Raw genomic sequence first — 115,343 nt, 5'->3', positions numbered from 1 at the left:
AATTATAAAATAAAATTTGAATTATAAAATAAAATTTGAATTATAAAATAAAATTTGAATTATAAAATAAAATTTGAATTATAAATTAAAACTTGAATTCTAAAATTAAAACTTGAATTTTAAAATTAAATATTAAATTATCTATAATGACACTGAATGATTTTTGAGATCAACTCAAATAATGTCCAATATTTTCTATCTGCATGAAGGACGATTAATGGTTAAAAATATTAATTTTTTGTCGTCAGTTTCTTAAAATATTATTTTTTCGCCATTAAATTTTTCATTATTGATTTTTCATCACTCTTTTTTCATTACTGGTCCCTCATTATTGTTTTTTCATTTTTTTCGGTTACAGATTTTCAATGTTTCGATAATAGATAATATGATGAAATTTATATCATTTGAAATTTAAATATATATTAATGGCAACAGATCTTTTAACCGACTTACTCATTATTTTCGGGCTTTCTATTCCCGTAGTTTTCACCTTCTCAAAGCTGAAAATAGCTCCGCTGGTGGGTTTTTTGCTTGTTGGCATCCTTGCGGGGCCTTTTGGTTTGGGCTTGGTCCAAGATCTGGGCAATATTGAAATGCTGGCTGAGATAGGAGTCATATTGCTGCTCTTTACTATCGGGATGGAATTTTCCCTGCGTGAACTCCTGCAGCTTCGCAGAATAGTCATCTTTGGAGGAGGGTTGCAGCTTTTTATAACTACTCTTGCTGCCGCTTTTATTTTCCTCATTCTTGGAATTTCCAGAGAAACTGCAATTTTCCTCGGACTCCTGGTGGCATTGAGCAGTACGGCAATAGTCCTTAAAATCTTGCAGGAAAAAGGGGAAATTTACAGTCTTCACGGGCGGACTTCCCTGGGGATATTGATCTTCCAGGACGTAGCTGCAGTAATGATAATTCTCCTGATTCCTCTCCTTGCGGGAACTCAGGGAACGGAAAAATCTTTCGTAGAACTTATCCTGCAGGGATTTGGGCTTATACTGTTTACTATATTCAGCGCCAGATATGCAGTCCCTTTTATTATGTTCCAGGTAGCAAAGACGCGTAATAGCGAACTGTTTCTCCTGAGTGTTGTGGCAATCGGACTCTCTGTTGCCTGGCTGACTTCCATGGTCGGTCTTTCTCTGGCTCTTGGAGCTTTTCTTGCCGGTCTGATCATCTCAGAGTCCGAATATTCGATTCAGGCGCTTGGAAACTTAATTCCTTTCAGGGATATGTTTATGAGCATTTTTTTCATTTCAATGGGGATGCTTCTTGATCTGGGTGTATTAAGAGAACATTTACCCTTAATACTGGCTGCAACTCTTGGAGTGCTGATTTTGAAAGCTGCAGCAAATTCCCTTAGCACTTTCCTTATAGGTTTTCCTTTGCATACCATGATCCTGGTCGGTTTCTCCCTCTCTCAGGTTGGGGAATTTTCCCTGATTCTTGCGAAGGTAGGCTTTACGAGCGGGCTGATAACTACTGAAATTTATCAGGAGTTTCTAGATATCGCCGTAATTTCCATGGTACTCACTCCTTTCATAATGAGCATGGGATATCGGACTACATCATTTGCCGAGTCTCTCCCCTTACCTTCAATAGTAAAAACCGGGTGGTACAGGCATTTTAAGGAGCACGTACCTCAAGATGCGCCTGAAAACCATGTGATTGTGATAGGTTTCGGAATAAATGGAAGAAATGTCGCAGCAGCTGCAAAGTCATCTTCTATCCCCTATCGGATAATCGAGATCAATCCTGAAACCGTCAGACAGGAGAAACAGAAAGGAGAACATATCCTTTATGGAGACGCTGCCCAGAAAGCTGTTCTGGAACATGCCGGTATCCGGACTGCGAAATCGGTTGTTGTGACCGCAGGGGATCCGGTAAGTGCCAGAAGAGTTATTGAAGCTGCCAGGCGGCTAAACCCTGAAGTCCATATTATTGCCAGGACACATTTCCTGAGCGAGCTGGATAAATTTCATATCGCCGGAGCCGATGAAGTTATTTCGGATGAGTTTGAAAGCTCAATAGAAATTTTCACAAGAGTGCTCCACAGGTATCTGGTTCCTTCAAATGAAATCGATTCTCTGGGCTCAACCTTACGCTCCGACCATTACAGGATGCTTCGCAGTCCTGACATTCCCCGGAAAAAGTTCTGCGACCTGGCTCTCGATTTTGCAGATGTGGAAATAAGGAGTATCAGGGTTGGGGAACTTTCCAGGGCGGCAGGGATGACCATTGGAGATCTCAACGTTAGGAAAAAATATGGAGTCTCTATACTTGCAATTTCCAGAAATCATAAACTTATCTCCGAGCTGCAGGCAGAGACCAAAATCCATTCAAACGATATCCTGCTTGTGATCAGCCCTCCTGAAAAGCTTGATGAAGTTAAAAAGCTTTTTGAAGATCAGGTGGGATAATGTTTCTTTATCCCGGTATTTTTCAGGTAAGGTTGAAAATAAACAATTTCAGGGATAACGCCGGAAGTCAGGATACGCGAATATGAATACATGAATATTTACTTATATTATTATGTAAATTTATTAATACTTACACGCTTATTAGTGCTTACATTTAACAATACTTAATACTTAATCTTGCGTAGCTTCAGACCTGCAAACTGAAATTTCGATGACTATTAGCGGCAATTTAGATTCCAATTCAGTCTCGTTAATTAAATATTTTTGAATATTTCCGCTTTTCACGTTTATGGCTACCTTTCATTATTTATCTGGTGGAAAATTCTTATGATGAGAGATTTTAAAGAGACTTTTCTTGAAGTTATTCAGGCGGTATTGCCTCTAACACTGGCGGTGATAGTGATCATGCTGGTATTTCTCGGCTCGAACCTGGGACATCTGGCGTCCTTCCTGACCGGGACAATAATGGTCATAGCAGGAATGACTTTTTTTCTTATGGGGGTCAAACTGGGCATGCTGCCAATGGGTGAAGCGATAGGGTCTAATTTGCCAAAGCACGGATCACTGATATTTATTGCAGTTGCAGCATTTTTTCTCTCTTTTCTGACAACTGTTGCGGAACCCGATGTAAGAGTCCTGAGCAGCATGATCGATTCAGTCTCAAAAGACAGCATAGACAGAAATATACTGATAGTATCAATAGGTGTTGGAGTAGGGTTTTTTGTGACCGTTTCCATCCTCAGGATAATTTACGGAATCCCTATAAAATATCTTTTTGCAATAAGCTACCTTCTCATAATCTTTCTGTCCTTTATCACACCGGCGGAGTTCCGTGCTATTTCTTTTGATGCGGGAGGTGTGACCACCGGACCAATGACCGTGCCTGTAATTATGGCACTGGGGATCGGGACAGCTTCGGTACTGCAGGAAAGATCCCAGCTTTCTGAAGGGTTTGGGCTCATTGGTTTTGCCTCTATAGGTCCCATACTCAGCCTGATGCTACTGGGGGTACTGTCTTCATGAGTGAAAGTACAGAAGGGATACTGTCTGTAGTTGTCGAAGTAAGTCAGGCACTTATCCCTCTTGTGATATTTTTTATCGTATTCCAGCGCCTGTACCTGAAGCTCCCCAGATCACAGCTGGTTAAGCTCTTTACAGGAATCTTTTTTACTGCAATTGGAATGATCCTGTTTCTATACGGAGTTTATAATGGCTTTTTCCCGATAGGAACGGAAATAGGTGAATTTTTTGGTGGCTCTGATAAAAAGAGCCTGTTAATCCCGATAGGTTTTGTTCTCGGGTTTCTTGCCACCTTCGCAGAACCTGCTGTAAGGGTATTATGCTATCAAATAGAGGAATCTTCCAGCGGTTATATCAGCTCGAAGCTCATGCTCTATACGCTTTCTTCCGGAGTTGCGGTATTTGTATCCATCGCAATGGCAAAACTGGTTTACGGGATTCCTTTCCTTTATATAATAGTTCCAGGATACTTACTTGTCCTTGTTCTGTTATGGTTATGCGACAAGGACTTCATAGCTATTGCATTTGACTCTGGTGGAGTTGCAACAGGCCCTATGGCTGTGACATTTCTCATGTCAATGGCAGTTGGCGTAGCCTCGGCGCAGGAAGGCGGAAATCCCCTTGTAGACGGTTTCGGCCTGATCGCAATGATCGCTCTTGCGCCTATTATCTTTGTTATGCTGCTGGGTGTTTATATACGATTTAAAGGAGGTATAAATAATGTCGAGTGAAGGAGATTTTCTACTGGTCGTAACTATAGTGAAAAAAGGATGGGGGGATGAAGTGGTCAAAGCTTCCAGAAAAGCTGGTGCTCAGGGTGGGACAATCTTATACGGGCGCGGCACAGGTATACACGAAAATAAGAGTATTCTTGGTCTGATGATAGAACCTGAAAAGGAAATCGTTCTTACCATAACCGAATCATGTATAGCAGACAATATCCTGAAATCCATTACTGAGGCGGTAAAACTCGATGAGCCTGGAACAGGCGTAGGATTTACAGTCCCTCTGGAGAAAGTGTTTGGCATCACCCGTTACTTCTGTGAAATGCATGACAGATCACAGAAAAGTTCCGGTTCATAAATAGACGTTCGGGGTAATGTGGATATCTTTCTGACATCAGATGTTTATTGCAATATAAAGAAAAATAGTCTTCATTTGCCTCTCATTATTTCAGAATTACCCTTTCAGAATTACTCCTGCAGGCTTTCAATAATAGTTGCTGGTCCCAGAATTTAAGTCCACTTCTCTTAACCTCGAATTTAAAATGCCTGTCTGTATTCCTGAGTATTTAAGTAATTCTGAACTTTTAGTTATGTGGAAATGAATCCGGTTTTGGGATCAGCTCAATTTTACTCCCGGATTGAAAAGAAGGTCTTACTTCTCCGGTGATGCTTTCAAACAACTTTCTCACATTGAGCAGGCTTTCAGGCTTTCCCAGAAGAACGCAGGCATCTTTTGCTTTGAGAAGGAAATCGCCTTCAGGAGTGTGAATCATTTCTGAGCCCCTGCGGACAGAAAGTACTGTTACTCCGTGCTTTTTCCTGAATTCCATCTCTGCAAGAGTTTTTCCGTCAAAACCTGACCCTTTCCCCACTTTAAGAACCTGGATCTCAACACCCGGAAGCTCATCCTTTATGCTGAATTCATTATCTGTATCCTGATCGACTGACAGTTTTCTCAATCTTCTGTAACCGTTAGCTCTCAAATCATTTACCATCTTTTCAATATTTTCCCTCGGCACAAGATACTTTTCGAGAAGGCGGACAAATATCTCTAGTGAGGTTTCGTATTCTTCAGGGATAATTTCATCCGCACCCAGGTGATGGAGGTGCTTCATTTCCTGCAGCTCCCGAACCTTTGCAATTACATAGATATTTGGATTCAACTCTTTTGCCTTCTCTACAATTTTTCTTGTGGCAAGAGAATCGGATATTCCGGTTATGAGCACTCTTGCGTTCCTGATTCCTGCATGTTCCAGGACAGCCCCGAATGTTGCATCTCCATACTGTATTCTTTCACCCTTTGTTTTTTCCTGCTTAACAATATCGGGGTTTGTTTCCAGGATGATGTATGGAATACCTGCAGCTTTTGCAGCTTTTGAAATCGTTTTTCCGAAAAATCCAAAACCTACCATTATAAGATGATCTTTTATCTCAGGTTCAACGCATTCTTTCCCTTCAAAGGGACCTGAGCAAAAGCCACGTACGAGCTTCATGCCATATACAGAATCTGAAGCCTTTTTGACAATGAACTCAGCAGGCCTGTAAGAAGCATTGATCAAAAAGGGTGTAACTCCCATGGTAATGATTGAAACTGCAAGAAATGCCTGGTAAGTCTCCTTCGACAGGAGAGAATACTCCAGCCCCAGTTTGGAAAGAACAAATGAGAACTCTCCTACCTGTGAAAGTGCAAGCCCTGTAATTATAGTTGTACGGAGAGGATATCCAAGAATAATGGTGATAAGCATTCCTGCAATTGATTTTATAATAATAAGGGCGACTGCAGCCAGAACCAGGAGAGGGAGATGATCAAGCAGGTAGCTGATGTTAAGAAGCATACCTATGGACACAAAGAAAAAGCTCATGAACATATCTTTCAAAGGCAGGATATTTCCCATCGCCTGGTGGCTGTACTGGGACCCTGAGATGACTATCCCGGCTAAAAAAGCTCCAAGGGCTAAAGAGAGGCCAATGCTTGATGTAAAGACTGCTGCGGATAAGCATATAAAAACAACACTGACAAGGAATAACTGTTTGCTGCCTGTCCTGCCTACACAGTAAAATATCCAGGGGACCAGAAATCTGGAGCTCAGGATAAAAACAAAGATGATCAGTGAGCCTTTAAAGAAAATATTGGAAAAAGCTCCATCAAAACTTATGGAACTTCCTGCAAGTATTGGAGTTATAAGAATAAGAGGGACTATGGCAAGGTCCTGAAAGATCAGAATTGCGAGTGAAGTTTTTCCGTGTGGGGTATCAACCTCGTTTTTGTCCTGAAAAACTTTGAGTACTATTGCGGTACTGCTAAGTGAAATCAGGAGCCCTATAAAAATTGATGTGGCAGAACTGAATCCAATCCATGTGCATATAATAAAAGCTAGAGTTGTTGTAAAAAGGATCTGAAGAACTCCTCCGCCCATTATGGCTTTTTTCATTTTCCAGAGGTCATTTAAGGAGAGGTCTACTCCTATCGTAAATAACAGAAAGACTACTCCGAGTTCGGAAGTCATGTCTATCTCCCCTCCGCTCAGGATTCCAAGACCGTAAGGCCCTATCAGCATCCCGGTTACAAGAAAGCCCAGTATCGGAGGGAATTCAAATCTATAAAATATAGTAAGAATTACGACTGCAAAGCCGAGAATCACATCAACATTTGCCAGCAAATAGTCTTCCATCTATTTCGCTCCCCGGAAAACGCAAAAATAAATTATGTCATTGATGTCATTGTCTACTCAATTAGTTCATGAAGGTGTATTGAAACTGGAAATTAGAAAAAGTATGAAGAGAGTGATGCAAAATATAATCTCAACATATTTTAAAAATTTATCCTCCATAATGTTTATAATATTCTCTTCTTATTTGAATTCTTCTAATAGTTCGTTCTGGTTTCTGACTGATGTTTTCAAACTTTAAGGCTTATTCCTCCGGGAAATATTCCCAAAATGAAAATGAAATACCTGCCTTACTTTATATATATTTTTAATAATTGGCGTGTTGCTGACATGGTATTTATATCCACGATTACATCCTCGAGCTTTTGAAATTTCAACTGTTGTATCCAATTTCTACTGTTATATTTTTTAATTTTGACTTTGATTTCTGGCATGTTAAGATTATCTGGTCTCTAAAAATAGTCATTCTGTCAATTGCTCGAGCTACAGGCACTCTTTCCAGAGAATATCTTCAATACTTTTTCAAAATCAATTTGCAGGGATTTTTCAACATTTTGTTTTTTGTTTCTTTCAGATATCTTTAAATAATACCTTAGCTATTTTACATAATGTAATGTTTTCTTTACATTATGTTAATTTAATTTTGCTATTTGTCTTTAAAGCTTTACTTAATTTTTAGACTAAATAATAACTCTACTAATTAAAACTGTAAATGGAAAACAAGGTGGTTTCAGATGAAGCGAAAGCAATTCCGGATAGTTTCTCTCCTGATTGTGATGATGATTGGAGCTGTGGTAGGTTTCTCGGCATCTATAGGAAATCCTGTGCTAGCTGTAGGAGTCGTGCTTGCAGGCATGGCTGTTATGTATATTCTGAAAAGCAGGCTGGAAGGCGTGGTCGAAGATGAAAGGATCTATCAGGTGAGCCAGAAAGCTTCCCGCATTACTCTCCAGATAGTTGCACTGGGCTTTGCCCTTGGAGGTGCAGCCCTCATAGCCATGAGAGATACTTATCCGGGATACGTGGATCTGGGGTTCTTCATGGCTTATGCAGGCTGCGGAGTTCTTGTGCTTTACTCCCTGTTTTATATGTATTATAACAGGGAATACGGTGGCTGATATGAAAAACAAAATTAAAGTTTACAGGGCAATGCACGATCTTACCCAGGAAAACCTTGCTGACCGAGTTGGGGTCACAAGGCAGACAATACATGCCATTGAGAAAGGTAAGTATGACCCTTCCCTCGACCTTGCTTTCAAGCTTGCCCGGCTTTTTAACGCAAATATCGAAGACATCTTTCTCTATGAGGAAAAAGGGAAGTAAGACTGCTCTTGATATGTTTTTTCTTACTTTTTTCTTACTTTTTTCTTACTTTTTCTCGGAATCGGTAAAAAATCTTTTATTCCGTTTTTTTTCTGTATTTTTTCCGATTTTTTTATAAAAGCAACCTCCTCATATTTTTTTCAGATAAACTTAGCTTTCCTTTTCTCCTTTACGCAAATAAACCTGAAGTAAAATGTATATATTTCTTGCTTTATTTCCTGTAAAATCGCTGTCTATCAATGATATGGGATTTTCTCACTTAAGCTAGATTTACCAGTTAATTTTGAAGGCTCTGCATCAGGAAAATCAAGATTAGTTTTTAAATAAACTTATAAGGAATGAGCAGTTAGTTTAACAGGGTACCTGTTTCTATTGTATCGGTTTGATAACCGGTATCCAGACAATAAAGCAGGAACAGCCGAATAAACAAAACCAGTTTCCCGAAAAGGGAGATCAGCAGGAGTGTAAAAGTATGATGCAATCTTTTATAGTGGAGCACTATCTCGAAAGTGCTGTAGACGTTTACTGTGGCGGGCCGGACATTTTCAAAGGAAGCGTAAAAGCATGTGCAGATAATGTACTCACCCTCGAAAATGATGGAAAACTGACACATATAGCCATTGATAAAATCATAGCTATGTGGCCGCAGTAATTTCGAATTGCAGATTTAAGGTGATATAACGCGGCAGACAGGGAAAAAAAGGACAGCCATAATCCTTTTTTGAGCTATCTGTATCGCTGAATAATTCTATGGATTGAAGGATTAGCCCGGTTTTTTTGCCCAGCCAGGTTTTTATTCTCCATTGCCTGGGTGGAAGCTGATCCTTTATTCCACAGGAGCGAAAATGAACACACCGAGGTGCAGAAAATGCAGTGTTTTATAGTGGAGCACTATTTTGACGAAGTTTTGGATGTTTACTGTGGGGGTTCAGACGTTTTTAACGGAAAGGTTAAAGCCTGCGCAGATAACGTTCTCACTCTTGACAAGAATGGAAAATACACGCACATAGCAATCGATAAGATCATAGCGGTCTGGCGTGCATAAAAGGGAAAACGAGAATAATCAAGCCAGTTTTTTGAACCGAAAGCTGTCAGATAGAGCAGTTGAATAAAAGGACTGAGTAGCAGAAAAGTCTTTGAATGGAATATTTTTATCCATCCCCGCATTTTCTTCATTGGGCTGAAACTGCTCTATCAGTGACGGTTATTTTGAATTTCAACAGTAAATGCTTCCTGAAAGCTGATACTGAGAGCTAATATTTTCCTGTTTTTACCGTTTTACCTGCAGGTCTACAGTTCATAGCTCATGCTTTCATTTTATTCTTTTATTTTTTGATGCAGCTTTTTGCATGAGAGGCAATAAATTCTCTCATAAGTTTTGCTCCGAGCATCGCTGTCTGTCCGGAGTCGTATTCAGGGGCAATTTCAACAACATCGAAAGCCATTGAGTAAGGGGCAAGGGTCCTTATCGCAGTCCTGACATCCCTGGCACTCAGCCCGAAAGGTTCAGGTGTTCCCAGTCCGGGGGCATACGCGGGATCTATTGCATCCATATCAAGGGAAAGGTAGAGCTGGCTGCAGTCAAGTGATTCAATCGCTTCTTTGAGGACTTCTACCATGCCTATGGATTCAACATCATCTGCCGTGTAGTATCTCAGCTTATTTTCTCTGGCAAAAATCCATTCTTCTTCGGGCCCGCTCCTTATACCTATGGAAACGAGATTATCCGTGATATTTTCCAGAATATTCCGGGATACACATGCATGGTTGTGTTTGAAACCTCTGTACTCCTCCCTGAGGTCAAAGTGGGCATCAAGAATAAGGACTCCGAAATCATCCCCTGCGAATTCCGCACAGGCTTTGACCGTAGAATAAGTCAGGGAGTGCTCGCCCCCAAGCATAATAGGAAGCTTTCCGTCGTTCAGCAGAGCCTTTACCTCTTCGTAAAGGTCCCTCAGGGTCTCGTCAACCGAGGCTGAAGTTTCCAGGTTTCCTGCATCATATATCGGAAGGTCTACAAGGTCTATGTCGAAAACCGGGTTATAACTCTCAAAATTTGCAGAAACCTGCCTCATAGCATCCGGAGCCCAGCGGCTGCCTGCACGGTATGAAGAGGTATTATCAAAGGGTACGCCAAAAATTACGTAGCGTGCAGATTCGTAATCTGCGAGGGCATCTATAAAGGAATTGGGTAAAAACATACTCTTACCTGATGTAAATTATACCTGATGTAAATTGTTTAATTAGTAAAAAAGAGAACTCAGGGTCTGTATTAACCTGAGTTTTTGTTTGTCTGTTTTTCAATGATTACGTCCTTATATCGAGTTTGACCTTTCCGAGGGCTGTGATATAGGATACCTCTTCGCCCTCTTTTACTCTCTCCTTTAATTCATCAGGAATTACGATTTCAAAAGTCGAAAAGTCTCCCATGTCCATAAGCTGGGCAATGTCTCCGGTGATTGAGATAACCTGTGCACTCTTTCTTTCCACGATCGGGACATAAACTTTGTTTGCTACGGACCCGATATAAGAGCGCTTCTGGCCGTCAAAAAGGCCTATTGCCTCTACTCTTGCCTTTGCGGCTCCGTGTTTCCCGGGTTTTGACTTGGTAATGCTTTTTATCACACATGCTTCATCGTCAATAATTACATATTTTCCTTCTTTAAGTTCCTTTACTTCTACCTGCTGTTTCATAGTGATTCTCCCTTACATTTTATATATTTATAATAAGCTGTAAACGTCATACCGGATTTGATCTAAAGTTTTCAGCGCCAATTCCGGTGAAGTGGTATAAGAAGGCTTTTTTAATTTTTAAGCCTGTCTACCCTTTCATCCATACTTTACTTAACTGCTCGTATAGAAAAGCTGGAAGTAATTATTATCTGAATGCCTGTGCAACCTGACAGGTCGAGACTAATACGATTAATTATCCTAGAGTATATAACGCTTATGCGAGATTTCGTTTTTCCGGGCATAATTTCAGAGGATTTCTCTCGAAAAACCGGGCAGTTTTATTTATTTGAGTAAAATATTATTTTTTAAAGTTCAAAGGCGATTATTATTAATTTCGATGGACATTTTTTCTGAGGAATTTAAGATATGCCCAGAACTCCTTGATTCTTCTCAATTTTTTCAGTATGCGATTTCCAGTTCTTCAAGCTTTTCCTGGAGAGGCACGCCTTCTCTGTCCCAGCCCCTGTAATGATAATACTCCTGGAGAGCTGCGTTAAACTCCTGCTTATCTATTCCATTTCCTTTCCCTTCGCTCGTTTCGAACAGCCTTTGAGGGAGTGTATCATCTTCTCGAGAGAATCCTGCTTTTATATTGTAAACTCTTTCAAGATTCCAGATCCTTTCCCCAGCCTTCAAGAGTTCTGCAGGAGATATTTTTATTCCTGTCCCGGCGTATAATAAAGCTGAACAGAGTTCTTCGCCTACGGCAAAAACCGAGAACGGACAGAGTACAAGAGAATCAAGCACAGCAGTCATGTTTTCAAATGCCTGCAGGATTCCGGCTTTTCCTTTAAGGCTGAAGCGGTCCAGCATCAGTGGTTTTCCTAGAACTTCCGGCCCTACCATAAAGGCTGTAAGATAATCTCCGCCGTGGCAGGAAGTCGCGTAAGCCAGAGCCTGACCTTTAATCCCCCTGGGGTCAAACCCTGCGAGTTCAAGCCCTTTTACATCCATGCTGATATCTTCTCTCCCCCGGCTTGAGAGATATTTTCTGGCACCTTCCCCGGTTTTGCCTCCTTCTCCCATTTCTTCAAGCAGACCTTCAAGTTCTCTTGCCTCTATTTTTTCTGATTTGAGTTCTGCCAGAGCGCCAAGTACCGAACCCGCAGAAACAGGGTCAAGCCCGTAGTCTTTGCATATTCTGTCTGCCAGGAGCACGTAGTTAAAGTCGGGGTTTTCAAGGTTAAATCCGAAAGCCCATAAAGAATCGTAGTCAGGAAGAATTTGCCCTGTTTTTTTTATTCTCCGTTTACAGCTCAGGGGGCAGGAGGGGCAGCTTTCTTTTTCGAGATCAAAACTGGCTTTTATATACTCACCTGAGAAACGGTCAGCAAAAGAAGTCCTTCTTTCGGAAAAGTTTCTTCCCGGGATGAGGTCCATATAGTCCAGTAGCTTGACAAATGCAGGAGTGCCGTAATTTGAAAGCCCTTTGGAAAGTACAGGGTTTGCTTCAAAAAGCTTCAACATTTTTGCCCTGAGATCCCCAAAACTCTCAGGGCTAGCAGGCAGGATCTCTTTTTCACCCTTTACAATCACAGCTTTCAACATCTTTGAGCCTGCAACAGCTCCCAGGCCTCCCCGGCCGCTGTGAATGGAATCAATTACAAAAGAAGAAATAAGGGCTCCCTTTTCTCCTGCCCTGCCTATACAGGCGGCGCTTCCTTTATTTTTCAGGGCTTCGGTACATGCTCCCGTATTTTTACCCCATAAATGGTCTGCCTGCCTGACTTTTATCTTCTCTCCCTTTACCTCCACAAGAGAAGGCCTCTTTGCTTTTCCGGTAATCACAAGCGCATCAATTCCAGCTGTTTTCAGTTCCCTTCCAAAGCCTCCGCCTGTGTTCCAGCTGAATACCGTGCCTGTGAGGGGGGATTTCGATGTGACAATTGCACCTGAAGACATGGGAGCAAGGACCGTGAGTAGCCCTGCAGTGAAAATAAGTGGATTTAACGGGCTGAGGGGGTCAATATCAGCATCTGCCAGTTCGGAAAGCAGTTTTACTCCGAGCCCTCTCCCTCCAAGGTAATTGAGGACTAACTTTTCATCAGTCTCTACAGCATTAACCGATTCCGAGCCAAGGTCTATATATACTGTTTTTCCTGTCCGGTAAACCATATCAAAATCCCTTTTCATATCTTTTAATCTTTTCTGGGCTTTCTTGATGCTTAAATTTTGAAAATGCTTTTTGAGAATGGGCTTTAATTGTAATTTTTACCGTGAAAATCTTGAAAGAGCCATTCTTTAAGGCAGAGAAATTGTAGATAATATTACATGAACCTGGAGAAACCTTATATCATTTCCGTATATGCTCTCATCCGGAACGAAAAAGGGGAATTTCTGCTGCTCAGGCGCTCGGAAAATTCCCGCACCAATGCAGGAAAGTGGGACCTTCCGGGCGGAAAGGTAAACCCGGACGAGTCTCTTAAAGAAGGGGTTGTGCGTGAAGTCTGGGAGGAAACCGGAATTACAATGGTACCGGGCGATATTGCAGGGCAGGTAAACTTTGAACTCACTGAAAAGAAGGTCATTGCTATCGTGTTTGATGGGGGGTATGTTGTCGCTGACGTTAAATTGAGCTATGAGCACATTGAATATTCCTGGGTCTCGCTGGAAAAGATTCTCGGTATGGAGACGCTCCCGGCTTATTTCCGGGATTTCTTTGAAAGGTTTGATCGTGAGAACAAAAAACCTTCAAAGCTCTTTATTTAATCTGAGTATTGCATTTTTTATCCTTTGGATTTTTTATTCTTTAAAATACTCATCTTCGAGTTTTTTTCTTTTTCTTCGGCTTTTCTGCCAGCTTATCCCCAGGAAGAGCAGGACTGCAAGAGCTAAAAAAACTGCTGCACGTATCAGGCCTCCATACCTGCTCCACAATATGGGATTGATGTTATCCCTCATTTCATATTTCGGATACATTATATCCCTCGGGTTATCGCTGTGACCGAGACCAAGGGCATGTCCAAGCTCATGCTTTGAAATGCTGAGCATGGTTGAGTCTCCATACTGGCTCCATGACCTGCCCTGATAATTCCCAACCTCAAGTACTATTTCAACTTCAATGAAACGGTCTCCGGATATCCTCGGCTTTGCATAGCCTGCCACACCTGAAGGAGCGCCCTCTACTTTCTCAAGGTTTTCAACCCACCTTATCTTTATGTCAGCATTTTCGGAATCAACGATCTCAAAAACAGGGGTATAATTAAGTTTCCCGTTTCCTCCTTCTTCCCAGTATTCAAGAGCTTTTTCTACCTGTTCATAATATGTGGGGCTGTAACGGGAAGGGGTATTCTTATCGTCAATGTATACTGTGATTGGGGAATGGTCCCAGGGTTTATCGAGAATTTTTTCCGGGACTTCCCCGGATTCTGCGGAAACGGCAGGTATTAAAAATACTATCAGCAATAAAACGAAGGATAATATTATTAGATTTATTTTTTTTTGATTAATAAAGATGAGCCCCCGTATCAGCATTGATTTGTTTAAACTGTTTTCAGGTATACTGCCGTACAAACAGTATGGGTTCTGATTCGAGCCTGCATGAGTTTGATGTTTACAGTTAATCTGGTATTTATAGCAATTTTTATGTTTGCAGTTAATCTGGTGTTTATAGCAATTTTTATGTTTGCAGTTAATCTGGCGTTTACAGCTTGAGTTAATTAGTGTTAGAAATATATTTTCAAAAAGTAGTTCCATGGTTATAATAACTTTGACGCGGATCTATTCGCCTGGAAACCTATCTGGATCTCAGGTTCACTTTTTGATAAAACAGACCAGAAAATGTCTTTAAAATCAAGTATTGAAAACTGGTTCTTTAATCCGCCAGTTTGAAAAAGTTAAATTTCAGGTTTACATGTTTATTTCATTCATGCCTGCTTTCATTCATGCCTGCTTTCATTCATGTTTGCTTTATATGTGCTCCGGCAATATTGCATACCTCGCAGTCAGGGTCGTCACATTGCTCTTTTTCTTCGCTTTTTTCTTCTTTATTTTTTCCATTCTCATCTGGAAATTCCGAAGCAAGAGCTCTTGTACTTTCTGCAAGCACGGCAGCATTTGATAGAGATGCCCCTATCATTATTGCAGAAAATATTTTTTCTTTTGAAATCCCTTTCCTTTTCGCTACTCTCACATGCATCTTCAAACAGTGTTCGCAGCGAAGGGCAGAAGCCACTCCAATGGAGATAAGTTCCACGGTTTCCTGGTCGAGATTTTTTACCTCTCGCATGATGGAGTTATCATAAAGGGTTTTCGGAATGAAGATCTCAGGGAGATCTTTCATAAAATTCATAATATAGGGGACTTCTCCATACTGCTCCCGAACGTCATCAAGGAGCTTAGGAATGACTTTTTGGGGATCATTTTTTAAAATTTCCACAATATCCTCAAGTTCCATATGAAACCACCAGCATAGATTAACGTGGAAACCGGGCTAGACCCATTTTCCGGGTCGGGTTTTACAGTTTTAAGGATAAGTGAAAAGGCACAAACCCAGTAAAAATGTAAAATGGATAGTTTTAGCTCAACAGAATCCGGGTCAAATTGCAAAACCTACGTCGGATTTAGATTTGATTTTTATCAATATATAATTTTTCATTTTTGACCGAGAAATATTTGCAAGCTCTGAAAGAGTAACCCCTTCATCAAACTCCAGCTTTTCTATTTTTTCATGGAATTGGTCATACGGCAGTTTTACCCTGACCCCATCGAGCTGAAGGGTAAGCGGGGCGGGAGAGAGCACAGTACGGATTTCCGGGACCTGATTTTCTATCTCTTTCATCACCCTTGCAGGAAGTACTGCCAGAGGATCTCTTGCCTGCTGTTTGCGAATACTGTCCGCTATTTTTGAAACCTCCTGGTTGAGATTTTCAAGGGCATTAACTTCCTCAGTTCTTCTTAACCTGTGGGAAACTCTTCCGATATTTCCTACGTAGAGGTCTGCTCCCTGAATATCCTCCGTTTTAAGATCTGAAGGCCCACCTGTCACCACAATGGGTATCTCTATGCCTTCAAAAAGTTTTGGCTTCTTTTTTGTGATGCAGTCACTGAAAGAGCCAAAGGTGAAAACTGCAATATCGTGCTCGTTAATCAGCTTCCTTTCGTAGTCCATTGAAAGGGATACCCTTCGCCCCATCCCTCGTGCGAGCCCTAACATGTTCGTATTGGCTCCGGGGTGACGCAGGTATTCTGCTACATCGCAGGCTGAGTGGGGCAGGTGATGGGAAGCAAGTGTTGGGGATACAACTGCGATTTCCACACCTGTTAAAGGCGCTTCCACCAGTATTCCAAGCAGTTCTTTAGAAAGTTTTTTCACAATATCAACGTCTTTTTCAGGCACAAGCATTATGAGATTGACTTCGGTCCCTGTAACCACTTTCTGAATTATGTATCCTCCAAGGTCTTCCATCAGTTCGATTAGAAGCCCGTGCTTATGGACTCCGCCGGTATAAAGATAGGGTAGGAGTACAGCCATCTTACTTTTTCCCTCCTTCCATTAATTCGTCTAGCATTGCTCCTGCTTCTTCAATCCACTCACGCTCTAATGTTTCTTCTGATGCTACAAATACAAAGCGATTGCCTTTATAAAGGTGGTAGCGTACCCTGAAACCCTCTGGTGTTACCCGGATTGCAAAGTCCACAAGGTTTTCATGAAGCCTGTGCCTGGGATCTGCAACCAGCATTTCTTTAATAAATTCAGCCTCTTCTGCAGGCTTATCCGTACTGATGGTTACTGTCCAGCGGTCCGGCTGACTGATGTTTGCTTTTCCGTAGCGTTCCCAGAGTTTTACAAGCAGTTCCGGGATATACTGTTCTTTTTTAATAGAGATCACTACTTCGCCGGCGACGGGTTTTGTTTCCACGTCGGCAATATCGATTGTCGTAACCCTGGTGCCTACATCCCTCAGGATGATTGCCATCTGGAAAAGGGAATCTTCAGGTCTCAGTACTACCTTGATTCTTCCTATTGCAGGGGCAAGCTTGAGACTCGCAAGGTTGTCCTCGATGATCTTTCTGTAAAACTCCGTTTCCGAATCAATTGCGGACTCGACAACAAAGATCTCAAGCGAATCCATTTTGATCTCACTCCTCCACGAAGCCGGAAGCAAGAAGTGCTGCTCCTACTGCCCCTATCAGGTGGGAGTTTTCAGGAACAAGGACATCAATCTTGAGAAGCTTTCCAAGGGCTTTTGGAACCCCTTCGATCAGGGAAGAGCCGCCTACGAGAATCAGGGGTTCTTTTACGTCAACCTCCTGAAGCTGCTGCTCATAAATCTGCTCTACCACACTATAACATGCAGCAGCGGCTACATCTTCAGGGGTGGACCCTTTGGCAAGGGAATTTACAAGGGACTGAATCCCGAAAACTATGCAGTAGCTGTTCATGGATACATTTTCATGCATACCTTTAACTGCAAGAGCTCCAAGTTCGGTGATGTCCACACCAAGCCTCTTTGAAATCATTTCAAAGAAACGTCCTGAAGCTCCGGCGCAGATCCCGCCCATTGTAAACATTCCCGGAATTCCATCTTCAACCGAGATCGCCTTGTTGTCCATCCCGCCTATGTCAATAACTGTTGCAGGCCCCTTCTGCCTGTCTGCGAGATAGACCGCTCCCTTTGAATTGACGGTTATCTCTTCCTGGATAAGCTGGGCGTTAAAATGGTTTCCTATAAGGAAGCGTCCATATCCTGTCGTTCCCATAGCCTGGACTTCTTCCCTGGAAACCCCGGCTTCTTTCAGGGCAATAGAGTATGCTTCTTCAGCGCTCTCAATGACTTTTGTTGTCGGCACCCACCCTTTGCCTATTATTTTATTGTCCTTCATTACCACTGCTTTTGTAGTTGTTGACCCTGAGTCTATCCCGGCAGTAAGCCCGTGCTGAACTTCCCTTGTAAGGAGGTGCCTGCGTCTGACAATTGTAGTAAGGGCTTCCAGTCGGGTGAGCAGTGTGCCTGCAGTGGTGCTCTCGGTAAAAGAGTAGCTAATAACCGGAATATTCGAGTGTCTATGGATGTACCTTCTGACCTCGTTCCGCACGATAGCTCCTTCTGCACAGCGGAAGCAGGTAGTGATAAAGACTCCATCGGCATTGGTTGTCCCTTCAACGACAGCTTTTGCCCGAGCCATCATAAGCCTCAGGTCTCCGCTTGCAACTTCAAGCCCGAAATCCCTGCCTATGGTGTCTATGGATGCAACGTCAACTTCAGGAAAAATAAATTTTGCTTTCACTTTGGCTGCCGCTTCATCAAATTCAGGCTGGACTCCCGCATATTCAGAGCCGCAGGACACCAGGGCAATCTTGACAAGTCCGGATTCTTCAGTGCTCATTTCCTGTCCTCCTCTTCAGCTGTTTTTTCTTTGTCTGCCTTATTACTTTCTTCAGACTTTTCTTTAGGCAATGATTCCAGGAATTCTGCGATCTGGCTTACAAAATCTCGGGCTTCTTCACTGGATTCAGGATACTTTACTTCAAGTATGGGGACATTTTTTGAGCGGACCAGATATTTCATTAACTCATTTGTACGGTTACAGCCCACACAGCCAAAATTAGCAGGAGGATTTTCAACTATAATTGCAGCTTCGGTCTCTTCTATCAGTGGACCTATAAGTGACATCCTTCCTCTTACTCCGGCAGGCACTTCAATTGCAGCATATTTAAGACCAAGTTTAGGGTCTTCGGAAGTGATATTAATAGGGGGAGAGTCCAGGCCGATGTTTGTAACTTTTTCTCGTATCTGGTTCATCATGCTAAGGGGCCTGTGCCCGAAACGTTCAACAAGATCAGCAAGAATAAGACTGTTTATAGGGTAAATGAAAACCTTTACCAAAAAATTCACCTCGAAAGTTCCGCTTCAATAACTTTTTCAAGCTCCGAAACTTTAAGTCTGCGTTTCTCCTCTGGCTTCTCTTTTACACATCCTTTTGCTTCCAGGTCATCGAGTGCAGCCCCTATGGCAGGGAGCATCTCAACTTCTTCTCTCAGGAAATGGAATCCAGGTCTCGGACCTCCCCCCCGGCTTGCCCGGCAGCGTCTCTCGTCGCCGGCAGGAAATCCCCTATCTTTTATAAAAATATGGTTTTTATCCAGTTCCCGGATCTTTTCGGCCACTGATAAAACATCTTCTTTAGGACCTGTTACAATCAATCCAAAGCAGGTTTCCTTTACAGTAACCGGAAACTCTGATTCGTAAATCTTCATGGCTGCGTCTGAAGGCAGCACTTTATCCGAACTGATTACAATAACTTTCGTAATCTCTTCCTTTTTTATCTCTGTCATTTTCTGTCTCTCCTTAGCTTCGGGAGACTTCACCTGAAAAAAAATCAAAATATGTGAATCCACTCAAGCATCGGGTATTTATTTCGCTTATGTATTATTTTATTGTTGCATTACTTATCAATTTATGCGGCTATTTTTATACTTCACTAATTATTCTTATCCCTGTTCTCAATTTTTCTGGCCACCATTTTCTTTGCGTGCAACTTCGGTTATGTATATGGCATCTCCTTCTTTGATGCCTTTGAGTTTGTCAGGCTCGACAATTCTGCCGATAATGTTTGTCGAAGAGAATTTCTCTCCTGTGGGGCCGAAAAGATCGTCATCTATAAGTCTGACTCCTATTGTACCCATTCTCTTTGCTGCCTGGTTTGTGATTCCTATTTCCCCAGCCAGTACTTTCTTCTCAGGCGTGTTTTCAGGGAGGATTTCCTTATATTTCACCATTTCCTTTTCCGTTTTAAAAAGGTAAGTGGTCTCGTATATCATATGAACGGGAAGTTTTCCGACGGTTTTGGTTTTAAGATCAAGAGCGTGGCGGAAAAAGTCAATAGATTTTGGAGCTATCTCCGTATAAAGTTCAACCTCGATGAGTTTTGCCCTGGCTACGGCATATGCCTTTACTTTAGCCTCTCCGAGAATTTCCAGGGTAGTTGGGGGTTCCTGCCTGACAATCACCGAATCTTCTCCGGCGTAGCCTTCTTTTATCAGTTCAACTCCAATAGAGGAAAGTAAAGGCTCCACCTCTTCAAAGCTGTGCCCTAGAAGGACGATCTGGGGAGGAAGACTTTCTACTGACAGTTTTTGCCCCTTTTCTGCAAGTTTTATGAGTTCCAGCCCTTTTGTTACCTGTCCCACGACAGAATGCACAAGGCTTGAAGGGCGTTCTTCTCTTGAAATATATATTCTACCTGTCCCGTATCCAACTGTCCTTACCGAAATGGCACCTTCTCTTCTCTGCTCAAAATTTTCATAAGGAGCAGGCACTTCCCTGAGACTGTCGTCCGAAATAAACGAGCTGGTAACCGCATCTACTTTAAGTGTCCCTTCACGGGTCAGGGCATAGAAATGCTCTGCCCCCACAGGAGCATTTCTGGAAAGCTCAACCTCAAAATAAGTATATACACTGTCCTCGTCTTCGAGAGGGGTCGAGAGGTCGGTAGTGCATGTTTTCTCTGTAATCCGTTCCCATTCTATAACAGGCTCTATGCTCAGGATAGAATCTTCTTTGGAAATCTTGGAAATTATTTTTCTCCCGGTTACAATGCTTGCAAAAACACCGTCATCAGGAGACCCATACTCGGCTGAATGTCTTTTCCTTGACAGGATCAGATGAGTATTGTGCGGATCAAACCCTCCAGCTCCGAAAAGGACATCAAAAGCTTCAAAGTTTCCTGTTTCACGCGAAGGTTTTATATCGGCTTCAAAAGGTCCGAAAGCCAGAGCTTCAGGGCTTTCCCAGTGGATGTCCTTTCTTTCGTACTCTTTATAATGTTCGGCCCATAATTTTCCTGAGGTTGACTCGGGGTCTTTGATTTCTATCCTCAGCTCCCCTTTGGGCGTATTGATAGCGTATTCGGTGATTTTCTCCGTTCTCTTTTCAGCGGCTTTTTTGAGAATCCCAATCGCTGCACCGGCTATGTAGGGGGCTCTGGAAACTTTAAGGGCGTCTCCAATGGTAGAGCCTGCGGGCAAAGTGTAAACCTGCCCGTTCACCTCTACGCTGATCTCATTACTCGTAATCGGCACCTCATTTTAGTATTTTTCCATACTAAGAGGTGGCAGCATATTTATATTTCTTCTGCAGCTTTGATCTTTTCTTCTTCTGTAAGCTGGGAAAGTACGTTCTTTGGCTGGCCTATATCCACTATCTTCCCATCGCGCATAAGTGCGACGCGGTTGCAGATCTCATTTACAAAGTCCATATCGTGGGAGACGATGACAAACGTTTCTCCGATTTCTTCTCTGGCTTTAAGAATCGAATTTGTCACCGCAACTTTTGTAATTGGGTCCATTGTCCCGGTTGGCTCGTCCATAATGACGATTCTTGGCTCCTTGATCAGAACCTGCGCAAGTGCAATCCTATGCCGCTCCCCTTCACTCATTTCATCGGTCATTTTGGGTAAAATACTTTTTGCCTTGTCTTCTTCAAACCCTGCGGCTTTAAGAGTTATTACGGCTTTTCTTACCCCCAGTTCAAATGGGAGGTCAAGGCTGATGGATTCTGTAAGGTTGTCTATTACGGAACTGTGGGTGTAAAGCCCATATTCCTGGTGCAGGAATCCCATGTATTTCGTTGCCCTGCCTTTATTATCAACTCCCAGTTTTGTCATGTCCACCCATTCGTCTCCGATGCGGACTTCGACTTCTCCTGAGGTTGGCGGTAAAATCCCCATAAGGATTTTTGAGGTCGTGGTCTTGCCTGCCCCGCTTACTCCGACAAGTCCGAATATTTCTCCTTCCTTCACTTCAAAAGAGATGTTGTCAACAGCCCTTACAACGCCCCTGTCAACTGAAATATAACGTTTTGACAGGTTCCTTACGCGGATAATAGGCTCCCCTACCAGGACATTCCTGTCCTGCCTGACCATGGATGCGCTTTGCATAAAGACTGCAGAAACCTCAAGCGGGTTTCCTTCCTGAACGACTTCCCCATTTTCAAGCAGGATTGCCTTATCTGCCAGTTTCTCTATTACCTCGGGCCAGTGTGAGGTGAGCACCATGCTCATATCGTAGTTCTTGACAGCTTTTATAATAGCTTCATGAACCAGTTTTGCCGTCATGGGGTCAAGAGTCCCTGTGGGTTCGTCTGCTAACAGCAGCAGGGGGTTCCTTACGAGCTGCCTTGCAAGTACAACCCTCTGTTTTTCTCCTCCCGACAGCTCCCTTGCAACATGCATCATGCGGTGGCTTAAGTTTACTTCTTCAAGGAGTTCAACTGCCTTTCTCATGGCGTCATCTCCCTTATACCCGATTTCATTAAGGGAGTTTATGACATTTACAAGAACTCTTTCATCACCATAAAGGGCAAAGGTTCTCTGGAGCATGATTGCAATACGTTTGGTGATATCCTTTCTCACCGGATCATAAAGAGAAAGTTTTATGAAATCGGCTTTAAATGACTCAAGAGTCTCGCCACAGACCGGGCATTTCTGTCCTACTCTGCTTGGACGTTCTATATATCCGCATTTTTCACAGCGGGCCAGATGATATATTACTTCGCCTGAGATGTTTTCAAATGATTCTGTCCCGCGCAACACATGCATCAGGATTGTTTTTCCGGATCCGCTTTTTCCCAGAATTCCAACGACTTCCCCTTCGTTGATCTTTAAATTTACGTTTTTCAGAGCTTTGAGACCGTCGAAGTCTACAGTTAGGTTTTTAACTTCAATAAATACTGGCATGAATTTTCCTCCGCAATAATGAGCTGCATATGAATCTGGTGGCTTTCTCCCGCCTGCCTGGGCGTATCGCTCAAGAGTGAAAAGTAATTATCTCAAAGTGGAATTTTACACTAACATGACCAATAAATTTCACACATATGGGCAACAAGTAGATAAGAATAAACATTACATAAACATAACGCATTATTTTGTCACTGTGAACATTGATAACCAGCATCAGCTGGCAAAATTGCCGGATTTTTGCTCCTTATAATCCTTTTACCACATCCACAACTTTTATGATGTCGTCGAGCACCACATCTGCTGCTTTTCTGAGTTCTTCAGGTCTTTTGTCTCCCTGCTGGACTGTCATTATTCCCACGTCTGCTGCCCTGAGAGCCAGGATATCGTTAATTCCGTCGCCTACCATAACTACTTTCTCATACCTGCTTTTAAGTTCAAGCACAACTTTCTCCTTTATAAAGGGGTCTGCAAAGGCAAAGACTCTTTCTACAGGGATATTTATTAACTCTGCAAGTTGCGCCAGTGCAGACATTCTATCTCCTGATGCTATATATGTATCCACTTCCATGGTCTTGAGTATCTGGACTGTCTGCAAGGTCTTGCTGAATACTTGCCCTCCTGTGCTGAGTACATAAGGTATTTTTCTTGCCTCAGAGTCCACTATCAGTCCTGCCGCAAGATAAATGCTGTCAGGGCAGCGGGCTGTAACCGCTTCGAGCACATCGTGAACATCTCCCATAAAGAGGGAAGAGCTTTTTATGACCTCACAGGCAATATCCGAGGTAAACAGCCCTTTTGAACAGCTTATGCCTATTGAAATCCTGTAGTCCCTTATAAATTCAAATAAAGTCATCTCTCTTTTTGAACGCAGGATTATCTCTTTTTCCGTATTAAGAGCTACCAGGCCGCAACCGTTTTTTTTCGCAACAATGGCAGTGCTCTCTATATTTTCGAGAAGGTTCCCTGTGCTGGATTCTTTTGCAACTCTGTACATGTGTAGAAGAGTCCCGGCACTGTCAAAGACCACTGCAATTCGTCTGGCCATGTCAAATGATTATTCTATAAAATAAAAAAATCTTTGTGAAAACAGAAAAAAACAGGCGGAAAAAGGAATTTTATAAAAATAAATGAAGTAGTAAAGTTAAACCTTCCTTTTTCTTTCTTCACAGAATTGATGCTCCCGAAAGCAAAACCCCTGCAAAAAAGCCCAGAATTGCTCCGGAATTCAGGAAGGGGAGCCCTGCCTGGGGTTTTCCTCTCATCACCAGGATAGACAGGATCACATGCCCTGCAAGAGTCCCCAGCATTGCCCCGAGTACCGGATATGAGATGCCTCCGTTTTCAATGAATACATTTGCGGAAACTACAAGCAAACTGGGCATGACTGCGTCACCAAGCCCCATGAAAAAAGCTTCGCGAGTTTCTCCCTCTTTAAAACTCTCTTTAATAAATGAATAGTCCCGATGTTTTGGAATTATGAATAGAATGGGGAGTTTAAGGTCCATCACACCCTCAGCCATAGTTATCATGTGTTTTGTTTTGTACACCGAGATAGCATCATAGACCGCAAGAAGTATCAGAAGGACTACTACCGGGATAACGGAAAGGGAAATCCCTATCAGGGCACTGACTCCAGCTGCTATGCAGACTCCGAGGATATCGATTACATACCATTCCGGGTATTTGTAGAGCAGTAATGTTAATCCGGTAGACAGCAGGATTGAAATTATATTTTCAAGGCCTGCAAGTGAAGGAATCAGGGTTAAAAGTGCGAAAAATACATAGTATAGAGTGCTTAATATAGCGAGATATATCAGTAAGCTGATGATCCATTTCATGTTTTTCTTTATAGCTATCAGAACAAAAAGCGTAAAAGTCAGGATCATTACGATATAATATATTGAGTTGGAAACCTGCGTGGGATCTTCAAAAGCCTGCATTTCATTCGTTTCCATTGGCGTGGACAGGAGCAGGGAAAGAATCTGTACTATTAATATTAGTCCTGCCATGGAGAGAATTGGTAAATAATCTTTGAGTGAATTTTCGCTGGAACTCAATTATTAAACTCCTTATTTCTTGACAGTATGCTTTTTCTATTCCTTTATATATTTACTCTATCCTCTATCTTCAATTTTTATCCTCTCTATTATATACTGTCTGATATACTGTCTGTTGCTCCAATACTTATCTTATCTGTACCTTTTGTGTAATCGATTTGCAATCTGGTATATTCTCTTGAATTTTTGTTTTATCAAAATTTCTGGATTGTGTTAGTTTATTTCATTATCTTCCCGGTAACTCTTTTTTATATATTGCCTGGTTTTTTCGTATTACGAAAAAAACAAATTCGAGACAGGGGATAAATAAATAATTTATGCAAATAGTTAAATAGAATCACTGTATAAAAAATAAACCGAAATAAAAAATAGTTAATATAGAAGTATATTAAAAATTGAAAAACAGTAAATACTTTATGGGATTATCTTCACCTAATAATTTCCATTCCGCCATCTGGAAATTTGTTTTTGATGCAAAAATTGTGATTTATAAAAATGCGACTTATTAAAATTGTGATTTTATCAGGAAAATTTCCATAATTACATCAGAGGTATATAATGGAGACAAGAGACACAGTATTCCTTATTGTGATGGTTCTGTCATCTTTCCTTCTATCCTTTGAGTGGCTCAGAAGGTTTACGTACAAGCCCGAAAACCCTTTTATTGACCCTTTAATTATCATATCTATCATGGTTCTGACCGGAACATTATCTCTCATGCTCATTTCCATTAACAATAAACTTCAGGATTTTGAAGATAAAATTGAAGCAAGAGACCGCGCCCTCAGGGTTAATATGGAAACATCGGACACAAAAATTGAAGAAAGGATGAATGAACTCTCAAGCAAAGTTGACAACGCAGTGTATGAATTTAACCGCAGAAAATATCATTAATTTCTGCTAAATCTTATTTTTTCTCCGCAAAGTTGATTACTGTCGGTCTTCTTTTTATCCGTAACCTTTTTTTCTTTTGACTTTGCCTGACTTTTTTATCTTTAACTTAATCTTACTTTTGTTTCTCTCTTTTAACCTTTCCTGACTTTAATTTCTATTTTTTAATCTTATCTGACTTTAGTTTCTATCTTTTAATCTTATCTGTTTCTCATTTCTATGTTTTAATCTTATATGACTCTCGTTTATATCCTTTAGCCATATACGGCTTCAATTTACATCTTTTAACCTTGTATGATTTCCGTTTCTATCTTTTGACTTCATATGATTCTTGTTTCTATATTTTGACCTTAATTTTCCTCTATTTCTATCTTTTCACTTTATTTGATTTCCTTTTTCCTATCTTTTCACTTTATTTAATTTTTCTTCTTCTATTTTTCACTGTACTTAATTCTTTTTTTCTTCTTTTCCATTTCATTTTCTCATGATGTAGTTTTTTCTATCTTTCTTTTTCATCATAACCACTTTTCAGTTTCTTTTTCGTTAATCAACGATTTTTTTTGACTGACTTTTGAATGTTTTAATCTCTAAAATTATTTTGAAATCATGCAATCAGTACAACATATTGAATTATTTTTTCCCGGGAACAAATTTTTACATTCACGGAATAAATTAAAAGGAAAAGTTCATATACATGTTTTATTGAAGAGACTTTAATCCTCACTTTTACTGAATTGAAATTGTTATTATTTTCAATTCTATATTTAACAATTTATGTTACAGAACTCCTCCGAATCATTAATATTCTCATGTTCTTTTCGGGGGCAAGCCCCATGGTTTAGCAATATTTATATATCGGATGTTCTGTATTAGAGGGGAATATCTGTATCCCAGATATTTATAAATATATTCATATTGATATTGAGAATCGTAAGGTATTATTACCCAGAGTTAGTATATTGAATTACTTGTGTAAGCAGGTAAAGAAGGAAAGCTAATATGCACCTCAATCTTGAACCGATTGGTATTATCAAAAAGGTTGCAAATAAGTCGGAGATTTTGATTTATTCTGATTTTGAGCAGGTCATACGGAATATCGTCTCCAAAATAGGAGAAGGAGCGGAAATGGGCCAGAAGCTTCTGGTTATCCATAAAAACAACAGTAAAAAACAGATAGATGGTCACCAGGTCCAGGTTACGAAGGCTACTCTTCTGGAAAGGAAAGGGAATCTGCTGACAATATCCAAAATAGAGGCAAACGAAGACTCTGTAATTGATGTCCGGCTTGATCTGACTGCCTGAAATCTTCCGATTTCGACATATGTCGACAAAATCGCAGATTTCTTCAAATTTTTTTTCTCCTGAATAGCTTATACTGGAATTCCAGTGGTCGAGCCCTTATTTGGAACTCCTGAAAATGGGTTGCTGCAATTTTATATCTCATCTTTCTATATCACAGCTTTCTGTTTACGAGAAGAGTACATCTTATGGAAAGTGTACGCTGGGGAGTACATCTAATGGAATGCGCAGGATCTGACAAGCAGGCACGAGGCTTACATAAAATGAAACAGTCTGTTAAATTTAATATTGATTTTTGCCCTGAGTTCCGGGGAGGAAATTTGATGGCTTTAAAAAGTCTATTTTCTCTTTAATTGTTTTCTCCTCGATCTGACACAAATTATCTTTATGCCTTTTTTACTTCTTTTTCTGGTAAAAACTTCTGTCCGGTAGAGCGTAAAACTTCAGTATACATAAAGCCTATTGTCAAATAACTGGAGATACCTTCAGTAATACATTCTCGCAATAAACCTGCTGGAGATGATTATTCACCTGACAGCAAAAGGGTTAATGATAATAAACAAAAAAAATGCATCACTGTTTGATATAGAGTTTTATTCTGAGGTAAAACATGGGTACGGATATAGGAGATCTGCTCCGGAAAAGAAAAATAGAACTTTCTGACCTTTCAAACCGGGTGGTTGCAGTTGACGCATTTAACACCCTGCACCAGTTTCTGAGCATCATCCGCCAGAGAGATGGAAGCCCTCTGGTTAATTCACAGGGGAAAGTAACTTCTCATCTCTCAGGGCTTCTCTACCGCACAGCCAGTCTGGTTGAGGCAGGTATCAAGCCTGTTTTCGTTTTTGACGGCAAGCCTCCTGAAATGAAAACAGGAACTCTGAATCGAAGGAAAGAAATCAGGGAATCTTCAAAGGAAAAGTGGGAGAATGCAAAAGCAGAGGGCAACCTTGAAGCTGCATATAAGTACGCCCAGGCTTCTTCAAAAGTTGACCCGGACATTATTGAGGACTCCAAATATCTCCTCGATATTATGGGCATCCCCTGGATACAGGCTCCATGTGAAGGCGAGGCGCAGGCTGCGCATATGGTCCTTAAAAAAGATGCTGACTGTGTTGCTTCCCAGGACTACGATTCTTTCCTCTTCGGAGCCCCGACTGTAGTCCGTAATCTGGCTGCCACCGGCAAACGCAAGCTCCCCGGGAAAAATGTGTATGTTGATGTTGAACTTGAAATGATTGAGCTTGAGGAAACCCTGGACGCTCTGGGAATCAACAGAGACCAGCTTATTGATATAGCAATCTGTGTGGGCACGGATTATAATAAAGGATTGGAAAAAGTGGGTCCCAAAACAGCCCTCAAGCTGATTAAAAAGCACGGAAACATTCATGCCGTGCTCCGGGAAAAAGGTATGGAGATTGAAGCTCTGGACAGCATAAAGGAACTTTTTACCCATCCTGATGTTACGGATGACTATGAAATCAAATGGGGAAAACCCGACTCTGAAAAACTCATTAATTTCCTCTGCGACGAGAACGATTTCTCTGAAGACAGGGTGGTAAAAGCCGCAGATCGCCTTAAAGCGGCTTCAGGGGCAAGGCAGCAAACCCTTGACCAGTGGTTCTGAAAGGCTTTCAGGATTGCGGCGAAGAAGGTTTAAGGCTGGCAGAATCTGAACCGGGGCATTCGAGGGAAAAATAAACTCATTCTCACTTACAAGGAGCCGTGGACCTGAGCTTTTTTCCATGAACAGTGGTCTCTTTGCTCTAAAATGGCTTTTACAGGACTGATACTTACTTGTTGATCAGATCCGCCAGGTAGTCAGTCAGGTAAAAAAGAAGTAAAGGACAAGGAGAGGTAAAAGTGCGCTGGTTAAGGCACAGGCTTTATGCCTGGGTGAATATTGCAGTAGATTCAAGGCTTTCTGTTAAGGAAGGGCATGAGATTTCGGTAAGTGTGAAGTAACACTATGCTTCAAAGCCTTAATTAACTTTCAAACGCGTTTGCGCACGTAGACCGGGAGAGTCGGGAGAGATTTTTCACCGGCTTCCGGAAAACGACCCCGACGTTGCCCATGTTAATTCTCCTGAATCCGTATCTCCCGGTAATTTCTCCCGGTAATTAATCCATCTTAACTCTTTTACCAGGGCTTCAGATTTTTCATATTCAGGTTCTGGTTATCTCTGCTCCGCTGTTTTTAGCCCTGGTCATCATCGTGACTCCGCCTACGGTTTCGTCAAGCATTTTCTGGACTTCTGTTTGAAGCCTTCTGCCTTCTTCTTTATTATCCACAAGAGCATAGACCACAGGCCCGAATGAACTTACTCCGGCTCCATAACACTGGCTGCGCAGGAAAGAAGCAATATTCTTTACAAAATCCGGCCAGATAAGGCTCTCCCTCTTGTTAAAGCCGACAGTCTGGACATGATTTATTGCAGCTCCGAAACTCTCAATATCTCCCTCTATTACGGCAGGCATCATCTGCATGAGCACTACATGGGAAATTTCCCTTACTTCCTCTATGGGCAGGGGGCAGAATTTTTTGAATGTATCAATTTCCTCCTGGTCATGCATTCCTTTCTCATTTGGAATTGCTAACAGGATGTCCCATTCAGGGAAATCCTCCCGGAAGAGAACTGGACCGGGAGGTACGCGGCTTGCAGCCGATGGCATAAATCCTCCCTTATCTTTAAATTTGTGTCCTCCGTCAACTATAAACCCTCCTTTCTCAAAAGCAGTTACTCCTATACCTGAAGTTCCTCCTCTTTTTACCGTGAGTGCGAGTTCTCTGACACTCTTCCCAAGCCCGTAGAGTTCATTTACTGCTGCCGCTACTGCCAGGGAAGATTGAGTTCCTGATCCAAAACCCACATGAGCCGGGTACACTTCCTCAACATTGACCCTGATTCCTTTCCCTTCAGGGAGCAGGGTTTTTGCAGCTTTTTCCATTCGATCGGCAAAATCCTGAAGACCTTCAATACTGACTTCCTCGGCTTCTTCTGCCGTAATCTCTATATTCGGAGATGAAAGGGTAAGTCCTGCTCCTCCATCGACTCTTCCGATTTCTCCGTTCATATCAATAAGAGTCATATGAATTCTGCAAGGGGTGGTTATTCTGATCATGTGTTTGTCAATCCCGGACATTTTAAAATTTTATAATATCCTCATTATCTTTACTTTCTATTGTAATTGCTCATATTTAATCTTTTAAAAAAAATCCTGCTCGGGGAGTCTTTCTGGTTCTAAAACTGGGTACAGAAGATTCCGTAAAAAGCTAAGTGTTCTGTGAAAAGAGAACCCCGGTTAGATTGGTAAGTTTACAAAACTAAAAGGGAGTAATAAAAATTTAAAATCACTGATTCTCTTCCGGGCTTCGTTTTCTCATTATTTTTTCTCATCAATGAGATTCATTGTTTATTTTATTCTCTCACTTTTATTTTCTCACTATCAGTGATCTGCCTGTCATCTCTTCAGGTTTTGGGATTTCAAGAAGATCAAGAAGGGTAGACGCGAGATCGGACAGTTTCCCATTCTCAAGGGCTTTTACTTCACCGTTTCCTGTATATATGCACTTTACACGGTTTGAAGTATGAGCCGTATGCGGCTCGCCTGTATGCGAGTTTTCCATCTGTTCGGCGTTCCCGTGATCTGCAGTTATAAGTGCTGCCCCGCCTGCCGTTCTCAGCGCCTCTACAATCCTTCCCACGCAGTTATCCACTGTCTCCACAGCCTTTACTGCGGCTTCAAAGTCTCCTGTGTGCCCCACCATGTCCATATTTGCAAAGTTAAGTATGATCACATCGTACTTTCCTGATTGGATTCTTTTTACTACTTCGTCCGTAACTTCATATGCACTCATTTCAGGTTTGAGGTCATAGGTGGATATTTTAGGTGAGGAGATCAGGCAGCGGTCTTCTCCCGCATAGCATTTTTCCTGTCCGCCGTTGAGGAAAAAAGTTACATGGGCATATTTTTCGGTTTCAGCAATGCGGAGCTGGATAAGCCCCCTGTCGCTCAGTACTTTGCCAAGAACATCTGTTAACTCTTCAGGTGGAAATGCTATGGGCAAATCCAGGGTTTCATCATACTGTGCCATGCAGACATAATGGACTTTCGGGCGTTTCTCCCTTGTGAAGCCTTCAAAGTCGTCTTTTACAAAAGCCCAGGTAAGCTGTCTCGCCCTATCGGGTCTGAAGTTAAAGAAAACTATCGAATCCGTATCCTGTATTACTGCCTCGGGGTTTCCTCCTGAGTCTGTAACTATTGTGGGCTTTATAAATTCATCAGTTTCTCCCCTTTCATAAGCTTCAGAAACTGCAGTTACGGCATCAGAGGTTTTGTATGGCGCGACTCCAAGAGTAAGGGCATCATATGCAAGTTTTGTTCTTTCCCAGCGTTTGTCTCTGTCCATTGCGTAGTAGCGCCCCTGTACTGTCGCTATTTTTACACTCTGGTTTTCTTTACAAAACGCATCAAGCTCCTTGACGTCTCCTAATGCAGCTTTTGGGGGGACGTCTCTCCCATCCAGAAACACATGTATATATACTTTTTTTAGCCCTTTTTCCTGTGCAAGTTTGATAAGGGCATAAAGGTGGGTCATATGACTGTGGACGCCTCCGTAAGAGACAAGTCCTATAAGGTGAAGGCTCGAATTATTGAGCTTCACATTTGAAATTGCATCCAGCAAAACAGGGTTTTCGAAGAAGTCTCCGTTTCTTATAGAGACGTTTATTCTTGTAAGGTCCTGGTAAACAACTCTTCCTGCCCCTATGTTCAGATGACCAACTTCAGAGTTTCCCATCTGGCCCTGCGGCAGTCCTACGGCTTCTCCGGATGTTTCTAACAAGCAGGAGGGACGTTCTTTTTGCAGCCGGTCAAGATTAGGAGTGCTGGCTGCCAGGATAGCGTTTCCTTCTTTTTCCTCCCTGTAGCCCCAGCCATCAAGGATCATAAGCATAAGAGGTCTTCTTGCCTGAGTCATATGAAGGGAAATCCGCACATGTTAATAAATAGATTCCCGTGATCTGGAGACTTCTTATAAAATTAAATGTTATATATTTATGATGTATTGAAAATTTATCTACTGTCCTTAAATATAAGTATTAATAATTACATACTTCTCCAAAAGGTGAAAAAGAGACATCCTGAAAGGGAGGGTGTCTCCTCGTATTATTTATTGGAAGTTCAGGCGAAATCTCCGGTTAACGGGAAGGAGGATTGGATTTTATGAGTCAAAACATTAAAGATGTTATGGACATTCGTGACATAAAAATCAAGGATTTAACCGCAAACCCTGCTCCACTGGGTTTGATGGGGTTCGGAATGACAACTGTGCTTTTAAATATACACAATGCAGGTTTCTATCCGATGAATTCAATGATTCTTTCAATGGGCTTTTTCTATGGTGGATTGGCTCAGATCATTGCAGGGATTCAGGAATGGAAGAAAGGTAATACGTTCGGAGCAACGGCTTTTACCTCATACGGGCTTTTCTGGCTCACACTGGTAGGAATTGTCCTGCTTCCCAAGTCTGAAAGCTATGCAGGGCTGGCCACGGAGTCATTCCCATTTGCTGCATATCTTTTCATGTGGGGAGTTTTCACTCTTTTCATGTTCATAGGCACGCTAAAAGGATCAAAAGCTCTCTCTGTTGTTTTTTTTACCCTTACAATTCTGTTCTTCTTGCTGGCTGCAGGCAACTACCTTGGAAGTGAATCAATACTCGTGATCGCAGGTTATGAAGGAATCCTCACAGGACTTTCTGCAATATATGCAGCTCTTGGCCAGGTGTTGAACGAGGCTTACGGGAAAAAGATAGTTCCCCTCTAAAAAATATTTGCAGATTTCTAAACGTTTATTCCGGGCTTTTTAGCCCTAATTTTTTCTTTAATTTTTTCTCTCCATCATCTCTTCATCTATTCTCATCATCTACTTCTCATCCATTCTCTATCATCTACTTCTTATCTATTCTCTTCATCTACTTCTCATCTCTTCTCCATCATCTCTTCATCTACTTCTCATCTCTTCTCCATCATCTCTTCATCTACTTCTCATCTCTTCTTCATTGTCTTTTTTGTTATTTTTTAGTAACTGCTCAGAGTATAGTTAACGGCGCTCCTATGAGCGCCGCACGAATACCCTCTAAAACAGGTAAACCGTTCTTTTTTCCTGTAGAAATGTACGCCCTAATTCTGCAGAAAGCTTGCGCTCCCATTGCTTTTCTGAAAGTTCCCGATATTTTCTGCTGTAGTTTCATCATCCTGATATCTCTTTCTGCCTGATTATTATCAAATGGAACTTTCAAATCTGTCAGGAATCTCAGAATCTTTTCTTTGTGTTCTATAAACCTATCCAGCAGATTCCTTGATTTTGTTTTTGGATTTTTACCGCGTTTTCCCTGTTTTTCAGGATTTAGAGAATGCGGATTTTCTTCAAGCGCTCTAATGATAATTGCATCAAACCTTTCTTCCAATGCTTTAATTTGCTCAAAATCAGGTTCTCTTAATTGCTCTTTACACTCATCAGTGTATTTCTTCATCTCAGTGAGCAGTTCATTCATCTCTTTAGCCCATGTCTGTTTATAGTTCTCTTCAATTCCTGTAAGTTCTCTCTGTAAATGAGCGTTACACAGAGCATGATCACAATCATAAACGTTGTAAGGTTTCCATCCATCATGAACTGCTACTCCCTTAAACTTCGGAAGAATTCCCATAGCATCTATTGCTTCTGCTCCTCTTTTTGTATGAGCAAAATAACATGTGTATTTTTCATTAGAAGCTACATGAAGCCAGTGTCTTTTTCCTTCAATCTTCATACCAGTTTCATCAAAATTGATTACAGGCGAGGCTAATAACTTCTCTCTAATAACGTTTTCAAATTCCTCTAAATTCTGGAAACATTCTCTTTCTGCTCTAATTATCGTAGCAGGACAGATTTTTATTCCCATAATGTCTTCAAATAACTCAGAAATTCTATCATAAGGAACAAACTGGTAATTTTTACAGTAAATAGCTGAAGCTAAAATATTAGGGCCATACTGAACCGGATATTTCACTGATTCGGGAAAAACGGCTTTATTCAACTTTCCACAACAAGGACAGGTTTTAATCTGACTTTTATGTTCTGTAACAATTAGATTTACGGGAGGAATGTCAAAGACCTGTCTTCTCTCATAAGCTTCAACTTCAACATTCTCAAGGGTAGATCCGCATTCTTTGCAGCAGGTCAAAGAATGTTCTATTACCTACTCAGGATGATCAACCATATCAAGAGTCGTGCCTGGATGACCTTCCTGACCTCCAGGTTTCTTCCCGCTTGGTTTACGCAGACTCTTGGGATTAGGTTTCTCTTTGACAAAATAATCAGTAGAAGGAGGTCGACTGCTGTTACGACTGTTTTGATTTAAACGAGATTCTAAGGCTACAAGTCTTTCAGTGAGTTCTTTAACTTGAGATTCTAAACTCTCAATGTAAGCTACAATAATTTCAGGATTTGAAGCACAGTAAGAAAGAATCTCATCACGTTTCATAAAGCTAAAAAGGAATCATTTTATATCCAATTTTTCCTCGGAACGAGGAAAAATGTGTAGCCTCGTTAAGGCTACCTGAATAGTTACATTTTTTATTCTCTATTTTTCTGCAGTCTTTCAGTCCGGCAATACTTCTCAAAGAAGATTCTTTTCATACATGTGCAGGATTTTTTAATAAATTACTTATTTTTTAACACTCATTTAACTTTCTATATTACCTGTGGTCAAACCAGGAAAAAACCAACGAGGATGAAGAATGGATCTCAAAATCGACTGGAATGAACTCTGGAAAGAGAAAATGGAATTGCAAAGTAAAACAAAAACGAATACCGATTGCACAAATATGTGGAAAAGCCAAAAAAGTGCAAAACGTTTCTGGGATATGACTCAGGAAAATAAAGGCAGGGTTGAAAAAACTCTATCCGGAATGGCTCTTACTCCTGAGTCCAGAGTACTCGATATAGGTGCCGGCCCGGGAAGCCTGGCAATTCCTCTTGCTGAGACGGTTGCACATGTGACAGCAGTCGAGCCTGCAGAAGGAATGATGGAGATACTGAAACAGAACATGGAGACCTATGGGACCAGGAATATTGACTGTGTTTATAAAGACTGGGAAGCTGTTGACGCAGGGTCTGACCTCTGCCCTCCTTATGATATTGTATTCGCGTCATATTCACTGGGCATGAAAGATATCCGGGCTTCAATCCAGAAAATGATTGACGTATCTTCAGGATATGTTTACCTTTACTGGTTTGCAGGCGACACATCCTGGGATATTCATTCCCGAAAGCTCTGGCCTATCCTTCACGGCTGTGAGTACAGGCAGGGCCCGAAGGCAGATGTCCTTTACAACGTACTCTACGATATGGGCATCTATCCGAATATGAAGGTCTTTTCTTTTGAACATAATAACCGGTTTGAAAACATTGAAGAAGCTCTTGAACACTTTAAGCCTCAATATGCCGTATCCTCGCCTGAGCAGGAAGAAATACTCAGGTCTTACCTTCTGGATGTGCTAGAAGAAGAAAATGGAGCCCTAGTGCAGAAAGGCAAAAGCACAAGGGTGAAGATGTGGTGGAAGGTTTCTTCTTTTTGAAAAAAAATGAGGGCGTTTTTAGCCGTTCAGGCTTGCCCTCATGTCACAATATCTTTATCACGAGCAGCTCTTATCTTTTTGAATATTTCCATCACAACAATAATTGTGGCGGCAATTACGAAAAAGCTGAACCAGCTCTGAAATGTGACCGGGCTTATACTGAGAAGTCCCTGCATGAAAGGTACTTGCATGGCTAAAATATGAAGTGCCTGCATCATAACCACGCCTATGACCAGGAAGTAATTATTCCTTATAGGCACCCGGAATGCGGAACGGTACTCAGAACGGCAGTTGAATACATGGAAATTTTCGAAGAGAACCATCAGGAGAAGCAGGAGGTTTCTTGCCCAGTTTTCTTCGTAGCCTTCTCCAAGTAGCCACATCCAGACTGCAAACGCTATCATCCCTATAGTTGCTCCTGAGACCAGGGTCTCTTTTATCATCAGGTTATTAAAGATCCCTTCTTCGGGTTCTCTCGGTTTTCTGTACATCACACCGGGTTCACCTGCTTCAAAAGCCAGAGCCACCCCCTGAATCCCATTCGTAACAAGATTCAGCCAGAGGAGCTGGACTGCGAGCAGAGGTATTGGTAAACCTACTAAAAGGGCAAGTATGAACAGGATAACCTCCGAAAGCCCGGTTGAGATGAGAAGAAGTGTAACCTTCCTTATATTATCATAAGCGACCCTTCCTTCCTCGACTCCTGCAACAATAGACGAGAACGTATCATCGGTTACAATCATGGATGAGGTATCTTTCGCCACATCGGTTCCTGACCCCATTGCCACTCCGATATTTGCCCGCCTCAGAGCAGGGGCATCATTGACACCGTCCCCTGTAACTGCAACAAAATGCCCTCTTCTTACCAGTGCATCCACAATCTGCATCTTCTGAACCGGTGTTACCCTCGCAAACACCCGGATTTTTTCCAGGGTAGTCATGAAAGTGGGAAGTTCAGGGTCACCAAGGTCTTCTATCTCTCTGCCTGTGAGCATTTCTTCCCTGGAATCGGTGATTCCAAGCTCTCCGGCTATTGCAAATGCGGTTTTCGGGTGGTCCCCTGTAATCATTATTACATCAATTCCAGCCTTTTTACAGGTCCGGACAGCTTCATTGACATCGGGCCTTAATGGGTCTATAAAAGCTGCAATGCCCAGGAATGTGAGTTCTGGCTTTACATATTCGAGCTCAGCCTCTTTACCTATTTCTCCCTGGACCGGACCCTCAGCCACAACCAGTGCACGGTACCCTTTCTCCATAAGGGAGTTCAGCTCCCTGTTCAGGGAATCAGGGTCAATAGGGACTTCCCCTCCTGCCGTGTACATTTTCCTGCAGTAAGGAAGAACAGCTTCCATTGCTCCTTTAACAGCTACCCTGATGTGGTCGCTTTTGTCTTCCTTGTAATATACAGCAGCGTACATTCTTTCTGATTCGAAAGGCACTTCGGCAACTATTTTCACTTCTTTTTTTGCTTCCTTTGGATTTATGCCTATCTTGGACGCAAGGGAGAGGAAAGCCACATCTATAGCATCCCCATGGTGGACCCATTTCCCCTCTTCCTGATAAAGTGTGCCTTCATTACAGATCACAGCAGCCCGCGCAAATTTTTGAAGCCTTTCCATGTCTTTTGTCTCTGGAGTGCTTCCCTTTTCCTCTTTTATCTCCCCTGAAGGAACATATCCCTCTCCAGAAACTTCAAAATAGTTTTCCGGGGGCAGCAGGACTTTCCTGGCAGTCTGCTGGTTGACTGTGAGGGTTCCGGTTTTATCGGTTGCTATTGTGGTACAGCTTCCCAGGCTTTCCACTGCAGAGAGCCTGCGGACAATTACATTCCTCTTTGCCATCCGGGTGGAAGCAATGGAAAGCGCAACTGTTACTCCAACGGGAAGACCTTCAGGGATAGCTGATACGACAAGGGCTACTGCAAGGAAAAAAACTTCTATGGGTGCAGTCCCCTGTGAAAGGGCAACCGCGCTCATAACAGCACTTGCAGCAATAACAATAATTCCTATTTTCTGAGCAAACTCCTCCATCCGTATAAGAAGAGGAGGTTTTGCAGATACCGTTTCCGTGACTGCGCGTGCAATCATACCTACTTCTGTTCGGCTGCCGGTTGCGGTCACCACTCCACAGCCTCGTCCGGTAATTACGGTACTTCCTGCATATGCCATATTGCGCCGGTCGCTTACTGGAATATCTTCCCTCATTATGTCCGCAGTCTTCTGCACAGCCTCGGATTCACCGGTAAGGAGTGACTCATCAATAGTAAGATTAGTAGCACGAAAAATGCGGATATCAGCAGGAACGCGGTTTCCTGACTCAAGAAGGACTATATCTCCCGGAACCAGTTCTTCAGCCGAAATCTGGCTCTCGGTTCCCCCTCTCCTTACCCTGGACATTATTTTCAGGATGGTCTGCAGCTGTGATGCGCTCTGTTCTGCTTTCCATTCCTGGATGGTGCCGATTACCGCATTGATTATTACCACAAGGAAAATAAATGCAGCATCTTTGATGTCATCAAGGAGAAGAGATATTACTCCTGCTATAAGAAGAATGTAAATTAAAGGGCTTTTAAACTGATGGATAACTATTTCGGCAATTCCCGGAGGTTTCTTTGAAGGAAGTGTATTTCTTCCATATTCTTTAAGCCTGATTGCTACTTCTTCGGGATCAAGCCCCCTGGAAGACGTTACAAGCTTTTTGAATATCACTTCGTTTTCCAGAGAATACCACGAAGTAGTTTTTGAATGGCTTTCTGAAATCTCTGTCTCAGAGTACTTTTCCTGAGATGGGTTATTCTTCCCTTTTTCCTCCGGGACCTGTTTGTTTTCTTCCCCTTCAGATACATCTGGATCTGATAAAAACACGCTTGTCACCTCTCAAAATTTTTCCCACAAATTTCGCTTCCTTGCGAATTTACGCCAGCTTCCTGTTTTTAAGTCAATCACAGATTTTGTTATTCTTACTCAGGAACGATAGTTTGTTATTTTTACTCAGGAACGATAGATACAGTAAAAGTTTCTTCAGATGCAATTTTTCTGTGTCCTTAAATCAACTGAATCAGTTGAGACCAGGGACTTCATCAATGAAGATCAAATATCGATTTTTACAGCTTAAATGACCCGATATTCTCTGTAAAACCGATTTGCCTGTTTTTCTCCCTTTCATCACATATGTTGCTTATTATAAATCTAATTTTGCTTGTTTGCAGCTTTTATTTTTACTTTTTATTTATTTTTGTTTTATTTTTATCGCTCAACTTCCTGGATGCCCTTTCGGATATAATTATAATCCGGAACTATAACTACTAAATATATTTTGCGAAATCAATTTATATCTATTTTTCTGATGTGCCCTGAATAAAATCGGATTTAAGTTTAAGAGGAGACACTCTTTATCTGTCTTGACTGTGATTTATCCGGACTTTAAGGGCTTTTCAAATGTATAATCCTTTAAAATGTATAATCCTTTAAAATGTATAATCTTTTCAAATGTATAATCCTTTAATATGTGTATCATGGAAAGGAGAACCATGGTTACGCTGATATTTTCTTATTTCTGCTCCCTGCTTTTATTACAATATAGAAAATATATCTCATCGTTGCGAAGGTTTCAGCCCGGTAATAAGCCTGGTTTGAGTACCTGTCCTTTTTTCGCAAAGTTTAAACAGTTTTTTAAAATGATCGCTACCCCATCTCAGCACCAGGTTAATCCATAATATATGTTTTTCTGCTCGTTCGGGCCATTATGACCGGTGCCCCGCAGCTTTTTTATCCGTTATATCAGAAAAAATTTCTGTATAAATATAATTGTTAGTTTCTCTTTTTACTCGTTAGTTTAATCGTATACAATTTTAATAGTGTCTTATCTGTTATACGTATCTGTCTATATTATATCGAATTAATAATATTTAAAAGTCAAACTTTATTAGTTTCATGAGCTTCAATGTATTTTCTGGAAGTTTTGGACAGATTTTCAAGCGTAGTAGAAAGAATTCTCATGAATACAAAAATGAAAATGCTACTTTTGAACTGATAAAAAGTTCTATTCTAGTTGCATTCTCCGGTGCACTAAGAATACACCTTGCCTTTCTATTGATGTATATTCAATCGAATATACTGGTCTGTATCGCAGGTGGTCTAATTATTTATACAGTTTACACTCTTGACAGAGCTCTGGGATCTGAAGAAGACTCGGTAAACCGGAAGGAACTTAATGGGTCGAATAAAAAAGTCGGACTCACAGTCTCACTGCTGGCTTTCATGGTGGGAACTTATATCCTGGCAGGAGAGGAAATGCTTCCACTTGCGTTCATACCTTTCGTAACCGGATATCTTTACAGTAAAGGCATTAAAATAGGCAAGTTCGCTTTGAAGCTTAAAGGAGGGCTTGGGGTAAAAAATATTGTTGTGGGGCTTACATGGGGTATTTTCATTGCAGGGCTTGCAGGGAGCGGGTGCAGAAACCTTATACCCGTTGTTCTGATTTTCATCTTCTTCGGCGTCAAACTCTTTATTAATTCTACGATCTACGATTTTAAGGATATTGCAGGAGATACTCTTGCAGGTATCAATACCCTTCCAGTAAGCCTGGGAGTAAGGAAAACCCGCAATCTCCTTACTGCCATGCACCTCTTTTCCCACCTTGTAATAGGGGTCGCCCTTATTCATGGAGCTCTCGCTTTTGAACCTCTTATAGTCCTCTATAGTTTTGTTTGCGGACTGATATGCATCCAGAAATTTGCACACCCGGAATACGAAGAATTCCCTTCACAGAAAATGGAAAGAACTTTGCTTGTTGACGGGGAATCCACATCCATTACGGGGCTGAGAATTGCGGGATATCTGATTGCATAAAGATTAATCGCCTGAAAGTCCTCGAAAACTTTCCCCGGATCTGCATCTGGAGCTTGAATCCGTATTTAATATATCACAAAAAACGCTAATGATATTCCTGGAATAACATGTCCAAAAAATGAAAGTATCTGGAAGTACTTTCATGCTAAAAAATGAAAATATCTGGAATATTTTCATGCTAAACTGATAACATGCAGAATCAGTCGAATACTCTATTACAGGGTGGTCAAATATACTTCAAAAGTGTCAGGCTGAAGATTCCCCGGTCTTCAGCTGTTTCTATCTGTTTTTCTTTCAGTTTCTTATGGGCTGCAACTTTACATTATTCTGAAACCCGGCTTACAGAGTTTTAATTTCGACTGCATTTTCTTTGTAATATTTGAAAAGGTCTTCTCCCCATTTTATTGATGAGGAATCAAATCCTACAAGATCACTTCTGGGGTCAAAGGTCCCGTTTTTGAAAAAGAGAGAGAGTGATAGGAATCTGTCCGTTACGACAAAAGCTACCTTGGCAGTGTCGTAAACATGGAAACTTGTGTGTTTGAACTTGAGATACTCTTCGATTTCAGCGTTATGCTCGTTTTTTATTTTAAAAAAGACATTTGGCGTAACAATTATGGAAATCGGGATATTCCTCCGGGCCATTTCGAGAAACATCGCTGGATAACTTGGAAGGAAAATGGACGCAAAACCCATAAAACGGTTAGAGGCCGGGACATTATCCATGAATGCTTTGTGAGAGTCGTAAATATGTTCATGTTCGTCTTTTATGATCCTGCATTCCTTTAGCTCCTGAATTCTGCTTAACAAAGTATCAGGAACTGCTGTAATGTCATGGTCTCTCCAGAAGTCTTCATTTGTTTCTATGGCCGTCAGAGTATCAAGGAAAGGTTTGTAATATATAGCTGCCACTTTCCCCAGGGAAGTTAATTTATACACTCCTTCCTGCCTGACAATCATATTCGAGTTTTCCATTTCTTTCAGGCGAGGTAAAATCTCAGGTGATCTTACATCGAAGTAGTCCTTAATCTCCGAAAGAGTTTTAGGGTTCTCCTGAAGTAAAAATAGAATATCTTTTCGTTTTTCAGAAAAGGTCAGGATGCTTAAAAGTCCAGTCGATTTCACACTTATCAGCCCATGTATTATAATGCTGTTTCTGGAGTAATATGAAAGTTATTACACTGATATAAGCTCTCCAGTTTTATTTGCAGGAGAGGCAATCTTATTTTTTTAATTCCTTTCATCTTTTATATTGAATTGAGGTTACGGTTATGTCAAGGTGATATAATATTGCTAGAATGGTATACGAATTCAATATATATTATCTTTTTTAAGAGTATATCTTATCTTTAATAATTTTTTCTGACATTCAGATTTTTTGTGTACCAGTATTTCGAAAATGAAAATTTCCAATTAGCAAAACATTGGCTTACTTCCAAAAGAAATATCGTATCTCACTGATATAAAGTTATTCTATCAATATACGGCTTAAAGCGGTTATTAAAAATGTAAATTAAAAATCAGAGATAAAAAATTGATACTTAAACCCTATTGTCTGATAAATTCTTTATAAAAGTATATTAATATTATATGGTTAAATCTCTAATTATTTATATTAATAATTTGACAAAGTATTCAATTATTGGCGGCGCGACCGGTTATCAGTAGTACATACTCAGCTGAATACCATAAAACGATTATAGTCCCGCCAATTTTCTCTTTCAAGTCATGACATTTCAGGAGACAGATCTAAAATTAGGCGTATCCTGCCCCTGTACGCAGGAGTACTCATGTTTTATTCTGGACTCAGTTATACCTGAGTCCTCTTTGTCTCTATTTTTTTCAGTGAAGGAAATGCCGCATTCCTGTGAAAACAAGGGCAACTCCAAGTCTGTTTGCAGTAGCAATGACCTCATTGTCCCTTATCGAGCCACCAGGGGAAACGATATAGCGGATATTATTCTCGGCTGCATGGACCACGCTGTCATCAAATGGGAAGAAAGCATCTGAAGCCATTACACATTCTGACATAATCTTCTGGCAGTATTCTTCAAAGGGTACAGCAGGCTGCTCACGTTCGTAGATTACTTTCAGGTTTTCAACTGCTTTTGTGGCTGCCAGTTTACGGATGGAATCTACCCTGTTAGGCTGCCCGGCTCCCATTCCCAGAACCATGAAATTCCCTGGTTCATATTCATAAGCAAGGATCACGGCATTGGACTTTGTAGCTTTACATGCTTTAAGGCAAAACTCCGAGAGAGCACGCTTATTTTCAGGATAGGGTACTTCAGTAACAGACTCCCATTTTTCGTAGATCCCTATGTCCCGGCTCTGCTTGAGCATGCCGCCTATGACGTATTTGTAGGTGTATTCCGCTCCGAACCCTTCCCTGAGGTCAGGAAGTTTCAGGAGCCTCAGATTTTCGCTTTTCTTTTTCAGGTATTCAAGTGCATCGGGCTTGAAATCAGGGGCAAGGATAATTTCTACGAATTTCCCGTTCAAAAAAGTTGCAGCTTCCAGGTCAAAAACCTCGTTTGTGCAGATTATACTCCCATAAGCCGAAATAGGGTCCCCGTCCCAGGCAGAATGCAGCGCCTGAAGGAGGGACTCTCCGGTAGCAAGTCCGCATGGGTTATTGTGTTTTACTATTGCTACGGCAGGGGAAGCGTTCCCGAGTTCTTTGACAGTCTGTAGGGCGTTGTCCGCATCCACATAGTTGTTATAGGAGAGTTCTTTTCCATGAAGCTGGATGGCTTTTGCCAGACTCGGACCTTTTATTGCAGAGTCTTTATAGAAATATGCTTTCTGGTGCCAGTTTTCTCCATAGCGAAGCTTTACACCGTCAGCAAATTTCAGGTGGAGAACTTCTTCCCCAAGAAGGGTCCTGCTAAGATATGTGTCAATTGCCGCATCATAGTCGGCTGTGTGCCTGAAAGCTTTTACCGCAAGTTCAGCACGGGTTTTATCAGAGATTATCCCGCTTGAGCGCAGCTCCTTAAGGATACGCCCGTAGTCCGAGGGGTCAGATAACACCGTCACTGAGCGGTAGTTCTTGGCTGCGGAGCGGAGAAGGGTAGGGCCTCCGATATCTATATTTTCAATGGCTTCTTCAAGCTCCACATTCTCTCTGGAAACGGTTATTTCAAAGGGGTAAAGGTTTACGGCTATCAGGTCGATAAGGGAGATGTCTTCTTTTGCAGCTTCCTCCATCTGTTCTTTGCTTTCCCGGAGGCATAAAAGTCCTCCATGAATTCTCGGGTGGAGGGTCTTGACTCTTCCTCCCATCATCTCCGGGTAGCCTGTGACTTCCGAAACATCAGTAACCTCAATGTCTGCATCGCGAAGGATTTTCGCGGTCCCGCCTGTTGAGATAATTTTCACGCCAAGTGCTTCGAGCCCGCGTGCAAATTCTACAATTCCTGTCTTGTCTGAGACGCTGAGCAATGCCCTTTTTACCAAAAAATCACCAATATACTTGGTTTAAAAATTATTAGCTATAAAACTTATGGTTTACACATTATTTTATTTGAAAGAGGTTTTTTCGTTGAAAAAATCAGAGTTAAACTCCTTAAATGCAACATTTATGTTAACATTCTGATATAGTCCTTCAAACACGTTGTTCTTTAACCTTTTGGTATTTTTGAATGATATTTTTTCACAAATATTCCATTTCTAATCGCTCAGAAAGAATGTTCAGGTTGAATACTTATCTCTGGAAATCGAAAGGATAATGAGTGCAGGAAGGGTGGTATTTTATTATTCTCACCTTAGCCTGTTCCATATTTTTAAGCTTTATTTATTATTTTGCTTTCAAGATCTATTTTTAAGAAATAGATACAGGGGATGGGGATTCAATGGAAAAGGAATATGATATTATAATTATCGGGACAGGGACTGCAGGCAGAACTCTGGCAGGCAGGGCAGAGTCTTCTGGAATGAAATTTGCCATTATTGACTCAAGGGAGTACGGAGGCACCTGCCCTCTAAGAGGATGCGATCCCAAAAAAGTTCTTGCAGGCGCATCGGAAGCTACAGACCTGAATAACCGGCTTAAAGGCAAAGGCGCAGGGACAGAAGAGCCTTTAAAAATAGACTGGCCTTCACTTCTCCGATTCAAAAGGACGTTTACTGAAGCCTATCCCCGCGAAGCTGAGAAAATGTTTGCGGATATGAGGATTGATATGTATCACGGGAGAGCCCGGTTTAAGAACGAAAATACCGTAATTGTCGGGAATGATGAACTCAAAGGAAAATATATTTTTCTTGCAACAGGCTCAAAGCCGCGTAAACTGAAGATTCCTGGAGAGGAATACCTCACAACAAGTGAGGAATTTATGGAACTCATGGAGCTCCCTGAAAGGATTATTTTTGCAGGAGGCGGGTATATTTCCTTTGAATTTGCACACATTGCCAGGCGGGCAGGGGCTGAAGTCCTGATCCTGCACAGAAGTGAAAGGCCTCTGGGGGCATTTGATCCTGATCTGGTGGACATGCTTGTCCGGGCTTCCGAAGCGGCTGGCATAAAAATACTTACAAACAGGCCGGTGGTGGCTGTTGAAAAAGCAGGTGACGGTTTTCTTGTCAGGACTGAATATAAAACCGAAACAGGGTCGGAAGTCCAGGTTTTCAATGCGGACATGGTGGTAAACGGCGCAGGGCGGGTTCCTGATATTGAAGACCTGCAGCTTGAGAATGCTGGAGTCAGGGCTGAAAGAAAAGGGATTATAGTCGATAAGCATATGAGAACATCAAATCCCCGGATTTATGCAGGGGGAGACTGTACTGCCGAAGGAATTCAGCTTACTCCGGTAGCAACTCTTCAGGGAGAAGTTGCAGCTGCTAATATTTTTGACAGAAACGGGGCTGAAGCCGATTATACAGGAATTCCAAGTGCAGTATTTACCATCCCTGTGCTTGCTTCCGTTGGAATCAGTGAGGAAAAAGAAAGTGATAAATACAGGGTTATTTTCCGTGACCGCAGTACATGGAGCACTACCAGGAGGGCAGGGATGGAATTTGCAGCTTCAAAGATAATTCTCAACGAAAAAAATGATCATATAGTGGGAGCCCACATCCTGGGACCCAATGCCGAAGAAGTTATCAATATCTTTGCCATGGCAATGCGTCTCGGGCTCAGGACTTCGGATATAAGGAAAGTTGTATTTACCTACCCGACAATATGTTCCGATATTCGGTATATGCTGTAATTCCGGTAGCTTTAAAGACTGTCTTTTTCTTTTATCTGGTCCGAAAAACTTAGAAACAAAAAACGTCCCATACTTTTACAGATATATTTCAAAAAGCGGTTCTTTAGTTATAATCTGAAATTTGAACATTTTAACGGAGTTCTTTTGATGCCTGAAAAAAAACCCCGAAAATCGACTTCAAAAAAAGTCCCGCACGAATATGATATTCCTGACAACAGGCATAACTTTGACCGCATCTGGGACCTTCTAAAAGATGAATACCCGGATGCAAAACCATCTCTTAATTACAGCAACCCCCTGGAACTCCTTGTGGCAACCGTTCTTTCTGCCCAGTCGACGGACGTTCAGATCAATAAGGTGACGGAAAATCTGTTCAAAAAGTACAGGACCGCCTGGGATTACGCAAGCGCAGATATCAGAGAACTGGAAGCGGATATTTATTCTACAGGGTTTTACAAAAGCAAAGCAAAAAATATCAAAGCGGCTGCGCAACTGATTATCAAAAATTATGGGGGAGAAGTCCCACAAACAATGGAAGAACTCGTCACCCTTCCAGGAGTGGGGAGAAAGACCGCAAATATAGTGCTTGCCAGGGCTTTTGGGATAATAGAGGGTATTGCCGTGGATACTCATGTGAAAAGAGTTTCAGGAAGGCTGGGGCTTACCAGGAATTCGGACCCGGTAAAAATAGAACAGGACCTCATGTCCCTTGCCCGGAAAGAAGACCTTGATTCGATTTCCATGACCCTGATCCATCACGGTAGAAAAGTTTGCCAGGCAAGAAAACCGAGATGCTCGATCTGTGTTGTAAAAGAACTGTGCCCTTCCAGCATTATTTTTATTGGAGAGTAAACCGGGGTTTCAGGGTACAAAAACAGTTTTACAGTTTTATTAAGAGGAATCTGGAATGCTCATTCCAGAACATGCACTGTGGTAATTTAAGGGTAGCCGTTTCTTCCATTTTCTGGAAAAAGCGGCTTTTCAAAACAGAGAAATGATTTTTGCTCAGGCTTTTTTATTGAAGATCTTTCCAAACCCGAAACTGATCGCCAGCACTGCTACAGTTCCGATTGCAATTGCCATAACTTCTCCACTCTTTCCCATGCCTTCAATAGCGTAGTCAGGCATTGGAGAACTTACTGCGGGTTCCGTTTCTTCGAGTTCTGACATTTTCGACTCTTCAATTACTCCTCCTGCTGCACTTTCCAGCCCGTCGGGGTCGGAAGAGGCAAGGAAAGGAGCAAGGACGGAAAGCAAAAGTGCAATTGCTATTCCTGCGTAAAGGAATTTCATATTCGAGTTTTTGCTCATGCATGAGCCTCCGTCTTGGATTTCTCAGGTCTGGCAGTGTACCCACCTTCAAGCAGGTCAGGACGGGATTTCGCAATCGCCGTGATCACAACCGAAGTGATCAGCCCTTCCCCGATAAAGCCAATTATCAGGTGGAAAGTTCCCATAGCAATAAGCCCGGGTACCAGAGGGAAAGTGCCTGCAAGCCACATCTGAACGGCGCAAACAATTGATGAAACGAAAAGTCCTAACCATGCGCCTCCGAAGGCTGCAATGCTTGTGCCTGCGCTCTTGCGGAGAGCGAGATATGTATAGTATCCTGCAAAGCCGGAAATAATGCCCATGTTAAGGATATTTGCTCCCATGGTGGTGATTCCGCCGTCTCCGAATGCGAAACCCTGTACAAGCAACACGAGTGTGAGAACCAGTACTCCAGCCCAGGGGCTTCCGAAAACAATGGCAACAAGAGTTGCTCCTACCATGTGCCCGCTTGTTCCCATCCCTATAGGGATATTCATGGCCTGAATAGCAAATATTCCTGCTGCAAGGGCAGCAAGGATGGGCACTTTCATCTCTTCAAGCTCACTTTTTGCCCATTTCATTGACATAAAAATAAAAGGAATGCTAATTACCCAGTAAACTATTGCCTGGCTTAGCGGTATAAAAGAATCAGGTATATGCATTTTTATTTTTCCTCTCCTTGAATCTTATATCTTGTCTTTCCCGTTTTCACTGTGAACATTCCAGTTCCCACATTTTTCGGAATATTCATTGTATAAAGAATAAAACACCTAAAAAGTCAGAATACCCTGAATGCTATTCTGTGAATTAATATCAATTAGAAATCTATTATGACTGTTCCGGATGCTCATTTTCAAGGCATTTTCGGAAGATTTTTCTGTTATTTTCTAATTAATTCTGTAATACATATATACATTTTGGTATTATTTTTTTCGATAATTTTTTTATGAAATCTTCCTCCGTGCGGTATTTTTATTTTTTAGTTGAATTAAGTAACCCTGAATTTTCTATCAGGTCGAATAGATATTCATCCCGGAAAAGCTGGTGTTAATCCACATTAGCCTAATTTTTTCTGCCTTTTTGAGGAATGGTGATTGCTTTTATAAGCAATTAGGTAATATATGCTCATCAGATTTTAATCTTTGGTAATATTTATTATGAAAAAAAGGTATATTTGTATATTGCCATATTCTCTATCATATGGAGGAGTATTTATAGACTGCAAGGAAGTTATTGCTAATTACTGGAATTTCAGGTCTTCAACCTACAAAAATGGGATAAATGGGTTCGATGAAGAAGAGCGTGCTGTCTGGAAACAGATCTTTGAAAATTCCCTGGCTTCAGGCAAGCGTTTAAAAGTGCTGGATGTGGGGACAGGTACAGGTTTTCTTGCCCTTCTTTTTGCCGAGATGGGGCATGAGGTTTCTGGTATAGACCTGTCTGAAGGCATGCTTGAGAAAGCGAGGCATAACGCAGATAATATGGGCCTGGAAATTTCTTTATTCCACGGAGACGCGGAAAATCTGCCTTTTGAAGACTGTTCCTTTGATCTGGTTGTTAACAAATACCTTCTCTGGACACTCCAGGAGCCTGCCAGCGCGGTCCGGGAATGGAAGCGTGTCCTTAAACCCGGAGGGATGATCTTTGCCATTGATGGAAACTGGTTTGATCCTCGGCCTGACAGGTATATCAAAAGAATGCTTTACGGGCTGGCAGAGAGGTTTGCAAAAAAGAACCAGTACAATCTTATTTTCAAGAAGTCTTACGACCCTATCAGGAATTCTCTTCCCCTTTACGAAAAAATAAGCCCGAAAAATATTTCCTTTCTCTTTTCTGAAACCGGACTCATGAACACTGAAATCAGCCCTCTTCTGGAAGTGCAGAAATTTCAAAGAAACAGGCATTCATTCTCAAGGAGGATATTTGAGAATAATTCCATATTTTTGATATCCGGGCAGAAAAATTAGAATAAGTCCTCTGCAACATAAAGACTGAAAAACGCCATAATGCCCTGACATTTTTATAATTCTTTCTGTGTATATTTACTCTTTTCTTTTTTTGCTTATATAATGCCTGCCATAAGGATTTTTATTATATTTTTTATTTTTTTCATCTCTTGCGGGATAAAATTTCTCAATATTCTTATTGATAGTTAAATTCATGACCGGCCCGCCACTTGAAACCCGCTGTGACCTTTATATGGTCGCTGCCCAGGCCGAACCCAAAAGGGAAGTATTTGAACAGCTAGCCAGAGTCCTGCCCGAAGGAAGTAAAGTCTCCTACCGCCTTTACGAAAAGGGTCTCCGGAGAATTCTGGACGGCAGTTCACTCTTTGAATTGCCTTCAGGTTTTGAAGAATATCTCAGGGTTCAGCCTGAACCGCCGGTTAATAATACGGTTGTATTTCTTAAAAAGAGATAAAAACGCTTCCAAGCTATTGCAGTTCGATCTGTGGTGCTTTATCTCAAAACCATCTTTTTTAATTTTTTACTAAGATTATGTCTCGTATGCAGATGATCCGTTATTTTACTTCAACTTCGTATTTGTTTCATTTTAGATGATTTTTCTATAGTGCCAGAATGTAACTGGAATTATACAACGTTTAACCTTTTGCGTCTTCTGCCGTTGTATCTGTATTGAGTTTCCAGATTGTTTTGAATCTTCGAAACAATTTCAGAGTACAGCAGATTCTAACTGAAAAATGTAATAATTTCATGGTTTTCTTTCTCTGGACGTAAGTCTGACTTTGCACCGAAAATATATAAAAATCTTAAAAAGCATCTAATAAAAATAAATGTCAATACCTTTTTATATTGTGTTACTCTTTATATCTATATGCATGAGTAAGTTTTATTTATTAATAAATTTTGACATTTTAAGACTTATTCAGTTGAATTCTTGAAAACTTAAAATTATTTTAGAATTTGATAATATTACAATAACGCTGGAGTTATGTCTCTAAACCTGCCGCTGCTTAAGTCCTGAGTTAGAGGGGATGTTAATGGGGAAGAACATTAGGAGTTCTGGTATCGAGATTATTGGAGACACTCCCTGGGGAGCCCGCTTATGCCAGTTTGAATTGAAAGAATCATACGATCATTTAGAAGAATTAGTACAAGAACGAACGGTGCAGCTTGAAAAGGCTTACAAGCGGTTGAAAGAAAGTGAGATGGACCTTTCTGAAGCTCAAAAAATGGCTCATATTGGAAGCTGGAAATGGGATATTGTAACTGGCGAACTCTACTGGTCTGATGAACTTTATCTTATCTTCGGACTTGATCCTCAGGAATTCAGACCAGCTTACAATTCATTTTTTAATTATATACATCCCGGTGATCGAGACTTTGTGGATAATGCCATTAAAAAAGCTTTGAATGGAGAGCAGCTCTATGACAATGACCACAGGATCATCTCAGCTGATGGAGAAGAGCGCATAGTCCATTCCCATGGAGAAGTTATTTTTGATGAGAAAAATACTCCTGTCCGAATGAGAGGAACACTCCAGGACATTACGGAGCGTACTAAGATCGAAGACTCGCTTTTATTAAGCGAGGAGAGGTACCGTTCTTTTATACAGAACTTTACGGGGATTGCTTTTCAGCAAGACGAGGACCTCAACCTGGAGTTTGTAAAAGGGAACGTAGAAGAGATTACCGGGTACAGTGAAGAAGAATTAATGTCTAAGAAGCGGTGGAGAAAAATTGTTGAGAAGCAGGACCTCCCGTTATTCCTTAAAAAAGAAAGAGAGATCAAGAATGCTCGCTCTCCATATTCTGGAAAACTTAGCTACAGAATAAGATGCAAGGACGGAAAAATAAAATGGGTGCATGAAGTATACCAGAAAATTCCAGGCAAAAATGGGAGACCTGATAATCACCAGAGTACAATAACCGACGTTACCGAGAGAATAAAGGCAAAAGAAGCCCTGGTAAAAATTGAGGACGCCAGGAAAAAAGAAATCCACCACAGAATAAAAAACAACCTCCAGGTTATCTCTTCTCTTCTTGACCTTCAGGCTGAAACATTCAACCATAGAGAGACAGTTACTGCTCCGGAAATTCTTGAAGCTTTCAGGGAAAGTCAGAACCGGGTAATCTCGATGTCCCTTATCCATGAAGAACTCTACAGGGGAGAGGGAACCGATACACTGAATTTTTCGGTATACCTTCGAAAGCTGGCTGAAAAACTTTTACAGACTTACAGCCTGAGCAATAAAAATATTTCTCTATTTATGAATCTGGAAGAAAATGCATTCTTTAATATGGATGTTGCTGTCCCGTTAGGAATAATTGTTAATGAACTCGTTTCCAACTCCATCAAACATGCATTTACTGAACAAAATGGGGAAGTTCAAATCCAGCTTTTCAGGGAAGAACAGAATAACGAAATACATAAATCCCTTTTCAGCCTGACGATTTCTGATAATGGAAAAGGAATTTCTGAAAATACAGAATTAGGAAGTGTTAAATCACTTGGACTGCAGCTGGTTAACACTCTTGTTGACCAGGTAGATGGAGAGATCGAGCTTGAGAGAGCAGGAGGAACGAAATTCAGAATTACATTCTGGGCAGCGGAAAGGTCATAAGTCTGGATAAAAGCATCAGAGTCGTCAAAACCCTTAATTATTAGTTCTCAGAAGAACCAACCGCAGGTTATTCAGATATAAAGATGGACGCATAAGATGCAGCCTGCACCAAGGAGCAGGAAAATGACATCTGGTGTTTTTATTTTTGTCCTGAAATACAATTTTTCATGCCCGCTGCCATAGCCCCTGCAAAGCATGCTGATGTAGGTCCTTTCCCCCTGCTCATAAGAGCGTATGAAGATTGAGCTCATGCTGTTTCCTACCTGTTCGAGTACCCACCTCCTGGGCACATCTTTATTCCATATATCAAAGAGCCTGGTCTGCTGTGCGACCCTTATCCTTTTAAGGACTGCCCAGAAAAGGAAGAGGTAACGCACCATCATGCTCAGAAGCAGGGTGAATTCCCTTGGGATGCCCATCCTGTCAGCTGCTGAAACCATATCTCGCAGCCGTGTTGTGGAGGACAGAAGGACAATGGATGTTATGCATACAAGGAATTTTGCAAGTAGCGTGCTCCCAAAGGCAAGGCCCTCATATGTTATGCTCAGCCCCAAAGGCAGGTCAAGAGGGTAAGGAGTATAATTTTCTATGAAGGAAGGCCTCAGGAAAGGCTGGATCAAGGCAATTGCAAGCCCGAAAGGTAAAATTGCAAGAACACGCAGGAAAAAGTACCTTAAATCCAGTCTGGCAGCAAGTACAAGTAGGAGAAGATAGACCTCGACCGCAAAAAGGCGGGTTATGTTTTCTTCATGTATTCGGGGCAGGCTAACAGTATAAAGGATCACAGAAAGCACAAAGAGCAGTTTTACTCTGGGGTCAAGCCTGTGTACAGGGCTGTCTTTATACGACTCACGCTCGATATCAGTAAGTGTTACCATCAGGATTCTCCTCAAAAGCCCCGCAATAGTTTTTATGACTTTTATTCTGTTTTTATTTCATCTCTGCTTTCCGGTTCTCGGATCTTATAACCCGGAGGATTTCATCCCTGGCAGTTTCGGCAGTTATCTGTATATTAACGTCAACGCCTTCCTGTTTCAGCATCTCAAAAACTTCTGCAACCCTGGGAAGCCTCAGATGAGCTTTCCTGAGCAGCGCGGGGTCATTGAAGATCTCTTCCGGGCTTCCGCTGGCTTCAAGTTTGCCGTGGTGAAGTACAAAAACCCTTTCCGCAAAATAAGGAACAACATCCACGTCGTGGGTTGAAAGCAGGAGAGTGATCCCCAGCTCCCTGTTCATTTTCGTAATAAGCTTCAGGACCCGGGCTGAGCTTAAAGGGTCAAGTCCTGCGGTGGGTTCGTCCAGAACAATAACTTCAGGCCTCATGGCAAGGATTCCTGCGATTGCCACAAGTTTTTTCTGTCCGCCGCTCAGGTGGTGCGGGGCTCTCTCTTCAAAACCATTAAGCCCTACCATTTCCAGGGCTTCCTTTACTCTCATTTTCACTTCTTCTCTGGACAGCCCCATATTTATCGGCCCGAAAGCCACATCTTCTTCAACACTTGGGGCAAGCACCTGGTCGTCAGGGTCCTGAAAAACTATCCCTACTGTTCCTCTACACATCCGGACATTCTTTTTTGTTATTTTTTCCCCCTTTACCAGGACTTCTCCGGAAAGAGGGCGCAGGATACCATTGAGGTGTTTGAATAAAGTGGATTTCCCTGCTCCGTTAGCCCCGAGAACTGCGACTCTTTCCCCCCTGTATATCCTGAGGTTTATTCTGTCAAGCGCATTTGCCTCCAGGTGAGGGTATCTGTGGCAGAGATCTTTTACTTCAATAACAGGAGTGCCGGTTACTCCTTCGGGATTACCTGTCTTTTCCGGATCCTTTCCGGTTTCCGGGCCCGTCCTGCCTTCAGCCTGCTCCGGAAGATCTGCTTTTATTATTGAACTTTTTAGGGGGGTTGATTTGCTCATAACTGAAAACGTCCTCTAATGAGACCTTCTCTATATACCTTTTTTAAAAACAGTATTACAGCTAATGAAGTTATCTTTTTTATGCGTTATGGTTTGTATTTTCCTTTTTGAAACAGGTCTTATTAATCAGCCATGTTTTTGATTCTGCTTGTCTTTCACTTAATTCTGTTTAAAGCCAGATGACTGAAGTTAGTATTTTATTTTCCTATCTTTCTTTCACCTTTCTCGCTTTAAGCTTTAATGACAGATACTCCGAGAGATAATTATACAAATCTTCCCAGCATCTTTTCTTTTGATGCAGCGGGTCGTCCTTCACATAGATATGGATTATTTTTTTGCAGCAATTGAGGAGCGGGAAAATCCGGAGCTTCGCGAAAAAGCAGTTGTAGTCTGCATGCTCTCAGGGCGGAGCGAACTGAGCGGGTCTGTAAGCACATGCAATTACGTTGCCCGAGAATTTGGAATCAGGTCAGGAATGCCCTGCTCAAGGGCTAAGAAACTCAATCCTGAAGCTGTTTTCCTTCCGGTCAGAAAAGATTTCTACACCTCGGTTTCGGATAGGATTATGGAAATCCTTCGCAGCTATGCAGACCCTGGAAACGGAGATTCTTTCGAACAGATAAGTGTTGACGAGGCATTCCTTGAGAGCTCAGAAAGGACAGGTGGAGACTTTAGGCTTGCTTTTGAGATCGGGATGCAGATTAAAAAGGAAATTAAAGAAAAAGAAAACCTGACATGCTCCATAGGGATAGGTCCGAATAAGTTAATTTCCAAAATGGCTTCTTCCGCAAAAAAGCCTGATGGGATAACTGTTGTGAGCCCGCAGGACCTGGAAGCTTTCCTCTGGCCGTTAAACGTATCAAAGCTCTGGGGGATCGGGAGTGTAACTGCAGGAAAATTGCAGGAAATGGGTATAGTTACGGTAAAGGACCTTGCAGAGCGGGACGTTATTGAACTTATTTCCATCTTCGGAAAATCAAGGGGCACCTGGCTTAAACAGGCAGCTTCGGGTATTGATGATTCTCCCCTTAAAGAAAGAGACGGCTCGGAGCAGATCGGGAGGATTGCAACACTGCCCGAAGATAGCCTGGATAAAAAGCTGATCTCTTCACTGATCGAGAGGCTAGCAGGGGATGTTATCGAAAAACTGGATTCAAGGGAACTCTCCTTCAGGATTGTGACCGTTACGGTCATAAACTCAAATTTCAGGATGTACACAAAGAGCCGTACACTGAGCCACCCGGTATCTTCAAAAGAAGTCCTCCTTCAGGTATCCGGAGAAATTCTGGATGAATTCCTTTCAGAAAACAGGACTGAGTTCAGGCGAGTGGGAGTAAGGGTGGGAGGTCTCCAGAAAAAAAAAGGTCAGAAAAGCCTTTTTGATTACTGAGGAAGATGTTTGAGTCTTGAAATTAGTTTATTTTTGAAATTATTTTTTTCTTAAAAATTATGTTTATCCTGGAAACCATGTTTATCTTATTGAGAGTGGATTTGAAGAGCTCTGTGTACCATGTCAACAAATCTTGAAAATCTGCTTAATAAGAAACAACTCTGGAGAACGGGCTTAATGAGTTCTGTGTACCATGTCAACAAATCTTGAAAATCTGCTTAATAAGAAACAACTCTGGAGAACGGGCTTAATGAGTTCTGTGTACTATGTCAACCTTCTGCATGGCTCTAACTCTTCACATAATTTATATTTAATTTTTGTATATAATTATGCTCCGTACAGTTTAAATAATTCACTCCGATCTTCTCTGTTTTTTGTTAACCTGCAGGAAAATTTTTTCATAAAATTTATCATACAAGAAATGTAATAATAATAAGGCTAATATTCCAGAATTGCTTCAAGGACCTGAATTTCTATCCCCGTTTTGAGCCAGGCTATTTTTTTATGTAGATTATCTCTGAATGCGGGTTTCTTCAAAACGGCACTTCCTTTGAAATTCGCTAAAATTGGCGAAAAAATTTGTAGAGTGGGTAAGGAAGGACGGCTACATAAGGACGGTTAGGAGAGGGACAATATGATTAAAAAACCGTTTACAATCCAGTTCCCGGAAAATCCGGTTAGCGGATTTAGCTGGGACATCGCGACCAGTAACGGGCTGCAGGTAATGAGGGAAAGATTTATTCCTGAGGATGAGGAACAGACCAGTGGTGGAGGATACCGGGTATGGGATATTCAGGTAACTTGCCAGGGAAGTCAAAAGATAACAGGCACATATCGGAGGGGTAACCAGATAGCAAGTTGTTTTGAAATCAATATTGACGCCGAATAAGAATTTTTACAGGCTGAAAAAATGAAGCCCTGGAAAGGTCGCCTTCTCTGGTAAAAGTCCAATCCGCCCTGCTTTTCCAGGATTCACTTTTCTGCTTTTTCTTTATTTTCTTTTTCTAATTTTTCCAGACCTGCCCCTGTTTTACGATTCCTGATCACGCTTACATAAATTTCACAAGTGGACAGACCTCTATACAGGCTCCACAGTGAGTGCAGCTGTCTTTTATCCAGGCTCTCTTCTCTTTCATTTCAATTGCGCCGTGTTCGCAGTGCCCTACACAGACCCCGCACCCCTGGCAGAGGACAGCTCTCCTTACCGAAAACTCAACCTTTTGCATGAGCTTTTTCAGAGTCTTTTCGTTTTCGCTTCTCCCATTCACGTTTCCTGAAGCAAAGACCTGAGCTCTCGATTCTCCCATAGAAACAGAAGCAGCCCCTTCAATGAAAGAAACCTTCCCTATCGGCTTGAGCATGCCGCTTTCTTCAAGAATCTCTATGTCAATAGCCTGCCCGAAGCTTCCATCAGCAGAAATTCCTCCTGCTTTGCAGGGCCTGTACCCTGTGGCGACCTCGAAATTGAGCTCTTTTGGAGCTTCCTGGGAAGGAAGAAGGGAAATTCCTTTTCTGTCCGCAAGTTCCTGCAATACTTTTGGGTAGCGTTTAAAGCGCCATAAGCCGTACTTCACCCATTCGGGGGAAAGCCCCATTTTCTTTGCATAAGCACGCAGGTGAAAGTTGAGCTTTTCCGCGAGTTCAGGATGGCTTTCCCCAAGCTGGAAGAAATCAGATAAAGACGAAGATGGGCATAGCCAGCACCCCATCCGGTCATACCCTTTCTCATATGCCGGATTGTAAGGAGCCTTCGTCCTGAACAGATAAAGCCAGATGTGCAGGGCTGTCCATTCCTGTATGGGGGACGCTCCAACCTGGTTCCCTACCCATGGGTTTTTCCATACCCTTTTGCTGATAGACCGAGCATGGGACTCGTACTGGCGCTGCCCTATGAAGCTCAGGCAGCCTCCCTCATAGTTTTCGTCAATCAGCCTTGTAATCGGCCCGAGTTTACAGATCTTGCAGCACCAGCGCGTGTCCATTGTAGGGGGGCCGAAAACTCCTATGGACTCCCAGAAAGAATCTCCTGCGCTTGAAGTTCTGAGAGGCTTTCCGTAATATTTCGCAACCTCACTGACATTCTCAAGGGTTTCCGGAAACTCAAGCCCTGTATCTGCAAACATAATCTCATAATCGTCAAGTGCTTCGTCCATCAGCTGCAGGACCGCAAGGCTGTCCTTTCCCCCGGAATATGACACGCTGACTTTCAGGTCCATGTTCCCTGAAACGTCCCTTATGAAGGCATGAGCTTCCTCTATCATTCGGTCCAGGATTTTCTCATTGGCTTTTACAGCATCTTCCCAGTTTCTCCCTGGTTCGAGAGTTTTTGCAGCCGCAGGTGCGGCACTCCAGCGAGGCTTTACCGCATTTCCGCGCTTTTCCTCTATCATCTCTTTTCCTGCCATCCGTGCTCGTCCGCAGCAGACCACTTCTCCGGCAGGGTTCAGGACAACTACTTCATCCTCTTTTTTAATTTCAGGGTCTGCGTCAAGGACTCCGGGAGCCAGGATACTTGCCCCTTTTTTCAGGATGAAAGGCAGGATTTCCTCTTCAATTACTACCCATTTTTTCAGGTCTTTCCTGTCCCTGCCCTGGAAGAGCCGTCTTGCCCCTTCGAGGCGGGGGAGAAGGACCCATTCGCAGCTCTCGATTTCAAACCTTATGGATGCAATAACTTCCCCATCAACTATGATTTCATCCATGCGGTCTTCATAAGGGGCTTTGTTAAGCACCACAAGGCGGTCATCCGGGATAAGTGGGGCATTAAATTGTTTTTCAGAAATGGAATTTATGCGCCTTATATCATAATCAAAAGCGGGACGGATATCTCCGGGAGGAGTTACATCTACTCTTTTTGTTTTACTGCCGCACCCACATTTCTTTCCGAGCACAGGCACATTGCAGGCTTCGCACCAGTGCAGGAGCATTTTGCCAAGGTATGCTGGTCTGGACATGTCACGCAGATTGAGTGAGGTTCACCTTTAAAAGGCTTTGGCTCAACCTTTTTAAAAAAAAGCTTGACCAAAAATTTCTGTAGAAAGCTCTGGCTCAACTTTTTTAAAAAAAAGCTTGACCAAAAATTTCTGTAAAAAGCTCTGGCTCAACCTTTTTAAAAAAAAGCTTGACCAAAAATTTCTGTAAAAAGCTCTGGCTTTTACTATGAGAAAGTCTTAATCTCGAGTTTATTTTGAAGCCGCAGAAGGACTTGCGTATTTGAACTTAAAAAGTAGCATACTTGTTCAATCCAGGTCTTGTTTACTTTTTTCTGAGTTTCCGCCCTCCATACAGGCAGGTCACGCTTCCTAATAATCCGATGCCTGGGGCAGAGTTATTTGTGCTCGATTCATTTTCATCTGAACTACTACCATTTGATCTACTGACATTATTAGATCCAGAAGCAATGTTGTTTGAATTATTTTGATCCTGATATTTTTTAAAAGACTCTTTCTCGACCATTGGACCTATCTCACTCATGAAAGCATAGTCATCTTTCGTGATATTTTCTGGATACCTGTCCCAGATGTCCTGTAATCCAGCTTTATACTCCTCTTTCCTCTTTTCGGAAACATCGAAGTTGTCAATATATTCCATCGTAATATCTTGACTTTCAGGATCTGTAGCAGCAAAAGCAAGCCCTCTATATGGCATACGTTTCACCACATCCGGCAAAGAAGCCTGCAGCTCCAGGTAATCCGCAACCTCCTTCATTCCTTCTTCGCCCAGCTCAGCCTCCAGAGCCTCCATTTTTAACTGGGCAGCATCTTTAACTGGGGTGGTATTTTGCTCTTTGGTAGAAGCTTCTCTTGCAGATTTTTGAGTTTGAATGAATCTTTTTGTCATTATTTCATTAATCACTTTTAAAGGCTCATTGTCTTCAACTTTAAAATCATCAGGATACCTTTCCCATATATCCTGCAGGTCAGCCTTTAATTTCTCTTTATCCTCCTTCTTAAGATCAGATTCGTCAATTGCAGTCATATAAGCAGCCCTGCTCTCGTTATCCGTCGCGGCAAAGGCAATCGAGCTATAAGGAGATGCCTTGACAGCATCCGGCAAAGAGGCTTGCAGCTGCAGGTATTCTGCAACTTTTTTCATTCCTTCCTCACCCATTTCAGCCTCTAGAGCCTCCATCTCTAACTGGGCAGCATCTTTAGTCTGGTTTGTTTGCTGTTCTTCGGTGGAAGCCATTGCTAATGGCGGCAGGAATAAACACAAAACTATGGCAACATGTAGCACTAATATTCCATCTTTAGCATTCATCTGTTCTCTCCAGAGCCAACCATATAAATGGGACAGGTTTTTTCCCATTTTTTGTACTGTAAGCTTTTTCCGCCTATTTCCTGTTCAGAAAAACTTGGACATGAGGGAAGAGTTCGAAACACAGTGCTCTGAAAAGGTGCATTCCGGACAGAATTTTTCTTCTGTTTTTTCGGGCATCAATCCGGCTTTTATTTTTTCCACACGCCTGCATATTTTCAATACTTCTCTGCGGTCCGAACTCTGGATAACTACTTTTCGGATTATCCCTAACTGCTTTTTGATCAAACTCTGGATCAACTTTAGCAATATAAGAGCTAATCTTATGTGGTTTTATGTTGCTCGCATTGAGAATTTTTGGAATTGCTCCTTTAGGACGATGACTTATACGAGGTGTAAGGTAGTTCATTGAATAATTAATATAATCCCCTTATATATTAGAATCTAAGCACTATACTAGGAATAGTCCCAAATGATCACCTATATGTTAATCCCAGGAGAATAACAAAAAGTACAATGCATAATAATACAAGCTCTATAATATATTTAACTGATTTACTCATAATTCGACACCTTTTTACTATCATTTTAGTCCAAACATGTGAAGTACATTGACTCATGAATTGTACTTAGAACTTATTTTGTTCTCCTACGGTTAGAAATTTAGTTTCAGCCGCAGATTAATCCCTCTTCCACAAGAATGACTATAAATAAAAAAATTAAAGTGTAGATATTTTTGGCTGAAATACTATTTGTGGGTCTAAAAAATTGCAAAAATCAAATTTTACATACAACAATTTTAGTATTTTGCTTTTGAAAGCATTATGAGGTTTTATGAAAGAATTGTAGAGTTAACCTTGCCTTTCTATAGTAACGCAACCAAATTTCTACCTTTGATAAATTATTTTTTCACAATCATTATAGTTAAGGAGCAGTTTCTTCAAAAATAACCCGATAATTACCGTTTTGATCACATTTTATGTAAAGGTTGTCATAAAACTCACGTATAACTATACCAGTACCTTCAATAAATATTCCCCACTGGAAAGTTCCTCTACCGTAGATGTCTGAGCGAGTACCTGAACTATATTCGATACTTCCTTCTTCCCAGTTACTAACTGACCAATATAATGCATAATTTCTTACGTACCATGAATCTATATAATGAGCATCTACAGTCTGACCATTATAAGTAAAATACCCCTTTGTATAAATTGTGTAGACTTTAACACCAGTCCAAGAATAGAGTTCCTTATATCCTTTAATGGTGGGAGTAGTCGAAACACTCGCTATAGTAGCAGTTTGAGTTGTTATTTCATTATTTGTTTCTTCCTCTACGCCAGTAATGAAGAAATAGCTTCCATTTGTGAAGGTTATATTTGATCCATCTCTTAGTTGATAAGTCCTTAAATTAATTTTATCTGAAGCAGTATCATTTTCTTTAAGATCATTTATTGAAATTTTATCTTTGTTTGCTTTAACATAATTCGCAACCACATCTTCTGTGGATAAGTTTTTTTTATTGGAATTCAGTGAATCTATTAGCCCTTGTTCCAATTCAGAAGGCTTCTTACTGATCTTTGAGATTTCTTGTGCACTCACAGCTGGTATCAATGTCATACCAACCAGTAGTATTACCAAAATTAATATTCCTATTCCAAACCTTTTATTGAACATTATATTACATTCCTAGTTATTTTTTCCCTAGGAGGCAGAATAAGACAAGCTTAAATATACGCTAAGCTAACTTAATTATGCCTCGTAGGGTATGTTTTATGGAGTTCGACTGAACCTGGAAAGTTTATTTGAACTCCATAAATCCCTCTTACCTAACTCCTTATATGTTTTCTGTCCAGATTATCAAACAATCAGAAATGATGTTGGATTTATGATTATTTTTTTCAAAATTACTACTTTATTGACTAATTGTTTGAGACTCTGGAGAAAAAACTTATATATTCATACTCAACGCAAGTTCTTTCTTACACCTAAAAAATGAGAAATGTTATTGTTAATAAAGATACAAACTGTGTTCAGTCGCACTCAAAAAAGTCCTTACAACTGTTACTGAACAACAGTTTTGTTTTTGCTTTTTTTATTATGCTGCAATCCTTTTCCATCCATTCATGATTTAGAAAAACTTGGACATGAGGGAAGAATTCGAAACACAGTGCTCTGAAAAGGTGCATTCCGGACAGAATTTTTCTTCTGTTTTTTCGGGCATCAATCCGGCTTTTATTTTTTCCACACGCCTGCATATTTTCAATACTTCCCTGCGGTCCGAACTCCGGATAACTACTTTTCGGATTATCCCGAAACTTACGTATTCGACAAAACCGAAAGGAATTTCTTTTCCGGTCTCGCTTTCAAGGAGAAGGGCAAGTGCTGCAATGTGTATTCTGTCAGATGCCCATACGCCCTGAATGGGGCAGCTTCCGGGCCTTATTATTGAGGGGACATTTGCGCCTTCAAAACAGACTATCTTGGAAGGTGATCCCTTCAGGTTCAGGCGCTTTGAGAAAATAATGGGCTCCGTTTTTACAGGGGTAAGTGCCGCAAGCATGGCATCATTTCCGAATTCTTCTATCCCTTTGAGAAGGTTGGCTGCAATTTCAGGGATTTTAGCTCTTGCCCGCGCGTCCCCTTCTTCCAGAAATCCTTTTTCTGTGCGTTCAAATTCTTTTGGAAACATTAACGGGAGGTCTTTACATGCATAAGTGAGAGCAGCTTCGAGTTCTTTGCACATGGTATCGGCGTTTAACGAACACTTTTTCACAATTTCCGAATAATTCAGGGAGAGTTCCTTCAGAAGCATTCTCTCAAGACGGGAAGCATTAATTTCCGGGAGCAGTTCATATCCCCGGCTGACAAAGTAAACCCTTCGCGGGCAATTGATATACAGGAGCAGGTCTGAGACGCTGATCTCCGGGTTCTGTGAATCTGTGGGCATCACATTGTAATTTCTCTTCTAAATATTATAAATTTTTTCATAAAGAGCTTCTCGTATTCGACAGTTAACGCTCTGCGACAATTGCCGAACTGACATTCGTTAGATATATATGCTAATGTTTCCTCTTAGATTAAGTAAGTCATGACATCCAATGATTCCTCAGAAAATCTGCGCAACCGCCTGGCGGAAAAAATGGCTGGAGATATCACACTCTCAGAGAAACCCGGAGAGTCCCTGAAAAAGTGGAGGTTAAACTTCGAGATATCCCAGACTGATATTGCAAATTACCTTAAGGTCTCTCCCTCCGTTATCAGCGATTATGAAAGCGGGAGGCGAAAGTCTCCAGGGACACTGATCGTCCGGAAGATCGTGGAGTCCCTGCTTGAAATCGATCTAGAGAGGGGAGGCAAAAAGATTCACACCTACGAAACTATGCTTAATGCCGAAAGCGGCTCAAAATCAATCTACTCAACCTACGAGTATACTCTCCCGATACAGCTTGCTAAACTGGTTAACCTTATTGAAGGCGATATAGTCTATAAAGGAATCGAGAAGCCTCTATATGGTTTTTCTGTTGTCGACAGCCAGCGGGCAATCCTGGAACTTTCCTCACACGAGTTTCAGAAGCTCTACGGCTGGAGTACGGACAGAGCCATGATCTTTACAAAAGTCAGTACCGGAAAATCCCCCCTGGTAGCTATCCGGGTAACTAACCTGAAGCCCGGAGCTGTTGTGCTTCACGGACTTCGTAAAGAAGAGGTAGAATCTGTTGCAGTCAAGATGGCGGAAGTAGACCGTGTCCCCCTGGTCGCAACCACAATGGACCTCGATCAGATTGTGCAGCTACTGAAAAAATACAGTCAATACTACGCAAGGGAATGACCCCCTGGAATACCCTAAACACTTAAAAACAGGTGAAAGCATGACCATTGGAATAGTATCTTACGGCGCATATGTTCCGAGATACCGCATAAAAATTGAAGAAATTGCCCGGCTCTGGGGTGATGACGCAGAGGCTCTCAAAAACGGCCTCATGGTGTATGAAAAATCCGTACCCGATATCGATGAAGACGCAGCAACAATTGCCGTGGAGGCAGCAAGAAACGCAATGATAAGAAGTGGCGTCGATCCCTCCAGAATAGGGGCGGTGTATACCGGTTCTGAAAGTCACCCTTACGCCGTAAAACCGACAAGCACCATTGTCGCTCAGGCTATTGGCGCAACTCCTCAAATGACTGCAGCAGACTTTGAGTTTGCATGTAAAGCAGGGACAGCCGCAGTTCAGGCATGTATGGGGCTCGTAGGCTCGGGAATGGTCGATCTTGGTCTGGCTATAGGAGCGGACGTTTCCCAGGGAGCTCCTAGTGATGCCCTTGAATATACCGCAGCAGCAGGAGGAGTCGCCTGTCTTATAGGTAGAAATGAATCCGAACTTGCTGCTATCATTGAAGATACATACTCTTTTACAACAGATACTCCCGACTTCTGGAGAAGGGAAGGAATGCCTTACCCCGAGCACGGAGGGCGTTTTACGGGAGAACCCGGGTACTTCAAACATGTAACAAACGGAGCAAAAGGCCTGCTTGAAAAACTCGGGGCAAAGCCTGAAGATTATGATTACGCGGTCTTCCACCAGCCAAACGGAAAGTTCCCGAGCAAGGCTGCAAAGATGCTAGGGTTCACAAAAGCTCAGATTACTCCCGGACTTGTTGTCCCGAAAATAGGAAACACCTATTCAGGTTCCTGCCTCATGGGAATTGCTGCAACCCTTGACCAGGCAAAGCCAGGGGACAGGATATTTGCAACCGCATTCGGGTCCGGAGCAGGTTCTGACGCGTTCAGCATAACGGTTACTGACAGGATTGAGGAAATCCGAAACAGGGCTCCGACGGTTTCCGAACTTATCAAGGATCCTGTATACATCGACTACGCAAGGTATGCCAGGCATAAAGGCAAGATCCGCCTGGCCTGAAAACGGGGTGAATAATAATGAGAGACGTAGCAATTATCGGAGTAAAGAATACTAAATTTGGCGAACTCTGGGAGCGCTCCTTAAGAGACATAGTCGTGGAAGCCGGAATCGGAGCAATCCAGGACGCAGGAGTAAGCGGAAAAGATATTGATGCCCTTTATATTGGAAACATGAGTGGAGGCCGCTTTGTTGAGCAGGAACACATAGGCGCACTCATCGCAGATTATTCCGGGCTTTCAAGGAACCTTCATGTCCCGGCTACCAGGGTGGAAGCCGCCTGTGCATCTGGAGGGCTTGCCCTGCGCCAGGCTATAATGGCTGTGGCTTCAGGTTACAGCGAAATCGTGGTCGCAGCAGGGGCAGAGAAAATGACAGATGTAGGCTCTGAAGAAGCATCTTCGGCTCTTGCGGCAGCCGCTGACCGTGAATGGGAAGGCATGGCAGGAGCAACATTTCCCGGGCTGTATGCAATGATTGCAAAGCTTCATATGCATATGTACGGAACCACAGGTGAGCAGCTTGCGGAAGTAGCTGTGAAGAACCACAAAAACGGATCTTTTAACCCTATTGCCCAGTACAAGAACACAATCACCGTAGATAATGTTCTGAACTCAATAATGGTAGCTGACCCGTTGCATATCTTTGACTGCTCTCCGATAACAGATGGAGCATCTGCGCTTGTCCTTGCACCTGCGGAGATTGCCCACAAATATACCGACACTCCAATTTACATTAAAGCAACAGCACAGGCAAGCGATACAATTGCCCTGCATGACAGGAGAGACATCACAACTCTGGATGCAACCGTGATGGCTGCAAAGCGGGCATATTCTATGGCAAAACTTACCCCTGAAGATATCGACCTTGTAGAGGTCCATGACTGCTTTACCATTGCAGAGATCTGTGCAATTGAAGACCTCGGCTTTGCAGAGAAAGGTAAAGGCGGAATTGTCACAGAAAACGGAGAAACCGCAATTGGAGGCAGGATTCCTGTCAACACATCCGGCGGCCTGAAAGCCTGCGGGCATCCTGTAGGGGCAACCGGAATAAAACAGGCGGTGGAAATCGTAACCCAGCTGCGTGGAGAAGCAGGAAAGCGCCAGGTAGCAGGAGCTGAGTACGGGATGACCCATAACGTCGGAGGGTCAGGAGCGACAGCAGTAGTACATATTTTGTCGAGGGGGATGTGATATTCGATGTCTTCTGTTCCAAGATTCTGGAGAAACCTCGGCAGCAGGTATAACCTTGAAGGCACCCGCTGCAAGGAATGCGGGGAATATTTCTATCCCCCACGCAATGTTTGCGTAAACTGCAGGCGCATGGGAGAGCTTGAACCCTTCAAATTCAAAGGCACGGGTGAAATTGTAAGCTATACACTGATTCACACCGGTGCTGAAGGTTTTGAAGGCCAGGCTCCTTACACCCTTGCAATCATTAAACTGGATGAAGGTCCTCGCCTTACCTCTCAGGTGGTCGGCAATACCGATAATATCCAGATCGGAACGCGGGTCAGGTCTGTGTTCAGAAAACTCGGGGAAGATGGCGAACGTGGTATGATCTACTACGGCACCAAATTCGTCCCTGTGGATGCCTGATAGTTTTCGGATATTTCCTTCCAGGCATCTGCTGTTAATTCCCCTATTAATTAATAATGGATTAAACCATAAATTGAGCCAAACCATAAATTGAGCCGGAGATGTCTGGAATTATGATTGAAGTGGAAGTCAAGGTTAGAGCGGATCACTCAAAGATCCGCCATCTACTTTTAGAAATTGGGGCAAGTAAAATCGGGGTTGAAGAACAGTCAGATGTCTATTTTGCAGCTCCATACCGCGATTTTGCAAAGACCGATGAGGCTCTCAGGATACGCTCTCTGGGAGGACATTCTGTGCTGACCTATAAAGGTCCTAAACTTGATAAAGTTTCCAAAACCAGAGTGGAGATCGAAACTCCAGTGGATGGGACTGCTACAGCTAAAATTTTCCACTCTCTGGGCTTCATGGAAGCCGGTGCAGTCCGCAAAAAAAGGGATATTTTCAGAGCAGGAGAGATTATTGTCTGTCTTGATGCCGTCGAAGGGCTCGGAGAGTTTCTGGAAGTAGAGCTCGATGTGGAAGATAAAAAAGATCTCGAAAGTTCAAGGGCAGAATTATTTAAATTCTTATCTCAGTTTGGCCTGAGTGAAAAAGATTCTATCCGGACTTCTTACCTTGAAATGGTGCTGGAAAAAAGAAATTGATAACGTTCCTGGATTATAACTTTCCTGGGTTTTAATTTTCCTGGGTTTTAATTTTCCTGGGTTTTAATTTTCCTGGGTTTTAATTTTCCTGGGTTTTAATTTTCCTGGATTAGCTGTTATCTTCATGCCCGCATTATTACGGGCACGAAGACGAAAATCAAACTTTAACCTGTCTAAAGCCGGGTTTAAGCTTCTATGTTATTTTGATTTTACCTGATTATTTTAATTTTACCCGATTCTAACTTTTTTTCAATCTTTACCTTATCCTGGAGCCCGGTTTAATCTCCTTATCCGGCATCAGGGCTGCCACAATTGCTCCGCCGTCATCGGCTGCAAGCATCATGCCGTTAGATTCAACTCCGCATAGTTTGGCGGGTTTCAGGTTAGCGAGCACGATTACGGATTTGCCTACAAGTTCTTCTGGAGTGTAATATGAAGCCATGCCTGCAACAAGCTGCCTGGGCTTTTCCTCTCCTATATCCACTTCAATCCTCAGGAGCTTTTTTGACTTTTTCACAGGTTCGGCGAGGAGTACTTTTCCTACCCTTATGTCAAGTTTTGCAAAGTCCTCGTAATCGATCACTGGAAGGGTTTCTACCTGTACTTTCTCTTCAACTTCTGCAACATCTACTGTTTTTTCGGATGCTTTTGATGCTTCAGAGGGTCCCATTCCTTCGGACTTTGAAGGCTCTTTTTCGCCTCCTTTTACTCCGTTTCTCTTTGCATTTGCGGCTGCTACACGCTGGTTTGCAATCTCTTCCATCTCTCCTATCCTGTCATCTTCGAGCTTGGTAAAGAGGATTTCAGGTTTTGCAAGTTTTGTGCCTGCTTTCAGGGGCACAAGGGTCTCTTCATAAAGTGCGGCATGTATGTCGCTCTCCTGCCCTAGCCCTTTCCAGGCTTTCTCCATTGTCTGCGGGATAACGGGTTCAAATATCAGGCTCAGGGCTTTTGCCAGGTGCAGGCAGTTATAGACGACCTGTCCGCATGCATCCCTGTCTTCTTTTATCAGTTTCCAGGGTTCATGGGACTGGAAATAAGTGTTACCGAAAGATGCAAGAGCCATGGCAGAGTCCACTGCTTTCTTGAACTCGTACTCTTCCATTGCAGCTTTGACCTCTACGAGAGCTTTTTCTATCTCTTTCCGGATTTCAGGCTCTACTTCACCTTCCGGGACTTCTCCGTAGTTCTTGAAAGCAAAGAGCATGGTCCTGTAAAGGAAGTTTCCGAGAACTGCAACCAGTTCGGCATTGATCTTTTCCTGAAGCACGCGCCAGGAGAAGTTCAGTTCCTTGGTGTGGGAGGTATAGCTTGCAAGGTAATACCTGAGAAGGTCGGGATGGAAGCCGTGGTCAAGATAATCTTCCCCAACCCAGACTACATAGCCTCTGGTTTTCGAGAACTTCCTGTCTTCGATTTTTACCATCCCTGAAGCTACAACTGCTGTTGGCACGGAGTAATCTGCGCCTTTAAGCATGGCAGGCCAGAAGATGCAGTGGTGATAGGTTATGTCCCCTCCTATAAAGTGGACTATTTCCCCGTCTCCCTTCCAGAACTTTTCCCAGGAGTCTCCTGCCTGTGCAGCCCATTCCTCGGTAAAAGCGATATAACCTATCGGAGCGTCCACCCAGACATAAACCACAAGGTCTTCGTGTCCCGGAAATTTAACTCCCCACTCAAGGTTCCGTGTAATGCACCAGTCCGTAAGCCCCTGCTTTACCCAGCCGCGTGCGTAGTTGATGGCATTTGTGGTCCCTCCGAGGTCTTTTGAGAGGTAATCCATCAGGTAGTTGCTGAACTCGGAAAGCTTGAAAAAGAAGTGTTCCTGCTGGCGGTACTCTGCAGGGCCTCCGCAGATGGTACATACAGGGTTCTGAAGCTCCCCGGGCTCAAGATGTTTTCCGCAGCCCTGGTCGCATTCATCTCCTCTGGCAGTTTCTCCGCAGTGAGGGCAGGCTCCTTCTACATAACGGTCAGGAAGGAAGCGGTTGCATGCCGGACAGTAGGCGATTTCTATAATTTTCGGGTAGACATATCCTTTTTCAATCAGCCTGCTCACTATGTCGTGGGTCCGGTTGTGGTTTTCAGGGTCATCCGTTGTCCCGAAAGCATCAAAATAAATTCCAAGCTCCTTGAAAGTTTCGTCAAAGTGTTTGTGATATATTTCTACAAGTTCTGTTGGGGTAATTCCCAGTTCTTCGGCGTTTACGGCAATAGGGGTTCCATGGGTGTCCGAGCCACAAACAAAGGTTACTTCCCGCCCCTCTTTTTTCAGGGAACGGGCATAAATATCAGCGGGCACATAGGTCCGGAGATGCCCGATATGTGCCTTGCCATTGGCATAGGGCAGGCCGCATGTGACAAGTACGGGTTTACTGGATGATTTTGACATTCTTATCTCCATATATTTTTCTAGATGTATCTCTTCTGGATGACTGCAATTCTGAAATATATTTCGCTTATCGTGGTTACAAGGGAACTTATTTGAGGGATAGTTGATTATCATATATAAAGAGGGGTGGAATTCAGAGAAACATAAATACTTGCTCTGACAATTCAGACCTATTGGATTAATCTTTTTATTTGCGGGCTTTTTAAAAAATATACTTCTGGCAGTTCCTGTAACTGGAAATTTGCCTGCCCCTTAACTGGAGTTTTCAGCAGTGAAAAAGTACAGACCGGGGAAGTTAGAGAAACAAATCCAAAAAATACGGTCATGTCAATATGAATGATGAAAGTGTAAATTCAGATGGTGTGGATTCAAAAAACACGAGTCCTGAAGAGATGTCTGGAGACAGCCTGTCGGAAAATGATGTTTATAATAAAAAAGAAATTACTGCTCATGATGGGGACATTTCGGAGAGTAAAATAAAAGAAAATTCCTCTGGTTCCTATTCCGCTTCTGAAACGCAGCAGGAGGCGGCAAAATCAGATGTTCAGGAACCTTCTCAGCCGGAACCTCATACTACTATTAAAAGTGAGCGTTTAAACATGAATTCAGGCTCTTCTCCTTCCCTGCCGAAAAAGAAACGCAGTGGGGCTTCTTATCTTATCTTATTGCTGGCTTTAATTGCTGTCATTGCGGTTAGTATAGCCGCTATTTTTTACGGGCTTGGTTTCGGAGGAAATATCGGGAGTTCCGATAAGATAGCGGTCATTTATGTGCAGGGTACCATGCTCACCGGAAATGTTCCTGCAGGGCTCGGCTATGCAACCTCGGAAGAAATTTGTCAAAACATTCACTCTGCTGTAGAGGATAATAACGTCAGGGCGATCGTACTCCGGGTAAACAGCGGTGGAGGCTCTCCTTCAGCCGCTCAGGAAATAGCAATAGAGATAGAGAAAGCTCAGAAACAGGGAGTCCCTGTCATTGTTTCCATGGGGGACCTTGCAGCCAGCGCTGCGTACTATATCTCTGCCCCGGCAGATTACATATTTGCAAATCCTTCCACAAATACGGGGTCTATTGGAGTTATCTGGACCTTTGAAAATATGTCTGGCTTTTACCAGAATGAAGGCATAGATTATTATGTTTCGAAGTCCGGAGAGTTTAAAGATATGGGAGGGACCTGGAGAGGGTTGACCGACGAAGAAAAAGAATATGCTGATGAAGTTGTAATGGAGAGTTATGAAGAGTTTGTAACCCAGGTTGCCGAAGGGCGGAATATAAGCCGGAGTGAAGTAAAAAAACTTGCTGACGGGCGCATTTATACCGGATCAAGAGCAAAAGATCTCGGGCTTGTGGATGACTTTGGAAACCTCTATGATGCAATTGATAAGGCTGCGGAACTCGGAGGGGTGCAGGGTAAGCCAAAAGTTGTTTATATGAACAGGGCGACCCTCTCAAGCTTGCTTCTGGGCTCGGAAACGGACAACTCAAGCGAGGGAGCAGGTCAATTCGTCAGTTATTTTGAGGAAAGTCCTTATGGGAAAGTCCTTGCGTGTTTGCGCAATTAACGGATTTTCTGACTTTCCTTCTCCATTACTTATTTTTAGGATTTCAATTTCTTATGCAGGCTTGCAGCCTGAAAATAGTAAAATATATATTAGCTAACATGCAGGATATCACGGGCTTAACATGCTGGAACTTAAATTTGTACGTAACAACCCCGACATAGTTGGGCGTGCTCTTATTAGCAGGAATATGGGCACAGAGCTTATTGATAGCCTTCTTGAATATGACGCAGCCTGGAGGGAATGTCTCATCGAGGGCGATGACCTGAAGCACAAGCGTAATGTTGTCACCCGCGAGATAGCGCAGCTCAAGAAGGAAAATAAAGACGCTGCATCCAGAATAAATGAAATGCAGGGCATTAACAGCCGTATTAAAGAGCTGGATGACAAAATACGCGATTACAAATCAAAAATAAATGAAATAATGCTAAGTATTCCAAATATCCCTTCTGAAACCACGCCTGTAGGCAAGGATGAGAATGACAATCCGGTTGTAAGGGTAGTTGGAGAACCGAGGGAGTTCGCATTTACTCCAAAGCCCCACTGGGAAATAGGAGAGTCTCTGGATATCCTCGACTTTGAAAGAGCAGCTAAGATATCAGGCCAGGGTTTTGCAGTCTATAAAGGTATGGGCGCAAAGCTTGAGAGAGCTCTCATAAACTTCATGCTTGATGTGCACACCAGGCAGGGTTATCTTGAAGTTTTCCCTCCTGTGCTTATTAATGAGAAAGCCATGACTGGTACAGGCCAATTACCCAAGTTTAAAGACGATATGTACGGATGCACTGATGGTTTCTATCTTGCGCCTACTGCAGAAGTGCCTGTAACCAACCTCTTCATGGATGAATATATGGAAAACCTGCCGGTATTTCTTACAGCATACACCGCCTGTTTCAGGCGTGAGGCAGGAAAACATGGTCAGGATACCAGAGGTATCATCCGCAACCACCAGTTCAATAAGGTTGAACTTGTTAAATTCGTAATGCCTGAAACATCCTATGAAGAACTGGAAAAACTTACTCTTGATGCTGAAGAGATCCTCAAACTCCTTAAGTTACCATATCGGGTAGTAAGCCTCTGCACTGGTGATCTGGGATTCTCGGCTGCCAAGACTTACGACCTCGAAGTATGGGTACCTACACAGGAAAAGTATAGAGAAATCTCTTCGTGCTCTAATTTCGATAATTTCCAGGCAAGGAGAGCCAACATCCGCTACAGGACTCCTGAAGGGCCACAGTTCGTTCACACGCTCAACGGTTCGGGACTTGCTGTCGGCAGGACGGTTGTTGCAATACTGGAGAACTACCAGCGTGAAGACGGCAGTGTCGAAATTCCGGAAGTCCTCAGGCCTTACATGGGTGGGGCAGAAGAAATTAGAAAAGCTTGCCCTTGAAGATAGTTTGAGCTTGCGGACTATTTCAAAAGACTCTTTCGCACAGCTGGCAGAACTATATTCCATAGTCGATGCCGTCTAAATTAAGTTAGAAATGAAAGAATATAGAGCGAGCCAAAAGCTGTGCGTGAAGGAATTTAATAATTGTGGAAGCGATTGCAGGCTCTATAATTTGATTTTTTTTCCAGTTGTTCGTTTTTTCTCCTGAGCTTTACTCCTGATTTCCTGCGTTTCTTCTACAAATTTTATCAAAGAGAATAATATTGTTAAGCATAAGAGCCCCGCTCCAGCCGAGAGGGATTGCCCACGCCGACTTGCCTGTAGACTTATCCACCTGTTCAGGGAGAAGGCCCGTACTTGTAGCTCCGGCAAGAGCCCATCTGAGGCATTTTATTCCTTCCTCGGTCAGCTTTTTTGCCTCCTCAGCATACTGGTCCCCTGCTCCTTCCGGCAGGTCAAGGGCAAAAGCGAACATAGCTTCCGAGAGCCAGAGTGTTGTTACTATCCAGGGATTTCCGTCAATATAAGTGTCATTTTCGTAACGCTTGATTCCATAGCCATTATTGATGGGAATTGAAAGCTTCTTCTGGATATTTTCTATAAGAAAAAGAATCATGTCCCTTTCTACAGGATCTTCAGGAGAGATCATTCTAAAAGGAATATAAGCTCCCAGAACACTTGCATCAAGGGTCTTGTCAAGCTTTTCGTGAATTATCCCTTTTGCAAAATAACCTTCCTGAAGCCAGAAACGATCAATTGTAGCCTGTTTTATGAAATCAGCCCTTTTTTTCCAGCGCCTTGCCATTCCGGACTCGCCGTTTTCTTCTGCAAGGTGAGAGGCACCCATAAGCCCTGCATAGATTGAAGCATTTGTGTAGGTGAAAATCCCGTAATATGTCTCCCACAGGTCCATGCAGCTTTCGTGCAGGCCGGATTTTGTCCTTTTCATAAGGTATTCAGCAGCCCTGAGGACTGAGACCCATACTTCTTCCAGAAACTCTACCTTTTTAAGCCCTTCAAGAATCCTGTAATAAACGTCCATGGCATGAAGTGTGGCTCCGGTCTCATCTATCTGGGTCGAGTAGTCAAAATTTCCCCAGGAAGGGGCTATGTCCCCATTGAGCCAGTATCTCTGGAACCAGGAACCATCAGGCAGCTGCGTCCTGATGCACCATTTAAAAAACCTGTCACAATAATCAGGATATCCGGAATGTTTGAGGGCAAGAACCAGTTCCGAGGTGTCTCTGTTCCAGCAAAAACCATATCCTCCGCATTTTTCAAAATTTGAATCAAATTCCGGAGCGGCTACAAAAGACCCGTTTACACGGTCGTTCAGGAGGTAAAGCATGAGAAGAGACCTGTTGTAAGCATTGAAAAGCTCCTGGCGCAGGTTATTGTGTCCTTCTATTCCGGGCATTTTGAGTACATGCTTTTTCGATAGCCACATCACCCAGTATTCCCGTGTCTTTTCAAAGATGTGTTCCAGAGGCAGTTTGGACAGCTCTCGCATCCTTTTGTACAGGAGGCTTCGGGAAGATGCGGCTCCTATAAAGATGACAAATTCGTTTGCCCCATCAGCTTCCAGCTCGAGGTCCCAGCCCGCAGCATTGTTGATGTTTCCTATATCTTCTTTATTTCTCTGGAGTTTCCCGTCTTCCATATCATACTTGGAATTTGTCCACCAGATGGTGTCCATCGCCTTTCCGACCTGCCACTCCGTAAACTCAGGAAGGGCATAGATCCCGATGTAATAATCCTGCCAGTACTGGGCAAGAAGTCTGGCTTCTGAATCACAGAAAGCCGAATTTTTTTTGGAAGTTTCCCCCACATTCAGGTTCGAGTAATAGAAGAATTTTCCGGAAATTTTTTGCTGGGACTGTACTTTGAACCTGCGGATAAGGACCGGGACTTCAGGGTGTACAAGGTCAAGAATAGAGATTCTTATCCCGGAATCATGGTAAAGTTTTGTTGATACTATATTGGTATCTTCTATGTAGTTCTGAATCGAGTGCCATTCGTTATCGTTTGTCCAGAGAAGTCTTTCTCCTGTGTGAATGCAGGCAAGGGATTCTTCTACGTGCTGGGCATGGTCTCTGCGGGGATAAAATAAGCCAAGGATTTCTCCTTTTCTTCCCATTGTCACAAGAAGCTCGTCATTCCCCAGAATGACATTCGGTTGTCTGATCACTTAATCTCCCCTCTGAGCTGGTTTTGCTGATCCGGGCTGGTAGGAGCCAGTGAAATTATATGTTCGCAGACATTCTTCCCGGTGGCTTTACAGCTGACTTCCCTCACACTGATGTTCTTTCCGAAATACTCGGTCAGGTAGCCAGCAAAATAACCGCTCATGAATGCACAGACTGGCTGGTCCGAGCCTCCGTAAACGTCAGCTATAAATGAATCCTTTACAATGATTTTTCCTTCACACGTCTCTGGGTTGCAGTCAATTTCCAGGATCCCCCAGCCAACAGCTCTGTAAAGTTCTGCAAGCATGCTTGCAAAGTTACTATCATTAATTGGCATAATACTCTTAAAATATTTTGCTGCATGGCCTCCTCCGCGCAGTCCTGAGAGTGTAAGAAGCCCTTCAGCGTGTGGAACACTCTGATTAAGTATCTTAATAATGTCTACTATAGTGAGCGCCCTTGCCATAACTCCCCTGACCCCTATAACGTTCAGAGGGAAGTCAACGGAGTAAATCATCCCGAATTCCGAAATCCCGTGTTCCACCATACTTACAGCTTCCAGACCTTCGATTTTCCGGGCAAGCTCCCCAATATCCACATCTTTCTTAAGCTCCGTAAATACTGAGTACTCTCCAATGTGCTGCGTAATATTGTCAATATGCCCGAACTTGATGTATGCATTTTCTTTTTCAAGAAAATCGGTTATTGCGGATAAAGAACCGGGCCCTTTAGAATAAGTAATCTTGAACCATACTATTCGCGAATCTTCATTGAATCCTGCAAACATGCATAAGTCCCTGACCATATGACAAACTCCCATTGATGTGTATGAATATTTTGTAAATGTATATTTCCTTAAGGCATTTTGCTGAGTTTTTTGAATACCTGAGCCTTAAAGTCAATGAGTACAGCCATGAAATTGACTGCTGCCTCGAAAGGTGTGGAATGGACGCTAAAATAAGAATGTACGTCCCCGTCTCCGAGCCATTTGGTGCACATGTAGTAATAGTGGTCCGAAGTCAGCAGGTGCTTCCATATACGCAGGATTTCGGGGTCTTCTGTCTTTTTCACAAAAGGTTCGAGCAGCCTTATTTCTTCAAAGCAGCGCCGCTGCATGTCGTTCCCTAGCCATGCGCTGGTGTCGCGTTCCATATCCGCCCAGGAAATCGTTGAAAAGTCTCCAACATCGATTTCGGCTACAGGTAAGTATTTTTCAGTAAGCTCTACAGGAGTACTGAATTCAAGGCCGTTTTTAAGGACTTCTGCAGGCAGCTTTTCCACAAAATCAAAAATTCCTGTCTCTCTCCACTGGTGTTCTCCAAAGGTCTCGTAGTCCATAAAGATATTGATGCAATCTTCCTTAACTCCTGAAGCCCATGAAGCCCATTTTTCCGCGGTCAGAGGGTATCCTTCCCACCACCGTGCAGAGAAACGGTATCCTATATCGTCGCTCAGTTTGTAGTTTCTGAAAAGAATGGGTAACCCTGAATCTTTTGCTTTATAAAGCACGTTAGGAGACCTTCCCTCAAGCATATGGTCCGCTCCTTCCGTAAGAATTGCCTTATAACCCAGATCGGAAACGATTTTTGCTATGCTGTTATTGTAGAGAAGTTCTGTGTTTCTAAATATTTGAGGTTTAACTCCGAGGAGATCGGAAACCATTTCCCTGTGTTCTTTTACTTCTTCGATAAATTCTGTTTTGTCTTCAAAAAGGCTTGAGAGGGAATGGTAAAACGTTTCTTCCAGAATCTCCACAGCCCCCGTTTCCGCAAGCTGCCTGAAACTTTCCAGCACTTCTCCCCCCCAGAGTTCACACTGTTCAAGCAGGGTTCCGGTAATTGATAGGGAAAACTTGAATTCCCCTTTATGCTCATCAATGGACTCCAGAAGAGTTCTGTTTGCAGGGATATAACATTTCCGGGCTACTCTTTCAAAAATCTCCCTGTTGCTCCTTTCGTCAAAGTAGCGGAAAAAGCCAGGTCTGTCATCGGGCCAGAACCTGCGCAGCCTGAACGGTTGATGGACCTGAAAGTACATGCATAGTGAGGTCATGCGCTTTCCTCCAGAACAGCTCTTCTCAGGTCCGAAAGAATGGAATAATAGTTCACAGCCCTTTCATGGCCTTCCCGTGAGTTTCCGGGTCCCATTGAAAAAAGGATTTCGCTTTGCTGGAGGTAGCCAAATATCTGTTTGAGCCTACCGTAGTTCTTTTTTCCTTTAATTTCTGAAAGTTCTTCCCCTACCCTTACAAGCTCCCTCAGGTAAAGCTGCTGAGCATGGTTTCCGACGGCATTGTGCATTCCATAACGGATTGTCTGTTCTGTCCCCAGAGTCGGAAGCCTTAAAGGGCTGAACCTGCTTACGGCTTCAGAAGGTGTGATCATCTCAATGCCCCGGCTTTTAAGGGCTTCCGGAAAAGCCCTTATAAAATCAGCTATCATGCTCTTGTTCCTGTGGTGAAGGCAGAGGCTCGTATTGTTCAAATAAAGGGTCAGGACATCTCCTTCAATTCCTGCAATCCAGTCTGCGAATTTGTCAGGGATAAGAGGATATCCTTCCCAGCTTTTCTCCGAAAAGCGCAGTTCCAGGTCTTCGCTCAGGTTTATGTGTCTTAGAAGAATGGGAAGCTGGCTTTCAAAGACGCGGACAGGGTCGTATCCGTCCAGAATATTTCTTGACCCTTCGGCAATAAGACATTTGAAGCCCATCTCGCCAAGTATGTCGCCTGCTCTCTGAGTGTACAGGAGTTCGGTGTTTACGAAAGTCTCAGGGCTTACTCCCAAAAGCTCCTTCATCATTTCCCTGTATATTGTTACTTCTTCCCTGAACCAGGAAAGGTCGGGATAAAGGGCACTCAGGGAATGGTAGTTGCAGCTCCCTGTAAACTCTACTCTCCTGCTTTCTGCAAGTTCCCTGAAAGATTCAAGCATCTCAGGGTCCCATCTGCACTGTTCAAGGAAAGGACCTGAAAGATCAAAAGCATAACTTCCCCCTCTTTCAATTGATTCTATAAAAAGATCATTAAGGCGTAAAAACTCTCTACCTGCTTTTAGAAGCCTTGAAAATATCTGGTTCCGGTCAAAATACCTGTCCATCTCAGGCACTCCGGTAAAACCCTCTACAGGCCAGTACCATTTCGGGCTGTAAGGAAGATGCACTCCCACACACATGCAAACGGCTTTCATAACAAAATACTCTTGTGCGGAAACCTACTAAAAACTATTGTTTTTTTATTCTCTAGCCTGTAGCTGAATTATTGATTCTCTTAAAAAGTCCGGTTTTTATTACTCGCTATACCTGTCCCGGAGTCCGGAAAAGACGTCTTCTGTTTTCTTTCCTGCGCCGCTCTGGACCGGTACCGGTGAGTTCTGTGAGAAAAACAATAACCCATAAACTGCAACCATGGAAGATAAAAGGAAAATCTGCTGAAAATGCTGCGTACTGAGAGAGTACATTTCTCAGTCTCAAAAACCGGTTTCCAATCAGTAGATATGAAGAAACAAAAGATGTAACAGAATTAACAGAACAAAAGATGTGACCGAAAACAGAACAAAAGATGTGACCGAAAACAGAACAAAAGATATGACAAAATAAAAAATATATTGAATTAAAAGATGCCCTTCAGGCTGATAAGAACACTTAACTGAAAAGAAAAAAGAAATGGGATGAGGTTAATCATCCCATCATCATAAATTTAGTAAGGCTTTCATGTGCATTTTTGATTTCTTCTAAAGAGATGGAGAGCTCGAAATCTTTACCTTTTATCTCAAGGGCATCTCCACCAACCGTGCCTATTACGGCATGGGGCACACCTTTAAGGAGTTCCTGGACGGCTTCCGGTTCAGCTGTTGCAAGCAGCGCCCTTGCGGGGGCTTCTGAGAACAGGAACTCGTCTGCCTTCATCTCGCCGGCAATCTCGCTAATGTCTACTTTTCCGCCTATGTTTTTGCACATCCTCGCAAGCCCTGCACCGATTCCTCCGAGGGAAAGGTCGTGTGCGGAATTCAGTTTTCCGCTCTTAACAGCTTCAATTACGGCTTTTATTATTTCAGGGGCGTTTTTCGGTACCTCAGGTACTTTTCCGGCATTGCCAGCTCCCATGCAGGAATAGTACTCCGAACCTCCCATTTCAGGAACTATTTCTCCTACAAGTATAATGCTGTCTCCGGTTTTTGCAAAGAAGCCCGATGGGAGAGGCGTTTCGAGGTCAACTTTTCCGATCATTCCTATTGAAGGGGTTGGGGGGATTGCAGTCCTGAACTCATCGCTTTCATTATAAAGGGAAACATTTCCTCCTACAACCGGGATTGAAAGCTCCCTTGCTGCGTCTCCGAGCCCGAGTACGGCGTTTTTGAACTGCCAGTAGGTTTCAGGGTTTTCAGGGTTTCCAAAGTTGAGGCAGTTCACAATGGCAAGCCCTTCAGCACCTTTTACTGCAAGGTTCATGGCGTTTTCAATGATTGCAGTTCTTCCTCCTGTATAGGGGTCAAGAAGAGTTGCTCTGGGCTGGCAGCCGCAGGAAAGTGCAATTCCTTTTTTATCTGTAATTCTGAGGACTCCGGAATCTTCTCCTGGTTTGACAACTGTCCTTAGCTGGACTTCATGGTCATACTGCCTGTAGATCCATTCCTTTGAGGCAATGTTGTGTGAAGACAGGACTTTCATGAAAGCTGCTTTCAGGTCCTCAGGGGTTTCCGGTTTTTTGCCTTCTTCCCTGTGTATGGGGGTCTCTGAAGGCTTTTCACAGGTCGGGGCTCCTCCCGTAAGGAAACCTATAGGGATGTCAGCCACGATTTCGCCTCTGAACTCAACAGTGTAATTGGGCTTTTCTGTGAGGTGCCCAATCACAGCCCCGTTCAGATCATATTTCTGCACAAGGGCAAGGACTGCATCCACATCTTCAGGGGCTACCTCAAAGACCATACGTTCCTGAGATTCGGCAAGCAGGATCTCATAAGCGTTCATTTCGGGTTCGCGCTGCGGGACTGCGTCTGCAATAATATAGGCTCCCAGTCCTCCTTTAGCAGCCTGTTCCGAACTCGCTCCCCCAAGCCCTGCAGCTCCGAGGTCTTTGCAGGACTTTATGTACTCTTTATCTATGGCTTCCAGGGTCATTTCCATAACAAGCTTTTCTGTATAGGGGTCTCCTACCTGGACGCTTGGGCGATCTTCGGCTTCGGCTGATTCCGAGAGGTCTCTGGAAGCAAAGGAAGCTCCACCCAGCCCGTCTTTTCCCGTGCTTGAACCTGCAAGAATGAGCTTGTTTCCTGCTTTCTGGGAGCGGGAAGTCATAACTTTTTCTTCTTTGCAGAGCCCGACTGCAACAACGTTTACCAGCGGGTTTCCGCTGTATCTCCTGTCAAAAAAGGTCTCACCATTAACCACGGGCACTCCTATGCAGTTTCCGTATCCTGCGATTCCTTTTATTATCTGCTCGAAAAGGAAAAGGTTTTTAGGGGTGTCCAGAGGCCCGAAGTAGAGCGGGTCCATAAGGGCTATTGGGCGGGCTCCCATGGAAATTATGTCTCTTACAATGCCTCCCACACCGGTAGCTGCCCCGTTATACGGGTCCACATATGAAGGGTGGTTGTGGCTTTCCATTCCTATAGCAAGCACATATCCGTCTTCGAATTTGATGATTGCAGCATCGTCTCCGGGACCGATAATCACGTTTTCGCCCGTGGTTGTAAAGGTTTTCAGGAGAGGGGCACTTGATCGATAGGAGCAGTGCTCACTCCACAGATTTAAAAAACAGCCCTGTTCTACAAGGGTGGGCTCTCGCCCGAGTTCTTTTTTAATGATCTTAAGGTCTTCTTCAGGTAACATTGCCTTGCCTCTGATTCTTAAGCCTCTCTGGATATGCCGAAGCTTCAGATTTTCTTATAAGTTCCCTGATACTTCAGGGTTTGATTAGTGTTACAACAGATTAAACAGACTATGCGGACATAAAGGGATAGGGATTAGATAAATATTTCTTCAGGCCGGGCAGGAATATTTTCCCAGGAATAGGTGACTGTAAACACTTTACCTGAGTATTTAATTCGGAAAGGGGAAAGCTCTTCTTCCCCTACAGAGGAAAAATCCTATCTTTTACGGGATATGTATTCCGGTTTAAAAAGGCTGCAGATTAATTACAGGCAAAAACCGAAAAGTATGCAAGGGACCCGCAGGTAAAAAAAGTAAATTTGAATTGGAAATTTTTAAAATAGGGATTGATGAAAATTAGATTTGCTGGACCATTTTTTCTATCTTTGTTCCGGTCTCAGTCAGGAAGTAAATCTCTTCTTTTTTTGAGATAAGGTTTTTTTCCTCGAGTTCCTCGAGGGTCTTTGCTATGGTGGGATATACCACCCGAAGAGTTTTTGAAATACGTTTCCCTTCCATTTCCCCTTTTGAGGCGAGCAGAGAGAGCACTTTTTGCCTCACGCTGTTTCCATTTACAAAACCTATTAACTCGTTCACAGGGTACCTCCCGTATGTCTGGTTTTTAGTGTTATTATATAGACATATTTATATATGTGATGTACATAAATATGTGGCTATACAGATTATATAAAAAGATGGGGTTCAAGATATATTTAGCTTTTTGCTGGCTGAAAAATGCTTTTTCTGGCAAAAGCACAAATTATCGGGGACTTATTGTTCAGGGTAAGAACAGGGTCTTTCCGTATTTTTTATTCTTGAAGCTACTTATACCTGAATTTTTCAGTTTCCTGTAGATCGCTTCCATCCCCTATGTAATCATGTTAAATTATATTAACTCAGATATGTGAATCGTTTTCGATCTCTGTGGATTATTTACTTATAATACAAAGAATAAAAAAATATAGAGCCCTGGTTGGCTTTTTATATTATTGAGGGTTTTTGTGTATAGCAGAAATTCAGTATAAAGTGCCTGAAAAATACCATTAGGCTTTAATATCATCATTGATAAGTACTTTATATCTATTTAGATATTTTCGGATGTAAATTACATATACAATGATTACAAATTTGGAGGACATACTAACAAATGAGCAGCGGAATGTGCCCGGTATGCGGGCTTCCAAAAGAACTTTGCATATGCGAAGAGGTTGCAAAAGAGCAACAGAGAATAACTGTTAAAGTTAACAGAAGAAGATATGGTAAGGAAGTCACTGTCGTAGAAGGTTTTGATGCTAGTGAAATTGACCTTCATGAACTGTCCACTTACCTGAAATCAAAGTTTGCATGCGGCGGTACAGTAAAAGGAAATACGGTCGAACTTCAGGGCAATCACCTGACCCGCATGAAAGAAGTCCTCATGGAAAAGGGTTTCTCTGCTGAACAAATCAAAAATTAAACTCTGAATCCGTCCCCCACCGGAACTCTCGAGCCTGAGATATTAGCTTATAGATTCGGAGTTTTACGTATCTTTTTGCCAGTTTTTCGATAGCATGCACCTTCTTTCAGGCGTACTCGTCGGAACCTGAGTCCATCCCGGAAAACCATACAAAAAGTGCGTTTCCATATATTTTATATTTGCAAGTGTTGGTCTCCAATGAAAACAACATGCGAAATAATGGTACAAAAAGTCTTGCCTGCTATCAGATCCGAACTCTCAAGGGCAATGATTTTCGAACATGGGTGTACGCAGCAGGATGTAGCGGATATCCTTGAGCTTTCAAGAGCAGCTGTTTCTCAGTATGTGAGTGAAAAACGAGGAGCTGAAGTTGATTTCTCTGAAGAGACCCAGAACGAAATCCGAAAATTCGCTTCAGTACTCTTGAGCGGAGGTCTATCTTCTCAGGAGAAAGTCAAGGGTATGTGCAGTATATGCTGTTTCGTCCAGAAATCCGGCTGGTTGTACAGAAATGCTCCCGAAGCCAAAGCCTGCATACTCTGTAAGGATATGAACGAAAAGTGAAGGATACACTGTGCATCAAATGTAAGGGAAAAGGACTCTGCGGGCGTCCACGTTGCCCTATTCTTGAAAAGTTCAAATCCCTGCAATCAATTTCTCCTGCAATTTCAGGAGATTCTGTTTTTGGGGCATCTCCCCCGGCTCTTTTTGTAGGAAGCTATGGCTATCCAAGGGTTTCTGCGGGTCCCCTGATCCCTCCCATGGCAAAAGAAAATGAGGCTCTTATTTTCGAAGACCCTTCAGCCTGGGGAAACATGCAGATCGAAGATATCATCTCCATGCGTTCCCGTATGGTCAGAGCAAACACAAGCCTGCATGTGAAAGATGCGCGGAGCAAAGAAAACCCTCTTCTGGTCAAGGCTCAGGAACTGGCTCTCTCCAGAAAGCCGGTGGACACCGAAGCCTGGTTTTTTAAGGCTCCGAAACAGGAACTCAAGTTCGATGCAGTCCTTACTCCCATGGGACCTTCAGGGCTTGTGAAAAACTTTGAGCTTGCCGAGAACCCCGATGTCCCGAAAAAAGTGGATTACCTTGTTTACGATACCGATGCCCTGGCAAAAGAAGCCATTACCGAACTTTTGAAAAGTGATGTTTCCACCGAGCATATTACGCGTCTTTTTTCCATTGGCCTCCTGGGAAAAGAACGCAAAGTAGTGCCTACTCGCTGGTCTATAACAGCTGTCGATGATATGGCTGGGAAGGAACTTTCAGACCGGATAGTTGACTTCCCCTGGGTTTCTGACATCAAACTCTTTAGCGGGACCCATTTCGGAAACCATTTTGAAGTCCTTATCCTTCCGAGGGCTTATTCCTTTGAACTTATTGAAATCTGGCTCCCAAAAACGGTCTGGTCAGGGGAATCAAGCTGGATAGGGGAGGACAGTGAAGATATTAACGGAAAGAAAGGCTATTCTCCCCTTGCAGGGGGTTATTATGCAGCAAGGCTCCCTGTACTCGAATATCTGATAGGAATCAAAAGGCAGGCTTCGGTCTTTGTTTTGAGGGAAATCACTCCCGATTACTGGGCTCCTCTCGGAGTCTGGGTGGTCAGGGAGGGGATGAGAAAAGCCCTTCAGAATCCCCCTGAAACTTTTGAATCCCTGGAAGCCGCAGTTTCTGACCTTTCAGGCAGGGTCAGGACTCCAAAAATCGAATGGATTCAGCAGGCAAAGATGCTATCTGAGTTCCGATTCCAGAAAACTCTTGATTCCTTTTTTAATCTCTAATGAATTCAAAGTGAAAAGAGTTTAATTCCTTTTTTAATTTATAAAGAATTTAAAAATTGAGAAAAATTTAATTTCTTTTCTAATCTCTAAAGAATTTAAAGTGAAAAGGATTGGTGTGAAAATAAGGAAGCCAGAAGACAGGTTCGTTAAGATGAACTGCCTTGATGTTTAAAAATTAATGAACAGGTCTTTAAAGCCTTTTCAGGTTATTCAGGCTTAAGATCCTGCTTTTTGACCTGTTCTGGATTATTCGAATATCTCGGGCACTATGCGCCGGGCAACTTCTTCATAGGCTTTGGAGATGTCGCCCTTGTCAAACCTGAAAACGTCTTTGTCCATAGACTGCCCGGTTTTCTTGTCCCAGAAACGGCAGGTGTCGCAGGAAATCTCATCTGCAAGGACAATTTCCCCCTCCCTTCTACCGAACTCAAGCTTGAAATCGGGAAGTAGAATTCCTTTTTCATCAAGGTAGGGAACAAGCAGCTCGTTGACCCTGAGTGCCAGTTTTCGAAGTTCTGCAAGTTCTTCGCGGGTTGCAATGCCAAGCGCAAGAGCAATATCATCATTCAACATTGGGTCTCCGTATTCATCGCTTTTGAAATCAAAAACGAGAACAGGCGGCTTTAAAATCGTTCCCTCTTTTATCGGGTACTTCCTGGTTATCGAGCCTGCGGCAATGTTCCTTACAATAACCTCAATTTTGATGATTTCAACTTTCCTTACAAGCATATCAATATCGGAAAGCATACTTACAAAATGGGTCTTGACTCCGCTGGCTTCCAGCATCTCAAAAATCTTCTTTGATATCTGGGCGTTGTAGTAACCCTTCAGTTCCATCTCGCCTTTCTTTTCCCCATTAAATGCGGTAAGGCTGTTTCGGAACTCAGCGATAAGGGTATCGGGATCATCTGTCCTGTAGATGGTTTTTGCTTTCCCTGAATAGAGCTGTTCTCTTTTCATGTAATGGTCCTCTCTAGGGATAATTCTGGATTTTCCTTAGATAGAGAGATTTCCGGAGATTATTTCCGGAATAATAGCAATTTTAATATAATAGTTATTTTATTAATATTCGGGACATTCCAGAAACGGATAAGCATTCTCCGAATCTGTATGCTTATGGAAATAGTTGTATTTCCAGACTTTTCAAAGATTCACCCGTAAACCTGGAAGTTTGCAGATTATGGATTTTTTTCTCAAACACGTTCCCGGTTTCATGAAGGGATGGAGTAAATGAAAAGCCCTTCTGCTAGATAAACTTATCATTCGTACCGGCTTTCTATCCTTCTGAAGAGGTCTGTCTCCTGCTTCGTAAATTATATCTTTAAAGAGAGCGCATTACTAGGTTTAGCAACTTAAAAAAAGATTTAAGAACTTTCTGCTCTGGATGTATACTACCTGATGGTAGTCTAATCTAAGTATTCAATGGGTAAAAAACATGTCAGGCATGATACTAGACATCGTAGAACTACTGCTCACCGCAGAGATCTATAACCGCTATCCGGAACTGGATGTTAATGATCTTCCCAAAAACATCCGTAAAAGTTACTGGAGCAGCGTGGAAAAAACAGTTCCCAAACCCATAATAGCTTCATTTGTCAGGATCGAAAAACTATATGGGGTCAAAGATATCGAAAAAACCGTAAGGAATATACCTTTTATAAATATTGACAGGTCTCATTTTGAACTCCGTTTGAGCGCTTTTGACCTTGCAGCCGAATGGTTTGAGAAACAGGAAGGTTCTCAGGAAAAAATTGAAAATAACCCTGTCCTTGCTTACTATTTTGGGGAAATCCGAAAGGTTGAAGCTGCAGATTATGCCGCAGCAAAGGCAAAAATAAGGCCAAAAGAAGTTGACCGGGAATGGATAGAGTCCCTGATAGCTGAAATCAGGAAAGAAGACAAGAGCGAGGAGATGCTCAAGCTTGTTGTCATTATCGCTCCTGAAGACGTCAAACAGAAAGTCAGGGACCTTGTGCTCACTGAGGAGCAAAAGGATGAAATCGAAAAAATCATGAAAGCTATCCAGCACAGGGAATACCTGTGGGAGATAGGGCTGCATGATATAGGAAAACTCCTCTTTGTAGGTCCCCCTGGCACAGGCAAAACCTCAGTTGCCCGTGCACTCTCGGAACAGCTCTCCATTCCTTTTGTTGAGGTCAAGCTCTCAATGATCACAGACCAGTACCTGGGCGAGACTGCAAAGAACATAGACCGTGTTTTCCTGCTTGCTAAGAAATTAAATCCCTGTATCCTCTTCATAGATGAACTGGACTTTGTTGCAAAAGCCAGGACTTCTGACGAAAATGCCGCAATCAAAAGGGCAGTCAATACCCTCCTCAAAGCCATAGATGAAATTAGCCTTGTAGAACACGGCGTGCTCCTTATTGCTGCAACAAACCACCCCAGAATGCTTGACAGCGCGGCATGGAGGCGTTTTGATGAAATTGTCCATTTCCCACTTCCTGACCTTGATATGCGCAAAAATATCCTGGACATAGTAACCAGGCATATAGAAGGAGACCTGGATACCGCAGAGATTGCGGCACTGACTGAAGGTTATTCGGGTTCTGATTTGCGCATGGTTATAAGGGAAGCTGTCCTGAGTGCTCTTCTCGAGGAACGCAAGGTCCTTACCCAGAAGGACCTGCTTGACGCGGTTAATTCCTTTGACGAACGGGCAGACTTAAAGTCCGATGAGTACGCAGGGAAGAAATCCTCATGAGACTGACTCTGCTCGGAACCGGGGACGCGGTAGGTACGCCCAAAATCGGGTGTAACTGCCCCGCATGCACTGATGCTCGTGAAGGTGGAAAGAGCCAGCGCCTTCGTTTTTCTATCCTTGTGGAGTCCGGGCAGGGCAAAATTCTTATTGATACAAGCCCCGACCTCAGGCAGCAGTTTCTCAGGCAAAAGCTTTCGGGTATAGATGCCGTAATCTGGACACACGGGCACTATGACCACTATGCAGGTTTCGGAGAGTTTTACCGGGTTCAAAATAAAGTCGATGTATATGGTGTTTGCGAAACTCTGGATTACATAGACCAGTATGTTTCTTTCCTGAAACCCAGGTATCACTACGTAAAACTCTATGAACCTTTTGAATTAATCGGGCTTGAGTTTACACTTTTCAAGGTTCACCATCCTCCTGTAGAAGTCCCTGCCGGAGTTGTTATTCGGGATGGGGATACAAAGGTTGTTGTTACAGGAGATACGAGCCCCGATATTCCTGAAAATAGCCTGGAGTTAATGAAAGACCCTGACCTCCTTATTGCAGATGCCATCGTTCCCCCGCACATTCATATCAAAAAACACATGAACTCGGAAGAGGCTATGGCACTTGCACAGAAGCTAAATGCAAAAGAAGTGGTCCTGACTCATCTCAGCCACCTCTTTCGCCCGCACCATATTGAAGCAATGTTTTTACCGCTGGGGTATGACGGGCAGGTCTTTGAGTTTTAACCTTTTTTAAATATTAGCCTGCGCTTCATACAGGAGCTTTGGATTTCTCAGCCAGTTTTACTGTTCCAGGCATTTTTTGCCCGGTATTGAAAGAGCGTTATTCAGTTTAAGTCTCGGTTTCAGTTTCAGTTTAATTTTCAGTTTAATTTTTAGTCTAATTTTTAGTCTAATTTTTAGTCTAATTTTTCATTTTTACAGTTCAGGTGTTAGTTCTATATTTACAGTTCAGGTGTTAGTTCTATATCTCCTAAGCCCCAGAATTGATTATGAATCCGAAACGTATCAGGGCTCTTAAATCGGGGAAACAGGGGGACGGACCTGTTGTTTACTGGATGAGCCGCGACCAGAGGGTTGAAGATAACTGGGCTCTTCTCTTTTCACGGGCAATAGCAAAAGAAGCTAATGTGCCTGTAATGGTGGTTTTTTGCCTGACGGGTGAGTTTTTAGAGGCTGGTATCAGGCAGTATGAATTCATGCTCAAAGGGCTTCAGGAACTTGAGGTTTCACTTTCCCGTAAAAAGATTCCGTTTTTCTTCCTGAGAGGGGATCCCGGAGAAAAAATTTCCCGGTTTGTAAAAGACTATAATGCCGGGACTCTTGTTACGGACTTCAGCCCGCTCCGCATAAAAAACCAGTGGATAGAAAAAGTTATTTCCGGTATTTCAATCCCGTTTTTTGAGGTTGACGCTCATAATGTTGTTCCCTGCTGGGAGGCTTCTCAAAAACATGAGTATGCAGCGCATACTTTCCGCCCGAAACTCTATGCTCTTCTTCCTGAGTTCCTTGAAGAGTTCCCTGAACTTGAGCCAAATTCCGTAACTTCCGAACTTTCAGACGATGCCGGCATGGTGGAGACTTTATCGGACGTACTGGAAACCGGAGTTAAAGCCCTTCTTCCTGAGAGAGCCTTACTTAAAAATAAGGATCCTCTTTTTGAACCTTGGCACTTCGAGCCCGGAGAAAAAGCTGCAAAAAAGGTAATGGAGAGTTTTATTGCAGACAGGCTTGATTCTTACGAGGGGCTGAGAAATGACCCGACAAAAAATATGCTTTCAAACCTCTCTCCCTATCTTCATTTCGGGCAGATCTCTTCCCAGAGGGTTGTGCTTGAAGTGGAAAAGGCAGAAAGTAACCCCGGGTCAAAGAAAGCTTTTCTGGATGAGATCCTTATATGGAAGGAGATTTCGGACAATTTCTGTTATTATAACCCAGGATACGATGGGTTTGAAAGCTTTCCATCCTGGGCGAAGGAATCTTTAAACGCCCACAGGAATGATGTGAGGAGTCATATCTACACCCTTGAAGAGTTCGAAGCAGGAAAAACACATGACCCACTCTGGAACGCGAGTCAGATGGAACTTCTCAGTACAGGGAAAATGCACGGTTACATGCGCATGTACTGGGCAAAAAAAATTCTGGAATGGAGCGAATCTCCCGAAAAAGCCCTTGAAATTGCAATCTGCCTGAACGACAGGTATGAACTTGACGGAAGAGACCCCAATGGATATGCCGGAATTGCCTGGAGTATCGGAGGAGTCCATGACAGGGCATGGGGGGAGAGAGGAGTAACAGGAAAAATAAGATATATGAGTTATGAAGGCTGCAAAAGAAAATTTGACGTTAAATTATATATTGAAAAATATTCAGCTCTGTAGAATTCCCTGAGTTTATCCAGAGAGCCTTCATAACTTTTTTATTCGCAGTATACCATCAGATTTCAACTTTTATCTATATGTCTCCAGGCTTACAAAAGTTTCAACCTGCGTTTTTTCTGAACATTGAAGTGCTTAGCCTGCAATCATAAACAGGGCTCAAGGCGGATATATTTCTCTCAATAGTCTGACCTTAAAACCTTCCAGGCAGCATCTGGATAAAATTCGCATAAAAGCATTAAATTAATATTTATCTTAATGTTTTAATATTTACTAAAATTACTAAAGGATTTTCTACGGTGTACAGGCATGAATCAGCATTCTTTTTCTTTGGACGATTATTATAAATCCCTCATAAATCTTGACGGCATGAATGATTATTACAGGTATTTCATAGGTCTTAACGGCATTATATTTCCCTTCTTACTGATAATGAGTTATCCATCGGTTATTAACCTGGCAACAAAAGCCAGCTTTCTTATTATGTTAGTAGGAGCATGCTGTGTTTTTATTGATAATTGGAATCGAAAATCAATAGCATATAGATTATATGTTGAGCTGTATGAAAATGAATACCTGGCTAATTCCGACTATAAAGCTGGTAAAGTATTTGTGAACTTAATTTTTTATGTAGTCTCCATATATTTAATATCCGGTGTGTTTGGTGTTCTCTAACACACTTCCGCAGGCGTTTCTGGAAAATTGTTTAATGCAGGCGGGAGAGGTTCTAACCTCCCGCCATGTCTGAAGAGAGCTAATAAATAACTCTGGTTCTTTTTCTGGATTCCCTTAAAATCTTCTTTTAATGAATGCCTGGAAAATAAAGGGTTCCTGTGCCGGAATAACAATAAATTTCTCGTTTTTCTATTTCCTTAAATGGCTTTAATTTTTATGTTAGTCACATATAAATACAAGTACATCCAATTTTAATATTGGATTTTTATATTTTTCCGCACTATAAAATATAAAATACCAAAAATAGGGAGTGATATCTATGGCAGTAAGAAACCCGATAGATTTGATAGCACTTATACTTGTCATCGTGGGCGGATTAAACTGGGGGCTTGTAGGGCTTCTGAATTTTAATCTTGTATCTGCTATCTTTGGAGAAGGAAGTGCTCTGTCGAGAATCATCTACATACTTGTTGGTCTTGCAGCGCTTTATACGATTTATTTCGCCGTAAGAGCTGATACGTATCACGCTGGAGATACCACGGTACGCCACTGAGTAAAAAGAGATTGAAAAACTCCTTTCCGGTGTAATACTGTAAAAGGAGCTTTAACCAGCTATTATTTTTTTAGAAAGCTGGATATAATATTAATATAAAATTATTTTTCTTATGAATTCTGTTCTTATATATTTCATCTTTCTTTTTATTCTAATTTGTTGATTGCCAGGAATATCAGGTTTTGAACACATTCAAAAATCATTCTATGTGTATCTCTCCTGATGCACCTCTTCTGATATTTCTGTCATAATTTATTTTCGCTTACTTTCCTTTCAGGGTTTTCAATTCAGAAAGCACTTTTTCGGCATGTCCTGCAGCTTTAACGTTATTCCACACTTTTTCAATTTTTCCTTCCGGATTGATAAGGAAAGTTGTTCGGACAGTGCTTATAACCTCGTTACCTCTGAAATTTTTAGGGTGCATGACATCATATTTTTCATGGATTTCCGCTTTTTCGTCGGAAAGCAGTGTTATTTTAAGCTCTTTTTTCTCTATGAACTTTCTATGGGATTCTTTGCCATCCCTGCTGACTCCCAGAATTATCGCATTTTCGGCTTCGAAATCTTTTTTCAGGTCGCTGAAACTTCTGGCTTCCAGGCTGCAGCCCGGAGTATTGTCCCTGGGATAAAAGAACAGGACTGCCCATTGTCCTTTAAAGTTTTCAAGGCATATCTGATTTCCTTCCTGGTCCGGAAGGCAAAAGTCTGGTGAAACCTGCCCTGATTCAAGTGATGTTTTTGGCATATTTTTTACTCCTGGTAAGTCCCTACCGCAATATTATCTCTTTTAAGTGAATAATTAAAAGTTATATCACTTAATCCTATCATACAAATTATATTTCCTATGTATCATTTTTTCTGTTACTTCCCGTTCCCTATTCATTTCTCGCTGATCTCCAGTTCCTGTTTCATCCTTTTCTTTTCCAGGGCAGGACCGCCGCTTCAAATGCAAGGATAGGGCCCAGGATCCAGCCTGCCCAGAATAAAAGCCCTGCAAGCCCGAGGACGAAAAAGTAAAGTCTTTTCTGCGTTGATTTTTCACCATACCTTTCATCTTTCATGCTCAGGACCAGGGCTATAACTCCAAATCCTGAGCTTGCAAGAGCCAGAAAAACAGTAATTATGACTTCTGGAGAATATGAGCTCCTGCTAAGTGAATAAAGCATCTGGAATATCAAAGAAAACCCTGTGCCCAGGAAAAAAAGCCCTGAAAATAACCCTGCCCAGCGTGCCGGGTTGAACCCTGCTGCAGCTTCCTTTTTATGTAAAATTACCAGAATTCCGGCTGCAAGTGTTATTCCCAGTGGGAGGAATATAAAGGGCAGGCTCTGTCCTTCCCAGCGGTAGGTCTTTATCTGTTTCAGAGGAATTGACAGCCATTCTGAGAGGGAAAATCTTTCTCTGTATCCCAGAACAACTCCATAATTTCCCTCTCCTACGGCAGAACTTACCGCTGCATAGTACGTGCCGCTTTCCGGAGCCTGGAAGTCTTCAAGGGCAAGGGAATAAAAGGCACTGGGCGAGAACCCTTCGTATATGGCACTTCCGGTTCTTTTTCCCGGAAATACTTTTACTCCGTAACCCTCAGGAATTTTAGTGTTTTCAGGCACTTCTCCTTCACTCGAAAGCCCGGGACCCATAAGGATAAGGTCCGGAGTAAAGAATTCAGCTCCTGTAATGTCCACCTCGGGGACATAAATCCGGCCCTCCAGCCCGGCTGGGACTATAAGCCCGAGTAATATTCTTTCCCCTTTTTCCACCTCAAAACTATAATAATGAATATTTTCTTCTGAAAGCTGACCATAAAGGACTCTGGATTTTTCAGGGTTTTCTACATGAGTTGCTGTCTCAGGGCTCTTGCCTCCTCCTTCAAAGACCGGAATATGGGCAAACGCAGGAGTAAGCAAAAAGTACGTCCCAGCTATTAGTATACATAAAAGGACGAAATATCCTGACCTTGATCTTTTCATAGACTATATTCTCATTTGCTGCCAGTAAATAGGTATCAGAACCTGGGATCAGAAACAGTCGTTTGGAATTAATAAGTTCAGGATACTAAACATTAGTTTAAAAATGGTTCATTGCTTATATATCTCGTAAGATTTGTGCCATATGTTAACCGATTTTAAACTTTACGCATATTTGAATTATGTTTGAAAAACGTTATCAACAAAAATTCTCAAAATTTAATGTCGAACTGCCGAACATAGGGTTTATAGTTACCATTGTTTGTGCCGTAACATCATTACATAATTACATAATTATACAATTATAATTTTGTATAGTGATGTTACATTTATTTTTATCACTAGATTTTGGAACTGAGTCAAAAAAAGAGAAAAAAGATAAAACTGCTTTTTCTCATCTGTTTCAAAATTAAACAAGTCGTGAAAAAACGAAAGTGGGAAAAATATACGTTCCCTGCCTTCAAAAGGAAAACAAATCGTCATCTGCTCAATAACATCATTACAATGAGCCCAATATAAAAAAACATGAGCTCATTGGGTACATCTGCTTCAAAGAAAAGACCTTTATATATGCCGAATCTAAAGTACATGTGTTACACATCCTTACTTAGGGGATGTAATCTTGGCAGGTACATCCCCTGAATTACTTTTCTCCTATCATTTTTTTGCTAAGATTTAACTGCTTTTAATTTTCCATTTTCATCCTATATTTCTCAGTAGATATAAAGTTCTCTTTTGACTGTCCCGAGGGGAAAGAGGGAGAAAAGATAATAAAACCACTGCTTTTTCGGTGGTCATGTGGTTATTTCAGCGTTTAAAGGCTTCTCCATCCTTATTTTCAAATGGATTGTTGTTTATGTTGGGGGAATTACTGCGTTTATGGCTGCAATGGTCGGTTTTTTTCCTGATTTTCCCCTGCATCCACCAGTATCGACAAATGGAAAGTGAATTAAAAAAGCGAAAAAGAAGTGACTGAAAAAACGTATTTTTATACATATGGTTTCATAAAATCTCATTTATAAGACAAAAACAAACATCGGCAAAAACACGATTTTTGTTGCGTGCAAAACACATATAGTTTTGCACGCAAAAACCGCTATCAGTCGAACGCACTACATGGAAAATATTATATATGTTCACTCACATTACTAATAACCGGAGAAACTTAAAGAAATATTCTTAAACTTAAGGTTAAGTAAAACGCTACCGGTGAAAAGGGTTGGTATGAAACCATATATACCCTCATTAACATCAATTAGATTTAACGATAACGATGATGATAACGGTAACGGGAGGCTACATCTGAAGTATGAGTATATACCTAATCGCCCATATCATTTATAAAAAATCAAATTTGATGTGCATAAAGCAGATAGACCCCTGTCGGGGGGGTCTAGCCGAACAAAATTCGAAAGTTGATTTACGATGATAAAAATACTGACCATCTTATATAAAAAGGTTGCAGATGGTTTCATCCTTATTATCGGATGGAATCACCACTTAATGACCGATTTACTTGCCCCATTAATGAGCATTTACGGGCTGCTCTCTCAGTATCTTCCCAAGTAAAAACTTTTAAATTATTTTCTTTTTCTTCTCATTGCGGAAATTTTCACTGTGTTCTGGGCTGCAATACTCTTTCTGGATATTGTCAGTATAGAACGTCTTGCCGCAATACTTACATGTTTTCTGAATCTCTTCCTTCTTTTTCTGTCCCTCTATGTCTTCTCTCAGGCTCTCCTCTGGCTCTCTCACGGTTTCCTTTTGTTCTTGTTCCCTCGCTTCTCTGCTCTTGTGGTCTCCTACGTTCCCTGTGATTCAATCCGCTTGAATTCTCCTTCAAAGACCGGAATATGCACAAACGCAAGAATAAGCGAAAAGTAAGTTTCAGCTATTAATGTACTTAAAAGGAAGAACTATATTTACTTCTACCTTTTCATAGACTATATTCTCATTTGCTGCCAGTAAATAGGTATCAGAACCTGGGATCAGAAATAAACTGCTGGTATTAAGTTAAGGCTCAAATATAATTTCAGGTTTAAAATAGTAAAATTCCTGCCGAAAGTCCTTTCTGAGATGCGTTCAAAGTTCATCTTATGCGAATCTGGGATATCCCTCCTGAGAAAATGTGCCGGAACCACCTTTTAGGGGAGCACCGTGAATTGCACGCCCTGTGGTCCATAATAACTAATAACAAGAAAGCTTATGCCCACCACCCCGAGACCCTGCGCTGGAGAGGAAAACTGAAAGCTCTCTACCTGCGGCATGAAGCCCTTGTAAGGGAAATGACTGAAAGGGGGTATAAGCACCATACCCCGCTCGACCCTGTTCTGGCAACAGGAAAAGCTGTTCAGGATGAGTTTGTAAATACATATGAAGAACAGGTCCGGATCCTGAAAGAAAGAGGATGTGAGTGCAGGGTTTGATTTTTTCTTTTTCAATCCTTTTCATTTTGTCCTGGTTTAATATTTATATTTATAATTATCGATAATTTTTTATAGTTTTATGGCAATTTATAGAGAGACAGATGTGAAATCTGAGAAAGCCGTTCAGAACACACGCTAAATTAAGAAAATTAAGCAGGCATGAGTTTTTGAGACGTGTCTTGCTCAGAAACTGTTTCACTGCTGGTCAGGAATTTCAAGGGACTTAAATGAAAATCGTGCTGGATGAAGAGGAAATAGGGGTTCTTGAATGCATAAAAGAAGCCCATATGGATAGAGGCTTTCATATTCGGGATATAATCAAAAAAGCAAAAGCCGGATACGGATTATCAAGGTCAACAGTTTATGAAATCGTAGGCTATCTCGAATTCCACGGTCTTCTAAAAACGAACGAACACGGTAACCGGGAACTTGACCTGAACATCAGCTATTTTGTAACCTGCACGGGCTGCGGGAAAGATATCCCTGGAAACGAATATTTTAAAGAAAACGGGAAAGCGGTGTGTGAAGACTGTTATCTGGAGGAGCACCAGAGAATCAAGTTTGCGGACCCTGTGGCAGTGCGTTCCAAAAAGCTTTTCAGAAAACAGCACGGGTTTGAAGGGACTGAAGGCCTGACAGAGCTGCAAAAAGAAATCTACAGTTTCATCATTGAGGAAGGAGGGTCTACCCCTGAAATGATTTCGAAGCTCTTCAAGTTGACCCTTCAGGAGACCAGGAACCAGCTTGCGATACTGAGGCACTGTGAGCTTTTAAAGTGGAGAAAAATGGGAGACGAAATGTATATGGTGCCTTTTGATTCCTGAACCATCCATAATAACCGGCATGTTTAGAGGGTGAAAGTTTGACTGAAAAAATTGATATGGACGAAAGAGCGAAAGCAATGGCAGAAGAAATCCCCGGAGTGATGAAAGCTCTCATGGGACTTCATTCTGAAGTCGTTAAGGACGGGGCTTTAAGCGCCAAGACAAAAGAACTGATGATGGTAGGGATTGCAGTTGCCATTCGCTGTGAGTACTGTCTCTGGAAACATGTCCCTGAGGCTGTGAAAATGGGGGCTACCAGGGAAGAGATTCTTGAAGCTGTAAGCACTGCAATAATGATGTCAGGAGGGCCTGGAGTAGCTTACGGGTCAGTGGTCGTCCTTAAAATCCTTGATGAACTTAACGTCTGAATTCTGGAGTGGTAAAAGATGGCAGGAGAAAAATCCAGCTCATCCGTATGTGCGGCATGTGGATGTCAATTGTCTGCAGAAGACATTATCGAAGAAGGCGGAGAGACCTTTTGCGAAGACTGTTATATTGAGAGCCGCCATAAGATCCAGGCATGTGACCCCTGGGCTGTCCGTTCTAAAAAAATCTTCCGGGAAGAAGCAGGGCTTGAGGGGACTGAAGGCCTGACAGAACTGCAAAAAGCTATTTATGATTTCATAGTCTCCAGGGGAGGAGCAAAAAAAGAAGAAATTGCAGAAAAGTTTGGAATATCTGCAAGGGAGACTGAAAACCAGTTTGCTCTTCTAAGGCACTGTGAGCTGTTAAAAGGGCAAAAGAGGGCAGATGGAGTGTATCTGGTGCCTTTTGATGCATGATAGTTCTGAAAAATCAGCTATTTTTTTACTTTTTTCCTTTTAAGCAGAAGGAGACCTGAATAATTATTTCTCAATACAAAATCCACCTGAAGTATTATTCTCAATACAAAATCCACCTGAATAATTATTTCTCAATACAAAATCCACCTGAAGAATTCTGAAAGTTAGTCCCCTGTTATCTCTCTTTACCACCCAAAACTGTTTCATAATTGAAGATTAATAATTAAAAGTTAATTTATCCTCGAAGGTAAGAAATACAGATTTTTTACATGGTTAGTGGCTTTAGCCGGGGTGTTAAGAGTTGGACAGCTCAGATCTTTATTTTAATTTCGAAATTGAAACAATGGACAGGGGAGAACTCGATGCTCTTGTCGAGGAACGGGTGCGGTATACAGTAAGATATGCGGCTGAGAATTCCCCTTTTTACAGGAAATGGTTTGAAAAGCATGGGGTAAACCCGGGAGATATCAAAGCCCATGAAGACCTCCTCGAACTCCCGATTATCTCCGGGGAAACAATCCGGGAAAACCAGCCCCCTGAAACAAAGGAGTTTATGTTCAGGAGTGCTGGCTGGGAAGATGTTTTTACGATTCACGAGACCAGCGGGACGAGCGGGACTCCAAAGAGCTTTTTCCTTACATGGGAAGACTGGGAACGTTACGCGGAAAAATACGCCCGGATTTTCAGGTCCCAGGGCTTCGGAAAAGGAGACAGGGTAGTTGTCTGTGCCTCTTACGGCATGAATGTGGGGGCAAACACAATGACTCTTGCTGCCAGGCAGGTGGGCATGAGCATTATCCCTGAAGGTAAATGCACCTTTTCCCTCCGTGTTATTGAAACCTACAAACCGACAGGCATAGTAGGAAGCGTATTCAAACTCCTGAACCTTGCCCGCAGAATGAAGGCTGAAGGAATTGACCCCCAGAATTCAGGCGTAAACAAGCTTGTTGTGGGAGGCGAATCCTTTGCTGAAGAATCAAGAAACTATCTCTCTGAGATTTGGGGCTGCCCCGTATACAATACCTATGGAAGCACGGAAGGGACCATGTGTGGAGAATGCAGTGAAATATCAGGGCTTCACGTCCCCGAAGATTTTGTTCATCTTGATGTTTACGACCCGCATGTAAAGGAATTCGTGCCTGAAGGAGAATGCGGAAGAGTTGTCCTGAGCACACTTCTTCCTGTGGGGGCAAAAGCAGGAAACCTGCTTTTAAATTACGATACTGAAGATACTACAGTTGTTCTTACGCGCAAAAAATGTGCCTGTGGAAGGACTCACATGAAAATCCTTACCCCGCAGAGAGAGGCAGAAACAGTCTGGGTTGAAGGCGCTCCTTTTAACCGTGTGGATGTGGAAAAAGGAGTCTTTCAGAGTGGAAATATGGAATACCTTACAGGAGAATACGAGGCTTTTCTTTACGGCACGGAGGACGAGGGCGAAACCGTACTCAGGGTCAGTATGGAATGCAAAAATCCTGATGCCTGCGACAGAGACCTCATACAGGAAAATTTTGTTCGCTCTTTCCTTAAATATAAACCTCCCCTTTCCAGGGCTTATGAAGATGGCAGTTTCAGGATTCTCTTCAATTTTGCAGGTCCAGGAGAACTTGAGCTGTATAAAATTAAAGGAAGACCAAAAAGGCTAGTAGACAGAAGGTGATTTTTAATCCTGTGACTATTTTTATTTTTTGTTTATTTTTTAATTTTTTATTTTCTTTTCAATATCCTGCTTATTTATTTGTTTTACATCCTTCTTTTTGATTTTATTTTTTCGATATCTTTTTCATTTTTTATTTTTTATTGACGTCTTATCCTTTTAATCTATATCGAATTTGACAATTCCCAAACATTAATATACTGAAGGATGAATTTACATACCGACACAACTCTTTTATATTAATGATCAAGTGAAAAAAACATATATAGTATTACATACAATAAGTTTATGTAATATCATTCGGATAAATTACAAATTACTTGGTGATACGATGGAAACAGAACTTATGAGGATAGGAGTCTCCCTACCCGACACACTTCTTAGTAAATTTGATGAGATTATTGAAAAAAGAGGTTACTCTTCCCGTTCGGAAGGCATAAGGGACGCCATCAGGAGTTATATTTCTTATTACGAGTGGATGGGTGACATTAAAGGTCACCGTGTAGGTACTGTTGCCGTTATTTACGACCACACCAAGCGCGGGCTTTCCAATGCACTTGCAGATATACAGCACCACTACTCTCACCTGATTAAGTCTTCCGTACACATCCACCTTGACCACGATAATTGTTTTGAGGTTGTTGTTCTTGATGGTGATGGCGAGGAAATCAAAGAACTTGCCGAAGCCATTATGTCACTCAAAGGCGTAAAATTCTCAAAACTTACTACTGTAGCCTCAAATGAAAAGATTTAATTTTATCTTTCAGGGATGAAAATCTCTGAAAAGATAGTATTGCTCAGGAAGAGGGACATAAATCTTTTTTAACGGGTAAAAGTCCCTCAATTCCTTATTAGTTTTTCTCAAAATGCCTTTCTATATGCCTCAAAAGCAGGTTTCCGAATTCTGTCAGCTCATAAATCTGGAAGCTGCGCTCTCTTCTTGAATCGACCAGCCCTGCTTCCTTTAAAAGCTTCAGGTGATAGGAAAGTGCGGAATGCTTCTGATCCGTAGCTTCAACAAGGACACAGACGCAAAGGCTCTGGACTTCAAGAGCTTTAAGTATCCTCAGGCGGGTCGGGTCTGCAAGGACCTTGAATAAACTTACTATTTCTTCAACATCCTCATTCAGAGCCGTATGAACAGCTTCCAGCACATCTTCAGGAAGGGAATAAGCATCCCGGACTTCGATTATCTTCTTCTCAGACATTTCTTCCACTCAGACATTTCTTCCACTCAGACATTTCTTCCACTCAGACATTTTTTCTACCCGGGCATAATTGGGGCAAAGCAGACGGTCGTTAATTTAACTTTTAAAGTTTCCAGTTATTATTCTGACTTAAACGCTTCTCTTTAGTTTCTGAGTTCCCTTATATTTATTGCTGCTTCCTCTTTTAACCTTCAGAACCTTTTAGCACCATTTTTTTCCTTTTCAAGCCTGAAGAGTCTTTTTTCGGCTGTCCTGTTGCAGTCCGGTCGTTTTTCACGACCCTCTTTTGTGATCTTACATTCCTTTCAGGGTATCGGTATTTGTTGAAAGGACTTCTCTCCATCTAAATCCCAGTTCAGATAGGGCAAGCCCGCCTCCCAGTAATGTGATTGAATTCTTTATTATGTGGTCAATTACGGCGACAGTAAATGCGAGTTCAGGCCTGACCCCTCCAAGTACGAATACTGCAGTAAGGGCAACTTCATATGTCCCTATGGCTCCGGGAGTAATTGGGAAAGTTTTCGCAATGTTCCCGAGAGCTACTGCAAGGAAAACCAGGGATATGCTGAAAGTTGAAGTCATGTCTACTCCAGCCGCCGGAAAGGCTTTCAAAACCAGAAAGCAGGTAAAGATATCCATTCCCCATATAAGGAGGGAAGATGCGACCACTGCAAGAAAAGCCCCGGGTCTGACTGCAACAACGCTCATCTGACGGATAAAGGTGGAAGAGAATTCTTTCATTTTACTCAGAGGCTCGCCTGATATATTTTTATGAACTTTTTCTTTTACTTTCTTTTTATTGCGGCTCTCTCTATAAGATAATATAAAGAGGGCAGCGAAGAAAAGAAGGACTGCAACCCCTGAGAATTTAATCAGGGACTCCATCCAGGGAGTAAGCTCTAATCTGGAAGCCACGCCTGAAGATGCAAGTATGGCAATGAAGGTAATTGCAATTATGTCAAAGACTCTTTCTACGGTCAGAGAGGAGAAGCTGGTTGTAAAGGCAAGGTCTTTACTTTTTTTCAGGATATACATCCTGCTGAGGTCTCCTATTCTTGCAGGAAGGATAACGTTTGCAGACTGGCTGATGAAAATGCTCCCGGTAAGAAATCCAATTCCATAATGGTTTCCAAGCCTGTTAAGGATCTGCTGGAAACGCATCCCTCTCAGGGGCCAGGAAGCGCAATAAACAAAAGATGCAAGAGCCAGTGTTCCGGGTGAGACATGTTTTATATTTTCCAGAACCTCGGATGCGCCCAGAAAGGTTGCAGCAAGTGCAAGAATCAGAATTGCAAGAAAGGCTGTCAGGAATATTTTGCCCTTTCCTGAAAATAAGCCCGGAAAAAACAGTTCCCACCAGAGGCGGAAGACCTCCGAACCCATTCCAACGATATCCTTTGCGAAATTGACCTTGCTTGACCCTCCATGCCTCCAGTAAACAGGGAACTCAAGGACCCTGTAGCCCCGGTGCTGGGCCCTGACAAGCAGTTCAGTGTCCCAGAACCAGTGCTGGTTCTCAATTTCATCGAGCAGTTCCAAGAGAGGGCCTCTCCTGAAAGCCTTGAAACCGCACTGGTGGTCATAAAGTTTTGAGTGCAGAAGGAGCCTCACCATGGAGTTATATCCTCTGCTCGCAAACTCGCGCTTAAAAGGCCTTTTTGCATCGCTTTCGGGCATTATTCGCGAACCGGTGGCAAAATCATAGCCATCAGTACTTACAGCCCTTATCAGTTTTTCCAGGTAACTCATATCCGTTGCAAGATCAACATCAATATAGCAGAGTACCTCCCCTGAGGCTGCCTTAAAAGCCCTGTTCAGAGCCTTTCCTCTCCCCTGCCGTTCATCGGAATGCAGGTGCTTTACATAAGGGTACTTTTCCGAAAGTTCTGAAGCTATTCGGTCAGTACCGTCCTTGCTCCCGTCCTCTGCTATTATGATCTCAAAAGAATGAGTTATTTTCGAAAGGGTCTCTGCCGTTATCGAGACCGTATTTTCTATTCTGGCTGCTTCGTTGTAAGCGGGCAGAACTACTGAAACGCTGGTTATACGAACAACCTCTTGATGTTTATAATATTAATTGAGCTTTTATGCTAACCGTATTTCCTGTAAAACTCTGAAAATTTGTATAATTCTATATTTATAATATATATTTGCGAAATCTGTTTTGAAGCGTATTTATGAAAAGTATTTATGAAACAATGTTCAGATATTGAAATTAATGATACATTTATCTAAAATTCGTTTTTTATCTTAGCCGTATTTTTTTCTAAAAGTGGAAATTCATAACATCTTTTTTACGGTTTTTTTTTCAATTTATATATTGTGGCTGAACCCTCGTAAACAGGTTCGAAATAGGCTTTATTTTCGAATTTTTTCGTATTTACGTCATATACCTGCCTTTCAAGAGTTCCGATATATACATAGGTTACGTTATATTTTTCTATAAGCTCAATTGCTTCCTCTTCACTGCCCGTTGAATAAATCAGGCTGACGTCTCCTATCCTCTTTTTCACTTCTTCATGGTCTCTTCCCCAGAACCTCTCATGCCTTGCCCATCCTATGACCGCAGGAATCCCCGTGTTTGAAGAGACGCGGCAGGCATAACTGTAGCTGCTGTCATCTTCCGAGGTTTCGAGAATTACAGGCGAGCCTTTGATATTCTCCTGCATCCATCTTATGGCGTTGTAGTCTCCCCTTTCCAGTTCCCGCATGTACTCCATCCCGTCAAGGGAAGGTTCGGCATTCATCTCTTTTATTCTTGTAACGGTCGATACTGCAGGAAAAATGGCGCAGCAGATTATCAGGATCACAAGAATAACTGACCATCCTTTTTTTACAAACTGCTTCAAAGTTTTTCTGTTTCCGGATCTGGCCGCGTAATGGGAATTAAGGTCATAATATGAATAAGCAGCTGAAATAGCAAGAAAGATCCACAGGTGCATATAAAATTTGAAAACCGTGTTCATACGGGCAAACTCCCCGGAAATGGGGTCGTCAAGGAAAATAACCTCGCAGAGGAGAGCGATAAAGCTAGCTGCTGATATCAGGAGATATACAAACCCTGACGCGCTCCGCTCAGGAATATCCTTAAGGAATAGAAGCAGGGAAAAAACAAACACAGGCAAAAGGACTGCAAGCAGGGGAATAGACCATGCTTTTGAAAGCAATGCTGAAACCCCTGCAAGCAGGACAAAAAATACTATTTTCCTTCTGGAGTCCAGGCGGGTGATAAGGAATGAAAATACCAGGAAGAGAAAAAGCCCGAAAAGAATCAGGAATCTATCAGTCTCCGTCCTTAACTCAGGCAGGACGAAATCAAACCCTCCTGCTGCCTGAGGATTAAAATCCAGGTAAAAAAGCAAATAGGGAAGGAAACTGAAAATGGAAATAAAGATCATCGAATTGGAAAATTTTGCAACAGCAGCGAATAAATTTCTATTATGGACATAATCCCCGCAGTAGAATGCAAAAATAACAAGAAATGCCAGACCGAAGTATACAGGAAAGTCCCAGGAGTTGAATGGGAATAAAAAACCCAGAGACATTGAAAACATAAGAAGTGCAAGGCTGTTTTCAAATATTGAGTCCTCATTTTTCCTGAAATGCATATTCAGGAGAAACGCAAGTACAAGAAGCTGAAAAGGGATTGCAAGCATATGGGAGTGAAGGTCGCCGTGTATGAAGCTGAAGTACGGGAATTCGTTTATTGTAAAAGGGATGACTCTTGAGCTGCTCCAGTAGTATCCTCCCAGGGCCTGCTCATGCCTGATGTACACCGATACAAATTCTATGAGCCCCTGCAGGTTTCCAAGAAGCATCCCAAAAACTGCAGTCAATATTCCATACCTGATTTTTCCACGTGTAAGGTTATATCCCATGCCGAAAAATGCGTTCAGGGACAGGGCAAAAGTCAGCGCGACTGCCAGGTTAAAAAGAATGGAAGGTTTTACTGCACTGAGTTTTCCAAATACGGCTACTGAGAGATACCCGAAATAGTAATAAAAATCCATGAGCCCGCCTGCAAACCATGGGTCCTGAGGGGGAAAGGAGCTGGCCCTTATTACTGCATTTAAAAATGCAAAGTCCATGAATTTTTCATGTCTATATATCTCGGGCAGATAAGTGCGTACAAGCAGAAAAAAAAAGAAGCCTGATGCAAATACCAGTTCGTTTACTACAAGAACTTTCCTGCCCGGAAAAAATTTCTGTTTCCTGTAAAGGAAAATGGATACGGAGCAGAGAAGGAAAAATGCAATCAGGACAGCTGTAAAGCTGAAACCCAGTATATACGAAAAAATCCAGGAAAGATAGGTAACAAGCATAATTCCGAGGGCTCTGGCAACAGAATAACCTCCGTCAGCGAGCCGGTTTCCTGCACTTCTTATGAATGGAACCGAAATAAAGCTCAGGGCTTCTATAAGAAAAAACCATATAATTATATGCAGATATTCTGACACTGTCCCCTCCCCCTGCATGTAAAAAGAAGCCTTTCAGTTGAAGCCCACCTTCAGTTTACTGGCAAATTCAGTTCTTATTTCTGCTTTATTCTGAAGCCCCAAACTTCAAATCTGAAGTACTCTTTTCAAGACATGGTTGTTATAACGTACCCACTTCAAATTACATCGTTGAAAATTTCATTTAATTGCGGTACTGGCATATTTTCCGTATGTGCATTCTGCAAAATCACATTCCTGAGCTTTTCTGTAAAAAACGTATCTGGAGCCCCCAAACTTATCCAGTATAGTATTTACGAGCCGGTATAGCCTCAGGATATCCCTTAAAATGTCCTCACAAATCTCGTTTTCATTTTTTTAAATCCATAAGGACCTGCATATATTGATAATATATATTTTGTTAATATACTTATCTTTCCGTAAAGGGAACTTGTTTTTCTTTTCCTTCCTGTATTATTCTTTAAAATTATCTTTAAAATTATTTGAACAAATTTGCAACGAATTTACTGCGGTATTTGTTATCTTAAAATAGGCCTTTGTAAATAATGGTAGCCATGAAAATGCAGATTAATGGAAAAGCGGCAGGATCATGTGGTGGCGAGTGCTTTGACGTTAGAAATCCTGCAACAGGCGAACTTCTTGAGCAGGTTCCGAGAGGCACGGAAGAGGATGTTGCCCTTGCGGTAGAAGCCGCTTTATCAGCTTTTGAAGGCTGGGCTTCTATCTCTCCACAGCAGAGAGGCATGGTTTTTTACAGGGCTGCCGGGCTTGTAAGGCAGAGGAAGGAGGAGCTTGCTGCCCTGCTTACACAGGAACAGGGGAAGCCTCTTGCAGAAGCCAGAAACGAACTGGAAGGCTTCTCGCATGTGCTTGAATACTACTGCGGGCTTGCAGGCAGTTTGAGGGGAGACTTTATCCCTGTTAAGGGAAACGGTTATTCTTTTACCGTAAAAAAACCTCTGGGTGTATGTACAGCCATCATCCCCTGGAACATGCCTGCCCTGATTATGGGGTGGAAAATTGCACCTGCCCTTATTTCAGGCAACACTTTTGTGCTAAAACCTGCAAGCAGCACTCCCCTCACAAACCTCACCCTGGCTTCTATCCTGAATGAAGCCGGTCTTCCAGCAGGAGTCCTGAATGTTGTCACAGGCTCTGGAGAGATTGCAGGAGAAAGCCTTGTCCGCAGCCCTGATATAAGAAAAATTTCTTTTACAGGGGAATCCGGGACAGGAAAAAGGATATCCGAGCTTGCAGCCAGCGGGATGAAAAGGGTTACTCTTGAGCTGGGCGGAAGCGACCCCATGATTGTATGTGATGATGCCAATCTCGAAAGTGCAGTTGCAGGAGCCATCAGGGGAAGATTTTACAATTGCGGCCAGACCTGTACTGCTGTCAAAAGGCTGTATGTTTTTGAATCCGTTGCCAGGGAGTTCATAAGAAAACTTGAAAAAGGAGTTAAGAAGTTAAAAGTCGGAAACGGACTGGATAAGGATACGGATATGGGGCCTCTCAATAACCGCAGACAGTTTGAATACATAAAAGAGCTGGTAGCAGAAATTGAGGAGAAGGATGAAGGAAGAATAATTGCAGGAGGAAAAGCCCCTTCATTCAAAGGCATGGATAAAGGATACTTCTTTGAGCCCACTCTCGTTTCAGATGTCCCAGGAGATTCCAGGCTCCTTAAGGAGGAGGTTTTCGGACCTTTGCTGCCCATAGTTACAGTAAGGGACCTTGATGAGGCTATAGAAGAGGCGAACCGGAGCATTTACGGTCTTGGAGCATCCATCTGGACAAAAGACCTGGACAGGATAAGGATGGGATGCGAGCAGTTGAATGCAGGAATTATATGGGTTAACCAGCACCTTAAGGTAGCCCCGGAAGTTCCTTTCGGAGGAGTTAAAGAGAGCGGGTTTGGAAGAGAAAACGGGCCTGACATCCTTTCCGAATACCTCGAAACCAGGACCATAATGTTAAAAACCTGAATTTAATAACACGGAAACCGGTAAACAGAATTTGTAAAATCGGGTTTTTAATGCTGATCTGTCTGGAAGGAAAAATAAAGATTTAAATAAAGGTTTTCGATGAGCCTTGATCAGCCGGCTCACCGAGCTTCTTCATTATACCGATTTTAACTTCCTCATCTTATTTTTTGTACTTGGGAAGGAGCTGCATGAATTCTGAAGCTTCCATTACGGGGACGCTGTCAATCACGCAGATATCAGACCAGGGCAGGTTGAATGCTCCGTAAGCTTCGGCACTTTCTGCTTCGTAGAGAATGTAATAGCGGTTTCCGGAAAGGTCAACCCACTGGTTGATTATATCAATTCCTTCGGGAACTTCCAGTTTCTTGAAGTGCTCAAGAATCTTGTCGCGATTCGAAGGGTCCCAGGTACTAACGTCCATGAATAACATCTTTTACCACTCCTCATATTTTTTTACGCCGCCCATACCCCTTCCCGGAAGCTTGGCAGCTTCTATTTAGCATCCGGGTTATTTTTTGGAAATTCAGCCTTAAAATAAATTTTTTCTTATTTTTCTTTCATGTTATGGCTGTGTACTCCCAAAAAGCCGGTTCACGGCAGAAATTCAGAACATTTTTTGTTTTTCTGCCTCCCCTCGCTTTGGCACTCTCAATTCCCCGTGGGTGACAAATTAGGCAAGGCAGGCAGCCTTGCAGAAGAGATTCTGCAGGCACAGACATTATAATATCATCACTTAGGATATATAATAGTTCGTCCGAAAGGATTGTTTTGAGTTAAACGTCCTTATTTATATATTCAACTTTATTTTTTAAATTTTATATTTACTTTTGAATAGCCCCCGGCAATTAGCTTATATTATTCGATATAACCGAAATATTTTTCCAGTTATTTTACTTCTCATCGTATCCTGTCTTTTCTTTTTCTTTCCTCAATAACTCCACTGATTGAAATCCTGCTTTTACCGAGCCGTTCATGCTCCTTTCCGGGTAATTGCTTGAGGAAAACATGCCTGCAAGGTAGAGCCCTGAAGGACCTGCAGCAAAAGGAAGCACCTTTCCCAGATAACCCTGTTCGTATACTGGAGCAGTATCCATCCTGCGGTACAGCCTTGTCCAGCGCACATCTTTTCTTGAGAATTTGGGAAACATTTTTTCAAGCCCTTTTAAATAGGAATCTATAACATCTGTGTCTTTTTGCGTCCAGAGGGGGCTTTTTCTGTCCTGGAAATAGGACGTTACATACACAAGGTTTTCTCCGTAATCGTCAAAAGGCAAAAAATTAGTGTGCTCGATTACGGCTCCAAAGGGCACATCTGCTTTTATGTTCAGCCAGTAATTTCCGTCTTCCATAAGGCTCCTGTCAAGCCCTATCAGAGCACATGCAGTCCCCTGATAACGGATACTCTTGAGGGTTTCGTGAAGGTCTCCCAGTTTGCCTCCGGTAATCGCATCAAGCACCGCTGGTTCTGCAGTCGAGATCACTGCGTCGCAGGGTATGAAATCCCCGTTAACCTTCACGCCCTGCACTGCGCTGTCTTTTATCACGATCTCTGTTACTTCCCTGTCTGTTCTGATTTCCCCTCCGTTTGCTGTTATCTCCCCTACCAGGGCTTCTATAAGGGAGTTAAACCCTCCTCTCATGTAACCCAGTTTCTCTCCTTCTGCTCCCCTGTCCGACCTTATTTTTACCCTTCCGATTACCCAGGCAGCTGAAACATTTTCTGCATTATCCCCGAATTTGCTTTTCATCAGGGGAGCAAAAAAATTCTCGTACACGGATTTCCCTGCAGTATCAAGAATCCACTCTTTTGCTTTTATCCTGTCATAGGGAGCCGTGTCTTTTATCAGCCTTATCCTCAGGACCAGCATGCCCAGTTTTGCCAGGTCAAGAACGGAAAGGGGGCTGAAGTGTAAGATCTCAACAGGAGTATTCATTGGATAATTTTTACCGTCTACGAAATAGGCGTTTTTTCCTTTAAGCCACAGCATTTGCTTTTCAAGCCCGAGTTCTTTTATAAGGGCGAGGAGTTCGGAATCACTCCTGAATATATGGTGGTAATATTTTTCGATAAAGTATTTTTTTCCTTCATTCTCAACAGAGTAACTTGCAGACATCCCCCCAATATCAGGATCTTTTTCAAAAATTATTACTTCATCAGATCTACAGAGCCTGTAACCAGCAGACAAACCGGCAAGTCCGCTTCCGATTATCACTATTTTCATGTTTATTTTTTCCTTCTATTCATTAAATTTTTAAACTAATTTTGATGGTTGATTTTTATGATTATAAAACTCCCGCATACAAAAATAGATGGATTCTGTGTATCAAATAGATGGATTCTGAGTATTATCTTCTCGTAGAGTGATTTTCTAGAATGACAGCTTCTTAAAAGCTATTTTGTATATTGCTCTGTCTAACCGATATATATACGTTAAACTAATTTATATCATAGTACACGACATATTGAATTCGGTGTTATCCCGTTTTTAATTAAACGAGGTCCAGGGTTGTACTACGATCAGGATATCAGCTCGGTTTTTGGGGAACTGAGGACATCAGTAAAGGGGCTGAGCCCCGAAGATGCCGAAAAGAGACTGGAAGAATACGGAAAAAACGAGCTTAAAGAAAAAGAAAAAGTCTCTGTTTTCAGGCTCTTTCTCTCGCAATTTAAAAGCATTTTAATTCTCATCCTTGTAATTGCTGCCATCGTTTCGGCTCTTCTTGGCGAAGCCATTGATGCTGCTGTGATTTTATTTACCGTTTTTCTTGCCGGAATCCTCGGTTTTGCACAGGAGTATAGGGCTGAAAAGGCAATCGAGCTCCTTAAATCTCTTACATCCCCGGAAGCAACTGTAGTACGAAATGGCAGTGAAAAAAAAATCCCCTCAACCTATCTGGTTCCCGGAGACATTATTTTGCTCCAGACCGGGGACCGTATTCCTGCAGATGCCAGGATAATTGAAGAGTTTAACCTCAAAGTCGATGAATCCTCCCTTACCGGGGAATCCGTACCTGTCCAGAAGGTTACCGATGCCCTGCCGGCAGGCACCTCCGAGGCTGACAGGAATAACATGGTCTATGCAGGGACTGCGGTTGCTTATGGGAGAGGGAAAGCCGTTATTACGGCAACAGGCATGAAAACCTCTTTTGGAGAACTTGCTGGGCTTCTGGGGACAATAGAAAGGTCAAGGACTCCTCTCCAGGAAAGCCTTGACAAATTCGGCAGGTGGATCGGCGGGGCGACCATAGTAATCGTAGCTTTTGTTGCAGTTCTGGGCGTTTTTTTAGGCTTTCCACCTCTTGATATGTTTCTCTGGGGTGTTGCGCTTGCAGTTGCCGCCATACCTGAAGCTCTGCCTGCGGTTGTCACTGTGGGGCTCGGGCTTGGAGTAAGGCGCATGGTCAAAAGGCATGCCCTTGTAAGAAAACTTCCTTCCGTAGAAACCCTGGGTGCTACCAATGTCATATGTTCGGATAAAACCGGCACGCTTACTCAGAATAAAATGACAGTTGAGAGGATTTATGTTGACGGGCAGATTCTCAGGGTTACGGGAGGCGGATATGACCCGGATGGGAAATTCCTGAAAGGAGATTCGGAGAAAGAAGACCCTGAGGTCTCCGGGGACGATATTCACCTCCGGGTCCTGCTGCTCTCGGCTGCTTTATGTAACGATTCAAACCTCTATAAAGAAGAAGACGGGTGGAAAATCAGGGGAGACCCGACAGAAGCAGCTCTTGTGGTCGCTGCGGCAAAGGCTGGTTTTGAAAAATCCGAACTTGACAGTAAATATCCCAGGCTTGCGGAAATTCCTTTTTCTTCCGAAAGCAAGAGAATGACCACTTTTAATAAACTGGATGATTTTCCCGGGGATGTACTTGATTCCGAACTGGTAGCTTTTTCGAAAGGGGCTCCTGAGGTTATTCTCGGTTCATGTACGAAGATTTTCCTTGACGGCGAAATAAAAACTTTAACCCATGGGCAGAAGCAGGAGATCTTAGAGGAAGTAAAAGAGCTTGCTGACCAGGCTCTGAGAGTCATGGCTTTTTCTTTCCGCCCGTTTGAAGAGGGATTCTCTCCCGAAAAAATCTCTTCCGGGAAAATCCCTGTGGAACGGGCCGAAGAAGATATGGTTTTTTCAGGTTTAACTGGCATGAGAGACCCTCCCAGAGAAGAGGTAAAGGCTGCGATCAGAACCTGCGAGGATGCCGGAATCAAGACCGTGATGATAACCGGGGACCATAAGGTTACAGCGGCTGCAATCGCCCGGGAACTCGGTATTCTGAAAGAGAACGACCTGACACTTACAGGTTCGGAACTTGACAGCCTTGAAGAAAAAGAATTTGAGGACAGGGTTGAGAGGGTCTCGGTTTATGCACGTGTCTACCCTGCCCACAAATTGAGGGTTGTGGAAGCCCTTAAAAAGAAAGGCTATGTTGTGGCAATGACAGGTGACGGGGTAAACGATGCCCCTGCCCTTAAAGCTGCGGACATGGGCATAGCCATGGGTATCACGGGCACGGACGTCAGTAAAGAAGCTTCAAGCATGATCCTTACTGATGATAATTTTGCGTCAATCGTCTCGGCAGTTGAAGAAGGCCGGAATATCTTTAAAAATATTAGAAACTTCATCACATACGGGCTTACCTGCCACATAGGGGAGGTACTGATCGTTCTCATAGCAATCCTGGGCTGGCAGATACTTCCTCTTATGGCTGTACAGATCCTGTGGATTAACCTCATTACAGACGGGCTTCCTCCTATGGCTCTTTCAGTTGAGCCTCCTGATAGGGGGCTTATGAGGCAGAAGCCCAGGAACGTTGAAGAAGGGCTTATTACACGCCGTGAGATAACTGCCGGGCTCGGAATAGGGACCCTTGTTACTTTGCAGGCACTGATAGTTTTAGTCTGGTCTCTGGAGAGTGGCTTTTCCCTTTCCAAACTGCAGACAATGGTCTTTACACTTGTAGTATTTTCAGAGATGTTTAATGCCTTCAACTGGCGGTCTGACAGGTATTCGGTCTTTTCTCTGGGGCTGTTTACAAACAAAGCCCTGATTTACGCAGTCCTTACCACGGTGGTCCTGCAGTTGATGGTTATTTATGTCCCGTTCCTTCAACTTGCTTTCAGTACAGTTCCCCTTTCCCTTCCGGAATGGGGGATCATACTCGCTTTAGCCTCCACCACCCTCATTTCCATGGAAATTGTAAAGCACATAAATAACGGGAAAAGGGCTGATTAACGTAAATAATGGGGAAAAGTCTGATTAGCATAAATAATGGGGAAAAGTCTGATTAGCATAAATAGTGGGGAAAAGTCTGATTAAAGGGAACCTTATAAGCGGTGCAGGGGTATTTTTTCGCGCCCTATTCTTAAAACTCATGCTCCTGCTCTTTTCAACTTCCTGGTTGTTTACTCTTATCCAACCTTTAATTCATTGCCTGTTTTGTTTTTTCTTTCTGCCTGGATCGCAAATTTCAAAGCCGAAGGTGAAATCAGAATGGACACAATAACCATAAACACCATGGCTGAGAATATTTCTTCGCCTATAATTCCGATCCCTCTTCCTATTGTCAGCATTACAAGCTCTATTCCTGCCCTGGGCATGACCCCTGCCCCAAATGCGAGGCTTTCGCAAAAATTGAACCCTATGGCTTTTGACCCTATGAATCCCCCTATCAGCTTTCCTGAGAGGGCCAGGAGGGTGACCACAGGGACGAAAATACCTGCTTTTACCAGGGCGTAAAGATCAATTGAATATCCTATGAACGCGAAAAAAAGTGGGATTAAAATCCCGTAAGCCAGTCCCTCTACTTTGCTCTGCACGTCAGGAATCTTTGCAAGGGGAATTTCAGAAATTAACATCCCTCCTATGAATGCTCCTATTGTTGCATGAAGCTCAAATAACTCTGCAAGATAGGAAGAAAAAAGGGCTGTCATAACCACAAGGGAAAATACTGCTTCTTTTGCGTGCATTTTCTGGGCATGGACAAAAAGCCTGGGAAAGAAATATTTTCCGAGGATGTACATAATCAGCAGGAAAAGCAGGATCTTTCCTGAGATTGTAAGAACTGCCAGGGCAGAAGGTGCGCGGTTAAAACGGGCAAAGGTAACAATCAGGGAGAGAAGGGATATTGCTATAATATCGTCCAGAACCGCCGAAGAAAGCATTACTATGCCAGGTCTGCTGGACAGGTAGTTAAGGTCTATAAGAATTCTGATAACCACTCCTATGGCTGTCGGGCTGAGAGCAACCGCCATAAAAAGGCTTTGAAGAAATGTAAAATTAAAGATTTTCCCAAGCATGAACCCGAATGCAAAGGCAAAAACCAGCTGGGTGAGAGTAGGGATAAAGGCGACCAGTACTGCGGGTTTCAGGTCTCTCAGGCTCACTTCTTTATATCCTGCGGTAAAAAGCAGGAAAATGGACCCTAGCTGAGCAAAAAAAGTTATTATCCCGGTTTCCACGTCCAGAATAAGTGCTCCAAACAGGATCCCTGTCAGAATTTCTCCCATAACTGAGGGGACTCCGGCCCTTTCTGCTATCTCCCCAAAAAATTTCACGCTGAAAATGAGAAACAGTACCTGAAACAGAGCACTTATTGCTTTACCCCCCGGTTCTTATTTACACGTTTGTTTTTATTTTTTAATTTCCTTTTACAACCTCTTTTTAATTTCCTTTTATACCCTCTTTTTAAATTTTCTTTTATAACCTCTTTTTAAATTCCTTTTTACAGCTCCTTTTTAAATTTTGCTTTATTGCCCATCTTTTTCTTAAGAATTCTTTTTCATGCCTCCATTTTTCTCCGTCTGCATATCTCTTTCACAAGGTCTCTTTTTGATATGATCCCCACGAGTTTTCCATTCTCGCTCACATAAACGCGGTCAAACCTGTTTTTCATCATAAGGTCAGAAACATCTTTCAACGTGGAATTTAATGAGATTGTCACAGGGTGCGTAATCATAATTTCTTTTGCGTTTTCTCCGAGTGACCTTCTGGCTGCAAGGGGCGTATATTTAGCTCTGGGCATCAGGCATAAAAGCAGGATCTCAAGAACAGTGTCAAGGTCGATAACCCCTGCGAGCTCTCCTTTTTTGTTAACTACGGGCAGGGTATGGTAGGGATTTTTTGCAAAAAGTGAAAAAACTTCTTCAACAGGTGCGTCTTCATTTACCGTTACAAGGTCCCGGGTCATAAGCTCTTCAATAGTCATCCAGAGGCAGCCTTCGGATCCCCTGACAATTGATTCAAAAAACGCCTCTGCTTCCCCGGGATAATCCTTCTGAGAGGGCTCCTTCACAGGTTCAGAAAATTCTTCTTCTTTTCTGGAGTTTTTCTCCGTTTCTGCATTATCATCTTTTTTCCCGGAGGTTTTTTTCTGCATAAAGCTCTCTGCCAGAATGATATCCCCTCCACGGCTATTTTTATACCTTCCTTACTGTTTTCCAATCTATAGTATCCACTACTATTTGTTTCTGGATTTATATAAAAAAACAGGAATCTCAGTTTCACTGTAGAGAATGGGTTATCTGATTTTTTCAAATTTGTTGCTGTTCAAGTTTGTTGTTATAATAAAGGGTGAAATCCCTTCCAGGGCGCAGGGTGAAATTGTAGGAAGAATATTCTTCTTCTGAAAGTTCCCTGTACATATCACAGGATATGGGGACGATTATAGCATCGTATTTGCTGCTCGACGGCGGTTTTGAAGAGTATGCCGCTCTTTCATAGTCCCGCAGGTACCAGGGAAGGGGCCAGTAGAGCTGATACTGGTCAATCACGTAAATTCTAAGGGTATCAGGGCTTTCATCGAATCCCTCTATCTTCTCCATCAGTGTCCTGATATCAGGAGATGCCTGCGTGTATGTTATCAGTTCCTCGTCTTCCATACTTCTATAATAATTTACCGAGATGCACTGGCTAATGAAGACAAGCAGAGTAAGCACAAGAATTACTGCAAGTAGAGCGCGGATTTTACCGGAGTAATCAGGCTGTTTCGGCTGTCCGTCTTTATTCTTTTTAGAAAATACTTCTCCAAGAAAGGCTCCCGCAAGAAGTCCGAAAGGCAAAACTATGTGAACGACAAGCCAGGGGACTTTTTCCTGGAGATATGAATAGAGCAGCAGGCTTGTAAGCGCCCAGTAGCAGAGGAAAAGGAAAAATGAATAATTCTGCCCTTTATTTCTTACTCTATTAAACAGGAAATAAAAAAAGCCAGCAGCCCCAAAGAGTACAACCGGAATCTCATATCTGAGGAGAATAGGGATATAATAGTAAAAGGGACCTCCAATCCTCTCTATACTGTGCATTTCCATCCAGTGATTAAAGGCCCTTTCCACGATTGAAAAAAGAGATACATCGTACCTGAAAGCACTGGAGTAAAAAAACATTATAATAAAAACAGAGAGTGCCCCTGAAAGGATGATCTCAGGAAGGTAGGGCAAAAGAGCCGAAGTCTTACTGCGAAGGGTTTCCTTTAATCCCATATTCTCTTTTTTCCAGTCTGAACAAATCCAGTAAAGAAAGCCCAATCCGGCATAAGCCCCGAAGACAGCAAGAATTATGTAAGCATTCTCTTTTGATGACACTGCAACGGCAAGAGACGAAGCCGCCAGGACGAGGTAAGGGTACCGCTTTAAGCTGTGTATGCTGTCAAGATATCGGAATGCGCCTGTCACTGCGGCCAGGGTGCAGAATATAATTATCATATCATTTCTGAAGAACCTGGAAAAATACACCATACTCGGAGAAAAAGCAAGCAGAAACATCGACCAGAGAACACCGTTCTTTCCCAGTTCTTTTTTCAGCAAAAAAAGTAAAAGGATTGTTGCAACTCCGAACAGGACCGGGACAAGACGGGATGTCGTGTCAGTTATTCCGAGAAAATGAAAAACAGCTGCAGTAGAATGGAATAGGAAAGGGCCGTGGTAGGCTGGATCGTAACTGTATTCCCCGTGTTCAAGAAGTTTGAGGGTAAAACTGGCATGTATGCTTTCATCGTGGTGGAGAACCCTCTCTCCCAGCTCGAATAATCTGAAGGCAAGGGCAAAAAACACAATCATAAGCCCGTAAAGCCAGTATTTTTTATCCGGAACCTCCGAATTTGTGTTTTCATAACCTGGAATTTTCTGCATTGTTTCCCGAACCTTCCGGTAATGGATGCTTCTTATAAGGCATAGGTATATTTAAGGAGTAGGATGAAATAGTCTTCCTCATGGCTGAAGTAAAAGTTAAGTTATTTGCAAATCTGCGTGAGGCAGCAGGCACACCGGAACTCCTGCTTTCCGGAGAAAAAGTTATTGATGTCCTTTTGTCTCTTACAGAAAAACATCCCGCTTTAAAGGAACTCATTTTTGAAAAGAACGATGGAGAAGATGAAAGCCCGGTTCTTTGCGCTTCCATTAACGTCCTGATAAACGGGAATAATGTCAGGCACCTTGAAGGGCTTGACACTGACCTTAAAGATTCGGATGAAATTGGGGTTCTTCCTCCTGTCTCCGGAGGATAAGTTTTCAGGGGGGCCAGGATTATGGGCAGGATATTCAAAGAACGTACTTGCGTTGACGAGGCTTTGGAGCTTTTCTTTGAGAGCTTTTCTTCTCTGAGTCACACTGAAGAAGTACCGCTTGAAGCCTGTACGGGCAGGGTACTTGCAGAGCCTGTAATTTCCGGAAGGGATGTCCCTCACTACAGGCGCGCTGCAATGGATGGATATGCTGTCAGGTCATCTGATACTTCGGGAGCTTCTCCTTCAAATCCTGTGTTTTTGCAGCTTTCGGATTGCGTAGAGGAAGGAACTGCTATGTGGGTTCATACGGGAGCTGTTCTGCCTGAAGGGGCTGATGCTGTTGTGGTGGTTGAGGACACCGTTACAGCCGGAAACATGGTTGAAATCAGGGCTCAGGTCCATCCGGGAAAGAATGTGGGACAGGCTGGAGAGGATATCAAAAAAGAAAATCTGGTTTTTAAGGAAGGTCACCTCCTTCGCCCCTGTGATGCTGCAGTTCTTGCCTCTCTCGGACTGGATATGGCGAAGGTTTTCAGAAAACCTGTGGTTGTGGTCATCCCTACAGGAGATGAACTGGTAAGCCGTGAAAAGGCCGGGCAAGTTCCTCCCCCCGGAATGGTGCTCGAAACGAACGGGCTTATGACTGCTCTTTATGTGGAAAAGTGGGGTGGAGTTCCCAGACATACAGGTATCGTGCCTGACCGTCCTGAGAGTATAAAAGAAGCCATAGAGGCAAACCTTGACGCTGACATGATTCTCCTGTCCGGCGGGACTTCGGTCGGCAAAAGAGACCATGCTCCCGAAGTTGTGGAATCTCTGGGAAAACTGCTTGTCCATGGGGTGGCGGTCAGTCCTGGAAAGCCAGCAGCGCTTGGGGTTATAGGTAAAACTCCTGTGGTTTGCCTTCCAGGCTACCCGGTTGCTGGGCTTGTTGCCCTGTATTTCTTTGTCCGTCCCGGGATAAGGAAGCTTGGATCAATACCCAAAGTGCCGGAATTTGTCTTTAGAAGGCGGCTGGCTGCAAAAATAAGTTCTAAAATAGGTTATGTCAATTTTGTCCGGGTTGTTTTTGAAGGGGATAAAATACGCCCTCTTACTGGAAAGGCAGGAGTTCTGAGCTCGGTTGCAAAGGCTGACGGTTACGTGCTGGTGCCTGAAAATATAGAAGGTTATGAAGAGGGGCAGGAAGTTGATGTTTTTTTAATTGAGTGAAAAAAACATCAATAAGCAGCTATGGCTTACTTCCTCCACTTTTCTCTTCTTTTAAAATAAATAGTATTTTATACTTGTAGGAGGTAATAGGAAAGAATTAACCGTCCTTTATTCCAATTTTTTAATAAAAGTGAAAACATGCCCTCCCCTGACAAAGAAATGGATAAAGTTTTATTAATAGGACTCGGCGGCTTTCTGGGAGCCGTTTGCCGATTTTTGATCT

General features: G+C 42.5%; 98 protein-coding genes and 1 pseudogene (1 of these 99 only partly in view). 50 read left to right on the top strand and 49 right to left on the bottom strand.

Annotation, left to right across the window (positions count from 1 at the left end):
- The first annotated feature begins 425 nt into the window (after positions 1 to 425).
- The 4 genes from M886_RS01840 (at position 426) to M886_RS01825 (ending at position 4,520) form a co-directional block, all read left to right on the top strand.
- A complete protein-coding gene (locus tag M886_RS01840; RefSeq protein ID WP_048050549.1) occupies positions 426 to 2,417 on the top strand; it encodes a monovalent cation:proton antiporter family protein in 1,992 nt (663 codons plus the stop codon).
- Between the two features lie 330 nt (positions 2,418 to 2,747).
- Positions 2,748 to 3,440 (top strand): DUF1538 domain-containing protein, encoded by a 693-nt coding sequence (locus M886_RS01835; RefSeq protein WP_011032882.1) that lies wholly within the window; start codon positions 2,748 to 2,750, stop codon positions 3,438 to 3,440.
- Positions 3,437 to 4,168, top strand: a complete 732-nt coding sequence (locus M886_RS01830) for a DUF1538 domain-containing protein (protein WP_048050548.1) — start codon at positions 3,437 to 3,439, stop codon at positions 4,166 to 4,168. The genes M886_RS01835 and M886_RS01830 overlap by 4 nt, the downstream gene beginning before the upstream one ends.
- Positions 4,158 to 4,520: a P-II family nitrogen regulator gene (locus tag M886_RS01825; RefSeq protein ID WP_048050547.1), complete on the top strand. Its 363-nt coding sequence runs from the start codon at positions 4,158 to 4,160 to the stop codon at positions 4,518 to 4,520. The genes M886_RS01830 and M886_RS01825 overlap by 11 nt, the downstream gene beginning before the upstream one ends.
- A gap of 226 nt (positions 4,521 to 4,746) precedes the next feature.
- Here M886_RS01825 and M886_RS01820 read toward each other — a convergent pair whose 3' ends face one another.
- Complete coding sequence (locus M886_RS01820) at positions 4,747 to 6,834, bottom strand: cation:proton antiporter domain-containing protein (RefSeq protein WP_048050546.1); 2,088 nt, start codon at positions 6,832 to 6,834, stop codon at positions 4,747 to 4,749.
- Between the two features lie 731 nt (positions 6,835 to 7,565).
- On the opposite strand from M886_RS01820, the gene M886_RS01815 reads away from it, so the two are divergent.
- The 4 genes from M886_RS01815 to M886_RS18825 all read left to right on the top strand — a co-directional run bounded on the left by M886_RS01815 (position 7,566) and on the right by M886_RS18825 (position 9,199).
- Complete coding sequence (locus M886_RS01815; protein ID WP_011032878.1) at positions 7,566 to 7,949, top strand: DUF2178 domain-containing protein; 384 nt, start codon at positions 7,566 to 7,568, stop codon at positions 7,947 to 7,949.
- A 1-nt stretch (position 7,950) separates the two neighbouring features.
- Positions 7,951 to 8,154 (top strand): helix-turn-helix transcriptional regulator, encoded by a 204-nt coding sequence (locus M886_RS01810; protein WP_011032877.1) that lies wholly within the window; start codon positions 7,951 to 7,953, stop codon positions 8,152 to 8,154.
- 472 nt (positions 8,155 to 8,626) lie between these two features.
- Positions 8,627 to 8,806, top strand: a complete 180-nt coding sequence (locus tag M886_RS01805) for an MM0924 family protein (RefSeq protein ID WP_011032875.1) — start codon at positions 8,627 to 8,629, stop codon at positions 8,804 to 8,806.
- A gap of 216 nt (positions 8,807 to 9,022) precedes the next feature.
- The gene (locus tag M886_RS18825; protein ID WP_167333146.1) at positions 9,023 to 9,199 is read left to right on the top strand and encodes an MM0924 family protein; all 177 of its coding nucleotides are present in this window, start codon (positions 9,023 to 9,025) and stop codon (positions 9,197 to 9,199) included.
- Between the two features lie 280 nt (positions 9,200 to 9,479).
- On the opposite strand, the gene speB is transcribed toward M886_RS18825, so the two are convergent.
- From speB to M886_RS01785, 3 genes are all read right to left on the bottom strand, one after another.
- Complete coding sequence (gene speB, locus M886_RS01795) at positions 9,480 to 10,355, bottom strand: agmatinase (protein WP_048039666.1); 876 nt, start codon at positions 10,353 to 10,355, stop codon at positions 9,480 to 9,482.
- A 106-nt stretch (positions 10,356 to 10,461) separates the two neighbouring features.
- Positions 10,462 to 10,848, bottom strand: a complete 387-nt coding sequence (locus tag M886_RS01790) for a translation initiation factor IF-5A (protein ID WP_015411446.1) — start codon at positions 10,846 to 10,848, stop codon at positions 10,462 to 10,464.
- 438 nt (positions 10,849 to 11,286) lie between these two features.
- The gene (locus M886_RS01785; protein WP_235203848.1) at positions 11,287 to 13,002 is read right to left on the bottom strand and encodes an aldehyde ferredoxin oxidoreductase family protein; all 1,716 of its coding nucleotides are present in this window, start codon (positions 13,000 to 13,002) and stop codon (positions 11,287 to 11,289) included.
- Between the two features lie 156 nt (positions 13,003 to 13,158).
- Between M886_RS01785 and M886_RS01780 the strand changes: the two genes are divergently transcribed.
- Positions 13,159 to 13,596 carry an NUDIX hydrolase gene (locus tag M886_RS01780; RefSeq protein WP_048050544.1) on the top strand — a complete coding sequence of 146 codons (438 nt, stop codon included), beginning with the start codon at positions 13,159 to 13,161 and terminating at the stop codon, positions 13,594 to 13,596.
- Positions 13,597 to 13,629: 33 nt separating this feature from the next.
- Here M886_RS01780 and M886_RS01775 read toward each other — a convergent pair whose 3' ends face one another.
- From M886_RS01775 to M886_RS01725, 11 genes are all read right to left on the bottom strand, one after another.
- Positions 13,630 to 14,292 carry a matrixin family metalloprotease gene (locus tag M886_RS01775; RefSeq protein ID WP_084685119.1) on the bottom strand — a complete coding sequence of 221 codons (663 nt, stop codon included), beginning with the start codon at positions 14,290 to 14,292 and terminating at the stop codon, positions 13,630 to 13,632.
- Positions 14,293 to 14,785: 493 nt separating this feature from the next.
- Positions 14,786 to 15,283: a carboxymuconolactone decarboxylase family protein gene (locus M886_RS01770; protein WP_048037281.1), complete on the bottom strand. Its 498-nt coding sequence runs from the start codon at positions 15,281 to 15,283 to the stop codon at positions 14,786 to 14,788.
- 141 nt (positions 15,284 to 15,424) lie between these two features.
- Positions 15,425 to 16,360, bottom strand: coding sequence for a methanogenesis marker 7 protein (locus M886_RS01765; protein ID WP_048042715.1), 936 nt, complete (start codon positions 16,358 to 16,360; stop codon positions 15,425 to 15,427).
- Between the two features lies 1 nt (position 16,361).
- A complete protein-coding gene (locus tag M886_RS01760; RefSeq protein WP_048050543.1) occupies positions 16,362 to 16,961 on the bottom strand; it encodes a methanogenesis marker 17 protein in 600 nt (199 codons plus the stop codon).
- Between the two features lie 7 nt (positions 16,962 to 16,968).
- Positions 16,969 to 18,216: a methanogenesis marker 15 protein gene (locus tag M886_RS01755; RefSeq protein WP_011032865.1), complete on the bottom strand. Its 1,248-nt coding sequence runs from the start codon at positions 18,214 to 18,216 to the stop codon at positions 16,969 to 16,971.
- A complete protein-coding gene (locus tag M886_RS01750; protein ID WP_048050542.1) occupies positions 18,213 to 18,716 on the bottom strand; it encodes a methanogenesis marker 5 protein in 504 nt (167 codons plus the stop codon). The genes M886_RS01755 and M886_RS01750 overlap by 4 nt, the downstream gene beginning before the upstream one ends.
- Before the next feature lie 5 nt (positions 18,717 to 18,721).
- Complete coding sequence (locus M886_RS01745) at positions 18,722 to 19,165, bottom strand: methanogenesis marker 6 protein (RefSeq protein WP_011032863.1); 444 nt, start codon at positions 19,163 to 19,165, stop codon at positions 18,722 to 18,724.
- Positions 19,166 to 19,333: 168 nt separating this feature from the next.
- Positions 19,334 to 20,911: a methyl-coenzyme M reductase-associated protein Mmp3 gene (mmp3, locus tag M886_RS01740; protein ID WP_048050541.1), complete on the bottom strand. Its 1,578-nt coding sequence runs from the start codon at positions 20,909 to 20,911 to the stop codon at positions 19,334 to 19,336.
- A gap of 41 nt (positions 20,912 to 20,952) precedes the next feature.
- Positions 20,953 to 22,566 carry a methyl coenzyme M reductase system, component A2 gene (gene atwA / locus M886_RS01735; protein ID WP_048050540.1) on the bottom strand — a complete coding sequence of 538 codons (1,614 nt, stop codon included), beginning with the start codon at positions 22,564 to 22,566 and terminating at the stop codon, positions 20,953 to 20,955.
- Between the two features lie 247 nt (positions 22,567 to 22,813).
- Positions 22,814 to 23,614: an HAD family hydrolase gene (locus tag M886_RS01730; RefSeq protein WP_048050539.1), complete on the bottom strand. Its 801-nt coding sequence runs from the start codon at positions 23,612 to 23,614 to the stop codon at positions 22,814 to 22,816.
- A 118-nt stretch (positions 23,615 to 23,732) separates the two neighbouring features.
- On the bottom strand, positions 23,733 to 24,626 hold the full coding sequence (locus M886_RS01725) for a presenilin family intramembrane aspartyl protease PSH (RefSeq protein ID WP_048050538.1): 894 nt from the start codon (positions 24,624 to 24,626) through the stop codon (positions 23,733 to 23,735).
- A gap of 558 nt (positions 24,627 to 25,184) precedes the next feature.
- Here M886_RS01725 and M886_RS01720 point away from each other — a divergent pair.
- The 3 genes from M886_RS01720 (at position 25,185) to fen (ending at position 28,443) form a co-directional block, all read left to right on the top strand.
- On the top strand, positions 25,185 to 25,520 hold the full coding sequence (locus M886_RS01720; RefSeq protein WP_011032858.1) for a hypothetical protein: 336 nt from the start codon (positions 25,185 to 25,187) through the stop codon (positions 25,518 to 25,520).
- Positions 25,521 to 26,516: 996 nt separating this feature from the next.
- Entirely contained in the window at positions 26,517 to 26,819 is a 303-nt protein-coding gene (locus tag M886_RS01715) for a hypothetical protein (RefSeq protein ID WP_011032857.1), read from the top strand.
- A 607-nt stretch (positions 26,820 to 27,426) separates the two neighbouring features.
- On the top strand, positions 27,427 to 28,443 hold the full coding sequence (gene fen, locus M886_RS01710; protein ID WP_048050537.1) for a flap endonuclease-1: 1,017 nt from the start codon (positions 27,427 to 27,429) through the stop codon (positions 28,441 to 28,443).
- A gap of 539 nt (positions 28,444 to 28,982) precedes the next feature.
- Here fen and M886_RS01705 read toward each other — a convergent pair.
- Positions 28,983 to 29,939 (bottom strand): beta-ribofuranosylaminobenzene 5'-phosphate synthase, encoded by a 957-nt coding sequence (locus tag M886_RS01705; RefSeq protein ID WP_011032855.1) that lies wholly within the window; start codon positions 29,937 to 29,939, stop codon positions 28,983 to 28,985.
- A 310-nt stretch (positions 29,940 to 30,249) separates the two neighbouring features.
- Positions 30,250 to 31,797, bottom strand: a complete 1,548-nt coding sequence (gene gpmI, locus M886_RS01700) for a 2,3-bisphosphoglycerate-independent phosphoglycerate mutase (protein WP_048050536.1) — start codon at positions 31,795 to 31,797, stop codon at positions 30,250 to 30,252.
- 245 nt (positions 31,798 to 32,042) lie between these two features.
- Here gpmI and M886_RS01690 point away from each other — a divergent pair, with 245 nt between their 5' ends.
- A complete protein-coding gene (locus tag M886_RS01690; protein ID WP_048050534.1) occupies positions 32,043 to 32,645 on the top strand; it encodes an acetate uptake transporter in 603 nt (200 codons plus the stop codon).
- 265 nt (positions 32,646 to 32,910) lie between these two features.
- Here the strand turns inward: M886_RS01690 and M886_RS01685 are convergent.
- A pseudogene (locus M886_RS01685) lies at positions 32,911 to 34,344 on the bottom strand (IS66-like element ISMma14 family transposase).
- 256 nt (positions 34,345 to 34,600) lie between these two features.
- Between M886_RS01685 and M886_RS01675 the strand changes: the two are divergent.
- Positions 34,601 to 35,440: a class I SAM-dependent methyltransferase gene (locus M886_RS01675; RefSeq protein WP_048050533.1), complete on the top strand. Its 840-nt coding sequence runs from the start codon at positions 34,601 to 34,603 to the stop codon at positions 35,438 to 35,440.
- A gap of 38 nt (positions 35,441 to 35,478) precedes the next feature.
- Here M886_RS01675 and M886_RS01670 read toward each other — a convergent pair whose 3' ends face one another.
- Positions 35,479 to 38,307 (bottom strand): cation-translocating P-type ATPase, encoded by a 2,829-nt coding sequence (locus M886_RS01670; protein ID WP_048050532.1) that lies wholly within the window; start codon positions 38,305 to 38,307, stop codon positions 35,479 to 35,481.
- Positions 38,308 to 39,375: 1,068 nt separating this feature from the next.
- On the opposite strand from M886_RS01670, the gene M886_RS01665 reads away from it, so the two are divergent.
- Positions 39,376 to 40,296: a UbiA family prenyltransferase gene (locus tag M886_RS01665; protein WP_048050531.1), complete on the top strand. Its 921-nt coding sequence runs from the start codon at positions 39,376 to 39,378 to the stop codon at positions 40,294 to 40,296.
- A gap of 339 nt (positions 40,297 to 40,635) precedes the next feature.
- On the opposite strand, the gene M886_RS01660 is transcribed toward M886_RS01665, so the two are convergent.
- Both M886_RS01660 and purH read right to left on the bottom strand, forming a co-directional pair.
- Positions 40,636 to 41,421: a helix-turn-helix transcriptional regulator gene (locus tag M886_RS01660; protein WP_048050530.1), complete on the bottom strand. Its 786-nt coding sequence runs from the start codon at positions 41,419 to 41,421 to the stop codon at positions 40,636 to 40,638.
- A gap of 717 nt (positions 41,422 to 42,138) precedes the next feature.
- Entirely contained in the window at positions 42,139 to 43,755 is a 1,617-nt protein-coding gene (gene purH, locus M886_RS01655; RefSeq protein WP_011032848.1) for a bifunctional phosphoribosylaminoimidazolecarboxamide formyltransferase/IMP cyclohydrolase, read from the bottom strand.
- A 395-nt stretch (positions 43,756 to 44,150) separates the two neighbouring features.
- Between purH and M886_RS01650 the strand changes: the two genes are divergently transcribed.
- Positions 44,151 to 45,503, top strand: a complete 1,353-nt coding sequence (locus M886_RS01650; RefSeq protein WP_048050529.1) for a dihydrolipoyl dehydrogenase family protein — start codon at positions 44,151 to 44,153, stop codon at positions 45,501 to 45,503.
- 147 nt (positions 45,504 to 45,650) lie between these two features.
- Positions 45,651 to 46,355, top strand: a complete 705-nt coding sequence (gene nth, locus M886_RS01645) for an endonuclease III (RefSeq protein WP_048039673.1) — start codon at positions 45,651 to 45,653, stop codon at positions 46,353 to 46,355.
- A gap of 153 nt (positions 46,356 to 46,508) precedes the next feature.
- Here nth and M886_RS01640 read toward each other — a convergent pair whose 3' ends face one another.
- Positions 46,509 to 46,814, bottom strand: a complete 306-nt coding sequence (locus tag M886_RS01640; protein WP_048042728.1) for a PDGLE domain-containing protein — start codon at positions 46,812 to 46,814, stop codon at positions 46,509 to 46,511.
- Entirely contained in the window at positions 46,811 to 47,476 is a 666-nt protein-coding gene (cbiM, locus tag M886_RS01635) for a cobalt transporter CbiM (protein ID WP_011032843.1), read from the bottom strand. The genes M886_RS01640 and cbiM overlap by 4 nt, the downstream gene beginning before the upstream one ends.
- Positions 47,477 to 47,995: 519 nt before the next feature.
- On the opposite strand from cbiM, the gene M886_RS01630 reads away from it, so the two are divergent.
- From M886_RS01630 to M886_RS01620, 3 genes are all read left to right on the top strand, one after another.
- Positions 47,996 to 48,781, top strand: a complete 786-nt coding sequence (locus M886_RS01630; protein WP_235203847.1) for a class I SAM-dependent methyltransferase — start codon at positions 47,996 to 47,998, stop codon at positions 48,779 to 48,781.
- A 193-nt stretch (positions 48,782 to 48,974) separates the two neighbouring features.
- Positions 48,975 to 49,235: a nicotianamine synthase family protein gene (locus M886_RS01625; protein WP_048050528.1), complete on the top strand. Its 261-nt coding sequence runs from the start codon at positions 48,975 to 48,977 to the stop codon at positions 49,233 to 49,235.
- Between the two features lie 580 nt (positions 49,236 to 49,815).
- Complete coding sequence (locus M886_RS01620; protein ID WP_048050527.1) at positions 49,816 to 51,399, top strand: sensor histidine kinase; 1,584 nt, start codon at positions 49,816 to 49,818, stop codon at positions 51,397 to 51,399.
- 71 nt (positions 51,400 to 51,470) lie between these two features.
- Here M886_RS01620 and cbiQ read toward each other — a convergent pair whose 3' ends face one another.
- Positions 51,471 to 52,277: a cobalt ECF transporter T component CbiQ gene (gene cbiQ, locus M886_RS01615; RefSeq protein WP_048046297.1), complete on the bottom strand. Its 807-nt coding sequence runs from the start codon at positions 52,275 to 52,277 to the stop codon at positions 51,471 to 51,473.
- Positions 52,278 to 52,329: 52 nt separating this feature from the next.
- On the bottom strand, positions 52,330 to 53,313 hold the full coding sequence (locus M886_RS01610) for an energy-coupling factor ABC transporter ATP-binding protein (RefSeq protein WP_048050526.1): 984 nt from the start codon (positions 53,311 to 53,313) through the stop codon (positions 52,330 to 52,332).
- A gap of 292 nt (positions 53,314 to 53,605) precedes the next feature.
- On the opposite strand from M886_RS01610, the gene dinB reads away from it, so the two are divergent.
- Complete coding sequence (gene dinB / locus M886_RS01605; protein WP_080927446.1) at positions 53,606 to 54,703, top strand: DNA polymerase IV; 1,098 nt, start codon at positions 53,606 to 53,608, stop codon at positions 54,701 to 54,703.
- 634 nt (positions 54,704 to 55,337) lie between these two features.
- A complete protein-coding gene (locus M886_RS01600; protein ID WP_015411419.1) occupies positions 55,338 to 55,592 on the top strand; it encodes a protease inhibitor I42 family protein in 255 nt (84 codons plus the stop codon).
- A 160-nt stretch (positions 55,593 to 55,752) separates the two neighbouring features.
- On the opposite strand, the gene M886_RS01595 is transcribed toward M886_RS01600, so the two are convergent.
- The 5 genes from M886_RS01595 to M886_RS01575 all read right to left on the bottom strand — a co-directional run bounded on the left by M886_RS01595 (position 55,753) and on the right by M886_RS01575 (position 61,910).
- On the bottom strand, positions 55,753 to 57,657 hold the full coding sequence (locus M886_RS01595) for a phosphoadenosine phosphosulfate reductase domain-containing protein (RefSeq protein WP_048050525.1): 1,905 nt from the start codon (positions 57,655 to 57,657) through the stop codon (positions 55,753 to 55,755).
- Positions 57,658 to 57,958: 301 nt separating this feature from the next.
- Complete coding sequence (locus M886_RS01590) at positions 57,959 to 58,963, bottom strand: hypothetical protein (protein WP_235203846.1); 1,005 nt, start codon at positions 58,961 to 58,963, stop codon at positions 57,959 to 57,961.
- An 84-nt stretch (positions 58,964 to 59,047) separates the two neighbouring features.
- On the bottom strand, positions 59,048 to 59,260 hold the full coding sequence (locus M886_RS01585) for a Dna2/Cas4 domain-containing protein (RefSeq protein WP_235203845.1): 213 nt from the start codon (positions 59,258 to 59,260) through the stop codon (positions 59,048 to 59,050).
- Between the two features lie 624 nt (positions 59,261 to 59,884).
- Positions 59,885 to 60,637 (bottom strand): hypothetical protein, encoded by a 753-nt coding sequence (locus tag M886_RS01580; protein WP_011032824.1) that lies wholly within the window; start codon positions 60,635 to 60,637, stop codon positions 59,885 to 59,887.
- A 454-nt stretch (positions 60,638 to 61,091) separates the two neighbouring features.
- On the bottom strand, positions 61,092 to 61,910 hold the full coding sequence (locus M886_RS01575; protein WP_152557980.1) for a CRISPR-associated protein Cas4: 819 nt from the start codon (positions 61,908 to 61,910) through the stop codon (positions 61,092 to 61,094).
- A gap of 141 nt (positions 61,911 to 62,051) precedes the next feature.
- Here M886_RS01575 and M886_RS01570 point away from each other — a divergent pair, with 141 nt between their 5' ends.
- The 5 genes from M886_RS01570 to cyaB all read left to right on the top strand — a co-directional run bounded on the left by M886_RS01570 (position 62,052) and on the right by cyaB (position 66,121).
- The gene (locus M886_RS01570; RefSeq protein ID WP_011032822.1) at positions 62,052 to 62,792 is read left to right on the top strand and encodes a helix-turn-helix domain-containing protein; all 741 of its coding nucleotides are present in this window, start codon (positions 62,052 to 62,054) and stop codon (positions 62,790 to 62,792) included.
- Positions 62,793 to 62,832: 40 nt separating this feature from the next.
- Positions 62,833 to 63,882 (top strand): hydroxymethylglutaryl-CoA synthase, encoded by a 1,050-nt coding sequence (locus M886_RS01565; protein WP_011032821.1) that lies wholly within the window; start codon positions 62,833 to 62,835, stop codon positions 63,880 to 63,882.
- 17 nt (positions 63,883 to 63,899) lie between these two features.
- Complete coding sequence (locus M886_RS01560) at positions 63,900 to 65,072, top strand: thiolase domain-containing protein (RefSeq protein WP_048038448.1); 1,173 nt, start codon at positions 63,900 to 63,902, stop codon at positions 65,070 to 65,072.
- A 6-nt stretch (positions 65,073 to 65,078) separates the two neighbouring features.
- A complete protein-coding gene (locus M886_RS01555) occupies positions 65,079 to 65,477 on the top strand; it encodes a Zn-ribbon domain-containing OB-fold protein (RefSeq protein WP_011032819.1) in 399 nt (132 codons plus the stop codon).
- A gap of 113 nt (positions 65,478 to 65,590) precedes the next feature.
- Positions 65,591 to 66,121, top strand: a complete 531-nt coding sequence (cyaB, locus tag M886_RS01550) for a class IV adenylate cyclase (protein ID WP_048046298.1) — start codon at positions 65,591 to 65,593, stop codon at positions 66,119 to 66,121.
- A 256-nt stretch (positions 66,122 to 66,377) separates the two neighbouring features.
- Here cyaB and metG read toward each other — a convergent pair whose 3' ends face one another.
- Complete coding sequence (gene metG, locus M886_RS01545) at positions 66,378 to 68,525, bottom strand: methionine--tRNA ligase (RefSeq protein WP_084685030.1); 2,148 nt, start codon at positions 68,523 to 68,525, stop codon at positions 66,378 to 66,380.
- A gap of 320 nt (positions 68,526 to 68,845) precedes the next feature.
- Between metG and sppA the strand changes: the two genes are divergently transcribed.
- Both sppA and serS read left to right on the top strand, forming a co-directional pair.
- Positions 68,846 to 70,078: a signal peptide peptidase SppA gene (gene sppA, locus M886_RS01540; protein WP_048050523.1), complete on the top strand. Its 1,233-nt coding sequence runs from the start codon at positions 68,846 to 68,848 to the stop codon at positions 70,076 to 70,078.
- 121 nt (positions 70,079 to 70,199) lie between these two features.
- Positions 70,200 to 71,468 (top strand): serine--tRNA ligase, encoded by a 1,269-nt coding sequence (gene serS / locus M886_RS01535; protein WP_048042760.1) that lies wholly within the window; start codon positions 70,200 to 70,202, stop codon positions 71,466 to 71,468.
- 211 nt (positions 71,469 to 71,679) lie between these two features.
- On the opposite strand, the gene M886_RS01530 is transcribed toward serS, so the two are convergent.
- The 6 genes from M886_RS01530 to M886_RS01505 all read right to left on the bottom strand — a co-directional run bounded on the left by M886_RS01530 (position 71,680) and on the right by M886_RS01505 (position 80,116).
- Positions 71,680 to 73,656 (bottom strand): glycoside hydrolase family 15 protein, encoded by a 1,977-nt coding sequence (locus M886_RS01530; protein ID WP_011032814.1) that lies wholly within the window; start codon positions 73,654 to 73,656, stop codon positions 71,680 to 71,682.
- Positions 73,653 to 74,459: a V4R domain-containing protein gene (locus M886_RS01525; RefSeq protein ID WP_048046300.1), complete on the bottom strand. Its 807-nt coding sequence runs from the start codon at positions 74,457 to 74,459 to the stop codon at positions 73,653 to 73,655. The genes M886_RS01530 and M886_RS01525 overlap by 4 nt, the downstream gene beginning before the upstream one ends.
- Positions 74,460 to 74,509: 50 nt before the next feature.
- Entirely contained in the window at positions 74,510 to 75,706 is a 1,197-nt protein-coding gene (locus M886_RS01520) for a glycoside hydrolase family 57 protein (protein ID WP_048046301.1), read from the bottom strand.
- Positions 75,703 to 76,839, bottom strand: coding sequence for a glycoside hydrolase family 57 protein (locus tag M886_RS01515; RefSeq protein ID WP_011032811.1), 1,137 nt, complete (start codon positions 76,837 to 76,839; stop codon positions 75,703 to 75,705). The genes M886_RS01520 and M886_RS01515 overlap by 4 nt, the downstream gene beginning before the upstream one ends.
- A 490-nt stretch (positions 76,840 to 77,329) precedes the next feature.
- The gene (gene purL, locus M886_RS01510) at positions 77,330 to 79,480 is read right to left on the bottom strand and encodes a phosphoribosylformylglycinamidine synthase subunit PurL (RefSeq protein ID WP_048050522.1); all 2,151 of its coding nucleotides are present in this window, start codon (positions 79,478 to 79,480) and stop codon (positions 77,330 to 77,332) included.
- A 396-nt stretch (positions 79,481 to 79,876) separates the two neighbouring features.
- Positions 79,877 to 80,116 carry a winged helix-turn-helix domain-containing protein gene (locus M886_RS01505; RefSeq protein WP_011032809.1) on the bottom strand — a complete coding sequence of 80 codons (240 nt, stop codon included), beginning with the start codon at positions 80,114 to 80,116 and terminating at the stop codon, positions 79,877 to 79,879.
- Positions 80,117 to 80,666: 550 nt separating this feature from the next.
- On the opposite strand from M886_RS01505, the gene yciH reads away from it, so the two are divergent.
- From yciH to M886_RS01490, 3 genes are all read left to right on the top strand, one after another.
- Positions 80,667 to 80,975 (top strand): stress response translation initiation inhibitor YciH, encoded by a 309-nt coding sequence (gene yciH / locus M886_RS01500; RefSeq protein WP_011032808.1) that lies wholly within the window; start codon positions 80,667 to 80,669, stop codon positions 80,973 to 80,975.
- Positions 80,976 to 81,173: 198 nt separating this feature from the next.
- Positions 81,174 to 81,539: a transcriptional regulator gene (locus M886_RS01495; RefSeq protein WP_011032807.1), complete on the top strand. Its 366-nt coding sequence runs from the start codon at positions 81,174 to 81,176 to the stop codon at positions 81,537 to 81,539.
- The gene (locus M886_RS01490; protein ID WP_048039685.1) at positions 81,536 to 82,762 is read left to right on the top strand and encodes an Nre family DNA repair protein; all 1,227 of its coding nucleotides are present in this window, start codon (positions 81,536 to 81,538) and stop codon (positions 82,760 to 82,762) included. Before M886_RS01495 ends, M886_RS01490 begins: the two co-directional genes overlap by 4 nt.
- 246 nt (positions 82,763 to 83,008) lie before the next feature.
- On the opposite strand, the gene purC is transcribed toward M886_RS01490, so the two are convergent.
- Complete coding sequence (gene purC / locus M886_RS01485; protein ID WP_048039687.1) at positions 83,009 to 83,722, bottom strand: phosphoribosylaminoimidazolesuccinocarboxamide synthase; 714 nt, start codon at positions 83,720 to 83,722, stop codon at positions 83,009 to 83,011.
- Between the two features lie 475 nt (positions 83,723 to 84,197).
- On the opposite strand from purC, the gene M886_RS01480 reads away from it, so the two are divergent.
- From M886_RS01480 to M886_RS01460, 5 genes are all read left to right on the top strand, one after another.
- On the top strand, positions 84,198 to 85,484 hold the full coding sequence (locus M886_RS01480) for an ATP-binding protein (protein ID WP_011032804.1): 1,287 nt from the start codon (positions 84,198 to 84,200) through the stop codon (positions 85,482 to 85,484).
- The gene (locus M886_RS01475) at positions 85,481 to 86,221 is read left to right on the top strand and encodes an MBL fold metallo-hydrolase (RefSeq protein ID WP_048050521.1); all 741 of its coding nucleotides are present in this window, start codon (positions 85,481 to 85,483) and stop codon (positions 86,219 to 86,221) included. Before M886_RS01480 ends, M886_RS01475 begins: the two co-directional genes overlap by 4 nt.
- A gap of 266 nt (positions 86,222 to 86,487) precedes the next feature.
- The gene (locus tag M886_RS01470; RefSeq protein ID WP_048050520.1) at positions 86,488 to 87,876 is read left to right on the top strand and encodes a deoxyribodipyrimidine photo-lyase; all 1,389 of its coding nucleotides are present in this window, start codon (positions 86,488 to 86,490) and stop codon (positions 87,874 to 87,876) included.
- Between the two features lie 306 nt (positions 87,877 to 88,182).
- Entirely contained in the window at positions 88,183 to 88,548 is a 366-nt protein-coding gene (locus M886_RS01465) for a hypothetical protein (protein ID WP_048036565.1), read from the top strand.
- Positions 88,549 to 88,867: 319 nt separating this feature from the next.
- A complete protein-coding gene (locus tag M886_RS01460; protein WP_048036563.1) occupies positions 88,868 to 89,101 on the top strand; it encodes a DUF378 domain-containing protein in 234 nt (77 codons plus the stop codon).
- Between the two features lie 262 nt (positions 89,102 to 89,363).
- Here the strand turns inward: M886_RS01460 and M886_RS01455 are convergent, their stop codons facing one another.
- A complete protein-coding gene (locus M886_RS01455) occupies positions 89,364 to 89,846 on the bottom strand; it encodes a peroxiredoxin (protein WP_048050519.1) in 483 nt (160 codons plus the stop codon).
- 163 nt (positions 89,847 to 90,009) lie between these two features.
- Positions 90,010 to 91,008 (bottom strand): hypothetical protein, encoded by a 999-nt coding sequence (locus tag M886_RS01450; protein WP_235203844.1) that lies wholly within the window; start codon positions 91,006 to 91,008, stop codon positions 90,010 to 90,012.
- A gap of 858 nt (positions 91,009 to 91,866) precedes the next feature.
- On the opposite strand from M886_RS01450, the gene M886_RS18525 reads away from it, so the two are divergent.
- The 8 genes from M886_RS18525 to nikR all read left to right on the top strand — a co-directional run bounded on the left by M886_RS18525 (position 91,867) and on the right by nikR (position 97,511).
- Positions 91,867 to 92,016 carry a hypothetical protein gene (locus tag M886_RS18525; protein ID WP_155395327.1) on the top strand — a complete coding sequence of 50 codons (150 nt, stop codon included), beginning with the start codon at positions 91,867 to 91,869 and terminating at the stop codon, positions 92,014 to 92,016.
- 669 nt (positions 92,017 to 92,685) lie between these two features.
- Positions 92,686 to 92,952, top strand: coding sequence for a hypothetical protein (locus M886_RS01440; RefSeq protein ID WP_048041952.1), 267 nt, complete (start codon positions 92,686 to 92,688; stop codon positions 92,950 to 92,952).
- A 212-nt stretch (positions 92,953 to 93,164) separates the two neighbouring features.
- Positions 93,165 to 93,494, top strand: a complete 330-nt coding sequence (locus M886_RS01435; protein ID WP_048044331.1) for a pyrimidine dimer DNA glycosylase/endonuclease V — start codon at positions 93,165 to 93,167, stop codon at positions 93,492 to 93,494.
- A 227-nt stretch (positions 93,495 to 93,721) separates the two neighbouring features.
- Complete coding sequence (locus M886_RS01430; RefSeq protein ID WP_011032796.1) at positions 93,722 to 94,318, top strand: hypothetical protein; 597 nt, start codon at positions 93,722 to 93,724, stop codon at positions 94,316 to 94,318.
- A 38-nt stretch (positions 94,319 to 94,356) separates the two neighbouring features.
- Positions 94,357 to 94,686, top strand: coding sequence for a carboxymuconolactone decarboxylase family protein (locus M886_RS01425; protein WP_011032795.1), 330 nt, complete (start codon positions 94,357 to 94,359; stop codon positions 94,684 to 94,686).
- An 18-nt stretch (positions 94,687 to 94,704) separates the two neighbouring features.
- Positions 94,705 to 95,100, top strand: a complete 396-nt coding sequence (locus tag M886_RS01420) for a hypothetical protein (RefSeq protein WP_048036557.1) — start codon at positions 94,705 to 94,707, stop codon at positions 95,098 to 95,100.
- Positions 95,101 to 95,401: 301 nt separating this feature from the next.
- Complete coding sequence (gene ftsA, locus M886_RS01415) at positions 95,402 to 96,760, top strand: coenzyme F390 synthetase (RefSeq protein WP_084685029.1); 1,359 nt, start codon at positions 95,402 to 95,404, stop codon at positions 96,758 to 96,760.
- A 328-nt stretch (positions 96,761 to 97,088) separates the two neighbouring features.
- Positions 97,089 to 97,511: a nickel-responsive transcriptional regulator NikR gene (gene nikR / locus M886_RS01410; RefSeq protein ID WP_015411393.1), complete on the top strand. Its 423-nt coding sequence runs from the start codon at positions 97,089 to 97,091 to the stop codon at positions 97,509 to 97,511.
- Between the two features lie 97 nt (positions 97,512 to 97,608).
- Here the strand turns inward: nikR and M886_RS01405 are convergent, their stop codons facing one another.
- From M886_RS01405 to M886_RS01395, 3 genes are all read right to left on the bottom strand, one after another.
- Positions 97,609 to 97,965, bottom strand: a complete 357-nt coding sequence (locus tag M886_RS01405) for an ArsR/SmtB family transcription factor (protein WP_048036581.1) — start codon at positions 97,963 to 97,965, stop codon at positions 97,609 to 97,611.
- Positions 97,966 to 98,259: 294 nt separating this feature from the next.
- A complete protein-coding gene (locus M886_RS01400; protein ID WP_235204011.1) occupies positions 98,260 to 99,945 on the bottom strand; it encodes a flippase-like domain-containing protein in 1,686 nt (561 codons plus the stop codon).
- 314 nt (positions 99,946 to 100,259) lie between these two features.
- Positions 100,260 to 102,422, bottom strand: coding sequence for a DUF2298 domain-containing protein (locus tag M886_RS01395; protein WP_048051609.1), 2,163 nt, complete (start codon positions 102,420 to 102,422; stop codon positions 100,260 to 100,262).
- Positions 102,423 to 102,964: 542 nt separating this feature from the next.
- Between M886_RS01395 and M886_RS01390 the strand changes: the two genes are divergently transcribed.
- A complete protein-coding gene (locus M886_RS01390) occupies positions 102,965 to 104,404 on the top strand; it encodes an aldehyde dehydrogenase family protein (RefSeq protein ID WP_048038955.1) in 1,440 nt (479 codons plus the stop codon).
- A 160-nt stretch (positions 104,405 to 104,564) separates the two neighbouring features.
- On the opposite strand, the gene M886_RS01385 is transcribed toward M886_RS01390, so the two are convergent.
- The gene (locus M886_RS01385; RefSeq protein WP_011032787.1) at positions 104,565 to 104,834 is read right to left on the bottom strand and encodes a DUF3303 domain-containing protein; all 270 of its coding nucleotides are present in this window, start codon (positions 104,832 to 104,834) and stop codon (positions 104,565 to 104,567) included.
- Positions 104,835 to 105,294: 460 nt separating this feature from the next.
- Positions 105,295 to 106,626 (bottom strand): NAD(P)/FAD-dependent oxidoreductase, encoded by a 1,332-nt coding sequence (locus tag M886_RS01380; RefSeq protein WP_048050516.1) that lies wholly within the window; start codon positions 106,624 to 106,626, stop codon positions 105,295 to 105,297.
- A gap of 285 nt (positions 106,627 to 106,911) precedes the next feature.
- Between M886_RS01380 and M886_RS01375 the strand changes: the two genes are divergently transcribed.
- On the top strand, positions 106,912 to 109,644 hold the full coding sequence (locus M886_RS01375) for a calcium-translocating P-type ATPase, SERCA-type (protein WP_048050515.1): 2,733 nt from the start codon (positions 106,912 to 106,914) through the stop codon (positions 109,642 to 109,644).
- Between the two features lie 176 nt (positions 109,645 to 109,820).
- Here M886_RS01375 and M886_RS01370 read toward each other — a convergent pair whose 3' ends face one another.
- The 4 genes from M886_RS01370 to M886_RS01360 form a co-directional block, all read right to left on the bottom strand.
- The gene (locus M886_RS01370; protein WP_084685028.1) at positions 109,821 to 110,966 is read right to left on the bottom strand and encodes a cation:proton antiporter; all 1,146 of its coding nucleotides are present in this window, start codon (positions 110,964 to 110,966) and stop codon (positions 109,821 to 109,823) included.
- Between the two features lie 224 nt (positions 110,967 to 111,190).
- Complete coding sequence (locus M886_RS01365; protein ID WP_235203843.1) at positions 111,191 to 111,703, bottom strand: CBS domain-containing protein; 513 nt, start codon at positions 111,701 to 111,703, stop codon at positions 111,191 to 111,193.
- On the bottom strand, positions 111,700 to 111,915 hold the full coding sequence (locus M886_RS18820) for a hypothetical protein (RefSeq protein ID WP_235203842.1): 216 nt from the start codon (positions 111,913 to 111,915) through the stop codon (positions 111,700 to 111,702). Before M886_RS18820 ends, M886_RS01365 begins: the two co-directional genes overlap by 4 nt.
- A 26-nt stretch (positions 111,916 to 111,941) precedes the next feature.
- Positions 111,942 to 113,534 (bottom strand): flippase activity-associated protein Agl23, encoded by a 1,593-nt coding sequence (locus M886_RS01360; RefSeq protein ID WP_048050512.1) that lies wholly within the window; start codon positions 113,532 to 113,534, stop codon positions 111,942 to 111,944.
- Positions 113,535 to 113,614: 80 nt separating this feature from the next.
- On the opposite strand from M886_RS01360, the gene M886_RS01355 reads away from it, so the two are divergent.
- From M886_RS01355 to crcB, 3 genes are all read left to right on the top strand, one after another.
- The gene (locus M886_RS01355; protein ID WP_011032781.1) at positions 113,615 to 113,908 is read left to right on the top strand and encodes a ubiquitin-like small modifier protein 1; all 294 of its coding nucleotides are present in this window, start codon (positions 113,615 to 113,617) and stop codon (positions 113,906 to 113,908) included.
- Positions 113,909 to 113,929: 21 nt separating this feature from the next.
- A complete protein-coding gene (locus M886_RS01350) occupies positions 113,930 to 115,120 on the top strand; it encodes a molybdopterin molybdotransferase MoeA (protein ID WP_048050511.1) in 1,191 nt (396 codons plus the stop codon).
- A 138-nt stretch (positions 115,121 to 115,258) separates the two neighbouring features.
- A protein-coding gene (crcB, locus tag M886_RS01345; RefSeq protein WP_011032779.1) for a fluoride efflux transporter CrcB crosses the window boundary here: on the top strand, positions 115,259 to 115,343 show its start. Its footprint extends 296 nt past the window's final position; the window shows 85 of its 381 coding nt (coding positions 1-85); the start codon lies at positions 115,259 to 115,261; the stop codon falls past the right edge of the window.

It is taken from the genome of Methanosarcina soligelidi (assembly GCF_000744315.1).
GTDB lineage: Archaea > Halobacteriota > Methanosarcinia > Methanosarcinales > Methanosarcinaceae > Methanosarcina > Methanosarcina mazei.
Note: the sequence above shows the minus strand (reverse complement) of the source record. Positions and strands in the feature narration are given on the sequence as shown.

Coding starts and splice junctions, on each gene's coding strand:
- M886_RS01610 (WP_048050526.1), bottom strand. CDS start 53,313: ATGAGCAAATCAACCCCCCTAAAAAGTTCAATAATAAAAGCAGATCTT.
- nth (WP_048039673.1), top strand. CDS start 45,651: ATGCCTGAAAAAAAACCCCGAAAATCGACTTCAAAAAAAGTCCCGCAC.
- M886_RS01675 (WP_048050533.1), top strand. CDS start 34,601: ATGGATCTCAAAATCGACTGGAATGAACTCTGGAAAGAGAAAATGGAA.
- M886_RS01830 (WP_048050548.1), top strand. CDS start 3,437: ATGAGTGAAAGTACAGAAGGGATACTGTCTGTAGTTGTCGAAGTAAGT.
- M886_RS01825 (WP_048050547.1), top strand. CDS start 4,158: ATGTCGAGTGAAGGAGATTTTCTACTGGTCGTAACTATAGTGAAAAAA.
- cbiQ (WP_048046297.1), bottom strand. CDS start 52,277: ATGGTAACACTTACTGATATCGAGCGTGAGTCGTATAAAGACAGCCCT.
- sppA (WP_048050523.1), top strand. CDS start 68,846: ATGAATGATGAAAGTGTAAATTCAGATGGTGTGGATTCAAAAAACACG.
- M886_RS01690 (WP_048050534.1), top strand. CDS start 32,043: ATGAGTCAAAACATTAAAGATGTTATGGACATTCGTGACATAAAAATC.
- M886_RS01625 (WP_048050528.1), top strand. CDS start 48,975: ATGACCGGCCCGCCACTTGAAACCCGCTGTGACCTTTATATGGTCGCT.
- M886_RS01350 (WP_048050511.1), top strand. CDS start 113,930: ATGGGCAGGATATTCAAAGAACGTACTTGCGTTGACGAGGCTTTGGAG.
- M886_RS01765 (WP_048042715.1), bottom strand. CDS start 16,360: ATGGCTGTACTCCTACCCTATCTTTATACCGGCGGAGTCCATAAGCAC.
- M886_RS01730 (WP_048050539.1), bottom strand. CDS start 23,614: ATGGCCAGACGAATTGCAGTGGTCTTTGACAGTGCCGGGACTCTTCTA.
- M886_RS01555 (WP_011032819.1), top strand. CDS start 65,079: ATGTCTTCTGTTCCAAGATTCTGGAGAAACCTCGGCAGCAGGTATAAC.
- M886_RS01770 (WP_048037281.1), bottom strand. CDS start 15,283: ATGGAACTTGAGGATATTGTGGAAATTTTAAAAAATGATCCCCAAAAA.
- M886_RS01575 (WP_152557980.1), bottom strand. CDS start 61,910: ATGCCCACAGATTCACAGAACCCGGAGATCAGCGTCTCAGACCTGCTC.
- M886_RS01515 (WP_011032811.1), bottom strand. CDS start 76,839: ATGAAAGCCGTTTGCATGTGTGTGGGAGTGCATCTTCCTTACAGCCCG.
- M886_RS01705 (WP_011032855.1), bottom strand. CDS start 29,939: ATGATCAGAATAACCACCCCTTGCAGAATTCATATGACTCTTATTGAT.
- M886_RS01810 (WP_011032877.1), top strand. CDS start 7,951: ATGAAAAACAAAATTAAAGTTTACAGGGCAATGCACGATCTTACCCAG.
- atwA (WP_048050540.1), bottom strand. CDS start 22,566: ATGCCAGTATTTATTGAAGTTAAAAACCTAACTGTAGACTTCGACGGT.
- M886_RS01380 (WP_048050516.1), bottom strand. CDS start 106,626: ATGAAAATAGTGATAATCGGAAGCGGACTTGCCGGTTTGTCTGCTGGT.
- M886_RS01355 (WP_011032781.1), top strand. CDS start 113,615: ATGGCTGAAGTAAAAGTTAAGTTATTTGCAAATCTGCGTGAGGCAGCA.
- speB (WP_048039666.1), bottom strand. CDS start 10,355: ATGTTTTTACCCAATTCCTTTATAGATGCCCTCGCAGATTACGAATCT.
- M886_RS01600 (WP_015411419.1), top strand. CDS start 55,338: ATGATTAAAAAACCGTTTACAATCCAGTTCCCGGAAAATCCGGTTAGC.
- yciH (WP_011032808.1), top strand. CDS start 80,667: ATGAGCAGCGGAATGTGCCCGGTATGCGGGCTTCCAAAAGAACTTTGC.
- fen (WP_048050537.1), top strand. CDS start 27,427: ATGGGTACGGATATAGGAGATCTGCTCCGGAAAAGAAAAATAGAACTT.
- M886_RS01455 (WP_048050519.1), bottom strand. CDS start 89,846: ATGCCAAAAACATCACTTGAATCAGGGCAGGTTTCACCAGACTTTTGC.
- M886_RS01480 (WP_011032804.1), top strand. CDS start 84,198: ATGTCAGGCATGATACTAGACATCGTAGAACTACTGCTCACCGCAGAG.
- M886_RS01570 (WP_011032822.1), top strand. CDS start 62,052: ATGACATCCAATGATTCCTCAGAAAATCTGCGCAACCGCCTGGCGGAA.
- M886_RS01640 (WP_048042728.1), bottom strand. CDS start 46,814: ATGAGCAAAAACTCGAATATGAAATTCCTTTACGCAGGAATAGCAATT.
- M886_RS01405 (WP_048036581.1), bottom strand. CDS start 97,965: ATGTCTGAGAAGAAGATAATCGAAGTCCGGGATGCTTATTCCCTTCCT.
- M886_RS01385 (WP_011032787.1), bottom strand. CDS start 104,834: ATGTTATTCATGGACGTTAGTACCTGGGACCCTTCGAATCGCGACAAG.
- M886_RS18825 (WP_167333146.1), top strand. CDS start 9,023: ATGCAGTGTTTTATAGTGGAGCACTATTTTGACGAAGTTTTGGATGTT.
- purC (WP_048039687.1), bottom strand. CDS start 83,722: ATGAAAAGAGAACAGCTCTATTCAGGGAAAGCAAAAACCATCTACAGG.
- M886_RS01745 (WP_011032863.1), bottom strand. CDS start 19,165: ATGACAGAGATAAAAAAGGAAGAGATTACGAAAGTTATTGTAATCAGT.
- M886_RS01835 (WP_011032882.1), top strand. CDS start 2,748: ATGAGAGATTTTAAAGAGACTTTTCTTGAAGTTATTCAGGCGGTATTG.
- M886_RS01360 (WP_048050512.1), bottom strand. CDS start 113,534: ATGCAGAAAATTCCAGGTTATGAAAACACAAATTCGGAGGTTCCGGAT.
- M886_RS01595 (WP_048050525.1), bottom strand. CDS start 57,657: ATGTCCAGACCAGCATACCTTGGCAAAATGCTCCTGCACTGGTGCGAA.
- M886_RS01525 (WP_048046300.1), bottom strand. CDS start 74,459: ATGGTCAGGGACTTATGCATGTTTGCAGGATTCAATGAAGATTCGCGA.
- purL (WP_048050522.1), bottom strand. CDS start 79,480: ATGTTACCTGAAGAAGACCTTAAGATCATTAAAAAAGAACTCGGGCGA.
- M886_RS01755 (WP_011032865.1), bottom strand. CDS start 18,216: ATGAGCACTGAAGAATCCGGACTTGTCAAGATTGCCCTGGTGTCCTGC.
- M886_RS01590 (WP_235203846.1), bottom strand. CDS start 58,963: ATGAATGCTAAAGATGGAATATTAGTGCTACATGTTGCCATAGTTTTG.
- M886_RS01565 (WP_011032821.1), top strand. CDS start 62,833: ATGACCATTGGAATAGTATCTTACGGCGCATATGTTCCGAGATACCGC.
- cyaB (WP_048046298.1), top strand. CDS start 65,591: ATGATTGAAGTGGAAGTCAAGGTTAGAGCGGATCACTCAAAGATCCGC.
- M886_RS01820 (WP_048050546.1), bottom strand. CDS start 6,834: ATGGAAGACTATTTGCTGGCAAATGTTGATGTGATTCTCGGCTTTGCA.
- M886_RS01790 (WP_015411446.1), bottom strand. CDS start 10,848: ATGAAACAGCAGGTAGAAGTAAAGGAACTTAAAGAAGGAAAATATGTA.
- metG (WP_084685030.1), bottom strand. CDS start 68,525: ATGGAGATAAGAATGTCAAAATCATCCAGTAAACCCGTACTTGTCACA.
- M886_RS01435 (WP_048044331.1), top strand. CDS start 93,165: ATGCGAATCTGGGATATCCCTCCTGAGAAAATGTGCCGGAACCACCTT.
- M886_RS01650 (WP_048050529.1), top strand. CDS start 44,151: ATGGAAAAGGAATATGATATTATAATTATCGGGACAGGGACTGCAGGC.
- M886_RS01390 (WP_048038955.1), top strand. CDS start 102,965: ATGGTAGCCATGAAAATGCAGATTAATGGAAAAGCGGCAGGATCATGT.
- M886_RS01460 (WP_048036563.1), top strand. CDS start 88,868: ATGGCAGTAAGAAACCCGATAGATTTGATAGCACTTATACTTGTCATC.
- M886_RS01665 (WP_048050531.1), top strand. CDS start 39,376: ATGAGCTTCAATGTATTTTCTGGAAGTTTTGGACAGATTTTCAAGCGT.
- M886_RS01815 (WP_011032878.1), top strand. CDS start 7,566: ATGAAGCGAAAGCAATTCCGGATAGTTTCTCTCCTGATTGTGATGATG.
- M886_RS01715 (WP_011032857.1), top strand. CDS start 26,517: ATGCACCTCAATCTTGAACCGATTGGTATTATCAAAAAGGTTGCAAAT.
- M886_RS01760 (WP_048050543.1), bottom strand. CDS start 16,961: ATGGATTCGCTTGAGATCTTTGTTGTCGAGTCCGCAATTGATTCGGAA.
- serS (WP_048042760.1), top strand. CDS start 70,200: ATGCTGGAACTTAAATTTGTACGTAACAACCCCGACATAGTTGGGCGT.
- M886_RS01580 (WP_011032824.1), bottom strand. CDS start 60,637: ATGTTCAATAAAAGGTTTGGAATAGGAATATTAATTTTGGTAATACTA.
- gpmI (WP_048050536.1), bottom strand. CDS start 31,797: ATGACTCAGGCAAGAAGACCTCTTATGCTTATGATCCTTGATGGCTGG.
- M886_RS01785 (WP_235203848.1), bottom strand. CDS start 13,002: ATGGTTTACCGGACAGGAAAAACAGTATATATAGACCTTGGCTCGGAA.
- M886_RS01465 (WP_048036565.1), top strand. CDS start 88,183: ATGAATCAGCATTCTTTTTCTTTGGACGATTATTATAAATCCCTCATA.
- M886_RS01470 (WP_048050520.1), top strand. CDS start 86,488: ATGAATCCGAAACGTATCAGGGCTCTTAAATCGGGGAAACAGGGGGAC.
- cbiM (WP_011032843.1), bottom strand. CDS start 47,476: ATGCATATACCTGATTCTTTTATACCGCTAAGCCAGGCAATAGTTTAC.
- M886_RS01720 (WP_011032858.1), top strand. CDS start 25,185: ATGGAGACAAGAGACACAGTATTCCTTATTGTGATGGTTCTGTCATCT.
- M886_RS01840 (WP_048050549.1), top strand. CDS start 426: ATGGCAACAGATCTTTTAACCGACTTACTCATTATTTTCGGGCTTTCT.
- M886_RS01620 (WP_048050527.1), top strand. CDS start 49,816: ATGGGGAAGAACATTAGGAGTTCTGGTATCGAGATTATTGGAGACACT.
- M886_RS01805 (WP_011032875.1), top strand. CDS start 8,627: ATGATGCAATCTTTTATAGTGGAGCACTATCTCGAAAGTGCTGTAGAC.
- M886_RS01560 (WP_048038448.1), top strand. CDS start 63,900: ATGAGAGACGTAGCAATTATCGGAGTAAAGAATACTAAATTTGGCGAA.
- M886_RS01520 (WP_048046301.1), bottom strand. CDS start 75,706: ATGACCTCACTATGCATGTACTTTCAGGTCCATCAACCGTTCAGGCTG.
- M886_RS01430 (WP_011032796.1), top strand. CDS start 93,722: ATGAAAATCGTGCTGGATGAAGAGGAAATAGGGGTTCTTGAATGCATA.
- M886_RS01495 (WP_011032807.1), top strand. CDS start 81,174: ATGAAAACAACATGCGAAATAATGGTACAAAAAGTCTTGCCTGCTATC.
- M886_RS01780 (WP_048050544.1), top strand. CDS start 13,159: ATGAACCTGGAGAAACCTTATATCATTTCCGTATATGCTCTCATCCGG.
- nikR (WP_015411393.1), top strand. CDS start 97,089: ATGGAAACAGAACTTATGAGGATAGGAGTCTCCCTACCCGACACACTT.
- M886_RS01420 (WP_048036557.1), top strand. CDS start 94,705: ATGGCAGGAGAAAAATCCAGCTCATCCGTATGTGCGGCATGTGGATGT.
- M886_RS01475 (WP_048050521.1), top strand. CDS start 85,481: ATGAGACTGACTCTGCTCGGAACCGGGGACGCGGTAGGTACGCCCAAA.